The following is a 115,343-nucleotide window of genomic DNA, read 5'->3' as shown; positions in this document are numbered from 1 at the left end:
AAGTTGCTGATAGACGGGGATAAGGTCGGAGAACAACAATGCATTTACCCCCTTGTTCTGATACTCCGGTTTCACGGCAACCAGCAGCAAATCGAGCATCTTGGGATATTTCTTCAAGAAGATGGTCTTGGCCAGGTGATACCAACCCATAGGAAGCAGGCGCCCGTGGGCTTTTTGCAACGCTTCGGCGAGTGACGGCATGGAAATGCCTACGGCAAGCAGCTGGTCATCGGCATCGGTAATCAATGTCACCATGCGTAGGTCGAGGATGGGCAGGTACATCTTGACGTATTGGTCAATCTGCCGTTGGCTCAGTGCAGAATAGCCATAGAGTGGCTGATAGGCTTCGTTCATCAGTTCGAAGATGGCCTGACCGTAGTCTTGGGCAATCTTCTTGGCAGATGTGTATTTCTTTACCTTGAGGTTATACTTGCGCTGGATGAGGTCGGAGATGCGCTTGTGCTTGTCGGGTATGGCGTCGGGAATGTAGATTTTGTATTCCACCCAATCGGCATCCTTCTCAAAGCCCATGCGTTCCAGATGTTGCGGATAGTAGGGATAGTTATAAATGGTGGCCATGGTGCTGAGCTGGTCGAATCCTTCGATGAGCATACCTTCGGCATCGAAATCTGTGAATCCCAGCGGGCCTTGTATATGTGTCATTCCCCGTTCTTTTCCCCATTCTTCCACGGTGCGAATCAGGGCATCGGAGACTTCCGCATCATCGATGAAGTCTATCCAGCCGAAGCGGACTTCCTTTTTGTTCCAGGTTTGGTTTGCCTTGTGGTTGATGATGGCAGCTACACGTCCTACGATTTTACCTTCCCGATAAGCCAGGAAATAGTCGGCTTCACAAAATTCGAATGCAGCGTTTTTCTTCTTGTTGAAGGTGTTGAGCATGTCATCGAAAAGGTCGGGGACGGAATAAGGGTTGTTTTTGTATAGCAGGTAGTTGAAACGGATAAAGCGCTCCAGTTCCCGTCTTGTGGTTACTTTCTTGATTGTAATTGCCATAGTTGTTCAATATTGAGACCACAAAGGTAATGCAAACTGAGAGCAGAACAAAATAAGCTTGCTTATTTTTTATGCCGAGGTACAGCTTGCCTTATTTAAAAATACGTGATAATCTTTAAAATACCGCGTAGGGTGTTTGTAAATTTGCTGTTAGAGGTTGTATATCAGTACCGCTGTGTAGGCAATGTAGCAGAGAATCAGAATGCTTCCTTCCACCCGGGTGATGATGCGTTTCCCGAAAAAGATACCGAACAGCCAAAGCAGGATGCTGGACCCTACGAGTACCCACAAATCGAAATTGGTGATGCCCGTCAGACGCAGTGGAGTGATGGAGGCCGAACAACCCAGTACGAAGAATATATTGAAGAGATTACTTCCGATGACGTTTCCGATGGCTATTTCGGGGTTTTTCTTCAAGGCGGCTACGATGGAGGTGGCGAGTTCGGGTAATGAAGTGCCGCCTGCTACGAGCGTGAGACCGATGATGGATTCGCTGACACCCAATCCGCGGGCTATGCCGCTGGCACCGTCTACAAAGAAATTACCTCCGATGATGAGGCCGGCAAGTCCGCCGAGAATGTATAGGGCGGACTTCCACGCGGGTAACAGCCTGATTTCGTCTTCTTCCTGTAAGTGCTCCTTTTCCGGTTCCTTCATACTTCCATCCCTTTTTGCAATGGCAAAAGTATAACTCAGGAAAATGGTAAAGAAGCATAGCAGCAATAGGCCGTCGGTGATGCTGAGTATGTTCTCCCCACTGCTGTCCAGTAAGACGTCGTTGGCACAAATCAGCAGGGCGAAGGATGAAAGGATGCAAAGGGGTATTTCGCGTTTCAGTGTGTTACGGGTAATGGCTATCGGGGCAAAAAGGGCCGTACAACCCACAATCATCAGGGTATTGAACGTATTGCTTCCCACCACATTGCCAATGGCAATGTCTGCACTGCCTTTGAGAGCAGAGGATATGCTGACGGTGAGTTCCGGTGCGGAAGTGCCGAAGGCAACAATGGTGAGCCCGATGACGATGGACGGTATGTGGAAACGTTTGGCAACGGATGCGGCACCATCTGTCAAACCATTGGCGCCCAAAAGAATGAGGAGCAGTCCTCCGACAAGAAACAATATATCCATAGGCATGTCAATTTTGAGTACAAAGATAATGCAAACCGGATACAGAACTTTCATGTTTGCATGAAAAAGTTATGTCGATTAGGGTAGGAAGTTAAAAACATTCCGTATGTTTGAAGCATTTATTGGGTATATTTGCATAATTAAAGAATCAAATCAAGAAGTTTATATATGAAGGTTATCCGTGCTTTCTTTCTTTGTTGGCTGTTGATGCTGGCGGACGGAGTGTCAGCTCAGTTGGTAGATAAAGTGCTCAGTGTTTTAGGTGAGGATAGTGTGGGGAGTGTCACAGTGGCAAGGACTGACTCCGATTCGATTCAGTTGTCGCTTGTCCGGCAGGAGTTGGAAACAGCCCGGCTGAATGAGGCGAACCTGCGGATGGAAATGGAGCAGATGAAGTTGGCGGGCTATGCGGCCGATTCGGTGAAGCTGGCATTGCAGAAACAACGCATTGATTCGTTGCGGACGGTGACACCGGGTATTCCGGTGGTGGTGGAGAAGGACACTTTGTTCTATCTGTATGCCAAGCGTGGAGGGCATACGCCCCAACAGCGAGCCAAAGATGTAAGCAACGTCATCGAAGCATTGGGCACGCGTTTCAATCTGCGTCCGGACTCTGTTTATTTAGAGAGTACGGATATTGTTACAGACTTGATGTATGGCGAAAAGGTCATCATTTCCTTTACCGATCAGGATGCTTTGTGGGAAAACTGTACCCGCGACCAGCTGGCCGCCAGCAAGAGGCATGTCGTGGTGGACAAACTGAAAGCCATGCAGAAGGAGCATAGCTTGTGGCAGTTGGGTAAGCGTATCTTGTACTTTATCCTGGTGCTTGTGGGACAGTTCTTCTTGTTCAAGTTTACCAACTGGCTGTTCAGAAAACTCAAACTACGCATTCAGAAGCTGAAGGATACCAAGCTGAAACCGATCTCTATTCAGGATTATGAATTGCTGGATACGCAGAAGCAGGTCAACCTGCTGGTGTTTGTTGCCAACCTGGTGCGTTATGTAGTCATGCTGTTGCAGTTGCTGCTGACGGTTCCGTTATTATTCTCCATTTTCCCTCAGACCAAGAGCTTGGCTTATACATTATTCTCCTACATCTGGAATCCTATAAAGGTCATCTTGAATGGAATAGCCGACTATATACCCAATCTGTTCACTATCTTTGTGATATGCTATGCGGTGAAGTATCTGGTCAGACTGGTGCGTTATCTTGCCAATGAGGTGCAGGCTGAACGGCTGAAGATAAACGGCTTCTATCCGGATTGGGCCATTCCTACCTATCATATTGTGCGCTTCTTGCTTTATGCGTTTATGATTGCCATGATTTACCCTTATCTGCCGGGTTCCAAGTCGGGAGTCTTCCAGGGAATCTCCGTGTTTGTCGGCTTGATTGTTTCGCTCGGTTCCAGTACGGTTATCGGCAATATCATTGCAGGACTGGTCATAACCTACATGCGGCCTTTCAAGCTGGGTGACCGCATCAAGCTGAACGATACTACGGGCAACATCATTGAGAAAACACCGCTCGTCACCCGCATCCGTACTCCGAAGAATGAGGTGGTGACCATTCCGAACTCTTTCATCATGTCTTCCCATACGGTCAATTACAGCCAGTCTGCCCGTGAGTATGGATTGATTATCCATTCGGAGGTCAGTATTGGCTACGATGTTCCGTGGCGGAAGACACATCAGCTGTTGATAGAGGCTGCATTGAATACTCCTGGAGTGATAGATGATCCCCGTCCGTTTGTATTGGAGACTTCCCTTCAGGATTATTATCCGGTTTATCAAGTGAATGCCTATATCAGGGATGCCAACAGCCTTAGCCAGATTTACTCTGATTTGCATCAGAATATCCAGGATGCCTTCAACGAAGCAGGCATCGAAATCATGTCTCCTCACTACATAGCTACGCGTGACGGCAGTGAGACGACCATACCCAAGGATGACTTACGGGAGAAAAAGCAGTAAGGGAGCCGGTTATCGTGCCAGTAAAATCTCTGCAAACGGTACGTAGAACATAAACATCCTCCATTCCTTTGTCTGGAAATCATAAGTTTCGATGAAGTCGCCTTCACGATAGCCTGCAAACTGCACGTAGAGTTTCCTTGTCTGCCCGTCCTTGGAGTAGTACATGGCAGCGGAGCGTACGGCGTTGGGGTAGGTGGCGAAAGGCTCTTTCAAGTTTCCGGCAGTAGTATCCCATAAGCAGAATTGCGTATCTCCACCATTGGCACGGGAAACGATATAGCCTCCTTTGCATTGCAGGCTGTTTGGGTTTTCGGGGGATGGTTCCATAATCCGGAAAGGTATCAAGGCTTCGGCTTTGATGGGGTCGTAGCAGTGCATCTTTTCTTTGGCGATGTCTATCACGACGGGCGAGAAGGTGTCGTCGCCGTTGTTGGCCGAGAGCAGCATGTGGACGTCGGCTATCACGCCCGGATAGCGTGAGAGGGATTCGGGCTTCAGTCCATCCGGTAATGGTATTTCGGGAGTATGTATCGGTGGCATATTCAACCGGGTATATACCGGATAAGAGATGCTACAGTAGGTGAGGAGCTTATCTCCGGCCATTTCCAGGGAAACAGTGTTGTTGAAGTCCGAGCAGATGGTAATTGCGTTACGTTCTACCGGGTTACACCAATAGTGCATGCAGAGGTCGTATCCGTCGATGAAACTACTGCCGTCTTTCTCCCGTATCCCGCAGAGGATGTTGGTGCCGGGGATGTTGGCGGCAAGGTGGAAATCTTCGTCGTCATGGAACTGGATTACTTCCGATATTTCTTGTGTTACCAGGTCGATACGGGTGATGCCGCGGGGAACGGTCGGTGTGTAAATGGCGTGGGAGTTGGTGATACCGTAGAGATATGGTTCTTCGGGGGATTGTCCGTCGGCTACCGAAATCTGGCCGAGAGGCTGAAGCTGTCCTGCCCGTTCCAGGAACATTTCTACCCGTGAGGCGGGCCAGTGTCCGGGGGCAAGGAAAGTAATGCTGTTGGTGGTTTGCTCCGTGGTAACGGCGCGTGTGTAGCGTGAATACCCTTCGGGAAAGAGAGGATTGTCGGCTATCGGCCAGTAGATGTCCAATATGATTTGGTCGCCGCTCTGCAAGCCGTCGGCTTTGACGGTCACGGCATCACCGGGATTGAAGGTCTTTCCGGCATCGGATATGGTGATATTGGTCACAAAAGCGGGTTGTTTCTCTTTGTCGTCATCACTGCAAGCGGCAAGTAGCAGGCTGATTAGTAGCAGGAAGTGTATCTTCTTCATCATAGTTATGTATTGACAAATGCAAATATAGGGCTTTTTCTTGTATTCCTGCGGATAGGCTTTGTTTTTGTCGTATGAGATGGAAAAATCCTCCTACGAAACATGGTCTTTTGCTTCGTGGGAGGAAAGTGGTTGTTCGGCAGGGCTTCGGGGGAATGCGCCTGCTTGCGTGCCGGCTTGGATTATTTGCTGCGCGTCACCGTGTGCAATACATTCCCTTTCTTGTCAATCATGCGCAGTTCCAGTGTCTTTTTGCTGGCCGATACAATGGAGAAACCCGGTTCGGGGCTGCAGAATACGGTCCCTTCGATGGGCTTCACCTTGCGGGCGAGCGAACCGGCAGAATTGGTGATATAGTCGATGTCGCTGCCTGCCACGCGTACGTGCTGGAAGTTGTGGATGTGCCCGCAGATGTACATATCCACCTTGTGCTTGCGCAGGATGGGATCGAGACGTGCCTGCATATCCGCGCGTTCGCTCTCGTCCTTCGGGGTTTCGGCATAGATGGGATGGTGTCCGGCAACGATAACCCAGTCCTCTTTGGCGGCAGTCAGTACGGAATCTATCCAGGAAAGTTGTTGCTGGTAATCCTGCTTGCAGGCATCGGGATAGGTCTCGCTGTCGTTGCGGTATTTGTCAATCATCGGGGCGGTGTCTACCCAAAGGATGCGGATGGTAGCGCCGTTGTCCTCGAACGTCTTGGTATAATAACGGGCGGGCATGGTCCAGCGGCGGCTGATATTACTGTAGTCGAGCACAGCCTGCGTATTGCCACGGTATTCGTGGTTGCCCAGCAGGGGGAACCAGTCTATCATCAGCTCCGGGTGGCTGTAAATAAGTTCGTAGTTGGTCATCCAAAGCGGGTCGTTCACGCTACGTACGCCTTCAAAGTGGTGTACATCGCCGGTGGCAAGAACGAATTCGGGGCCTACTTCTTCTGCCATTTGTCCCATCAGTTCGGCGATGGGCTTTTGGTCGTAGTAGCCGTTACGGCCGAGGTCGTTGGCTACGTAGAAGTTGAACTTCTTGTCGAAGATGGAGTAATCGGTGATTTGGGCAATGGCTGCGTTGCCGAGTAGGGCAATAAACAGTAAAAGGAATATTTTCTTCATTGTCATTATTAAATTGTTGAGTAGTTAATGTTGATAACTTGTTGAGATAGAATTCGCTGTTTAAAAATTAATCTTCACTCCCGCATTCACTTTCACGCCGTAGTATTCTGCCTGCATGGTACGGTCTTTTGTGCCCTGGTAGTAGCGTAGCGGCTGGTTCAGCAGGTTGTTGGCTTCGGCGTAGAAGGTAGTCTTGAACTTCTTTCCGAAGGTATAGCTGGCGTTTACGTCCATATAGTTCACCTTGTCGTAGTAGCGGTCGTAGAAGGTGCTTTCTCCCATTTCGTCGATGAAATCGGAAGCGAAGTTATAGCTCAGGCGCAGATTCAGACCGCCTTTTTCAAAGTATAGGGAAGCATTTGCGGTATGCTCCGGAGAGCCTGGCATGCTCAAGTCTTTCTCATTCTCGCGACCTTCGAAGTTGAAGTCTTCCACACGGGAGTGGGTGTAGGTGTACGTTCCGTAGAAACCTACACATTTCAGAGCGGGAGCAATGAAGCTGAAGTCGCGCTGGTAGGATAACTCTACCCCTACCAGGTTGGCGTTGCCCGCATTCTTGGGTTGGGTGAAGCGGGTGTAGGTGTTACCCTGGTATTCGTAGTTGGTGCTCACCTGGTCTACGATGAAGTCGTCTATCTTCTTGTAGAAGATGCCGGCACTTATCAGACCGATGCTGCGGAAGTAGTAGTCGGCACTCAAGTCGAAGTTGTAGGAGACGGTAGGTTTCAGCTCCGGGTTTCCGATGGTGATTTCGTTGTCGGAACGCTTGATGTTCACACTGGGCACGAGGGCCGAGTATTTGGGGCGTGACAAGGTTTGGGTAAACGAACCGCGCACTTTGAAGTCATCGTTTACATTCCACTTTACGAGCAGCGACGGCAGGAAGTTGATGTAGCTGTTGCGCTGACGGTCGGTCTTGCTGGTGAGGTCTTCGTCGGCATCGTAGGTGCGTCCCGTATAGGCAAGGTTGGTGTTCTCTATGCGAAGTCCGGTCATCAGTTCCACGTCTTTTGTCAGTTTTTGGTCGAAGCGGAGGTAGCCGGAAGTCACGGTTTCGCGGGCGTTGAAGTTTCCGGCAAGTTCTTCCTGCACCTGCTCTTTCTCAAAGAGGGAAGCGTTGTTCAAGTCTAAAGAGCCGGTGTATTCCTTGCTGGCGTAGATACCTGCCTGGTATTTGTTGTTGGGCATGAAGTTCTTGTTGGTCTGGTCCACTGTATTTGCCAGGCTGTTCGTCATGAAGGCATCCTCGTCCAGAGGAGAGTATTCGTAGAAGTCCACTTCTTTATCCTTGGTCTTGCGCACTACCTTTGCGCCGAACTTCAGCTTGTTGCCGTTCTTGAGGGGAAGTTTGAAGTTGGCGGAGAACTTCAGGTCCTGCTCCTTGATGTCTTCCTGCTGTTCCGTCAGCTCTTTCAGGCTGAATTCATCGTTCAATGTCATGGTAGAGCCTGTTTTGGGGCTGGCAAAGGGTTGGCGTTCGTCGCTCAGGTCCATGTCGAACTTCTGTTTCTTCAGTTGGAAGTCGATGTAGCGTTCGTTGGGACGTTCTTCGCTGGCTTTGGCATAGCTGGCGTGCCAGTCCATGGAGAGGGCGCCGAAGAGGTGTTCGCCGCCGAGGGCAAAGTCCATGGTGCGCTGGCGTTCCAGGCGGGCGTTACGGTTGTCCGGCGTACCGGCTTTGGTCTGTATGCGTACGGTGGCGTTGCCGTCGGGGTCAAGGTCTTTCAGCGTGGTACGGTAGCGGTTCTCCCAGTCGTTGCGGTTGTTGAAGATGCCTTTGAAGGTCAGTTTGTGGTTGGCATTGATGTCCCAGTCCAGTGCGGCGGAGTAGCTTTGGCGTTCGCGGGTGACGTAGTATTGGCGGATTTGGTAGTCGTTGACGTACGTCTTGCCGTTGTCATCCTGCTCCCATACAAATTCGGTGTCGTAGGAACCAGAAGGTGAGCTCTGATAGGAGGCCGATACAATCAAGCCGAGTTTGTCGTTGAAGAAGCGGTCGCCGTAGGTGAAGCCAAGGTTCAGTTGCGCCTTTTCGCTCACCCAGTTGTAGCCGGTTCCGGCGGTGGCGGCAATGGTACGCTTGTAGGGGGAGTTCTTGGTGACGAGGTTGATGCTGCCGCCGATGGCGTCGCCGTCCATATCGGCGGTTACTACCTTGTTCACTTCGATGGTCTGAATCATGTCTGCCGGAATGAGGTCGAGCTGTACGTTGCGCGTATCGCCTTCGGCAGAGGGAACGCGGTTGCCGTTGATGGTGACGGAGCTGAGGTCGGCACTCGTGCCCCGCACTTGCCCGAAGCGTGCCTCGCCTTGGTCGTACTGCACGTTGATGCCGGAGATGCGTTTAAGGGCGTCACCGATGTTGGAGTCGGGGAACTTGCCTACCTGGTCGGCAGAGACTACATTCGTAATCCCCATGTTGTTTTTCTGTGAGTTGATGGCACGGCGCTGTCCCTGGAAGGCGCCGCCTACCACCACTTCCTGCAACTCCACGCCTTCGTTCAGTACGACGTCTTTTTCCAGTGTACGGCCTGCGGGGATGGTGATTTTCAGTTCTACGGGAGAGTAGCCCACGTAGCTCACCTTTACTGTATAGGTTCCCGGGTCAAGGTTAGAGAAAGTGTAGAAGCCGTTGACGTCGCTCGTCACGCCAGTGTGTAGTTTCTCGATGTAGATGGATGCGCCCGGGAGAGTTTGTTTAGTGGCGTCGATGATGCGTCCACGTACAGTTCCTTGTTTCGTGACATTTGCTTTTTCGTCGGCAATGGCCGTATTGACGGTGGCGGTGAATAGGAGTAAGAATAAGAATGCTCTCAAAATCTGTTTCATACTTGTTATTATCTGTTAATAATCTGCCGCAAAAGTAGAGGGTTGCCGTTACGTGGAGATTGCGGAGCGTTGAAGAACAGATAACGATTCAGTTACAATGAGGTTACATAAATTCTTGGAGGTAGTACCCTTTCGGCGGTATCTCCCTTTGCCGTCATCTGGCAGACTGATGCTAAAGATGCACGAGATGTGCATCTCGGACTGTATGAGATGTACATATCGAGCAACATGAGATGTACATCTCGTGCAGGGGAAGGTATAGGGGTTGGTGTCTTATCCCGTAGCCTGGCAGCGGATAAGTACCTTCTTCTCGTCTGCCAGAGTAGTGGCAAAGAGATAAGTGCCTCCCCCTTCGGCCAATTTCAGTCGTTTGCGCAGTTCGGCCACGGTGGCGGGGAAGTTGCGCACGGTGAGGTTCGCCTTTTTCTCGGCAGCCAGCATCTCTTTCACTTCTTTCTTGCCGAAGCCGCAGGAGGAGGTAATCCGGAACTTGCGGCCGGGGAAGTCCGGCAGGAAGTGGTCCGAGGTGTAGAGGTGGCTGTTGGGATGCAGTTTTTCCACCTTATACAATGAGGAGAGGCTGCGGAATGCACCGGCTTTCAGCACGGAGGCATTCGGTTCGTAGAGGTATGATTTCAGTTGAGGGGTGTAGGGGCATGCACGCTCCTTCTCCTGCCGGCGGGTGAAGACGAGGGCTTGGGGAGCCGGTACACCGGTGAAGTTGACGCAATGGATGGGGATGTCGTCTGCCGGCACTCCTTCGCCTTGTCCCAGCAAGAGCAGCAGTTCCTTGCATTCGTTGCCCACGGAGACGATGTGTGCCTCTCGTACATGCTTCAAATCGTTCAGGGCAAGGGTGAGGTCGAGCATGGGGGAGAGTTTTACCAGTACGTGTCTTGCCTTGCGCAGCAGCAGTTCTTCGAGGGCGGCTATATCGGGTTCGCAGTCGCCGATGGCTACGGTCTTTCCGCCGTGTCCGTCGCGGCGGGCAGGGTCTATAAATATACAGTCCACGGGTTCCATCTCTTGCAGATGGCGGACGCTGTCTGCGTGGCAGACGGAGATGTGGTTCAGGCCGAGGACAGGGAAGTTGTGTGCGGCTATCTGGCAGAGGGTTTCCTGGCGCTCGACGTAAGTGGCATGCCCGAAGCGGGAGGAGAGATAGGCGCAGTCGATGCCGAAACCTCCGGTGAGGTCGGTAAAGGTGCCGGCTGATGCGGGGGTACTGTTCTGCGCGGGATGTTCTTGTTCTGTATGTAGCAGGTTAGTTATAATCTCCGCTTTATACTGTGCCGTTGCTTGGGAGGAGCATTGTTCCAGAGAAAGGTGGGCGGGGTAGAGTATATGCTCGTTCTCGGCCCATGCGGGTATCTTCTCTTTGGCAATCTGCCAGCCGGAAATCTGTGTGATGGCGGCGGGCATGTCTACCGAAGGGTAGCGGCGTGCCTGCAAGGCAAGGCTGCGCACGTCGTCGCGGCGATGCTCGCGGATGAAGCGGAGGGTGTCTTGGGATAAAGGCATGGCTTGGCTTATTTATTCTGATGCAAAGTTATCTCAAAAAGGACAAAGTGGGGCATAAATTCGCAGCTTTCTGTCTGATTATTTTTCAGACACAGATGACGCTGATAATACAGATTAAGAATATAAAAATCCGCGTCATCTGCGTCATCCGCGTCAAAGCGATAGCAAATTTAAGTTTCCGGACAAGCTGGGGGTGAGAGTTAAGGGATGACCCGGTATCGCTCCTTTGCCGTCTGCCTGCTGACGCGGTTGAAGTGCCACCATTCGCTGGGTAGCGGGTGGAATCCGGCTTCTTTCATTACCTGCCGGAGCAGCAGCCGGTTTTCACGTTCTTGTTCCGTAAGCTTGCCTTGTGCCACGAGCACGGCTTCTTCTGTGATGTGGGCTTCCCTGCCCAGATGGTCTACCGGGGTGCCCATGGGCAGAGGAGTTCCTTTATCGTCGAGTATGCTGATGTCCACCGCCAATCCGTAGTTGTGCAGGCCGCCGCCGCGTGAGGGGTTGGAGACATAGATGTATTTGGAGGTTCCTTTCACTACGTTCCACATCTTCTGCTGTACGGACAAGGGGCGCGCTGCGTCGTAGACGATGAGGCTGTAGCCGGGGTACTGTTCTTTCAGTAGGCGTTGTGCCCGCTTCAGGCTTTTCATGGCATCGGGGTGCAGGTAGGCTTCTTTCAGGTCTTCGTATAATAGGGTTCCGGTGAAGTTGTCGGCACGGGTGTACATCAAGTCGATGGCGATGCTGCTGTCCGCTTCGGCGATGTTGACGAAACCGAGGGAGTCCAGGTAGCGGGCTGTCCGGCTTTTAACCGGAGCCGGAGGGACGGGTGCCGCTATGGTGTCGGCGTACGGGATGGTGGTCTCCGTATCTGGGTCTTGTGCCTGCTTTGGCGCTTGTTTTCTGCTACAACCGCATAGTGAGCAGCCAAGCAGCAGATATAACAAGTAAAAGAAATATCGTTCCATCTTACAAGGCATTCTTGGCGGTAAGGATTGATTTCATCAAGGCTATGTCCGAACTGACTTCTCCCTGCATCAAGTATTTGTTTTTCCGTTGGCAGGTGGCTTCGTAAATCTCCTTTGCTTTTGCTGTGTCCTTGTCCCGGTAGAGTGCCAGGGCGCAGAGCAGCCGCTGTTTGGAAGACGTCACATCCTTATATTGCCGGATGTAGGTATCCAGCTCATCGGTATATAATTCTTCTGCCCGTGCGGTCCTCTTTGTCACCAATGCGGTGAAGAGCAGCTCGCAAGCGGTTTCCTTTATCAAAAGCCCGATGACTTCGTGCCGGTGGCTCATTATTTTCTCAAATGCATTGTAGGCGGCTTCCCATTCTTCGCAGTCGAGCAGGCGCGAGGCGCTCATCAAGGCTATGGTGACCTGCAGGGCATCTTTGTAGTTGATGTCTTCCGTTTGGCTGAACCATTCGGCAGGCATGTCCTTAGGACGCATGCCCTCTTGCACCAATGCGTTGATGCGCAGCTGGGTGACCAGTGCCTGCTTGCTCTTGCTGTCCTTGAGAAGCAGGCACATGTTGTCGGCATCATTGCCGATGCCGCCCATCTTCATGGGGATGCCGTTCATCCCTGCAAGGAGAATGCCAATCAAAGAGAGCATCAGAAGGAAGAATTTCAGCAGGTAAGGCAGCCCGTCTACGGTCAGCAGGGGGAGGAAGGCAAGGATGGCGGTCAGCAGGTTGGCAAGCACTCCACCCAGGTTGTACAAGGTGGTTGGGATATCTTCAAGAGGCCTTTCGGGTGGGGTAAGCAGGCATTGGCCTCCCGTTCCGGCAAGGCTGAAACGCTTGATGCATAATTTCCCGTCTTTCCGTATGAAGGTAAGGTTGAAGATGCGGAAGGAGACGAAGCGGTAGTCGGTTGCCAGTCCGCAGACAAGATGCCCGCCTTCGTGCAGAAGTACTTGCAGGAAGATGGAGAACAGCAGAATCAGTATGGCTAACAGGGAAATTCCTACCGTCTCCAGCATGCCGGTTTCGGCAAACTTGCTGTGTAAACCGTCGAACGAGTCTCCCAAAACCAGGACTCTTACACCTATTACTCCTACGAAACCGATGCATGCCCCGACCATGAATCCTCCGGCCAATTTAAGTACTTTCTTCATCCTGATATCTTGATAAATGTGTTTGCCGGCAAAGGTAAAGGATTTTATCTGAAATGCAACAGCTTGCCCCATGTATCATAAAAAGAAAGAGATTGTGATTGCCACAACCTCTTTCCGTCACCTAAACCCACTACGCAGGCTACAGATAGGGAATTATAGTAATATAGATACCCGTAATGATGGCTTCTTGCTTTTCTGTCCTTATCTTAGGGTATACTTTCCCAAATCTTTGTTATGTTCGTAATATTTCCGAGTATATCCTATAGATTCCATCTTCTCTTTATTGACAGTTTAATAATCTGCATTTTCGAATTCCACAATATGAGGCAGTATTGGAAATCGGTTATCATGATGCTGGTTTATTCTGTGCTTTTATCAGTAACCAACTACTGACTCGCTTTTTCAATATTTTTGCATATGATAGTTGCGTTCTTGGTATACTCTTTGTCAATCCCATTATGCTGGCAATGGTCGTTTTAAATTTCGAACATTCTGCTCCGTGCCAGCATGCAGGCCCCAACTACTCCAGCCTTGTCTTTTAGCTTGGAAACAGTCACCGTGGCGTCTTTGTTGACCAGATTCAATGAGTATTTCCTTATTGCCGTTTTGATTGGCTGCACTATATAGTCTCCTGTTGATGATAGTGTACCCCCGATTATTACTAGTTCCGGATTGAATATGCTTATTAATCCAGCTATTTGCCTTCCCAGTTTTTGGCCTATTTCTTCCACTATCTCAATGCATAGCAAGTCCTCTTTATTGACTGCGGTGATGATTTCATCCAAGGTGGGCGGATTTTCTGCAGTCCGTTTTGATAGTATGGAACTTTCTCCGCTACCGATTCTTTCCAACAGGATGCGGTGTAGTGCCGATCCTGAGGCTTCCGTTTCCAGGCATCCTTTTTTGCCGCAGTGGCACAGTATTTCATTATCGAAAACATTGACATGCCCGAATTCTCCGGAAAATCCAGATTTTCCCGTGTATACCTTCCCGTCTATGATGATGCCGATTCCGAGTCCCCAGCTTATGTTGACAAAGATGATGTCCTTTTCCCCTTTGACGCATCCTTGCATATGCTCTCCATAGGTCATGGCCCTTGTGTCGTTGTCTATGCAGACCGGGTATCCTATCTTTTCATTCAGTACATCCGCCAAAGGACGCTCTGAAAAGTTGAACATGCTGAAACTATATCCTGATTCCGGATTTACTCTTCCGGAGATGTTGATGCAGATGTTCATTATCTTCTTGTCGTTGATTTCCGTTCCCTTTATGAAGTTTCGGATGAGTGCACACAGTTCTTCCAAAGCTTCCTGTGTATTTTCGAACTTGTATGGTATGTTCATCTTGATTTCCACCATATCCCCCTTGAAATTGATCAGTCCGATGTTTATGGCAAATTTCTTAATGTCCACTCCAATGAAGTATCCTGATTCCGGGTTGAGTCCGTATAGGCTTGGATGGCGGCCGCTACTGGTCTCCAGTTTCCCATAGTCGTTTATATAGTTGTCCTCACACATTTCATTGATGAATTTGGTGGTTGTGGGCACACTCAGATCGAGTTCCTTGGCCAAATCGGTAATAGTGGAGCTCCCATTATATATATAATGTGTGATGATCCTTTTTTTTAAGAGTGCATTCTTGCTCCCGGTTTCCATTTCTTTTAATAAATTCTGTTTCATATGTATGTATTTTTATGTTATTTACTCTATTTTGCTTATTATATTAATAAATACGGATTTATTATTCTGAAATATTATGTATTTGATTTGTTATTATGTAAATTGTTTTGTAATTACGCGTTAATATATATTAATTGTAGGTTATATATTAATTAAATACTTTATTAAGTCTTGCAAATATAATAAATATATCTATATTTGCAGCGTGATAATTGAATAATAACAATTAATATCTAAAACAATGAAAAACATAATTGATTTTTTATCTTAAAAAAGTGTATTCGATAGGTTTAATATATAATGGTTGATCTTAATTTTATTAATAATGAAAACACGCAGGGATTTTTTAAAGAGGACCGCTTTGTTCGGTGCGTCTGCATTCATGGCCCCTTCATTGTTGGGGCGAGAGGGTGATGGGGATTGCTTCTTTTCTCAAGAGTCTGCCTCTTCCATGCTAGTTCCCATGGGCGATGCACTTAAAATTACCGGCACGTTCTTGGATGAGATATCCCATGATATTCCCCATCAGAATTGGGGGGAAAGGGAATGGGATCAGGATTTCCGGTATATGCAGAGTATTGGAATTGACACGGTCATAATGATCCGGTCGGGTTATCGCAAATTCATTACTTATCCTTCGGCGCATTTGCTGGGCAAAGGGTGTTATATGCCTTCCGTCGATTTGTTGGACATGTTCCTTCGGCTGGCGGGGAAATATCACATGAAGTTCTATTTTGGTTTATATGATTCGGGCAAGTACTGGGATACCGGTGACCTTTCGTGGGAGGTTGAGGATAACAAGTATGTGATTGATGAGGTGTGGAGCAGGTACGGTGAGAAGTACAAGAGTTTCGGCGGATGGTATATCAGTGGTGAGATAAGCCGTAAGACGAAGGGTGCCATTGATGCCTTTCATGCGATGGGCAAACAATGCAAGGATGTCTCCGGCGGTTTGCCGACTTTTATTTCTCCGTGGATTGACGGGAAAAAGGCCGTGATGGGTACAGATAAGTTGACAAAGGAGGATGCGGTTTCTGTTCAGGAGCATGAAAGGGAGTGGAATGAAATTTTCGATGGCATTCATGATGTGGTTGACGCCTGTGCTTTTCAGGACGGACATATCGATTACGATGAACTGGATGCTTTCTTTACGGTGAACAAAAAGCTGGCTGATAAGTATGGCATGAAATGTTGGACAAACGCTGAAACCTTTGATCGTGACATGCCCATCGACTTTTTGCCTATTAAGTTTGACAAGTTACGGATGAAGCTGGAGGCTGCCAAGCGAGCCGGTTATGACAAGGCCATCACTTTTGAGTTTTCTCATTTTATGAGTCCCCAATCAGCATATTTGCAGGCAGGACACTTGTGTAATAGGTATAAGGAATATTTCAATATTAAGTGATTATGAATTTTATGCTCAGATTGTTTTGCAGTTGTTGTCTGTTCTTGGTTGTCTCAATCATGCAGGCTGCAATTTATCCAGATCCCGTTGAAGGCGTGGTGACCTGTAAAGGCAAAGGGCTTGCTGGTGTTGTGGTGACAGATGGTTTTGACGTGGTGCTGACTGATGCTCAGGGCCGTTATGAGTTGCCGCGCAACCGGGATGCTCGGTTTGTATATCTTTCCACGCCTGCAGGTTATCTGCCGCAAGAGGGTGGTGGGCATATCGCTTTCTTTTTCCCGCTTAAGAAAGGCCGTTTAAAGTATGATTTTGAATTGAAGAGGAATCTGAAAGATGATATGAAGCATGTGTTTATGGTACAGACTGATGTGCAAGTCAGCTGTCAGGAGCATTTAGACAGTTATCGTTCTTATGTAGGTAAGGCACGAGCCTTTATGGAAAAGTATGCCAAGGAGCGTGATGCCTTCGTGTTGGATTGTGGTGACATTGTGGGTAATACTCCTGGTTTATACCCAGATTACATTCAAGTGTCTGGCGGTCTGGGATTGCCTGTTTACCGTATCATAGGAAATCATGATATGGAAATGGGTGTACGTTCTTTTGAACATTCATACAAGACCTATGAGGACTATTTTGGTCCCATTTATTATTCTTTCAATCGTGGAAAGGCACATTATATTATACTAGACAATTGTTTTTATATCAATAGGGATTATCGTTATATAGGTTACATTGATGAACGTACACTGCAATGGATAGAGAAAGATTTGGCTTTGGTGCCGAAAGATCATCTGGTATTTGTAATGATGCATATTCCTTCCAGCACTACCAAGGACATCAAGTTCAATGCCTTGCTACCCGACGAGACAAGCAATGCCAATAGTCTGTATGATTTGCTGAAAGACCATGAGGCACACCTCATTACCGGACATACCCATGTGAACGGTAACGTGGTGTTCAACGACCGGTTAATGGAACACAATACAGCTGCTGTATGTGCAGGTTTTTGGAAATCCATGCTTTGTTCTGACGGTACCCCCCAAGGCTTTGGACTTTATGAGGTAGATGGTAATCAGGTGAAGTGGCACTACAAAGCGGTAGATTATCCGCTGGAATACCAGTTTCAGGCTTATGCTCCGGGTAGTTCGAAAGAGTTTCCCGAAGAAGTGCTGGCCAATGTCTGGAATTGGGATGAGCAGTGGAAGGTAGAGTGGTTCGAGAATGGTACTTGTATGGGTGAGATGACCCGTTGTAAAGGTTTGGATCCGGCTGCTGTAGAAGCTTTTTCCGATCGTGAAAAGATGGGTGCACTCTGGGTGAATGCTTTTCCTACCAATCATTTGTTTAAGGCTGTTCCTAAAGATAAAAAGGCTCGCATAGAAGTACTGGTGACCGATCGCTTCGGTACTGTTTATAAGCAACTTGTAAAAGAATAATTTGAATTTAATCGATAAATTTTATACTATGAAATCTTCGGTCAATATTGGTTATGTAGTTTTCTTGTCTGTTGTGGCTGCTTTGGGAGGATTTCTTTTCGGATATGATACAGCAGTCATTTCCGGTACCATTGCCAAGGTAACCGCTCAGTTTAATTTAGATACCATGTCGCAAGGGTGGTATGTAGGCTGTGCGTTGATAGGTTCCATTGTAGGAGTGCTCTTTGCTGGTATTTTAAGTGACAAGCTTGGTCGTAAACGTACCATGATTCTGTCGGCCATACTCTTTTCCATGTCTGCTATCGGTTGTGCGGTATGTGCAGATTTCAATCAGTTGGTGGTTTACCGTATTGTCGGAGGTGTAGGTATCGGTGTGGTTTCCATTGTATCCCCTCTTTATATATCCGAGGTGTCGGTAGCTCAGTATCGTGGACGCTTGGTATCACTTTATCAATTAGCGGTTACCATTGGCTTTTTAGGAGCTTATCTAATGAATTATCAGTTGCTTATGTATGCTGAGACCCATGCAGGAGCTGCCGATAGCTGGTTTAACTGGATTTTTGTGAATGAAGTATGGAGAGGAATGTTGGGAATGGAGACTTTGCCTGCTTTGCTGTTCTTTGCCATTGTCTTTTTTATTCCGGAAAGTCCGCGTTGGCTGATTGTCCGCAATCGTGAAGAGCGTGCGGTCAATATTTTGGAGCACATTTACAGCTCTTCCAAAGAAGCGTTGGTGCAATTGAACGAAACGAAGTCTGTTCTTACTTCCGAAACCCAATCAGAGTGGTCCTTGCTTTTGTCGCCGGGTATTATGAAAGCCGTTATTATTGGTGTATGTATAGCCATCCTCGGACAGTTTATGGGAGTGAATGCAGTCTTGTATTATGGTCCTTCCATCTTTGAAGGGGCTGGCCTTTCCGGTGGTGATTCCTTGTTCTATCAGGTGTTGGTGGGGCTAGTCAATACCCTGACTACTGTACTGGCTCTTGCCATTATTGATAAAGTGGGTCGTAAGAAATTGGTGTATTACGGTGTTTCAGGCATGATTCTTTCATTGGTATTGATAGGCTTTTATTTTATTGCCGGAGAATCATGGGGCATTTCAAGCCTATTCCTGCTAGTTTTCTTTTTGTTCTATGTGTTTTGCTGTGCGGTTTCCATTTGCGCAGTCGTGTTTGTATTGCTTTCCGAAATGTATCCAATCCGGGTGCGTGGACTGGCCATGTCCATTGCCGGTTTTGCATTGTGGATAGGTACATACTTGATTGGGCAGCTTACCCCCTGGATGCTCCAAAATCTTACCCCCGCCGGAACATTCTTCCTGTTTGCTGCCATGTGTATTCCCTACATGCTGATAGTTTGGAAACTGGTGCCGGAGACCACCGGAAAATCATTGGAAGAGATTGAACGTTATTGGATGAAAACAAAAAATTGACCTTAATAATAGATATGATGAAAATTAGAAAAATTTTATTGAGTGGTTGTTTGGTGGCAACTTTATGCTCATGTGGTGGTTCTCAAAACGAGAATTTGAATCTTACTCTATCAAAAGATGCTCTGTTTGATAAAGTAAAAGGTGCTTGGGCCGGTCAGGTTATCGGCTGTACGTATGGAGGTCCTACAGAGTTCCGCTATCTGTCTACTATGATTCCGGATTCGATAGTGATGCCTTGGGGACCGGGTGAAATTAAAAAATGGTACGATGGTGGTGGCGGCCTTTATGACGATGTATATGTCGACCTGACTTTTGTGGAGACTTTTGAAAGATGCGGTTTGGATGCTCCGGCCGATTCTTTTGCCACAGCCTTTTTGGCTAAAGAATACCCTTTGTGTCATGCCAATCAGATGGCCCGTTACAATCTTCTTCATGGCTTGACTCCTCCCGCCAGCGGGCATTGGAAAAATAATCCCCATGCCAATTGTCTGGATTTTCAGATTGAAGCGGATTTTGCAGGTATCATGGCTCCAGGTATGGTAAATAGTGCTACTGAAATTTGCGATCGTGTAGGACACATCATGGCGTATGGCGATGGCTGGTATGGTGGTGTATATGTAGCAGCCATGTACTCTTTGGCTTATGTGAGCGATGATGTTGAGTATGTTGTGACGGAGGCGTTGAGGTCTATTCCTCGGGAAAGTCGTTTTCATGCATGCATGGCTGATGTTATAAATTGGCATAAACAGTATCCAGAGGATTGGAAAAAATGTTGGGAAGAAATAGAGAAAAAATGGGGATCCAATGATATTGCTTGTCCAGATGGGGTTGAGATGCCTTTCAATATTGAGACTTATGTGAACGGTGCATATATCATTTTAGGGCTTCTCTACGGGCAGGGTGACTTTGAGAAGACGATTGATATTTCTACACGTGCCGGTCAGGATTCAGATTGTAATCCGGCTTCTTCCGGGGGAATTTTGGGAACAATGATTGGGTATAATCGCATTCCTGAGAAATTCAGAAAAGAGCTGACTGTAGTCGAAGATATTCCTTTCAATAATACAGTGAGCTTTAATAAAGGATGTGAATTGAGTTTTGGGCACGCTTTACAAATGATAGAAAAAAACGGTGGAAAAGTTGGAAGCGATGAGGTGACTATCTGTTTTCAAGAACTGGAACCTGCACAATTGGAGATTAGCTTCGAAGGCTTGAAAGTTGATAAAAAAGTGGTAGTGGAGAATTGGATTGCTAATTTCCCGACCTTCGAATTTGAAGGTGTGGGGGCTGTCATTAAAGGTGAATTGAAAGGTGAGAATGTGCCCGAAGATTACGTTGCTGAACTGGAAGTGTATTTCAATGATAGATTGATTGAGGTATGCAAGCTTCCGCTGAAGTATAATCACCGTAAGCATGAGTTGTTCTTTAATTATGTACAGTCTTATGGCAAATATACCGTGACTTGTAAATGGGTAAACCCCGTTGAAGGAGCAGATATTTGGGTAAGAGATGTAATTTCTTATACAACAGATAAATAATGTGAATGTAAAGGGCTGGTTTAGATGCATGCCGGATAAAAAACGTTCCCAGCCCTATTTAAAAAAGAATGAAGATGATGGATTTTAAGAAATTGGCGAATCAGTATAAGGACGAACTTATGAATAATGTTCTTCCTTTTTGGTTGAATCATTCCCAAGACACCGAATACGGTGGCTATTTTACTTGTCTGGATCGGGAGGGGAATGTTTTCGACACGGATAAATTTATCTGGCTGCAAGGCCGGGAAGTATGGATGTTCTCCATGCTTTACAATAGGGTGGAGAAGCGTCAGGAGTGGCTTGATTGTGCCATTCAGGGTGGTGAGTTCTTGAAGAAATACGGGCACGATGGGAATTACAACTGGTATTTTTCATTGGACCGTGCAGGACATCCGTTGGTAGAGCCTTATAATATCTTTTCATACACTTTTGCAACGATGGCATTCGGGCAACTGAGTTTGGCCACCGGAAATCAAGAGTATGCAGATATAGCTAAAAAGACTTTTGACATTGTTTTGTCGAAAGTTGATAATCCGAAAGGAAAATGGAATAAGCTTCATCCGGGAACAAGAGATCTTAAAGGCTTTGCTTTGCCTATGATTCTATGTAACTTGGCATTAGAAATTGAGCATTTGCTTGACGAGGATTTTTTGGTGGAAACAATGGATACGTGCATCCACGAGGTGATGGAGGTGTTCTTGCGTCCGGAACTTGGAGGACTTATTGTTGAGAACCTAAATGGTGACAATAGTTTGGTAGACTGTTTTGAAGGACGTCAGGTTACTCCGGGGCATGCTATTGAAGCCATGTGGTTTATCATGGATTTAGGTAAGCGGTTGAAACGCCCGGAATTGATAATGAAGGCTAAGAACACGGCTTTGAAGATGTTGGAATATGGTTGGGATAATGAATTTGGCGGTATCTATTATTTTATGGATCGCAAGGGATTCCCTCCCCAGCAATTGGAGTGGGATCAGAAACTCTGGTGGGTGCATATAGAGACGCTGATTTCATTGCTTAAAGGCTATCGGTTGACCGGAGACGAAAAATGTTTGGAGTGGTTTGAAAAAGTACATGGTTATGTATGGACGCATTTCAAGGATCAAGAATATCCGGAATGGTTTGGCTATTTGAATCGTAGAGGTGAAGTTCTGTTGCCTTTGAAGGGTGGCAAGTGGAAAGGTTGTTTCCATGTTCCCAGAGGGCTCTATCAATGCTGGAAGACCTTGGAAGAGATTGTTCTGGATAAACAATATTAAAAACTAATTCAATTGTTCGATTTTAAATTCTAGTTAAAATGAAAAACAAGTATTTTTGTTGGCTGTTCTTGTTGTTCACTTTGGTAAGTTTAGGTGCAAGTGCCCAAGTGAAGGTAGAGGGTAGTGTGTTCGACGAGATGGATAATCCGTTGATAGGTGTATCTGTTTTTACAGAGAATCGCAAGACTGGTGCAGTGACAGATGTGGATGGTCATTTTACGATTACTGTGCCCAATACTAAAGTGTCATTAACCTTTTCTTATGTAGGATATACTACTCAAAAGATTGCTCTGAAAGATAGAAAGCTTTTGAAAGTGGTTTTGAAAGAGGATTCCGAATTGTTGGATGAAGTGGTGGTAGTAGGCTATGGCACACAGAAAAAAATCAGTGTAACAGGTTCTATTGCTCAAGTGGGTAACAAAGAGTTGAAGAAGGCTCCAAGCGGGACACTTTCTAATATGTTAGCTGGACGTATTCCGGGGTTGATTGCTAAACAAAGCAGTGGACAGCCTGGGCAGGATGGTTCAAATCTTTATATTCGTGGTACAGGTGCTGGTGACGGTAACGCTTTGGTAGTAGTGGATGGTGTGATACAAGATTATTTTCCCTCTTTTTCTCCAGATGAAGTAGAATCAGTTACTATTTTGAAGGATGCCACAGCTGCTGCCGTGTATGGCGTACGTGCTGCTGCCGGTGTAATTTTGGTAACGACAAAACGTGGTACTGTACAAAAACCGACTGTAACGTTGAATTCTTCCGTTACGTTGAGCCAGAATACTAATTTTCCGAAATTTTTGAATGGTCCGGATTATGCCTATTGGTATAATAAAGCTCAGTTGATGGATGGTGTAGCTGAGGAGAATTTACGTTTTTCTCCCGAAGATATTGAACGTATAAATAATCCTGGAGAGGATGAAGAGATCTATGGTAATACAGACTGGTTTGATTTGCTTTTTAAAAATGTAGCTCCTACATATACGAATACGGTTTCTGTTTCTGGTGGTAATGAGCGTATCAAGTTCTTTGCTTCTTTGGGAGCTTATAATCAGGAAGGTATTGTCGAAAACACATCTTATGATAAGTATAATTTCCGTTCAAACTTGGATGCTAAGGTAACTAATAATATTGATTTTTCTTTGAATTTATCTGGGTTTGTAGATGACCAGCGTTCACCGGGTGCTTCTGTTGGTCCGAATGCTTATGCGGGAGTATTCCAACAAGCGATGTTGTCTTATCCTTATTTGAGGCCTTATACCAAAGACGGTATGCCTATAGCAAGTCAAAATACAGCAGGTAATGGAAATAATAACCCTTTAGGTGCCAGAGACTTGTCTGGATATCAATCAAGTAAGACTACTAAGTTTCAAGGTGATATTTCTTTATGTTATAAGTTGCCTATCAAGGGGCTTTCAGCAAAATTGGATGCTGCTTTTTTGAAGAGTCATTCAATGAGGAAAGCTGCAATGACACCGTATAATGTTTATTCTTGGAATCAAACGACACATCAGGGTAATGTTGAAAAAGGGCGTATCTGTTCAATGGCATCTGTCTCACACTGGTACGGTTCCCAGCAGCGTTATACGATAAGACCTACCATTGAATATGCTAATAAATTTGGTAAGCACGATGTCTCAGGTTTGTTCTTGTATGAATATGCCAGAGAAGATTATGAAGGAATATCTGCTGGACGGGAGGATTTTCCGATTACAGATATAATGGATATGAGTTACGGTTTGAAAGTCAGCGAAAATTTAGTCAAGGGCAGTCATAGTAATGACAAACGTGCAGGCTATGTTATGCGTTTTAATTATGCTTATGATGAAAAGTATCTGCTTGAGTTTACAGGACGTGTGGATGCTTCTACTGCACTTCCGGCTCATAACCGTTGGGGCTTTTTCCCTGCCGTTTCTGTCGGTTGGCGAATTTCTCAAGAAGATTTCTTTAAAGAAGCCGTTCCTTTTATGGATAATTTAAAGATTCGTGCTTCTATAGGACGTTTAGGTAGTGATCGTGCTATTGAGAGCACTATGACTTATTTTTCTACAGCAACCTTATCTGCTGACCCCGTAGTCGTATTTGGTACTAATGCTTTGAAAGATATAGGTATGAGTGGGCCTATTTGTCCGGATTTGAAATGGCAATTGACTGATACCTATAATATTGGTGTTGAGTCTAATATGTGGAATGGCCTATTGGGGCTTGAATTGGATGTATTCTACATGAAGACCACTCGTTCTCTGGAAGGTCAGTCTGGGAAATTTCCACCTTCTTTAGGCAGTTACTTCCCGGGATATATTAACTATGGTTCACATGACAATCGTGGTTTTGAATTGGTATTGACGCACCATAATAAAATTCGAGATTTTAATTATCATGTACGAGGCAACTTGTCATGGGCTCGTAACAAAATCTTGAAAGTTACAGAAGATGCTAATGTGCCGATTTATAAACGTGCTACAGGGCAAAGTATGGGACGCTATTTGGGATTCGTTGCAGAAGGATTATTTCAATCGGAAGAAGAAATAGCTCACAGCGCTTTGTTTGAAGGGTCTACAAATACAAAACCAGGTGATATTAAATTGAAAGACATTAACGGTGATGGAAAGATTACTTGGGATCAAGATATGGTACCCATTGGTCGTAGTAGTATTCCGGAAATGGTATTTGGATTAAATTTAGGAGCTGAATGGAAGGGATTTGATTTCAGTATGTTCTGGCAGGGAGCTGCTATGTTCGATGTGAATTTATGCGGTATTTATGATAGTGGAATTCGTGACGATACGTTCTATACCCGTCCGTTTTATGCTGATGGAAATACCCCTTATTATTTGGTGGAAGGCTCTTGGCGTCCTGATAATCCCAATGCAAAATTTCCTCGTTTAGGGATTGAGGCTCGCGATAATGGTGGAAAATTCTCTTCTTGGTGGGTAAAAGATGGTACATATTTACGTTTGAAATCAGTTCAGTTAGGTTATACACTTCCTAAGAAATTGACGGAAAAGGCTGGATTTAGAACTATTCGTGCTTATGTGAGTGGTGGTAATTTGCTGACTATTTGTGGACTGGATTATATGGATCCGGAAATGCCTGGAGTAAATCAAGGATATTATCCTCAGCAGCGTACTTATGAATTTGGTTTAAACATTACTTTCTAAAAATTTAATCAGATGAAATCTATAAAGAAAATATTAACGGTATTCACTTCTACTTGTTTCATATTGGGTAGTTGTGATATTGATCCAACATTAACATCTTCATATCCTTCTGATATTATTTGGTCGAATGAATCTAACTTGATTACTTATATCAATGGTTATTATTCATTGGTGGGTGGTTATTATGGACTTGGAGGTGAAGCTTGTACTGATATGTTGAAGCAGAATAATCCTGTATCTGATTATAATCAATTCGTTTTTGGTTCGATGCCTATAACAACTACTAGTAATATGTTTGATACTTGGGGGGGGAGCCACTCCTCACAATTGTCTTTGACTCGTTTTTTGGAAAATCTAGAAAAGAATCGAACTAATTTTTCAGACTCGATTGCTACACTTGCTGAAGCACAAGTCCGCTTTTTCCGTGGTGTAACTTGTTTTAATTTAGCTAAATGCTATGGTGGGCAATATATAATCTATAGACAACTTCCTGTGTTAGGTGAGAAAAATCATCCGCTTTGTTCTTCTCAAGAAGGTTGGGATTTTATTTATGAGGATTTGAAGTTTGCCGCCGAACATTTGCCTACAAAAGATAAAGTGGAATTGGGATGCTTGAGCAGTGGTGCTGCTTATGGTATGTTGGCTCGTGCTATGTTATATGCTGAACGTTGGAAAGAAGCTTCTGATGCAGCAGCTCAGGTAATGAACCAAGATTATGAGCTATATGAAGATTACGGTAAACTGTTTACCAATTCGCGTTTGGTGCCGGTTGAAAATAAAGAAAGTGTCATAGAATTCGGATATCTGAAGGATAAGTTCACTTATTCTTTTGATTATTTCTATTGTCCGCCAAGTGATGGTGGTTATGCTGAGATTTCTCCTACAGAAGATTTGGTTTCTTCTTATCAAATGGCTGATGGTAGTGAATTTGATTGGGATAATCCTGAGATGGCTGCTAATCCTTATGAAGGGCGTGAGCCGCGTTTTTATGCAACAATCTTGTATAACGGTTGTCAATGGAAAGGGGAAACTTTATATACTTATGAGGGTAGTAAGGATGGTTTTGGCTTGGGAGGAGGTACTACCAGTACAGGCTACTACATGCGTAAGTTGATGAAAGAAGCCATTCAACCCAAAGGCACGAGTTTTACTGGTCAGGGAGATTTGACTTATTATTATATGCGTTATGCTGAAGTGCTGTTAATTTATGCAGAGGCCATGGCGATGCAGGATAAGTTGCCGGAGGCTTTAGATGCTTTAAATCAGGTCAGGAGAAGAGCTGGTTTTACTAAGGATTTAACGGCTGCTACCCAAACAGAATTCATGAAATTACTTCGCCATGAGAGAAAGATTGAACTGGCTTTTGAAGGCCATCGTTTTTGGGATCTTCGCCGTTGGGGGTTGGCATCTACTGTACTGAACGGTACAAGTATGCATGGAGTGAAGCCGATTAAGGTCGGTGATAATGAATTTACATACGAAGTTGTAGATATTGATGGCGGCAAGACCCGTGTTTGGGAAGAACGTTATGCCAGATTCCCTATACCCCTTGGTGAAATAGAACAGAATGAAGCAGTTCAACAGTTTGATGAATGGAAGTAAAAAATCAATTTATTTGCTGAATGTATTAACTTGAAAATAAAAATTAACCATGAAAATATTAAGTAAATTATCAGTAATCGCTTGTTTGTGTTGGGCTACATTGGCATCGTGTGAGTCTCCTGATTATGAAACAGGCCGTACTGCTCAAGTGAACGGACTGATGAGTGTTACCATACAGATTCCGGGAAATCCATCGAAATTTGCAGCCACCAAGACTGGACCTTATGAAGAAAATGAAGAGATTATTGTTAAGGTACCTACGACAGATGAAACCCCGTTGGATCTAACACGTCTTATCTGCATGGTGAATGTAGAACACAATTGTTATGTTACTCCTGCGGTTGGTGGTGAGATGGATTTTACAAATCCTTATCCTATAACGGTAGTGGATGCATTGGGAAATAAGCATCATAACACGATTCGTGTAGTGCCTACTCCTCCGAAGACTAAATATGCTAAATTATGGGAGAAAAATGCCGCTTTACTGAATATGTCATCTAATACTACCGGTTTGGCTTTCTATCAGAACTACTTGGCTATTCAAGAGTACAATGCTCCTATTAAATTGTATGATAGAAATAGCGGTGAGTTTGTGAAGGAAATCCCTGCAGCAAGTACCTTTATGATGAGAGCTCGTACAGATGATGCCGGTCATTTGATTACAAACCGTGAAAATGTTTATGGTGCAGGATTTATGGTCTATTACTATTCAGAGGAGACTCAAGAACATATTAATCTATTGAATTGGACAGCTGATGCAGGATGTCCCGATGATTTGGGTTATAACATGAGTGTGAAGGGGGATGTAACTAAAGGAGTAGCTTATATTTATGGTATGTGTCCTCATAATATGGAAATTTATTATTGGAAATTGGAGGATGGTCAATTGGTAACTCCTGATGCAAAACCGAATGTACTTCGTTATGGCCCTGCTGGTGGCGATTGGACCAGCGCTCCAATGATACAACGTGCAACTCTTGAAGATGATTCTAAGCATTATATTGCTTATAATCGCTATTCTGGCGCTACCGGCGATGACGCTGCTTATAAAGCTAAATTTAGTATGTTTACTCCGGCTTATGAAATTACGTCTTTGAATCAAGACAATCACGAGTATCGCATCTTAGGATTTAATGTGTTCAATATTGAAAACGAGACTTATTTAGCGTTGAACGACCAGCAAGCGGACACTTGGTCTGGTGGCGTTTCTACATTGAGTGTTTATGATATTACCGACCCGTCTAAGATGGAATTGGGACCTGATGATGCAGGTTATGATAAGTTCTGTTTATTCAGGGGTGAATGGTCTCCTTATGCTACAAGTTATAACTCTTGGGGTGATTTGACTACTGCCATTGTGCCTACAGATACTGGATATGATATTTATATTGCAACTTGTGTGATTGGTGGTGATACATCCCAAACAACAATACGCATGTATAAGATGACTTGGTATCGCCAATAAGAAGTAACATGTAGCTGGTGATTGATAGGCGGGAATTCGTCTTAAGAGTGATAATCCCGCCTATTTTTGTTTTTTGGGTTTTTATTAATTAGTTTATCGGACTTAGATTATGACATGTAAGAAAGTACTTTTTTCCCTTATGGCTTTATTGAATATTTTTACAGTATGGGGACAAAAAGAGACATTGAAATTCAATCAGAATAGAACATTTAAAATAGTACAGTTTACGGATGTCCATTATAAATATGATGATCAGGTCAATTCTCAGGTAGCACTGGATCGTATGAATGAGGTCTTGGATATAGAGAAGCCCGAATTTGTAATATTCACGGGAGATGTTGTGGTTTCTAACGAATCTTTTAAAGGGTTGGATATAGTGTTGGACGTTTGTATCAAACGTAATATTCCTTTTGCTGTCGTATTTGGTAATCATGACGACGAATACGATCATACCCGTCCGGAACTCTATGACTATATTGCGAAGAAGAAAGGCAGTCTAATGCCTACCCGTATAAGTGAGGTGGTTCCGGATTATGTGCTGACTGTGAAATCTTCAAAAGATAAGAATAAAGATGCGGCATTACTGTATTGCATTGATTCTCATTCTTATACTCAAATTAAGTCAGTTCCGGGTTATGATTGGATTAAATTTAATCAGATAGCTTGGTATCGTGAGCACAGTAAGAAGTTTGCAGAAAACAACGGAGGTATACCTCTGCCTGCATTGGCTTTTTTCCATATTGCTCTCCCAGAATATAAAGATGCATTACTGGAAGATAAAAACCGTTTGTTTGGTTGTAAGGGAGAAATGGTATGTTGTCCAACTACCAATTCTGGCTTTTTCACTTCAGTTAAGGAGTGTGGTGATGTGATGGGTATCTTCGTTGGACATGATCATGATAATGATTATGCAGTAGCATATAAAGAAGTGTTGTTGGCTTATGGTCGTTATACAGGTGGAAAAACTGTTTATAATGATTTGTCTTCTAATGGAGCTCGTGTCATTGTTTTGCATGAAGGTGAACGTAGGTTTGATACTTATATTCGCGTAGCTAATAATGAGATGGAATCTTTTGTCACTTTTCCCAACAGCTTCTATTAATAGAAATTATACTTTCAAAAAAGGTAATTATGAAATATTTATTATTGTTTCTTTTTTCTCTGTTTTGTACTGTGAATATGTACTCTAATGAGAAAGTGGGTTTAACATTGATACCTCCCGGCAAAATTTCAAATAAGATAAATTTGGATATACGTGGAGGAATTGTGAATAGGGGTAATTCTCTGCAAACTTATCAAGTTTCCCTTTTTTGGGATAAAGAGAAAAAATCTGCTTTATTGTGTGATACAACTTTGAAAATATCATCAAGTAAATCGGATGTTGTGAAGATTATGATTCCCATGAAAGATAAAGTGGGCAAGCATAAGGTGATTTTGAAGGTGTCTGATGGCAAAAGAGTATATCGTAAGACAAAAGAAATAGAAGTAATTCAATCGGACATTCGTTCCATTCAGCAGATTTCAGGTGCTTGGACCGGAATCTATCATTGGAGTGAAGAGGAAGGTAAGCACTGGAATCAAGATATCAAAAAGATGACCGATGACCATTGGAGAGAGATGATTCGTTCCATGCACAAGATTGAGATGGATATGGTGGTAATTCAGGAAGTATTTCGCCATCAAGCTTATATCGGAAGTTCTACTACCGTTGAGGATTATCCGGGGAAGGCTTTCTATCCTTCTAAATTATATCCCGGCCGTATGGACATTGCAGCTGAAGATCCTATCGAAGCCATTCTCTCGGAAGCGGATAAGCAAGGAATGCAAGTATTGATGGGGGTTGGTATGTTCGCTTGGTTCGACTTTACCCCCGAGTCCTTGGAATGGCACAAACGGGTTGCCAAAGAACTGTGGGATATGTATGGGCATCATGAGTCTTTTTATGCTTTCTATGTATCCGAAGAAAGTGGTGGGGGCCTAAATAACTGGGAACCAGATCCACAACGCAGTAAGGAAAGAAAAGTTGAAATAGTACATTTCTTCAAGGAATTTAAGGAGTTTTGTAGTGCTTTAGCTCCTGAGAAACCCATAATGCTTGCCACTAATAGTTTTGATGTCCCTGTTGGGATGGATACTTATCCGGAATTATTGAAATATCTGGATATTCTTTGTCCATTCGGCTTTGCACGTATGCCGGCAACCGATATAAGCGGCAAAGAGGCTGCCGATTTGTTGCAGAAGGTTTGCGATGAGGCGAATGCGCACTTGTGGTTCGATCTTGAGGCTTTTCTATTCAATCCGGACAATTCTTTGTATCCCCGTCCTATAGAGCAGATTATTCATGATTTGAATCTGTTTGACAATTTCGAGAAGATCCTTTGCTATCAGTTCCCCGGTGTTTTCAACGATCCGGAGATGTCTATCCGTGTGGGCGAAGCGCGTACAATCAACTTGTTCAATGGGTATATGAGATATTTGAAAGAACTGAAATATAGGAATAAAACACGTAAATAAAAAGAAAGTGATGAAGCGCTGTTATCTATACCTGTTTATCCTAATAGAGATGTGTTGCCTGTCGGAGCTTTCTGCTAAGAGTTGTGGCAAGGTTTTCAAAGGGAATGATCCGGCCGTGAGATATGTTGGCAGAACGCTGGTTTCCTCGGACGGGTCGGTATCTTTCGATTGGGTGGGCACCTATTGGGAGACTCGTTTTACGGGCGGAAGACTCTCTTTGATAGTCTCTGAAACCGGAACAAGCTACTACAATGTGTTTGTGGATGATGAACTGCACCGGGTTGTAAAGGTGTGCGGGACAGATACTCTAATTAATGTGGTGTCGGGGATAGATAAGCGTCTTCATAGCTTGAGGATGCAAAAACGTTCTGAGGGAGAGTTTGGAAAGACAACCATCCACCGATTTGTGCTCTCTGCTTCGGGACAGTTGCAGGCAAGTCCTACTGTGCGTACCCGTCATATTGAGTTTATCGGCAACTCGCTTACTTGTGGGTATGGGGTGGATGGTAGGCACCGTGATGAGCCTTTTGGGGTGGAAACGGAAAACTGTAATCATGCCTTTGCAGCCATGGTAGCCCGCTATTATGATGCCGATTATACGTTGGTTGCCCATTCGGGCAGAGGAGTAGCCCGTAACTACGGTGATTCGGTGAGGGTGTCGAAAGTAACGATGAAAGACCGAATGCTAAATACTCTTGATGAAGACCTTACTGTTAAATGGAATTTCACGGGCTATCGACCGGATTTGGTGGTTATAAATTTAGGCTCGAACGATTTTTCTACAGAACCGCATCCTTACAAGAGAGAGTTTGTAAAAGCTTATATGCAGATAATAGCACAGTTGCGCGAGCATTATGGGAATATTCCTATTCTCTGCCTTTATCCGGTTGCTATGCAGGCTCCGGTGTTCAGTTATTATGAAACAATAGTGTCTGAATTGAATGATCCGAAACTCTTTCTGCTGAGGCTGGATGAAGGACTTTATAACAGGACAACAGATTTGGGTGCAGCCTGGCATCCCGGATACAGTGGACATAGGAAAATGGCTATGTGGATAATTCCTTATATCTCGACCCTCATGGGGTGGGAATTGGCTGATAAAATTATTGAGTAAAACAGAAAAAAAGAACAAGAGATGAGAAGACGTGATTTTATAAGATATTTAGGCTTGGGAAGTGTGGCTGTGACCATACCCGAAGCTATGCATGCAGTTCCTGCTGCCGCCACCACATTGTGTTCGGACAAGAAGACCAAGCCTATTTCGGGCTCTTGGTTTGAATTTCAACATTCGGCAGCCGAAGGCGGGTATTGGAATGAAGCATTGGCCCATTTTACTGCCGACCAATGGCGCAGGAAGGTGTTTGAAATCCGTGAGGTCGGTATGGAGTATTTGGTTTTGATGGGAGTGGCTCGTGCCGGCAAACCCTTCTATCCTTCTAAAATTGCTCCTCGGATTCCAATGGGGTGTGATGACCCGCTGGAAGCTGTCCTTTCTGCGGCAGATGAATGTGGTATCAAATTTTTTGTCAGCAATGATTTTTGGGGCGATTTAGATGCTTACAACATGATGTTGGACAAAGGAGTACAGACAGTTCGTTTCCAGGCGATGGAAGAGATAGCTGAGAGGTACAGTCATCATGCGTGTTTTTATGGGTGGTATTTCCCGAATGAAGCCATGCTGCAACCTTATTTTGTGGATGCTTGTGTGAACTATGTCAATGAGACTGCGGCATTTGCCCAACGCCTGACGCCCAATTGTGTGAACCTGATAGCCCCTTATTTTATCAAGGAAGCCCGTTTTGATGATCATTTTGTTCGTCAGTTGGAGAAGATGAATATTGATATCATAGCCTATCAGGACGGGGTGGGAGTGAACCATACTTCATTGGAAGACTCGGCCAAGTTCTATGAAATATTGTATAAGGCGCATGAAAAAGCTTGCAGGGCTCGTTTGTGGGCAGATGTCGAATTGTTTTATTTTGAGGATGGAACCGGTGGTAATTTGCTTCCTGCTGATTTTGGCAAACGCATTATCAGGCAGCTGGAAGCTGTGTCCCCTTATGTGGATAAGGTGCTCTGCTATCAATATTTGGGCATTATGAACAAACCTGATACAGATATTGTGGCAGGGCATCCGGATTCTATAAAATTATATGAGCAATATACAGAATGGTATAATCATTATCAAAAGAAGTGTGAATGAAAAAAGTGTTTCTCTTGACTTTATTGGTTCTGTTTGGTACCTTTGAAGTAAAAGCTGCTTTTAAAAAGAACGAAAAGAGAATTTTGTCAGAGCAAGTGCTGAAGGATAAGGTGAAAGGTGCTTGGGCCGGGCAAACGTTAGGGTGCAGTTATGGTGGTCCCACCGAATTCAAATTCCTGGGAACTATTATTCAGGATTATATTCCCATTCCTTGGAATGAACACATGGTGAAAAAATGGTACGATAGCTTTCCGGGACTTTATGATGATGTCTATGTAGATTTGACATTTGTCGAAGTCTTTGAAAGATGCGGTTTGGATGCTCCGGTGGATTCGTTTGCCGTTGCCTTTAAGCGAACGGAATATCCCTTGTGGCATGCCAATCAGGTAGCGCGCTATAACCTGCTGCAAGGAATGAAAGCTCCTCAGAGCGGGCATTGGAAGAACAACCCTCATGCCCATTGTATCGATTTTCAGATTGAGGCTGATTTTGCCGGAATTATGTCGCCTGGGATGCCCAATCAAGCGGCTGAAATTTGCGATAAGGTAGGTCACATCATGTCTTATGGCGAAGGTTGGTACGGGGGGGTGTATGTTGCAGCCATGTATTCTTTGGCCTATGTCAGTGATGATATGGAGTATATTGTGGAAGAAGCCCTTAAAATCATACCGGAGGAAAGCGATTTTCACAAGTGCATGTCCGATGTCATTCGTTGGCACAAGAAATATCCCAATGACTGGAAGCGTACTTGGTTTGAACTGCAGAACAAGTGGAGCGAAGAAATCAGTTGTCCCGAAGGCATCCACAATTCTTTTAATATCGGTACGAAAATCAACGGGGCCTACATCCTTTTAGGATTGCTCTATGGAGAGGGTGATTTTACAAAAACCATTGATATCTCTACCCGTGCTGGGCAGGATTCTGACTGCAACCCGGCATCGGCAGCAGGTATATTGGGAACCATGATAGGTTACAGCAACATTCCCGAATACTGGAAAGGGACTTTGTATGAGGTGGAAGACCGGCCTTTTTCTCATACAGACATAAGTCTGAACAAGGCTTACGAAATGACTTATAAACATGCTTGTGATATGCTCCGGAAGCATGGAAATGCGAAAATAGGGAATGCTTTTGAAATCAAGCGGGAGGATATTCGTCCTGTTGCGTTGGAAGTGGCCTTTGAGGACCTGAAAGTTAGTGGCAAACTTACTGTTGAAAAATCGATAGATGAGGTGAATCCATTCACTTTCGTAGGCACAGGTCTGGTGGTGAAGGGGTACGTCGCAGGTGCTCTTCCGACAGACTATACGGCCGAAATGGAGGTGTATATAGATGGGAAATTGCATGAGACCACTGCTTTGCCTCAGGAACTCAATCACCGGAAGTGCGAGTTGTTCTTCTGCTACGACTGTCCGGTGGGTAAGCACGCAGTGACTTTTAAATGGAAAAATCCCGTGTCCGGCGGAAAGATATGGATTACCGAAATTATAACCTATACAACGAAATGACAGCCATGAAAAAAAGAATGATTCTGGCAACCTTGTCTTCTTTGTTGCTATGTATGGCAGCTTGCAGCAATAAGCAGCTCCCCACAAGCGAGGATATCTTGACAGAAGCTCGTGCTGTGAAGACATTGAACGCTTATGATGAGATGAATTGTGTGGTGTATGATATGAAGGTAACTCCTGCCTCGCCTAAAAGTTCGATAGACCGTTTTGTCAGTGATGACTGTGTAGAAGGTGCAGGAAGTTTTGAAATCAGATACTCTTTTTCCGGCAATTCTTCCGAAGCGGAATCGGTGTATATCCAGCAAAGTGGTGGAGACTACCGCAGTGATTTATCTTTTCATCCTCTGGGACTTTCCATTTGGGTGAAGGGTAATAAGAACAACAAGGGTACATTCCGTTTTATGATAATTCAAGATGCAGGCATGTTCACCCAGGGGACACTGCACGACAAAGGGCGCTGGCAATTCTTTGAATATGTGGACAAAGAGGTGTTGACTCAAGAAGAGTGGACTCGGGTGGTGATGCCATACGAAGCCTTTACTTTTGTCAAGGGACATGATATGGGGGATAATAAACTGATGCTGAACCGCTTTGAGGGGTATCGGATAGAAGTAACCAATGATGAGGGTGTAATGTGTACCGGTTCGTTCTGCATTGACAATCTGGAGCAGTTGACTTCTTATGCTCCCGAGTTCAAAGGGGCTCCAAAGTTTTCCAGTGTGTTTATTCAATTGGACGGGGTATATGAAAACACCGATTGGGATAAGGAGTTTAAAGCAAGCCAAGAGGTGGGCATTGATACCTGGATTATACAGTATGCCGAGGGGTTCAATGACCGTGCAGAAGAAAAAACTTCTTTTTATGTTCCAACAAAACTTCCTTGGGTCACGAAACAATATGATATCATGAACCGGATGTTCGAGGCTGCCAAGCAGAATGGAATGAAGCTTATCGTAGGGCTTTATCCCGGTGATTATAGCAAAAAAGACACTGCAAGCCCCGAGCAATACGATTTCCTCGTAGAGCGGAACAAGCAGGTCTTTGATGAACTGTTTGCCCTTTGGGGAAATCATCCCTGCCTGGATGGTTGGTATATAACGGAAGAGTTTCACGATGGCTCCTATCCCGTGGGGTGGCAGCAAGAACCTTCACTCTCCATGCTGGCCAACTATTTGCAGACGGTGGCGGCTTATATAAAGTCGAAATCTCCCAAGGAAGTCTGCATCGCTCCTGCCTTGTGGCGTGGCATGCCGGCCGATCTTTGTGGGGAGTGGTTCGGTAAGATATTTGCCCAAACACCCGATATTGATGTTCTTTATCTTCAGGACATAGGCGGACGTTGTCTGGTGGACTTTGATGTGGATCTGCCCAATTGGTTTGCCGAAATAAAGAAAGCCTGCGATGCCAACGGAGTGATTTTCGGGGTAGACATCGAGTCGTTTAAGGAATGCTGGTGTCCGAAGATTACAATGCGTACCAAGCCTTGGTCAGAGTTGGAAGAACAATTAAGGGTTGCCGGAATGTTTACCGATCATATTACGAATTTCAGTTGGGCTACCTTTAAGCCGGGAACGGACACTTATGAAGGTTATAAGAGGTATATTGAAGGAAAATGACCTATTGCTGATGCAATAAAATAGCTCATTAGCGGAATTGGTAGTGTTTAATCAATAAAAAACAAATATTTTTTATGAATCAGTTCATCAAAGAAATACAAGAACAACCGGAAATGTTGGAACGTACTCTTGGCTATTATCATTCAAGAGAAGGAAAGGAGCGTTTGGATGCTGTCTGTACTCTGTGGACAACCGGTGACTATGACAAAATAGTACTTACCGGTATGGGAAGTTCTTATTTTGTATCGCAAGCTGCCGCGACCATGATGACCGCTTATAATATACCCGCTTTTGCTATCAATGCCGGGGAGCTATTGCATTTTCAGTCTTCAGTTCTGACAGAGCGCACTTTATTGGTTGCCATCTCACAGTCAGGCGAGAGCTATGAGGTGATTGAACTGCTTAAACAACTTGGTGAACGGCATCATTCACGGTTGACAGTGGTTGGGGTCACAAATGAGTCTGGAAGTTCTTTAGCGGCGATGGCTACTCTCAGTCTGCTATGTAAGGCTGGGAGGGAGGAAATGACATCTACGAAGACATTTATCACCACCTATCTGGTAGTGTATCTGCTTGCAGGAGCATTGGATGGTCGCAGGGTGGATAATGCTCTTTTAGATAGTGTCGTTCGGGAAGTCGGTCTTCAGCTTGAGAAAGGGGGGATTTATTTATCCCGTTCGGTCGCTTTTTTAAGTGGGCATCCGTTTGTTCAAGTGATAGGCAGGGGTACGGTTTTTGCAAGCGCTGCCCAAACCGCCCTGATGTTTATGGAGGCTACCAAGACTCCGGCTTCAGCTTTGTTGGGCGGTGAGTTTCGCCACGGCCCACTAGAGATGGTAGGCCCTGGCTTTATCTGTATCATTTATGCGCATTCACGGTCCGGTGTTTATCGGCAGAGCATCAGGCTTATGGCTGATGTTCTGTCTTTTAATGGTAAAGTGATCCTGGTGTCGGATATCTCCTCCGGCATTGAAAGTGTGAATTTGCTGGAAATCAATGTTCATTGCGGAGACCCTGATTTGTTTGCAATTCCGTCCATTGTTCCTGTTCAGCTGATAGTGAATGCTTGGGCGGAAGAAATGGAACTAGTGCCCGGCAGTTTTACACATGGTGCTAAAGTGACTTCAATAGAATAATGATGGGACGAAGAAAGGTAGCCATAGGAGTCGATATCGGAGGCACAAAGATCAGTGCGGGTATTGTTGGCGGAGAGGGATTGGTTTATGCTTCTCCCCGTACTATTGCAACTAATCCGAAAGAACCCGGCGAAGTAATTATTGCCAATTTGTTTTCTCTGTTGAAAAATATTCTGGCTGATGCTGCGGATTACGATATTCAGGGCATTGGTATCGGGTGTACCGGACCTCTCGATATAGGTAAAGGTATACTGCTGGATGTTGAGAATCTTCCCACTTTGAACTATTTTCCGTTGAAAGACACCGTTGAACAAGCATTTCCGTTGCGGGTGATCCTTGATAATGATGCCAATGCGCTGATTTATGCAGAGGCATTATGGGGAGCGGGTCGGAATGCCGGTTCAGTCCTGGGTTTCACTTTAGGAACGGGGATAGGATGTGCTTGGATTAATGGAGGAAAAGTATGGCGTGGGCATTCCGGTTGTGCTGGAGAAGTATGGACTTCACCTTATAAAGAAGGGATATTGGAAGATTATGTATCCGGCAATGCCGTCACCCGTCTTTATAAAGAATATACAAAGGAGGAGTTGCCGGCTTATCGTATAGCCGAACTGGCACGGTCCGGTGATAAAATGGCTTTGCAGGTATGGGATGCTTTTGCCCAGGCATTAGCTCATGCTTTGTCATGGACAGTGAATATTACCGATCCCGAAATTGTCATCATAGGCGGATCTGTTCTGAAATCTTCCGATTTATACTGGGACAAGGCAGAGTGGCTATTTCGTAAATTCATTTGTCGTTCAGCAGCCCGGCATACTACTTTGCTGCCTGCAGCCTTGGGAGACAATGCCGGATTTATTGGTGCGGCTGCATTAATATTAAAATAACAAGAAACTATGAGAAAACTCTTTTTTATACTGTTGATATGTAACATGTTGTTTGTCAATGCCCAATCTCTTGAACTGGAGAACTGGAAGATTATCAATTCTTCCGAGCTAAACGCCGGAGCTGCTGAGGTTTCGCAATTGTCTTATCCCACTGCCGGATGGTATCAGGCCACTGTGCCCACTACCGTGTTGAACGCTTTGGTGAAGGAAAACGTATATCCTGATCCGAGAATCGGCCTGAATAATTACCTGATTCCGGATGTGTCGGATGAATTTAATGCCCGGATGGATCTATCTAAATACAACTACCTGAAAAGTGGCCGTAATCCTTGGCAAGATCCATACTGGTATCGTACGGAAGTCGTTCTTCCCAAATCATATAAAGGCAAGAAGGTATGGCTGACCTTGAACGGCATCAACTACCGGGCAGATGTCTGGGTAAATGGTCGTCAGGTTGCTGATAAAAAAGATATTGTGGGTATGTTTCGTCGCTTTAAACTTGATATAACCGGATATGCCCGTGCCGGAGCCAACAATTGCATTGCGATAAAAATTTATCAGGTGGATCATCCGGGCGTCCCGACTCCCGGCACCCAGTTGAAAGTATTCGGTCCTGTACGCGGACATTCCTACGATATCTTTAAGGATGAGACATTGAAGATATCCGGTGGCTGGGATTGTGCTCCCGTGGTTCGCGACCGGAATATGGGTATCTACCAGAAAGTGATAGTGGAAGCCACGGACGAGGTGTTGATTGAAAATCCTTTTGTTATCACTACTTTACCAAAGTCCACTACCATGCCTATGAAGGTTGACACTGGGCTTGCAAAGGTCAATATTAAACTTGAAGTGAGGAATACTTCTGCAAAGCTTGTCGAGGGAAAGGTGAATGCTTGGATTACATTACTCAACGAAGTCAAATTTCCCACTTATACCAAGCATATGGAGGGATACCTCAAGCCAATCAAGCTGACGAAGAAAGTAGCCCTGCGTGCCGGTGAGAGAAAAGTAGTGGAACTGACCCCTGAGGACTTTCCTTCCTTGCTGATAGAAAACCCGTATTTGTGGTATCCGAATGGGTATGGCGAGCAATACTTGCATCACATGAAACTGTCTTTTAGCATCGGTGGAAAAGTGTCCGATACCAAAGAGTTTGATTTCGGAATCCGTGAGGTGGCAAGTGGACTGAACCGGGTGGGAGATGAATGTGGTCGTGTATATTATGTGAATGGCAAGCGGATATTCTGTAAGGGCGGTTGGATACAGCCGGACATCTTGTTGGAGGAATCTGAAAAACGTATCTATGATGAAGCCCGCTTGATGGCAGAGGCGAACATCAACCTGATTGGCAGTGAAGATATGCCGTCTCCTTCTGAAACCTGGTTTGAAAGTTTTGACAAATATGGCCTGATGTGGTGGCATGTTTTCTATCAATGTTTCCGTATGACTCCCGGAACTGAAACTGCTGACAATCCTCTGGATCATGGTCTGGCGGTGGCAGGAGTGGAAGATATGATGCTCCGCTATCGCAATCACCCTTCTATTATTTCATGGATAGGAGCCAATGAGGTCTTGATGAATGAAAGCTTGTACAAGCTGACCAAGGAGAAAGTGAGGAGTATCGATACTACGCGTGTTTATCTTCCGACTACCAGTTTTCATTGGGATGTAGACGCCTTGACTCCTTATCTGAAAGAAGATCTGCCAACAGGTACGACGGATGACGGTGCGCCCGACTATAATTGGGCGCCTTCTTCCTACTTCTTTGATAAAGTGCGTGAGGTCCATTTGCAGATGTTCCGCAATGAACTGGGGATGCCTTCCATGCCGACGTACAACAGCCTCCGGAAATTTATTCCTACCGCGGAGAGTACGGCTAATGTAAACAGCCCTATTTTCCCATTGGATAGCATTTGGGCTGAACATGGTGCTTGGGATGTAAGTAATTATTGCTATCGCTCTTATGACAATGCCATTCGCACAATGTTCGGTGATCCGAAGACGGCAAAAGAATATGCCGACAATGCCCAGTTTCTGAGTGCCGATGGTTATCGCGCTATGTTTGAAGCGGCTAATCACCGGATGTGGGATATTACTTCCGGTGTGATGATTTGGAAGATTAATTCTTGCTGGCCCGATGTGTGCTGGCAGATATACGACTGGTATCTGGCTCCCAATGCTTCTTATTATTTTGCAAAAAAAGCTATGGAACCGGTGCACGTACAGTTGAATGCGAATGATTTCAGGGTTTCTGTGATTAATGCCTCCCATCAGACACTGCAAGACGTGAAAGTGACGGCTAAAGTTATCAACAATGACATGGAAGTGGCTTGGGAGGACTCCCAGCGGATAACTGTTTCTCCCGATTGCTATCAGGAGATTGTTACGGTGCCCCGGTGTGGAAAATACTCTTATAATTACTTTGTGAAGCTGGAGCTGCATGATAAATACGGTAAACTTCTGTCCGAGAACCTATATTGGTTCTATTCCCAGCATATGGATTTCTTTTGGTTCACTTCTATGGAGAAACCGGAATTGAAGGAGGAGGTTGAAGTTACCAAAGAGGAAGGGGAATATGTCTTTTCTATTTGTTTGAAGAACGAATCGGATCGTTTGTCCCATTTCAATCATCTGACTTTGCTGGACGTCCGGGGTAAGGAGATTAATCCAGTATTCTGGAGTGACAATTTTATTACGCTCTTTCCGGGAGATGAAAAGGTAATAACGGCTCGTGTGGCAGTATCCGATGCCGGAGATACACCTCCTGTGTTCTTCCGGGCACGATGATGAATAGATTGAATTTATTTATAATATAGTGTTATGAAAAAAATTATAGTGATTGGCAGCTCCAATGTGGACATGGTGGTGAGAACTTCTCATCTGCCTGCTCCCGGTGAGACGATTCTGGGAGGGGAATTCTTTATGAACCAGGGTGGAAAAGGAGCAAATCAGGCTGTTGCAATAAAGAGATTGGGCGGCAATCTGATATTTATGGCAAAATTGGGGAATGATGTATTAGGTCGGCAATCTGTCGGTTATTTTAAAAAGGAAGGAATTGATACAAGATATATTGCTCTCGATGAAGATTCTGCTTCCGGAGTAGCTCTGATCAGCGTGGACGATCATGCGGAGAATAGTATTGTAGTGGCATCCGGTGCCAACATGTTGTTGAACGAACAAGATGTAGATAAAATGTTGGAGGAAATGTGTGAGGGAGATATCCTCTTGATGCAATTGGAAATTCCGCTTCAAACAGTGGAGTATGCTGCCAGAAAGGCTTTCGGGAAAGGAGTGAAGGTGGTGCTGAATCCGGCTCCTGCCCGCAGTCTTCCCAAAGAATTGTTCCGGCATCTGTACATGGTCACTCCGAACCGCATCGAGGCGGAGATGCTTACGGGCATAAAGATTGCCAATGATGCCGATGTTGAGAAAGTGGCGGAAGAGATTTGCGCGATGGGGGTAAAGAATGTAATTATCACTTTGGGTTCGAAAGGATGTCTTATAAGGGAAGAGGGCGTTTCTTATCGTATAGATGCTTTCAAAGTGGAGCCTGTTGACACTACAGCTGCCGGAGATACGTTTAATGGGGCTTTGTGCGTAGGATTGTCAGAGGGCATGGACTTGAAACAAGCTGCTGTGATGGCTTCAAAAGCTTCATCCATAGCTGTAACCAGAATGGGAGCCCAGTCTTCTATTCCTTACCGTGAAGAGTTGTAATCATTAAAAACAATATTAAATATCACGATTATGTTTATAGTTGAAAGTTACGGATTGGCGGTAGCGTTGTGCTGGGTCACGATGTTATGCTGGGGATCATGGGGAAATACTCAAAAATTGTCAGCCCAAACATGGCGCTATGAATTGTTCTATTGGGATTATGTGATTGGTATACTTCTTTTTTCTTTGGTTTGGGGCTTGACACTGGGCAGCATTGGAGAAGGGGGACGCGGATTTATGCAGGACTTGCAGCAAGTTGGTATGGAGAATTTTTGGAGCGCTTTTCTGGGTGGCGTCATATTCAATGCCTCGAATATATTGTTGTCGGCTTCCATGTCGTTGGCTGGTATGTCGGTTGCTTTCCCGATAGGGGTGGGGTTGGCGTTGGTATTAGGCGTATTTGTCAATTACTTTAGTGTACCGAAGGGGGATCCTGTCACTCTTTTTGGGGGGGTCTTCTTGATTGTGTTGGCCATTGTTTTTAATGGGATTGCTTCCAGTAAAGTTTCTGAAGTATCAGGTCAGACTGTCCGAAAAAGAGGAGTTCTGATCGCTGTCTGCGCTGGTATTCTGATGGCGTTTTTCTATCGTTTTGTCGCCGCTGCTATGGATTTGGAAAATCTGGAATCGCCTGCTGTTGGTATGATGACTCCGTATTCTGCCTTGTTTGTGTTTGCAATAGGTATCTTTATCAGTAACTTTCTATTCAACTCTTTGTTAATGAGGAAACCTTTTACGGGGGTGCCTGTGGCTTACAGTCAATACTTCAAAGGAAATATGAATACTCATTTGGTTGGTATTTTGGGGGGTGCCATTTGGGCGTTGGGAACAGCGTGCAGTTATATTGCTGCCGGAACAGCCGGTGCTGCCATTTCCTATGGGTTGGGACAAGGGGCTACGATGGTTGCCGCATTATGGGGGGTGTTTATTTGGAAGGAATTCAAAGGGGCTTCTAAATCTACTAATCTATTGATTGCCTTGATGTTTATTCTCTTTATTTTAGGTTTGGCGTTAATTATTACGTCCGGTGGCAATTGATCTTTTATTAATTAAAAAAATGTGTATATTATGAAGAGGATTTTTCTGCCAATCCTATTGGGGGTACTGATGATATCAGCCGTACTGCCGTCGGCAGTAGTTTTTGCTGGCAATGATGTTCCTGGCCGACAGAGAAAACAGAAGGTGAAGGAATCTGTTTTGAGGGTGAAGCCCATTACTGGTACTTGGATAAATCTGGCATATAAGGATGTACGTAATAGATATACCAATCCGCAGAGTTTTGATAATACGGATCCGGAATTATGGAAAGCTAAAGTGCGGGAACTGTCAGCTATGGGCATTGAATATCTGGTATTCATGGAAGTTGCCAATGAGGGTAAGGCTTATTATCCCTCTCAATTAATGCCCTGGTGGTATGATAAAGATAAACAGAGTCCTGTGGAAGCCATTCTTGATGAGGCTGCCCGATATGACATGAAGGTTTTTATGAGTACTGGATGGGCAAAAGACCAGGATGATAATTTGCAGGATCCTGCTATCAAACAACGCCAATTGCAAATTATGGAGGAACTGGCCGTCTTTTATAAAAATCATAAAGCCTTTTATGGCTGGTATTTGCCGGTAGAGGATTGTCTTTGCCCCATTTTTGCAGAACATGCTGTACAATCGGTTAATGCATTGACCAAAAAGGCAAAAGCATTGACTCCGGATAAGAAGACACTGATTTCTCCTTATGGTATCGGACTGTCTGATTTTGATAATCCGGAGTATGAGAAACAATTGGCAAAGCTGAAAGTCGACATCATAGCCTATCAGGACGAAGTGGGCTGTGTACGCGATAAATTCATGTTGCCTCGCTTAAAGAAGACTTGGAAACGGTTGAGAGACATCCACAACCGTCTGAATATTGAGATGTGGGCCAATTGTGAGACTTTCACTTGGGAACAGGGAACCAACGACCGTTCTTCGGCCTTGATTCCTGCCGCTTATCCGCGTCTTTTATCTCAACAAGTGGCTGCTTCTGTGGCAGGGGTTGACAGGATTATCTCATTTATGGTTTGTGGAATCATAGAAAGCCCCACGTCAACTTATCAGTTGGGGCAACCGGTGTGGTCACATAAAGTATACAATGACTATATGGCCTGGAAAAGGCGGATTGGCTGCTGGCAATTGGCCGAAGCTGCCTTTATGGAGAGATTGGCTAACGGGGCTACCATTGACATGGTGTTGGGAAAAGCGGATTTGAAGGCATTGCTTGATGGCAGGGTTGCCGAGGAAGACAGTAAAGATGCCCGTTGGGTGAAATTCGAGAAAGGTTATCATGAGCTTGTGGTAGATTTGCAGAAAAAGACCAGACTACGGAAAGTCATGCTTCGTATGCTGGACTATAATTTAGATGGAATAGGTATGCCGCTGAAAGTTTATCTGTTCACTTCGTTGGATGGAAAAGAATATAGATTAGCTTCTATCAAGGATACTCCCCATTTCCCGAACAATCGGCATGATGCATGGATTGAAAACTTGTTATTTGATCAATTGGATGAAAGCATCCGTTATATGAAGGTGGCTTTCGAAGCTTCGCAACAAGTGTATATGGATGAGTTGTTTGTTAATCCGGTGATAAAATAAAGACCAGTTGAGATGAGAGTGAGTTTGTGTTTATTAACGGTGTGGCTGTTTCTTGCTTGTGTAGGCCGCGGGGAAATTGTACCAATTCCTTCTTGGTCAAAATCGATGGCAAAGGAGAAATATATCCTAACCCCCAAAGCACCTGAGGTTCCACAGATTAATAGTCTATGGTGCAGCCTTGGAAATACAGAAAAAGTCTCTGTTCGTGATTTGTGGCATCAAAAGGATTTAGGGGAGTATAAAGGGGGATTTTGGACACAAGTCCCTTATCATGGAGTTACTTTTGTAAAAAAAATCACTCTTGTAGAGTGAACTGAAACTTTAAAATAAATAGTATGGAATTTGCTTTGGATAGATGGATTACCAAGCATAATGCTTGGATTGATGTTTTTGGACCAAACTACATGAGGTGGATATTTCGTGATGTGAAAATGACTATTTTGTTTTTGGGGCAGTTTCTCTTTGGTAAAGTGTTGCAGGTGTTTAAGGCAGGTGTGTTATTGGGAGCAGTGTCTTGCATACTATTTGTGCCAGGGCTAAAGGCAGAAAATTCTAGGCCATTTGTGATACCGGCATTACAGGAGTGGAAAGGCGGGGATGGCTATTGGCGCTCATCGTGTCGGTTGGTGTTGGACCCCCGCTATGCAGCAGAACTCAATCCGGTGGCAAACACATTTGCCGAAGATTTAGCAGTGATGTTTGGCAGGAAATATAAGGTGGCGGAAGGCGTTTCTGCCTGCTCGGGAGATATTTTTTTGACTTTGGCTGGAAAAGAAACAGAAGAGAATCGGGAGAAGTATTATTTGGATGTGTCTGATCGGATGGTGTTGACGGGTGCAACGACGCAGGCAGTGTTTTGGGGAACTCGGACCATTCTTCAAATGATGGAACAGTATGATGGGGCGGTGCCGCAGGGAGTGGCTGTAGATTGGCCCAATTATCCTAAGCGTGGATTTATGTTGGATGTAGGACGTAAATTTGTCCCCATTGGCTTTTTGAGGGATTATGTGAAGATAATGTCCTATTATAAAATGAATTGTTTCCAGATTCATTTGAATGACAACGGCTTTAAAAAGTTCTATGGCAATGACTGGTCGCAAACACCCGCGGCTTTCCGATTAGAAAGTACCGTGTTTCCGGGATTGGCCACGGAGGGGGCTCATTATTCAAAAAAAGAATTTGTTGAACTTCAGATGTTAGCCGAGCAGTATGGAGTGACTGTCTTGCCGGAAATAGATGTGCCTGCGCATTCATTGGCCTTTACGCGCTATAAGCCGGAAATTGCTAGTAAGGAGTACGGAGAGGATCACCTGGATTTGTTTAATCCGGAGACTTATTTGTTCTTGGACAGCTTGTTTGCAGAGTATTTAGGTGGAGAAAATCCGGTGTTTAGGGGTAAAGAAGTGCATATTGGTACAGATGAATACGATAATTCGGATCCTAATGTTGTTGAAAAGTTTCGCTTTTTTACTGATTATTACATTAAATATGTGGAGGGTTTTGGGAAGAAAGCGGTGGCATGGGGTGCATTGACGCATGCCAGAGGAGATCTTCCTGTGAAGTCTGACGAGGTACTATTGGACATTTGGTACAATGGTTATGCCGATCCCTTTGAAATGGCCGAATTGGGATTTGGATTGGTGAATGTGGCATGTAGCCAATTGTACATAATACCATTGACGGCACTCTATTACCACGATTACCTGAATATAGAGTGGATTTTTAATAACTGGGAACCCTATATGTTTGATGATAGAATATTTAGTCGGAATGATAGGCGTGTGAAAGGGGGAATGTTTGCCGTATGGAATGATTACATTGGAAATGGGATTACTTTCAAGGACATTCATCATCGTGCGTATCCTGCTATGCAGACATTAAGCTTGAAAATGTGGACCGGTGCTGTGGATGATTTGTCTTTCGCACGGTTTGATTCTTGCCGTCGTGCTTTGTCGGAAGCTCCGGGAGTGAATATTGGAGCAAAGGTAAAAACGATGGATGGGAAAGTGCTTCAAGTCTCGAAGTTGAAAAGGAATCAAAAGCTTTTGATAGAAGAAGTAGGGTATGATTATGAAGTGGCTTTTGATTTCACTGCAAAATCCGCAGATAAGGGCAGTGTGCTTTTTAAATCTTCCAATGCCATTTTGTATCAGAGTAGCCCAAAGTCTGGAAAATTGGCATTCTGGTCAGATGGTTATTTAAATGAGTTTGATTATATGTTTCCTATCGGTCAACGGGTACAAATTGTGATTAAAGGTGACCATACCTCTACAAGTTTATACATTGATGGAAAACTACATCAGACTTTGGATAAAAAGATACTTTATAAAATTGGCGAGGAGGTGGTGTACTACCAGTCCACTCTTGTTTTTCCATTAGCTTTTACTGGAAATTTTAGTGGGCAATTGTTAAATTTGAAAGTACTGCAAAAGTAATTCGAGTTCATGTTACAAGGATCCATTTTAGGTTATTCTTTGCCTTTAATTTGTTGTAAGAATTCATTGGTGGACACTAATGCTTTTTCATCTTTGAAGCATGTGGAAGTTGAAAAAGGATAGTGATAATTCCCTGATTTATATTCAATGGTTGTAATATATCCTGACGGAGATTATGGTGAAAATATTTTGCTGGGTCATACCAAAAGGCCTGGTTGGATATAATGATTAGTGCTAAAGTGCAATTATTAAGCCTGCTTTAAATTTCACTTTTAGCCATTAGCTTGTTACAACAGATATGTAATAAGATGTAAAGTGAAACTTAAAGTAGGGCTCATTGATTATTCTACATGTTGCTTTGAAGTACTTATGCAGAAAACAACTTCTATTATATTCATTCTTCTATGCTTCTTGTCAAGTTGTAGCTTCGAATCTAAAACAGAATTTCCAGCCTTTGATAAGGAGATTAGAGTAGATGGTGAGCAATCTGATACAGAATTGCTGATTAATATGGGATGGATTGACTGTGTTGATACATTCTTGGTAATGACGCATGTCGCCCAAAATGATTTTTGCCATGTATATTCCATTCCTTCGGGTATGAAAAAAATCCATACTTGGGGTTCATTGGGAAATGGTCCTGGCGAGTTCCTACAGCCAATAATTACATACGCTCACGAAAACACCTTCGGTTTGAATGATGTCAATATACAAATGTTGGCAGTGATGTCTCTAAAAGGCAACGGAAATGCTATTGAAATTGAAGAGCTGTCCAGAAAAAAAACTCCTTATAAGCGTGTGCAAGGTGAGCTCAATCCTGCAGATTATAATTTCGTACGACTGGATGAACAGCATTTTGTCTCCCTATTGTGCGGAAAGGACGGTAGTTTCTTTTCCTTACTGGATGCCAATCTGCAGCCTTTACAGAGGTTCGGCGAATCTCCGGTGGGGAACAAAATTTCTGTCCAGTCTTCACGGATGAATTTGAAAGGTTATCTGTCGGCGCATGACGGGCATATGGTGTTTGCGCCTAGCAAACTGCCGTATCTTGCTAAATACCACCTGGAAAATGGAACCATGGTAAAAGACTGGAACTTTTATTTTGATCGGTCTTTTTATGAATGTAAAGACTATAACCTCTTGTTTAGTAAGGCAAGAAGCTTTGGGCAGGTGTTGGATTTGGCAATGGATGACCAATATATCTATATTTTGTACTTAGATCAACTTTTAAGCGAGTATGACTATAATGACCCGCAAAAATCCATGGCGAACAAGGTGCTGGTTTTCAATTACTCGGGAGTACCCATAGCCAAGTTGATATTGGATAAACGAATCTATCAGATGGCTTTGTGTACAAAATTGCATAAGATTATCGGGCTGGGGAATCTGCCAGAACCTGCATTTGTTTCGTTTGATGTCGTTTTTTAGATATATAGTCTAGTATTTCCCTTATACACTAGAAATAGGATAGCGTATAATTATATGTTTTAATTTGTATATAACTGATATCCATTAAATTACTGAAGTGTTGATTTGATATCCTTTTTAGGCATTCTACCTTTGAAGCATGTGGAAGCCGAAAAAGGATAGCGACTAATTATAGCTCAGTAGATTTTTAGTGGGGAATTATTAGCTTACTTGCCAAACACGTACTTCGCAACCTTAGTATTAGCCTTGTTCTCATTTACGAAATCACGTTCAATATAGATGTCCGTTACTTTCATTGCATCGTCAATATGGTTAAGTGCTGCATGGACTATATATTTATCAATGCCAGCTTTATTAAGTGCAATGGTAGCCCAACTATGCCTTGCTGCGTAGTATTCCAAATCGTCAATTTCTAATATTGTACAAATTTCTTTTAAGCCGTAGTTGATAGCCTTATTGAAATCCTTCTCGTCAGCATAGTATTGATAGAAATTGAAGAGACGTTTACCAGTCTTATCCTTATACTTCTCAACAAGAGGCAGGATTAATCTGGGTATGTCAACCTTCATTTGAGCCTTATCCAATCTACGGTCTTTCGTCTTGGTACGATTATAGACGATTGTATAACCTTCCATTTCAGTGGCATTGTAAAGGTCTGCTGAATTGATTCCCATAAGACAGAATGATAGAATGAAACAATCCTTTGCCAAATTATAATGGCAGGTAGATTTGTAGCCTTTCTTCATATCTTTATAGGGTAGCTTCCATAGCTTCTTTATAATATCTGCGGATATGGCTCTCTTTCTTGTTGCTTCCTGCTTGGGTATTTCAAGTTCCATGAAGGGTGAGTTGGGGATTAGGATTAAATTCTTCTCCTTCTTATTGTATTTCTTCTTGGCTTCATTGAATAACTTCTTAATGCTTATCAAATATAGAGAGAGTGAACGATTGGAAGGTACCCGTTTACCCTGCTGCATTAATCTTTTAGTCCGTATCTCACGTTCTTTATTCAAGAATGCTTTAAAGCTTTCTAAGAAGTCAAGGGTAATCAAATTAATATCCAATTCCTCTTTACCTATGAAACGGACTAAGGCATTAATGGCAGTGGTGTAGTTAGGTGCACCTTTGATAGTGGTTGAGGCTATCCACTCACGACTGAACTTTATAAAGTCAATGGTTTGTTGCTTCTCTTGTTCTCCATTTAGGTAGTTCATTACATCGTCTAACGTGTAGTTGTTTAACTCAATTTGGAGTTTGGCACACTTGTCATAGTAGCTGTGGATTAAAGCGTCTATATCTTGTTTTATGGGTGCTGAGGCTTTAATCTTGTAGTTCTTTGTTAAATCATTAGGGGTTGCGAATAGGCTTGTTGATATACGTTTCATTCTTCTGTTAAGAGTAAATCTAAGCCTTACGGTGAAACAGTCATTTGTCTTTCTTTGTACTTTAACTACTTCTGGGTTGATTGTCAGCATATTACACATTGTTTAATTGGTGAAACAATAGTGAAACAACTGCTCTTTATTAAGGCTAATATAACCAAGCAACAGACCCTTAATCGGAGGTCTCCATGAACTAAAAAAGGCTCTATCTCGTTAGAGATGAGCCTTTTAGTTTGTGGACCAGCCTGGGCTTGAACCAGGGACCTCCAGATTATGAGTCTGTTGCTCTAACCAACTGAGCTGCCTCGTTATCAACACGTTAATTATCTCTGTGTAAGTTCTGAGGTCAACAATAGGTCAACACTGAACTTATTATGCAAATTTACTAAAAATCTTATTCACAATGAAACATTCTCCATTGTGATTTGCTTTGGACAAGAATAATCACTAATTTTGTGTTATTCTAAAACAGGGAGTTATGTCAAGAGATGTGGTAAAACAAGAACTATTGGCGAAACTGAAGCAAGAACACTGCTTTTGGTCGTACAATGAAAACTTAATCAAGGATATTCCAGATGATATGCTGATTGAGAAAACCTTGTTACATCTTGACTTGGAAGAAATAAACCAACTGTTTCTAATTTATCCTTTCAAGAAAATTAAGCAGGTGTGGCTGGATTATCTTGTTCCCCAAGCGGAATATCTCTACACGTTGAATCGTTTTTTTGCATGGTATTATTTCAAGGCAAAGAAGCCAGATGCTTATATAAAGTCTATGGCTACCCGCCATCTTAATAAAATGTTTGCATGAAAGGTTTAGCTCCACACACGCTGCAAGTTTTTGAAGCCGTTTCTAAGTTGGACTGCATCAAACCCTATCTCTTGGTAGGTGGCACAGCTTTGTCATTGCAAATGGGAACTCGACAAAGTGAGGACTTGGACTTTATGAAATGGCGTACCTCTAAAACAGAGAAAATGGAAGTGGCATGGTATCAGATAGAGAAAGAGCTCGCTGTAATAGGTGATATTCAGCATAAGGACATTTTAGATATAGACCATGTGGAGTATTTAGTGTCTGGAGTAAAGTTCTCCTTTTATGCCTGTCCTAAATATTCTCCTGTAAGTATGCCTGTGGAATATCTGAATAATCTCAGATTGGCAGATGTAAAGTCTATTGGAGCTATGAAGATGGAGGTGATGCTACGCAGGAGTAATTTTCGCGATTATTATGATATTTATTCCATCTTAAAGTCTGGTGTACCTATCAACGATTTGGTATCTTTAGCCCTTACCTACTCTGGACATAAATTGAAATCCAAGAATCTGTTAGCTATGCTCACCAACGGCTCTCGTTTTACAAGAGATTCCCATTTTGAGCAACTTGCACCGATTTATGCTGTAACTGCTCAAGAAATAGAAGATTATATAAAGTTTTGTTTATTATAAACTGCTGCAACATTCTTGCGAATGGGATTATATATAGAAGTATTCCTTGAAATTGTAGTAGCTTTATAAAAAGAAAAACAGCATAAGAGTTTCCTCAAATGCTGCTCTGTCTTAAGTAGATTGGTAATTAGTCAATCTTCTTGTAAGTGGTTGTTGTAATGTCATCCAATTCCTCGCTACCATCATCCATTGTGTCCCAATCCTCAAAGGCGAGAACCAACTTAGTAGCTGTAAGTTCATTAACAGTTAGGACATCTGAATAACCATCATCGTAAGAGATAGTCAGCTTATTGTCTTTCAAAGACCAACGACTTGTTTCTGTATATCCACCGTCCGCATAGCCTTCTGTGCAAGTACCGTCAGCTTTGAACTCCCATAAACCATTGGTATATGCTTCATCAGAAGTTACTACTTCCTTATCATTCTCCACTTTGTGAATCTTCTCCCAAGTGGTCTGCCATTTACCTATAAGGTTAGCTTGTTCAATGATTGTCTGTTCATCTTCATCATCACTACATGCTGTAAAGTTTACAGCCAACATGACCATTAATAAGGTCGTTCCAATTAATCTTAAAGTTTTCATTGTTGTTAAGATATAGCTCATCTTTAGTTATCTTAACAACAGTGTAAATGGTATTCTCTTCTCCCCAATCAGTTGTATAATAAGTAACGAACATATATCTGTTAGGGAAGTATTCAAATGTATCATTTTGAGTGTCATTTTCGCCTTTCTCTGTATAGGTGTTATCCTTATTAAAGGTAAGGATTTCTCCCTCTGCTCAATGTTCTTCAATTCGTCATTGACCGTTTCGATCAAGGCTCTTTTTCTGAGCAAAATCTTGTCGGCAATACTCATCAGTGAATTCTTCATATTGTTTTTAACTTTAGTGACAAGCTGTATGCCATTAAGAAAAGGGTTCTCAAACAGAGCCTGACCAATATATCCTTTGTCTGCACATAGTTTTCCTTTGATGTTCTCCAGAAACTTACCTTGCTTCAACGGTTCCCGGTCATCCACGTTTCCAGGCGTGAACATGAAATTGAGAATTTCACCCTTGTCATTGATTATCAGATGCAACTTGAATCCGAAGGACCATCCCATTGAACATTTTCCACGCTCGGCAAGTCCCTCAAATGTCTTATGAATAAGGATTCTTTGGTTACGACAAACACGTAAGGGAGTGGAGTCCTCGCTTGTGGAGATTGACATCTGTCCAAGTGTTCTTAACAGGTGCAGGTCTTTGGATGGGTTGTAGGCATGGAACAAATTCAATGCTGCTGCAACTTCTTCTACAGTGACTGCTTCTTCTGCAAACTCACCCATGTTTAATGATTCTCTACGCTGTGCCATTTTGTAATAGTAGGCAGTGTCAAAATATATCTTGGCTTCCTTTCTGTTGTGGAACTTCTTTCCTGTTGGTAGATGAATTATCATGTCAGTTTAAATATTAGTAAATTAATAAGATAGTTTCTGCAATGAAATATAATAGGTAGTAACCTTTCCATTCTTTTTTCTCCTTGTCTTTAGATAGTTATTAAGATTAGCCCACAATCCAATGTGAACCTTATTATCTTTCACTCCCTGTTTAAGAGCCTTTGTTCTTATCTGTTCATAAGTAAATTCTTTCATTTTAGATATTCTGAATAGTTTGTAGTCTGCTTATCTGTGTGGTGAGATTATCTGTTTGTGGTACTTATTTTGGGGTCAACAATAGGTCAACAACGAAGCAAAACAGCCTGTTTCTTGTCAGTATTTCGAAAATCCAAAGAGAAGAAGTCCTAATAAAAAAGCCCCATAAACACTTGTTTATGAGGCAATTCTTTGTGGACCAGCCTGGGCTTGAACCAGGGACCTCCAGATTATGAGTCTGTTGCTCTAACCAACTGAGCTACAAGTCCGATGCATCCTTGCTTGGATAGCGGGGACAAAAGTAGCATTTTCTATTGAAATATGCAAGACTTTTGGATAAAATTCCTTATAACCTTTGTCCTTAGAACTTATAAATTCGTTTTGGATTCTTGGGAAACCAGCCTTTTTTCACTCGTTCTTCCTGCTCGAATATCTCCTTGATGGTCCAGAACGAGGAAAATGCAAAGACGCCCAAAAGGGAGGCTATCATGATGTTCTCCGTATAAAGGGAGGCAATGATGCCGCCGATGCCGAGTAAAAGGAAAATCCACCAACACTTGGTGCCCCAATAATATTCGGCTTTCACAACTATGGGGTGAAACAAGCCGATGATGAGGAATGTGCAGATACCTATGACAAGGCCCGACAGATGATATTCGTTCAAGAAATCCATTGTTGTTCGTTATTTCTCGGGGCAAATAGGAATCTCCTTCTTGATGCTCTGTTCCAGGGAAATCAAGGTCTCGGTAGCGGTTACGCCAGGAATCTCCTGCATCTTGTTGTTCAGCAAATCCATCAGATGCTCGTTGTCGCGGGCATATACCTTGGTCAGCATGGTGTACGGACCAGTGGTGAAGTGGCATTCTACGATTTCGGGAATCTTGCCCAGCTCAGCAACTACCGTCTTATACATGGAGCCCTTTTCCAGCTTGATTCCTACGTAAGTGCAGGTTCTGTATCCAAGGGACTTGGGATTTACATGATAGCCTGAGCCAACAATAACGCCAAGGTCAATCAGGCGCTGTACACGTTGATGGATGGCAGCACGTGACACGCCACATTCAGCAGCTACGTCCTTGAAAGGGATACGGGCATTTTGGGAAATGATTTCCAGAATCTGCCGGTCAAGATTGTCTATTTTTTCCATAATAGTAAATAAGTAAAGTTCTTGTTGTTATCAAATAGTAAGCAAATATAGGACTTTATTTTAATTTATCTATAAAAAGGGACGGAAAAATGAATAAAAGTGAGGGGTAACGATAAGGCGCGGATTACGCGGATTTCACGGATTTAGTTTACCAAATCCGCGTATTCCGCGTAATCCGCGCCTAAAAGAAGTATCAAGAGGGTTTTGCCCCTCCCTTCGGATTGTTACATTACTTCTCGATACCCAGCAGTTCCACTTCGAATATCAAAGTAGAGAACGGCTTGATTTGGCTACCGGTTTCTCTTGAACCGTATGCCAGGTCGTAGGGGATATAGAGTTCCCACTTAGAGCCGACGGGCATCATGGTGAGGGCCTCTGTCCAGCCTTTGATTACCTGGTTGGCACGGAAAGTAGCAGGTTCGTTGCGCTTGTAAGAGCTATCGAATTCTGTTCCGTCAATCAGCGTACCTTTGTAGTTTACTTTCACCTTGCTGCTGTCGGCAGGAACGGCACCGTTACCCTTGGTGATGATTTTGTATTGCAGACCGCTCGGGGTAGTTACTACACCTTCTTTAGCCTTGTTCTCAGCCAGGAACTTTTCACCGGCAGCTTTGTTGTCAGCATACTTTTCTGCGGTTGCTTTTTCTTTGATGGCATCCATCTGAGTACGCATGTACTCTTGAGCTTTCATCATATCCATAGCACCACCCTTGCCGATGACACCTGCTACGAAACCTGCCAGCAGATTTTCGCGGCTGATGCTCTGTGTAGAGTCGTTGCCGAAGATTTGTTGGTTGAAGCCTTCCACCCATTGCTTGCTGACCATCTGGCCTACTTGCAGACCGGCCATGTAAGCCACGTCTTTCTTATCGATTTTGGCTGCGCCTTCGTTGAAACCTTTCAGGAATTCTGACATCTGGGTTGAGTCAATTCCTTGCTGTGCAAGATACTGGTCCAAACCTTCTGTACGTGCCATACCGATGGCGTAAGACAATGAATCGATGTCCGTCTTCAAATCAGCTTTCGGACTTTGAGCAGTACAAGATGCCATACCGGCAGCTACTGCAAGAGCCATGAGAAATGTTACTTTTTTCATTTTGCTTTTACTTGTTGTTTATTTAGATAAAATTTTCTGTAATTCGACTTCGAATACGAGCGTGCTGTGGGGAGGAATCATCTCGCCGGCACCCTGCGCTCCGTATGCCAGGTCGCTGGGGATGTAGAGTTTCCACTTGGCACCTTCGGGCATAAGCTGCAGGGCTTCCACCCAACCGGGTATCACTTGGTTTACACCGAACGTGGCAGGCTGGCCGCGTTTGATGGAGCTGTCGAACAGCGTTCCGTCAATCAGTGTGCCTTCGTAGTGGCATTGCACCTGGTCGGTGGCTTTGGCATAGCGGCCCACGTTTCCTTCCGTGATAACTTCGTATTGAAGTCCGCTGGGCAGCGTAACAACTCCCTCGCGTTTTTTGTTCTCTTCCAGGAACTTTTTGCCGGCTTCTATGTTTGCTGCGTTCATCTTCTCCTCCAGTTCGGCGAAGTACTTGTTGACGATGTCACGGGCTTCTGTGTGGCTGATTGCCGTCTGGTTGCCCTCCAAAACGTCTTTGATTGCTTGTGCAAAGTCATCTACTGCAATGCCTTTGGCACCCATGCTTAAAAGATTCTGACCTATTCCAAGGCCGATAGCATAACTGAATTTGTCCATAAGATTCTTTTGTTGACGACCGGATTGGTTTCTTTTCCAGTCTATTGCAAATTTATGAGTGGCAAAAGTACGTCTTTTATTTGAATGATAAGGCTTTTAAGTATTTAATTTTTCTTATTTATATCACAACTTGAACATTCTTCTTATATTTGTCTTACTTTAATAAAGGAAAGGAGCAGAAAATGAAGAACTTGGTCATATTGTCGGGTGCCGGTATGAGCGCCGAGAGCGGCATCAGCACATTCCGTGATGCGGGCGGACTGTGGGACAAATATCCGGTGGAGCAGGTGGCGACTCCCGAGGGGTATGCACGTAATCCGGAACTGGTCATTAATTTCTATAACGAACGTCGCAAGCAGTTGCTCGATGTGGTGCCGAATGCCGGGCATCTGGGCGTTGCCGACCTGGAGAGGGATTTCAATGTAACGGTCGTCACCCAGAACGTAGATAATCTGCACGAGCGTGCCGGCAGTACGCACGTGATACACTTGCATGGGGAACTGACGAAGGTTTGTTCCAGCCGCGACCCTTATAATCCGCATTTCGTCAAGGAACTGGCGCCGGAGGAATATGAAGTAAAGTTGGGCGACAAGGCGGGCGACGGTACGCAGCTCCGCCCGTTCATCGTGTGGTTTGGCGAGTCGGTGCCGGAGATTGAGACTGCCATCCGGTATGTGGAGCAGGCGGACATCTTCGTCATCATCGGCACCAGCCTGAACGTTTATCCCGCTGCGGGACTGCTGAACTACGTGCCCCGTGCCGCCGAAGTGTATCTGATAGACCCCAAGCCGGTGGACACGCACGTCATGCGTCCGATACATGTCATTCAAAAGGGAGCTTCGGAAGGGGTAAAAGAGTTGAAGGCGCTGCTTACAGTTACCCAGCCTCCTTTGCCTTAGGACTTAATCTCCTACGTCTTAGGACTTAGCCCCTCACGGTATAGGACTTAATATGCAGAACATCCGGATGCCTTTCTCCAAAACACCCGGATGTTTTACCCAAAAACATGGGGATGTTTTGCCCCATTACATCCGGATGTTTTAGGTGAAAACATGGGGATGTTTTGGGTACTCACTCCTATACTGTAGGGAGCTGGGTATAGGGGGGATTCCCACAAGGTATAGGTCTTGCGGGAATAAAGTATATTTGCTCTCGAAACTTGTGCTATTTCTTTATCACGGCCCGTAATACGAACCAGGCATGATGGGCTATGGTACTCGCCAGTCCGTAATGTCGCGCCATGATGCGGAAGCGTTCGCGCAGGGATGCTTGCCGGTTCTGGGTGGTCATTCCCTCTTCCAGATAGTCGATGAGGGTGAGATGGGTGTTGTGTAACGCCCTTGCCTTCTTCATCACCCGGATGCACCAGTCGAAGTCGGCGGAGAAGCGGTATTGCAGGTCGTAGGGTTCTACAAGGGAAGCTTTGGCAAAGAAGGCCTGATGGCAGACCAGCATGCCCTGCTTGAAGCTTCGCCAGGTAAGCACTTCCGGGGCGGCGAGGCGGCGCATGCGGATGAAGTGGCCTTCTTTATCCACCAGTTCCGTTTCGCCGTACAGCACGTCGGGTAGTTCGTTGCCGGAGATGGAACGCACCATCTGCTGCAAGGTGTCGTCCTCGTGGAAGCTGTCGCCGGCATTGAGGAAGCAGAGGTAATCGCCGGTGGCAAGGCAGATACCTTTGTTCATGGCGTCGTACAGTCCCTTGTCCGGTTCGCTCACGATGCGGGTGATGCGGTCGCGGTAACGGTCGATAATGGAGAGCGTGCCGTCTTTGGACGCGCCGTCCACAAGGATGTATTCTACGTGGTGGTAGGTTTGCGAGATAACGCTTTGAATCGTGTCCTCCAGTACCGCTTCGGCATTGTAGGTCACGGTGATGATACTGAATTTCGGGGTGGGGTGGTTATGCATTTCTTCCGGTCACTTTGTTGTAAAGGTCAATGTATTTCTTGGCGACGACGTTCTCCGAATAGTGGGAGATGGCTTTCCGGCAGGCTTGTTCCGAGAGGCTGGGGTAGTCGGGTTCGGTCAGCGTCCAGTAGATGCCGTTGGCAAAGTCCTCCGGGGATTTGTATTGTGCCACGTAGCCGTTGTGCAGGTGGTCTATCATCTCAGGGATGCCGCCCACGTTGAATCCGACGCAGGGAATGCCGCATGCCATGGCTTCCATGATGGTGTTCGGCAGGTTCTCTTCCAGCGAGGGGGTCACGAAGATGTCCACGGCATTGTAGATGTTCACCAGTTGGTGTTCGTTGCTGACGAAGTTCAGCGGGTAGACTTTGAATGGAAGCAGGTTTTCCAGTTGTTGCGATTGGTTGCCGAAGACGACGACACCCAACTGTTCCCGGAGTTCGGGATGCTTGTCGGCCAGCAGTCGGCACGATTCTATCAAGTAGTCAATGCCTTTCCGTTTGTCCGTAATCTTCACCGAGCCGAACAACATGAGCTTTTTGTCTTGCGGCAGTAGGCAACGGCTGCGGGCTTCCTGTCGGTTGCGGGGCTTGAAGAGGTTGGTGTTGATGGGGTTGGGGATGCACGTCACGGCATGTCCGCAGAAGAGGGCGCTTGTCCGGGCACGTTCTTCCAGCCAGCGGCTGCAGGTGACGAAGTTGATGTGACGGTTGCGATACAATGCCTGCTTTTTGTGGAAGATGCGGTAGGAAAGGTCACGTTTGCCTCCGCCTCCGTGGATGAAGGGGCAGTTGTGGCATTCCTGCTGGTAGTGGGTGCACTCGCGGGCATGGTGACAGATGCCAGTGCAGGGCCACATGTCGTGCATGGTCCAGACGACGGGCTTGCCCGAGGCGAGAATCTTCTCGATGTTCTTCAGCGAGAGCATCCCTTGGTTTATCCAGTGCAGATGGATGACGTCTGCTTGCTGGAATTCGGGCAGTGAGGTGATGTCTGTCCCCGTGTTGGCAATGTCTACGGCAAAGATGTTCTTCTTGTTGAAGCGGTTGGCGCTCCAGATGACGATGCGCTCCCAGACGAACTTCCACACCATGCGCCAGTTATGGTCTAGTGACACAACGGAGATTTGGTCGGTCTGCTTGTCGCGTACCAGCAGCTTGGCTTTGATGCCGTGGTTCTTGAGTGATTCCATCAGACGGCTGGCGGCGATGGCTGCGCCGCCGATGCGTTCGGATGTATTGATAAGTAGTACTCTCATGACTGTTGTTCGTTTCTTCTTTTTTGAATGTTTTTTCTTGTTACAGATGCCGGTCTTGTTTCGTCCATTTCCGGATACGCTTTTGCAGCGTTTGCCATATGATGGTGAAGTTGCCGTACCGTAGGTTCAACGCCAGTTCCTCGAACGACCGTGCAATCTTTATCCAGGGATGCCGCCATGCCATGATGCGGTAAACGCTATCCTTGTAGGCTGTGTTCTCGATGACGTGGCGAGGGTGCTTCAGTGGAAACTCCACTTCGTGGCGTTTCATGGTGAAGATGCGGCGGTAACCGCGCGGCATGGTGTGCACGGAGCCGGCAAAGTGGGTGGAGTCGGCAGTGGCTCCCAGATTGTTTATCATGTTGCGGGTGGGCACGATGCTCAGACCCGAATTGAACAACATGGAAGCGTGGAAGATGGTTTCGTAATAGGCTTTCCCGTGTTCGCGGTGTCGTTGGCACATGTAGATGAAGTCTTTGCGGTAGCGCCGTGTGTGGATGAGGTTCTTCAGTTGCCGCATGTTCTCCTTGTCGTCCAGGAAGGTGTAGAATTCATCCCATTGGTCCGTCACCCGCCGCCAGCTCGCCCATCCCCAGATGGAGAAGGTGGTGGCGAAGAAGTAGTCGGAAGTGATGTCGGGTGTAATCTCCTCGTTGTTGAATCCGGCAATCATGCTGATGCGTGTGTCGTGCTCATACTTGTCGAGCAGTTCCTTGCAGAAGCCGAAGAAAGAGACGGCGGGCACGTCGTCATCCTCAAGCACGATACATTTGTCCGACAAGGAGAATGCCCACTTCTGTGCCATGTATTCCGATGGGTCGCAGCCGTAGTTCTTCTCCTGGTAATTGTGGTGTACTTCGCATTCCCAATCGATGTCTGCCACCACTTTGCGACAAGCTTCTATGCCCGGCATGTCACGCTCGCCGCGCGGGCCGTCCTGATAGAGAAACAGTCGTGCGGGGCGTGCTTTCTTCACTTGTTCGAATACTTGCGCCAGCAGTTTGGGGCGGTTGAAGAAAAGAATCAGTACAGATACATCTACAAGGGCTGGTTTCATGGCAATTTTGTTGGATTAGGAGGTGGCTATATGGTCATTTGGTATGTTGAAAGAAAGAACTGCCGGATAATGATTGTTTATCTTGTCCTGCTCTTCTTCTGTATACCGGTGTAAAGTGGGATAGTTGTACCGTAGAAAGTTTTCCAATCCATCAGGTGCTTTCAGATAAAGTGGACCGAATTTGATTGGTTGTAAATGGTTGAGACTCGTCTCCAAAACATGGTCGGTAGTGGTAATCACATTGTTGTAATACAAAGTTTTCCATGAGTTGAAACAACTTTGCATTATCACCATCAAACGGTAGATTGTCTTTTTAGAGAGTGTCATATCAACTATCCGGTTCAGAAGGCAGGCAACAGCTCCACGATTGGTAGGGTTGGATATTTGACATTTTCCGAAGTGTTTCCATAGCCATACCTCTTTTCCCATCAGGCAGCATTTCAGAAAGTTGACGGCTTCATATTGTATCTTCCTTAATAGCTTATTGTTTGGAATACGGTCAAAAGGGAATATATCGACAAAGATTCCCTGATGCATAGGTACATCTTTAAACATCTCTTCGACAAACAAGGTGTTGTTTTTCTTGACTTTGGCAAAGTAATAAGGACTATGAGGGTCGGTATGTATCCATGAAAGAAAGTATGGTTCTCTCAGTTCTTGGGAGGCTATCTGGAGAAACTTATTGTAGTCTTCCCGTTTCATACCTATATCTATGTCGTCATCCCAAGGAAGAATCGCTTTGTCATAGAGTGCCCCTATTGCTGTTCCGCCGATTACAAAATAGGGAATATTGTGTTTGTCGCAGATGCGCACAATCTCTTCCAGTATTTCGTATAGCACCTGATGTAGTTGGGTCAGTTCTTCTGGGGTATATTGCTTTACCATGGATACCATTTTGATTGATGTCTGCAAAAATAATGATAATAGTTGAAAGGAGCACTTTCCATTTCAATCTTCTTTTGCGAAATCGGACTTGAGTTTTTCTATCAGTGTGTCGGACTCCCCGCTTACCACTTTCCGGCAGAACATCTTTCCAGACTGCCGCAATACCGGCAGGTCCTCGAGTGTCATCACGCGGATGGATGCGCCGTAGTCTATGTAGTGCAAGGGGGTGAGACGGGTAAGTCCGGGGTATTCTCCCTCTAAAAGAAGCCCTTTTGAGGCAAAAGGGGAGTTGAATACGATGGTCTGTATGCACAGTTCGCTGGGTACAAAGCTGGTTCTGAAATACTTCACCAGCTTCTCCTCCGTACACAACTTTTCATATACATATCGTGCGCAGGGCAACGTGATGGCCCAATAGTCGGAACCGAAATAGACATCTGCCTGCTTGCCCTCCAAGGGTGCAAAAGGGGCTTTCCGGATGGGGAGTATCTGTGCCAGCTTGCGCGATGCTACGATGAGTTTGTTCTTCCACCATATACTCTTCCAAGGCAGGTCACGGAAAGGGTGGTAATGGGTTATCTTGTGCAACTGCTGTTTCACGGTGCAGCGTGTCAGGTTGAAACCGCCGATGAATTCAGTGTCTTGATGCTCCTCGAAATAGCGGTGGATGGCGTTGTTGTTCCATAACGGATAGTCTTGCCCGCTCAGGCATACTACGCGGGTATAGGGGATACCACTATGCAATACGGCGGCAAGCAATTCTTTCTGATATTCCACTTGTTCCCATCCTCCCCAGCTTATCCGGTGGCGGGGCACGAAAGTGACCTTGTCTCCCAAGGCTTCTTCAAAAGGGTGTATATCGGCATTGAGGTCGATGTGCACGTAGAAGTCTGCCCGGTCATCCAGTGCGGCAACCAGGCGTGCCAAGTGTGGGGCATCCTTGTAGGCGGATATGATGTAGGCTATGCGGCTCATGCTCTTTTTTTCTTTAAGAGGAATTCAATGCTTTCCCGGAAGATGGTAGATTGTAGTTTCCACAAAACCAGTGCATAAAGCCCAGCTACCATAATGATTTTGGCTGCCATATTTAAGTATAGGTTTTCTATGGGCTGAGTAGCATAGTGAGTTGACACTACGAGTACAATGGATAGGGAGAGATAAGGAGAGATGTCTTTCAGCATATCGCGCAGTCTTAATCCTATCTCCCTCTTGACAAAACGGAACCATACAAACAGCCAGCCGATATTGATAATGACGAAAATACGCAGCATCCATTCCAACCCGTATGGGTATATGGCGCATACAGCTGCTATTTGCAGCAGGCTCAAGCTGATGGTGCTCCACATATAGATAGAAGAATGTCCCCGGCTGATGAGCAGGTTGGAGAACAGATTGATGACGGGAATAAATGCTCCCCAAATACATAACAGTTGCAAGATATCGGCACTGGGCAGCCACTTCTCCGTGATAGTGATTATAATCAGTTCTTTCGATACCAAGCTCAATCCCAGCATGGCGGGGAAAGAGATAAAGGCGGTGAAGCGCAGCAGCTTTCTGAATACGGCAAGTTGCCGTGCCTTGTCGTCGGCAACCCGGGTAAAGACGGGTTGTGCAATGCCGTTTATCATGCCCGTAATCGTGGTATGTCCCATGCCGTTCCACTTGTTTGCCTGCGTAAAGTTACCCACTTCCCGTTCCGAATAGAACTTACCCAACAAGACGGAAAACAAATTGTTATTGATTATGGTGAAGATATTCGTAATGATTATCTTACTGCTGAACCCTATCATCTCCTTAATGGGTGTGAAGTCGAACCGGAAGCGGGGTCTCCAATGCGAGAAGTAGAAGTTAAGAATCGTCATTACGGTGATGAAAGAGATGCTTTGCAATGCAATCCCCCAATAGGCGAATCCGTTTGCCGCCAATGTGATGCCCACAATACCGGAGACTATCAGACTTGAAATAGAAATGACGGTAGTGTCCTTGATTCTGAGGTTCTTGAATAGATATGCCCTCGGTGCAATGCTCATGCTGGAAATGACGAATCCCAAGAAGGAGAGACGGGACAGCGGTATCAGCTCGGGCGTATCGTAGAAGTCGGCAATCAGCGGTGCGGCAAAGAAGAGTAATATATATATAGTAGTGCTGCACATCAGGCTGAACCAGAACACGGCGTTGTAATCCTTGTGCAAAGTCTCCTTCCGGTTGGTCAGTGCCGAAATGAACCCACCCTCCTGCAAGGCGGCGGCAATGGCGGAGAAGATGGTAAGCATCCCTACCATACCATAATCCGAAGCATCCAGCAGACGGGCAAGGACTATTCCGAATCCCAGATTTAACAACTGCTGTATGCCGTTGCTGAATCCTCCCCAGAAGAGGCCTTTGGCTGTTTTTTCTTTGAGTGATGTATCGGACATAGTTTATTGGTTGATAAGGCAACGAGTTAACAAGGCCACGAGGCTTTTCCTTCCTCCTTGTAGCCTTGTTAACTCGTTACCTTGTTACTGTTTTATTTCACCTCGCTGCCCGGCTTCACCTCTTTCAGCAGTGAAGTCACCGCCAGCGAGCCGTCATAATTCTCGGCAGAGAGAATCATTCCCTCACTTACCAGCCCGTTCTTGAATTGGCGTGGAGCGAGGTTGGCGATGAACAGCACTTGCTTGCCTACCAGTTCTTCCGATTTGTAGTGCTGGGCAATGCCGCTGACGATGGTGCGGTTTTCCAGCCCGTCGGCAATCTTGAACTTCAGCAGCTTCTTCATCTTGGGCACTGCCTCGCATTCAAGCACTGTACCTACGCGGATATCCAGCTTTTCAAAGTCTTCGAAGGCGATGGTCGGCTTGATGGGGTTTGCCTTGTAGGTGGCGGCTTCGTTTGCCTTCTTGGTGGCAAGCAGCTTGTCTACTTGTGCCTGGATGACGTCGTCTTCTATCTTTTCGAACAGCAGTTCGGGGGTGCCCAGCTGATGTCCGGCAGGCAACAGGTCGGTGTGTCCCAGCTCTGCCCAGTCAAAGCTGTCCATGTTCAGCATCTTGCGAAGCTTCTCGCTGCTGAAGGGCAGGAACGGTTCGAAAGCAATGGCAAGGTTGGCGACCAACTGCAACGAGATGTGGAGAATGGTGGCTACGCGCTCCATGTCTGTCTTGGCAAGCTTCCACGGCTCGGTGTCTGCCAGGTATTTGTTTCCGATGCGGGCAAGGTTCATCGCTTCCTTCTGTGCGTCGCGGAATTTGAATACGTCCAGCAACTTCTCCACTTCTGCCTTGACGTCGGCAAATTCTTTCAGCGTCTCGCGGTCGTAGTCGTTCAGTTCGCCTGCGGCGGGCACTACGCTGTCGAAGTACTTCTTGGTGAGTTGCAGGGCGCGGTTCACGAAGTTGCCATAAACGGCAACCAGCTCGTTGTTATTACGTGCCTGGAAGTCCTTCCAGGTGAAGTCGTTGTCTTTTGTCTCCGGTGCGTTGGCGGTCAGCACGTAGCGCAGCACATCCTGCTTGCCGGGGAAGTCAACGAGATACTCGTGCAGCCATACCGCCCAGTTGCGTGAAGTGGAAATCTTGTCGCCCTCCAGGTTCAGGAACTCGTTGCTCGGCACGTTGTCCGGCAGGATGTAGCTACCCTCTGCCTTCAGCATGGCGGGGAACACGATGCAGTGGAACACGATATTGTCTTTTCCGATGAAGTGTACCAGACGCGTTTCGGGGTCTTTCCACCATTTCTCCCATGTGTCGGGCAGCAACTCTTTGGTGTTGCTGATGTAGCCGATAGGGGCGTCGAACCATACATAGAGCACTTTGCCCTCGGCGCCCTCTACGGGAACGGGAATACCCCAATCCAGGTCGCGGCTCACGGCACGCGGCTGCAAGCCCATGTCGAGCCAGCTCTTGCATTGGCCATAAACATTGGGACGCCACTCCTTATGGTCTTCCAGAATCCATTGGCGAAGCCATTCCTCGTGTTTGTCCAGCGGCAGATACCAGTGCTTCGTCTCACGCATCACGGGCTGGCTGCCGCTGATGGCACTCTTCGGATTAATCAGGTCCGTGGGGCTGAGGCTGGTGCCGCACTTCTCGCATTGGTCGCCGTAAGCGCCTTCGGCATGGCAGTGGGGGCACTCGCCGGTGATGTAGCGGTCGGCAAGGAAGGTCTTGGCTTCTTCGTCGTAATACTGCATGCTGGTCTTTTCGATGAATTCTCCCTTATCGTACAGCTTGCGGAAGAAGTCGGAAGCCGTGTCGTGATGCGTCTTTGAAGTAGTACGGCTGTACACGTCGAAGGAAACGCCGAACTCTTCGAAAGACTTCTTTATAAGCGTATGATAGCGGTCCACCACGTCTTGCGGGGTGATGCCTTCCTTCTTGGCGCGGATGGTGATGGGCACTCCGTGTTCGTCGGAGCCGCCGATGAAGATTACATCTTCCTTTTTCAGTCGCAGGTAGCGGACATAAATGTCGGCAGGAACATAAACGCCTGCCAGGTGTCCGATATGAACCGGGCCGTTGGCATACGGCAATGCCGAGGTCACGGTGGTACGTTTGAATTTCTTTTCCATTGTGTTATTATGTATCTCTTTTGTTATGAACGCTTTTAGTGGCACAAAGATAGCTGTTTTCTGCAAAATATGAGTATTCTTCCAGATTCTTTCCAGATTTAGGCTTCATCTTTGCCATACAAAATGAACAAACTTGGTATTGATAATGTAAAAAAACGAAATGACTATGAAACTGGAAAAGTACTTCTTATTATTGGCGTTAGGCGTGTTTGCCTTTGCCTTGCAAAGCTGTGATGATGACGACAACGACGGAATCTCCGTGCCCGCGGAACTGAGTAATGCGTTGGCCAAGGAGCATCCCAATGCCCAGCGTATAGAATGGGAAACAAAAGGTGCATATTATGTGGCTGATTTCCATGAGGACAATTTCGAAAAGGAGGCCTGGTTCACCAAAGACGGTGTATGGCAGATGACCGAAACCGACCTCCGTTATGCAGACCTTCCCGCTCCGGTGAGAAGCTCTTACGAGAGTAGTACCTATTATAATGTATGGAAGGTGGAAGATGTAGACAAGCTGGAACGTAAGGAAATGGCTGTTGTCTACATCATCGAAGTGGAGAAAGGTAATCAGGAAATGGACCTCTATTATTCGGAGGACGGCATTCTGGTGAAGGAAGTGGCCGATGCGCACAACGGCGGTTCTCCCGAAGATTATCTCCCTTCTGATATTTCCGCTGCCATCAAAGATTTTATAGCAGAGAAATATCCCAATGCCCGCATTGTGGATATTGAAAAAGAAAAGAACGGTATGACGGAAGTCGAAATCGTGCACGGAAGTATCAGCAAGGATGTGATGTTCACCGCTGAGGGTGCATGGGCCTATACTATCTGGGATATCAGTAAGAGACATCTGGAGGATGTAGTGAAGAACGCCGTTACGGCTGCCCATCCCGGTTATGTCATTGATGATGCCGACTTTATTGAGACTCCCGATGGCAGTTACTTTTTGGTAGAGATGGAGCAAGGGGAAAGGGAAATCTACGTAAAGGTGACAGCGGAAGGTGAAATACTGCCATAGTCTTATACTGAATACTTCCCTTTAAATCAGCGTATTGTATTTACCGCTTGTTTACCTTCTAATGTAAAGCCGTTTACCATAGGGTGTAACGGCCGTTACTCCATATTGTAACGGTCGTTACACCATAGTGTAAAGCCTTTTACCTCGTAGTGTAAATGAAGTTACCGTTTGGGGTAACCGGAGTTATCATGTGAGATGACCGGAGCCGTCATGTGAAGTCGTACTCTTCTACATAAGCGTCGAAGTACTCCGCCCGTTGGAGTCCTAAGTTACGGGCAATTGCAATGACTTGTTGCTGCTCGGTTGGTGAGAGCAAAGTTTCCCCTTTCCGCTTCTGATAATATCTTCGGATACCCCATAAGCCGATGAGCCGGTAGCGGAACGTGCCGGACTGGCCGACAGAGATGGCTTCTGCCGTATGGATAAAGCCTTTGGCATAGCGCACTTTCTTATTCGAGCAATAATATTTGCATTTTCCCGCTGTGGACTCTATTGCTTTCGGATTCAGTACATATAGGAAGATGTTGTTTGAGGGTGCATACGTATATGCAATCCGGCGCAGGCAGGTGTCAGTATAAGGGCATGTGTCAGTAGCGCATAAGCCGAAGTTATGGGGAACTTTGGAATAATCGAAAGTTTCTTCTTTCATCATTTTTTTGTTTAAAGTTCCGCAAAGGTACAATTAGTTTGGAGATTGATGGGTGCTTCACCTGATATTTGTTTTATCCCGAAAATATTATGTATTTTACGTAACGTGAAATGCGTAACGTAAAACATGGAATCATTCCGCCTTCCGGTTTCCGCATTTCGTCCTCCCCATTCCGCACCCCGTCCGTAAATGCTTCCCGCTTACTTGCCGCAGGACTATATTTGCAGAAAACATTTGCATATTCCCATGAGGACAAACTCTGTGATTCTATTGGTGTTGTGGCTTGCGGCGTGGCCGTTCTGCTGCCGGGGGCAAGGCTATATCAGTTACGACTATCTGCCCGAAAGTTCGTTGAAGGATGACCTCGGCAACGAGTATGGTTCGGGCAGCCTGATGATGGTATCGGGAAGGTATAACCTGCCGCTTTCCGTCAGGCATGACGACAAGGGCAGGCTGGTGGCGTGGTCGGCAACCGTCAATGCTGCCTATGGCGTATTCCATAATAAGGGGCAGGCGCGGGAGTTGAATCCGGACAATCTGCTGAATGCCAGTCTGAATATCTCCCACATCCGTCCCCTGTCCGACAAGTGGAGTATCATAGCCTCTGTGGGCGGCGGTGTCTATGCCCCGTTGGACGGGGTTTCCATGAAGACCCTACTGGCTAATGGAGCAATCATCTTTGTCTATAAACTGCGGAAGAACCTCGACTTGGGCATCGGTGCGGGGTTGACGAACTCTTACGGTATTCCGATGATACTGCCCATGATGTACTTCAGTTGGAGGAATGCCGGCAGGTATGAGCTGAAAGTGGATATGTCCAGCGGCATGAAAGTGTCCGTCGCCACCTGGCTGAACAAGAAGCTGAAGCTGGAACTGACCGCCCTCGATATGGACGGCATGTCTGCCGTGATGGAAGTCGACGGGAAATCGAAAATCTATTCTACCGTCATGCTGAGGTCATACATCAGTCCTTCGTACCAGTTGAGTAGGAAGACGGCTGTTTATCTGGGAGTGGGCGGTAACTGGATACGCGGAATAAGTATGTCGGACCGTAGTTTGAAAGGTTTTCTCAATAACTTCAAGAACGATGAGGACGAGCCTTGCTTCAGACCGACTCTGCGCCTGACGGTGGGATTCAGGTATACGCTGAAATGACAAATGCCATTTTAGTAAAGACAAGAGGTATTTTTGGAATAATCTTATAATCCGCTAAGAATAAAATATTTATGCGGAATGTCTGAGAACGAGGTAATGAGTTGGCAACTGTTCTGATTTCTACATACTTGCGTGATTTGCATTGATGTACAACTCATCTTGGAACAAAGGTACAACTTTTTTATGAACGAGCAAAAAGGCGGTGTATTTTTCATTATTGCAGGGTAATATTTGAAATTGGTCTATCACCAATCTGCGATATTAGGAGTTTCCCGATTCCGTCATTCGCCCCTTTCCTTTGCTCGTCTGCGAAGGTAGTACAATAGCCCTTGAAAGTTGAAAGGTCGGGGCGGCAAGCCGTTTCGGTCGGAATCTTCCTCCTGCGGAGAGTATTCAGCCCGAAAACCTTTCCCCTTTCAATGTCTGTACTTAGAAATGCAGACGGCAACGGAAATGAACGACTGACGAAAATGTAGATAAAGATAAATAGACAGCATACAAAAGGGTTCTTACATTGACAACCCATTTGTATGCTGTTCTTGTTTCTATCCATAGGGGCACTATTATTTTGAAACAGATGAATATAGGGCAAGCGGTAAATTTCACTCCCTCCAAAAATATAGATGGGTTTATCCGCTGCCATTCATCAGATACTTGCCGTTGTACTCCCGTTTCAACGCTTGCTCAATCTCACTTCGTTTGTACAGGACTTTGCCACCGAGAACATAGTAAGGCAATGTTCCGTTACTGCGATACTCGCTCAATGTCCTTCGGCTGACTTTAAGCATATATGCCACCTCCTTGTCGCATAGATACTCATCATCGTTCTGTGAGGTAGTCCCATTTTTTGGAATACTATCGAGAATCTCTGATAGTTGGTCGATACTCTCGTGAATGGACTGCATCCACGCATCGTCTTTTGTTCTCATCTCTTGATACATAGTTTAAATGGTTTTATTGTTATACATTGGTTAGATTTCTCTCCCTTTCCACTTGGCTTCTTTTCGTCTGTCCTCTACTTTTGTGATGATGCTATCCACATCTTCGGGTAGGTAGTAGGTACGATTACCGATTTTGGTATAGGCAAGCGTACCATTATCACGCAAGGTCTGTAATGTACGCTTGCTTATTTTCAACCTCTGACAAACATCCTGATGGTCGAGCCAATTGTTTGTCTTTTTCTTACCACCCTTTACAACGGGTGAGTTTGATACTCGCAGAATGAACTGCTCAATCTTTGTGGCAAATTCCTCGAATGCCTTTCTCTCAAAAATGATTAAATCCATAAGCTCCTATTTTTATTCGTTTTTAATATTTTCAACCTTTTGTTCCGCTAAGATATAGTCGGTATAAGTCCCTATCCAAGCGTTTTGAAGATGTGGCAGTATGTGGCGTTCATTTGGCACTCTCTGGCGTCATTCTCCACTCTGCCCACAGCAATAATTTGTTTTATTTCCATTAGCCATTGCCGTATCTTCACTGCAAATAAAAGCAGGAAAAAGCACACTGCAATGGATGTGTCTATACGTGTCATAGGCTGACATATCATTGCATATTCGGTGTTATAAATAGCATCACTTAATCCTTTTATATTCTTCATCATTGTTGTTTTTCTTTTCATCGTTATTTCGTTTTCTTGGTGCGAAGTAATAGATAAGTTATCACACCTCAATCATACGGTGAGCCTGTTGCAGTATGTGGCACAGTTCGTGGCACTCTTAGATCTTTATAGGTGTTTCAATTCTACCTTTGTTAGCATACATCACATTGTAATCCATATTATATAAGAGCATCCCTAAACGGCTATCCGTTTCGGATCTTGTCCGCTAAATTGTCGTTTGTCAGACCGATGCCTATCAGTCTGACAAACTTCTGCATCAAACAGTCGAAACGGACAATTGCTAATTCTATGACAGCAGTATAGCGGATAGACCAACTCCCGATACATAGGCTGTCCGTCTATCCGCTATCGTATTTAAGTCCTTAATTTCCTCAATTAAGCATTTCGCCTTAATTCATCACTATCCGTTCAACTTGGGAAGAATTATGCAGTCGGCACTGCTTACAAATCACGCTGAAAAGCAATACAATTCATAATTGCCTACATAGACCTAATTAGTTGTGGTAGAATTGTATGCACATTTTCTTTGCAGCAGATAATCGGTCAAGATTGTGCACAATGACCATATGTTGAACTTATAAAACCATTTCAAAAATGAGTAAAAAAGAAACTTTGAGTAAAGCCGAGTTGCAAAAAATGACAGGCTTGGATTTTTCCGAGCAGAACTCGCAAACAGAAGAGAGCCGAAAGAAAAGTATTGATGCCGCATTGGAGAATTTCTCAATTGAAAACATCAAGCCACATCCTCTTCCATCAGAATTAAAACAAGCCCAAACGGAAGCAGCACCTCCCGTTACAGAGGATGTTGATGAAGTTCCACCTACCAATGTTACCGAGGAAGAGCCATCAGCCCCAACCATCCAACGCAGAGTAAGCAGCAAACAACGCAAACTCTCATTGGAGGAGTACCGCAAGACCTTTATGCGCCCTTACAAGATTGAAGACCGCAAGCCGGTATTCATCAGCGGTAAGTTGCGAAAAATGCTTGACAAGTTCGCTTGCAAAATCGGTGAGGATAGAATGAGTATGTCGGGACTGTTGGAGAACATCGTCCGCCACCACATCGAACTCTATTCAGAAGATTTCGAGCATTGGAAAGGGATGTAATGTAGGAGTGCATGCAGCAATGCCAACCCTATCGCCCAACGGCAGTTTGGACGGACTGCATTACGGTAACTAAATCAGAAAAAGCAATCGGAACCATCAAAAACCGTCAATGACGGTTGACGCAGCAAGACCTTAGTCTTGGGGTGTAGCGAGGTTATCTTTCGGGATGCCGAAAAATGTAGGACGAGCCGCCATTGCACCCGAAAAACCTCGCTCTACTCCCGAGTGGAGGCAATCCGCTCCCGATGGTCGCAGATTGTGAAAAGCCAAATTGAAAATCAATAACCAAGTAAAAAAAACGAAATGATGAATTATAAGAAAACAAACAAATCAAAGCCCAGAGGCAGACCACAGGTAAGCACCTTGAAACGCCTTACAAAATCGGTAACGGTGAAGTTCTCAAAGCCCGACTATGAGAAACTACGCCATCGAAGCAAGAATGCCAATCGTACACTTGCCGAGTACATTCGATATGCAGCCTTTGATGCCCGAATCGTAGCCAAACATTCCACTGAGGATGCAGCCATAATCCGAAACCTTACGGGTATGGCAAACAATCTCAATCAGCTAACAAAGCTGTCGCATCAGACTGGATTCTATCGAACAAAGAACGTAGTGATGGAACTGCTTGCCAAGTTGAAGGAGGTATTAAGCGATTACAAAACCGAAGAAAGGAGGTACAGATGATAGGGAAAATCAAGAAGGGAAAATCATTTGGCGGATGCATACGCTATGTGATGGGTAAAGACAATGCCGAAATCATCGCATCGGACGGTGTACTGCTCGGAAGCAACAAAGAAATGATTGATAGTTTCAACTGTCAGTGTCTCTTAAATCCGAAAATTAAGCAACCGTTAGGACACATTGCACTCAGCTTTAAGCCTGAAGATACACCACGATTAAGCGATGAGTTTATGGCTAAAATTGCTCTAGAATACATGGACTTGATGGGCATTAAGAACACTCAATTCATCTTGGGAAGGCATCATAACACCGACAATCCGCATTGTCATTTGGTATATAATCGTATCAACTACGATGGTAAAGTAATCTCCTCGCAGAACGATTTTAAGCGTAATGAGATTGCAACAAAGAAACTAAAAGACAAATACAGATTGACATACGCAGAGGATAAGAGCAAGACCAATGTAAAGAAGCTCCACGATCCTGAACGGGTGAAGTACGAGATTCACAATGCTGTAAAGGCTGCATTGAAACGAAGTCGGACATGGTGGGACTTGGGTAGCCAACTGCAAAAGCAAGGTATTGGTATGACCTTCAAGATTAACCGAAGAACGGGTAAGAATGAGGGATTGAGTTTCACCAAAGACGGTTACACTTTCAAGGCTTCCGATGTCAGCAGACAGTTCAGTTATTCAAAACTTAACGAACAATTAAGTTGGGATAAGCGGAATATGCAGACCGAAATTGAGTCTAAACAGCAACCGACAAGGCAAGAAACAGAGCAAAAATATAGCGTTACGGATAGCCTTATTGAGAGCAATGGATTGGGCTTATTGACTCCATCGGATGCTCCACCAGAGGATGAGCAACCACCTTCTTGGCAGAAACAAAAGAAGAAGGAGAGGAAGAAAACCAGAGGTTTCAAACTCTAAATAACCCAAATGTATAATCAATAAATTCAGAAAACTATGAATAAAAATTTCAACAACAACGATAATGAGTCGTTTATGGAAGGCATCTACGGATGCTTGGAAAGAATCGAAACCGCAGTAATTGAATTGCAAAAGTTTCAACCGAATGAGGGTAATTCAGTTGCTAATGACGAAGATAGAATAGCGTTAGTACACGAAGTTAAGGAACTTGTCAGCAATGCCACAGGGCTTAATTGCAGGCACACCGACCGCAAACTTGAAGAGCAGACTAAGGTTCTTAATTCAAATTTCAGTGCCATTAGCGAGAGTGTAAGGGATGTAAAAGCGATTGTCAATAAATCGCAATCATCAGGCGAAGTTCTAAACTCGCTGGCAGAGATTAAGGCTAAACAGCAGGAACAATACGATAAGGTTAAGGTAATGTTCCGAGATACCAATGAAAATATTGAAAGTGGTATTGCTAACGCTAAACATCTTCGTATCAGCATCGATGAACCTCATATCTTGATAACCTTTGTAATAATGTCGGTAGCTATTGCTGTTTTATCAGTAGCATTGCATCTTGCCAAACGCCCGAATTATGACCGCATTGATAATGACCTTAAATACCGCTACATCAAGATGAAAGGCGATGCTTCGGCAGAGCAGATAGCTACATTGGAGGAGATCTTTGAACTCAACCGCAACAACGAAGCAATCGAGCAGATGCGTGAAGATGTGGAGACCTATGAAGAGGCTGTACGCAAACAAGCCGCCCTTGCCGAGCAAGCACGATTGAAAGAGCAAGCCGCCAAGGAACAGGAGAGCAAAGCCAAGTCCATTAAGAACAAGCAGGATAATAGTAAGGTTAAACAAAATAAATCAAAACCCTGATTGTAATATGGCAACAGTAAAGATTAAGTTCCGACCATCAACGGTTGATGGCGGACAAGGCTCAATTTTCTATCAAGTAATCCATAATCGTGTAGCCCGTCAGCAAAAGACGGGCTACCGTCTCTATGGCTATGAGTGGAACAGTCACTCTTCCGAGGTGGTATTACCCAAGTTCAACGAGAGCAGAAAACGCCACCTATCGGAGATTGGCGACAAAATCCGAATAGATGTAAAGCTTTTCCATAAGGTCATCGCTGATTTTGAGCATAGCGGTTGTGATTATACTGCTGATGATGTGATAGCGGAATTTGCATCGGACAACCCCGAAAATTTTCTCTTCCCATTTATGGAGGGCGTTATTGCCAATCTGAAAACACTGGGTAAAATCCGCACATCGGAAACATATGCTGCGACCCTTTGTAGTTTCAGACGCTTCCGCGAGGACAGGGATGTGCCATTGGACGATATGGACTCCGATATGATGATGGCATACGAAGCCTATTTGAAGAATAATGGAGTAAGCCCCAACTCATCATCATTCTATATGCGTAATCTTCGAGCGGTATATAATCGTGCCGTAGAAAAGGATTTGACCTCGCAGCGATTTCCATTTAAGCACGTCTATACGGGAGTGGATAAGACCGTCAAGCGAGCCGTACCCTTGAAAGCCATCAAGCGAATCAAAGAGATGGATTTTTCGATGAATCCGACCTTTGATTTTGCCCGTGATATGTTCCTGATGAGTTTTTATACCCGTGGTATGTCATTCGTGGATATGGCATACCTACGAAAAAAGGATTTGCAGAATGGCGTGCTGTCCTATCGCAGACGCAAGACGGGACAACAACTATTTATCAAATGGGAGAAATGTATGCAGGAGATTGTAGATAAATACGACACTTCACAATCCAATTACCTGTTACCCATCATCAAGCCATTCAGTGATATAGATGAACGTAAGCAATATATCTATGCAGCACACAACATTAACCGTTGTCTGAAAATCATCGGTAAGGAACTCGGATTGTCCGTTTCACTGACCCTGTATGTTGCCCGACACGCTTGGGCAAGCATTGCCAAAAGCAAGAATGTACCGCTGTCGGTTATAAGTGAGGGTATGGGACACGACTCGGAGGCTACCACTCGCATCTATCTGGCATCATTGGATACAATGGCAATAGACAAGGCGAACAGTATGATATTGAAATCTCTGTAAGTGAAGGATTGTTGAGCAAATGAAAGGTCTCTTTGTAAGAGAAAACTTATCTCTTTGTAAGAGAAATGATTACCACTGCAAAATTACACATTTTTCGGCAAATGGCACCAAATTACACTAAAAAAAGTTATGCGTGAATTTGATTTTGTTTAGGGCCAATATGGATTGTTGAGCAAAATACTTTAAAGCGACTCAAATAACCTGCTTGTAATCAAAGGGATATACCGCATAAATCACTCTTACAAAGAGAAGTGACCTATTATTTCGATTTATGCGCATTAAGAAATATTGTATAACGCTGATTCTCTTGCTGTTTGGTGTAGGTGTTGCGCATTCGCAAGAGAAACACACGGAAATCTGTATTGACTTCCGTGTGAACAGTACTGTCATAGATTCCGCCTATTCGGACAATGCCGCCCGTATGCAGGAGATGTTGGAGTTCCTACGAACTATACGCCAAGACAGTACAATCAATATCATTGAAGTATCCTTCTGCGGAGCAGCTTCTCCCGAAGGCAGTTATCAACTCAACCGCAAGTTGGCACAAGGTCGTCTCTCGGCACTTGAAAAATTCATCCGCAGTGAGGTGGATATTCCCGACAGCCTTATTACCCATAATGACAGTTACATACCGTGGGATTACCTCAAATCACAGATTGAGGATTCGGGACTTATCCGCAAGGATGAAGTAATTGCCATCTTGGAGGAAGAAGCCCGATTGGTGGACTATCATCACCCGAATACACATATCGACAACCGTATCGTGAAATTGAGAGCATTGGACGGTGGCAAGGTATGGCAGCAGATGAACAAACTCTTCTTCGAGCAGATGCGAAATGCCTGTGCGGTATTCGTAACCTACAAGAAAGAGTTGCCACCCGTACAAGTGCCTATAATCGGACCTGATACCATTAAAGTAGAGCCTATAGTTGAAGCCGTTGAAATTGTGCCCGACACAACGGCTATTATAGAAACGGGTATTCCCGAAGTGGAGGAATGGAGCCGCAAACTCCATTTGAAAACCAATGCCATAGGCTTGGGGATGGCTATCGCCAATGTTGCCGCAGAAGTAGATTTGGCAAAACATTGGTCGTTTACGCTTCCTGTCTATTATTCTGCTTGGGACTACTTCAAATCAACCATCAAGTTCCGCACCTTCGCCGTACAGCCTGAGTTCCGTTATTGGCTGTCGGAAGAGAATGACGGATTCTTCGCAGGAGCACACTTCGGCTTGGCATACTACAATTTTGCTTTTGATGGAGATTACCGCTACCAAGACCATAACCGTGAGACACCTGCCATCGGTGGCGGTGTGAGCATCGGTTATCGTCTGCCCATCAGCAAGAACAACCGTTGGAGGGTGGAGTTTTCTCTCGGAGCAGGTGTATATTCAAATCACTACGACAAATTCCACAATACCCCACGCACAAAAGACGGTCTGATGATAGAGAGCATCAAGAAGACCTACTGGGGTATCGACCAAGCAGCGGTATCGTTCTCCTATTCGTTTGACTTAAAGAAGAAAGGAGGCAAGCGATGAGAAAGATTCTATACCTTATTATATGCTTGCCGATATTGCTTCTTTCGGCTTGTGATGTTCACGAATGGCCTGAAACACAGGAGTTTGTGAAAATGCATCTTCGCCTGAACTATGAAACGGATATGACCGAATGGGAACACCTCTATGATGGTGCAGAGGTCATTGAGCAGGGATATGGCGAGATATACGACAATCATCGTGATTATGGCAAGATACGTTACATTGTCCGCACCTATCCCGTGTCGGAGAAAATGCGTACCACATCGGATTATACACAGGAGTTCGTATTCACGAAAGATATATCAGAGGGCTACGCCCACGAAGTGACGCTTGACCTCTTGCCCGGCAACTACAATGTGATGGTATGGTCAGACTTAATCCAGACAAGCGGTGACAGCCATTTCCACAATGCCGACAACTTTGCGGAAATCAGACTGCAAGGCGACCACAAGGGTAACAATGACTATCGTGACGCTTTCAGAGGCACGAACAATATTTCACTCGTAGCAGATATTATGGAGCGTCTGCCTGATACGCTTAATGTGGCGATGCAACGACCTCTTGCCAAGTTCGAGTTCGTGACGAATGATGTTGAAGAGTTCATCGACAAGGAATCTGTCCGTGTCGCCTCCAAAGCCAACGGCAACAAGTCGGCATCGGCAGATGACACCCCGACAAGAGCCGTAAATATCGAGGATTACAAGGTAGTATTCTACTATGTGGGATTTATGCCACACGCATACAGTATGTACACCGACAAGCCCGTGGATTCATCTACGGGAGTGATGTTCGAGTCCACCTTGAGGAAACTCTCCGAATCTGAGGCTTCAATGGGATTTGACTATGTATTTGTGAACGGCAAGAAGTCTGCTGTAACAGTGCAGATAGGTATTTACGACAATGAGGGTACACAACTTTCATTGACCGAGCCGATAGAAGTGCCGTTGAAGCGAAGCCACCATACCATAATGACGGGTATGTTCCTGATGTCGGAAGCATCGGGAGGTGTAACCATCAATCCCGACTTTGACGGAGACCATAACCTGATTTTCCCCTAACAGATAGAAGCGATGAAGAATCTACTACATAACATATCAATAATGACAGTGCTTACCCTGATGATGGTAGGCATACAGTCCTGCTCCGATGATTGGCAAAAGGTGGGTGATGTACAGGTAAGTTTCACTGCTATACTCCCGACTGACACCCGTACCCGTTCATTCGGGAAAGCGGAACAAGTGAATACCCTTGTGGTGGGAATATTCAAAAAGGGCGTTGCAGATGTACATACCAACAGTGGTGGCAGTTGGAGTTATCACGAAATAGACCGCAAAGAGTTCCCGATAAACGGTACTTCGGCAAATGTACAACTTACATTGGCACAGGAGCAGACATACAGTTTTATCTTTTGGACGTATGATGGCAATCAGAACATCTACAATATAGATGATCTGACCGCTATCGAAATGAACGCTCTACCTAATCCGATAACATTCACCCAAGCGGAAGCCGCTGATGCTTTCTTCGCCACAATGGGAGACATTACCATTACGGGAGATTGCAGTTATCCCGTTGAACTTGTCCGTCCGTTGGTTCAAATCAATGTAGGAACTATAGGAACACCGATGCAGGCATCATTTACCGCAAAAGATGTTCCCGACACATTCCACCCATTTACCAATACCGTAAGCGGAAGTGCTGAATTTACTTGGGATTTCAGCGACACCACCACTGAAACATTCTCGGCTGATGGTACAGCATATAACTATCTCGCTATGGGCTATCTGTTTGCTCCGACAACGGCTATACAGATTGCAGCGGAATTGACATTGACCGATGGAGAAAACAGCAAGACGGTGGCGTTTCCAAAGGTTGAGATTGAAGCTAACCAACGAAGCAACATAGCAGGAGGATTTACAGCAGAATAAGAGAATTTCAAAATATGTATAACCCGAATAACGAGTTAAGAAGCCGAACAAGAGACAGAAGACCAACTAACAGCCACAAAGGGATGGAGCAGTTCCAAGACCTTTCATCCTGCAACTCGCAGGATACGACAGATTGATGATTAATCCCCGTTCTGCATAAGCGGAACAACCCTCGACAATGGTTTCGGCAATCCGAATGAATGCGGAAAACATTTAAAACAAGAAATTAAAGTAAAACTATTTGTATAACAATTAAAATTTTCAGAAATGAACAAGAAATTATTCTTAGGTATGTTCGCAGCAGCTGGTATGTTGTTGGCAACATCGTGTTCGAATGACGAACTGGATGTAGTTCAGTCAGGAAATGAGGCTCAGGTGTCTTTCTCACTGGGTCTTGAAGGTGGTATCGCTACCCGTGCTATCAGTGATGGTAAGAGTGCTGATGTTTTGGTTTATGCTGTATTTGACAAAGATGGTAACCGTCTCTCAAATATTCAGGCTGTAACAAAAACAGGTGTAACATTCCCAACCACAGAAAGCATTACTTTGGCTAAGGGTCAGACTTACAAAGTGGCATTCTGGGCACAGGATGATGATTGTGAGGCTTATACAGTAGATACAGACAAGATGAGTGTTGTTGTAAACTATGCCAACGATGAGAACAAAGTGAACAATGATGAAACTCGTGATGCATTCTTCAAGACTGTAGAATTTACTGTAACAGGTTCTACTTCTATTGATGTAGAAATGAAGCGTCCTTTCGCTCAAATCAATGTGGGTGTGACTAAGGAAGATTGGGAAGCTGCTGTTGCATCAGGTATTGAGATTGGAAGTTCATCTGTTGTTATTAAGAACGCTGCTACTTCTTTGAACTTGCTCGATGGTACGGTTAACGGTTCTACTGAAGTTAGTTATGCTTTGAACGCTATTCCTAATGACCCCGCAATCTTGAAAGTGGATGCTAATGGCGATGGTGAAGATGAAGAATACAACTGGCTTTCTATGAGTTATATTCTTCCTGCTGCAGAACAGACAGGTTATGAAAAGGCTACATTGGAAAACATCGCTTTTGTATTTGCTCCAAAGAATAATTCTTACAGCAACATCGAGTTCAATCAGGGTTTGAACAGTGTTCCTGTACAGCGTAACTGGCGTACAAATATCCTTGGTAAGTTGCTTACTGGTGACATTACATTCAACATTGTCATTGACCCTGTTTATGAGGATGACCATAATGTGAACGTACCTTATGCAACTATCAATGGCGTTGTTTATACTTCATTCGCAGAAGCTATGGCAGCTGTTCAAGATGGTGAAACTATCAAATTGGAAGGTGAAACCACACTTGGTGCTACAGCAGGCGAACACTTATTTACAATTGATAATAAAAATGTGACTATTGACCTCAACGGATATGGTATCGTTGCTAATATTCCTGATGTTTCTGTAAGTACAGCTATTTTCCATGTAAAACCTAATAGTGGATTGACAATTGTTGGTGATGGAAATGTGAAGGTGACAACTGCTAAGTCATGGCCAAATGCATACGCTGCATTTATTGAAAATGACGGTGGAGAAGTAAACCTAAAGGGTGGTAACTGGACTATGACTGCATTGGAATATTCTCAAGAGTCATTGTGTCCTTTATTCGTTGATAACAATAGTAATCTAAACTCTGCTACATTGAATATTTACAATGGCACTTACACTTTCCATCGTAATTTGTTCCGTAACTTTGCCAATGCTGCTGGTCATAATAACTATGCTACTGTTGCTACTATCAATATTTATGGTGGTACATTCAATGGTCGTGAAGGTGATGCAGGTGCTATTTGGAATCAGAAGCCAAGTTCAACCACTCCAGACGGAGCAGGTGTAATCAACGTAATGGGCGGTATATTCAACAATGTTGTAATCAACAATGACTTTGCTGAAAATAATTCTGATGCTCCTACTTATTTGACAGTTACTACCGCTGACGAACTCACTCAGGCTATCGCTAATGCTACTGCTGATGTAACTATTTTCCTTGGTGATAACATTACTGGTAATGCTACTGCAGTACAGAAGGAAAATGTTAAAGTTACAATTATCGGTAATCAGAAGACCTATAATGGTGCAATCATTGTTGACGGTAAGAGTAAAAGATATGCTACAGCAGGTTTGACCATTCAAAATATAAGCTTCAGTGCTGAAAATATTTCTGAACCTGCTTACATCAATTTGGGTAAATCTGGCAATGGTAACACTCGTTACACCAACAATGTTACTGTAAAGGATTGTACTTTCTCCACTACTTCTACAAAAGATGTTGCTGCGGTTAAATCCTACACAGGCGGTGATTGGAATCTGAACATCAGCGGCTGTACTGTAAACGAGGGTATGCACTCTATGTTACAAGTTGCCAACGTGGAAAAAGGCTTGAACATTGCTGGTTGCAAGGTTTATTCTAAGAACGGTATAAACCTTAATAATACACCTTCTTTAGAAATGGAAGGCTGTACTTTTGACACAAAGGGTTATGCAATTCGTGTTGGTGTAAACGGTAATACCAACAACGGTGTTTTCAATATCTCTAATAGTACGTTGAAATCTGATTGCGAAGATGATGATGCAGTTATCATCTTACGTGGTAATATGGCTGGTTCTACTTTGAATTTGACAAACACTACGGTAACAGGAACACTCCAGTATACCAACGAGTCTAATGCAACAATTAACGTTATGTAAATGTAATCAAAGAAATTCTATCATCCTTTGATAGATATATATTAGCTAAGAAGCCTTGCCGTTCGTGAGAATAGCAAGGCTTCGTCTTTATCGAGAGTGATTCAGCAACTCATTTTGGGAGAGATTTGCTGTCCCATACCTTGCAATGATATAAGCAGACTAATCCCATTCTCTTTTCGCTGGCATAAACACTTCAACACTGTTTGCCTAACCTTACTTGCTTCGTATGTATTCAGCCTAAATGCAAGTGCAACGACCACTTCAAGATTATAAAATGTAGCCCAACTTGCAGGAGTGGCTAAATCGCATCGCTGGGTAGTTGCAGGGTTAAATGTTCCACTCTTGTATATCGCTCTGATAGCGGCTCGTAGTGTCGGGGCTATCACCCCGAACAAATCCACCAATTCCATTTCTGACATCCATACATTACCGCTTGGGATATTTACGTTTCCGCTTTTGTTGATTGTTATAATTGACCTTTCCATAGTTACATTGCTATTGAGATTTCACTAAACGATTGATTAAGTCTGTTGCCGAACATCGTCAAATCCTTATCAATTTTCTCGGTGGTTATTTTGGCATATCGCTGAGTTGTGGTAATGTTCGTATGCCCCAATACTCGGCTGACACTCTCAATGGGAACACCCTTGCTCAGAGCCAATGTAGCGAATCCGTGCCTTGCGCAATGGAATGAAATATCCTTAGAAATCCCACACTCTTTTATCATCTTTTTCAACGGTTTACAGATGTTCCAATAGTTGAGATTAGGGAATACGAGTTTGTCCTCTTGTAATCTCTCATATCGCTTGATTATCTGTAATGGAATATCCAACAACTTCACTTGGAAATTGACCTTTGTCTTGTGGCGCTTGGATAGAATCCATTTCTCACCATTTATCTCTACAATATCATCGGTGGTCAGCTCTTTAATATCCACGAATGACAAAGCTGTAAAACTTGCAAACACGAACAAGTCTCGGATATAGGCCAACTTCTTATCCGCAAACTCGTGTGTCATTACCGCTTTGATTTCATCTTCGGTAAGATACTGACGCTCCTTGATGTTCTGATTCAATCGATACTGAGCAAACGGATTTCTCGGTGTCAGTCCGTTGTAATGAGCCTTTGACACGATTGTTTTCAGCCACATACAATGCGACCATACACTACCATTGTGCAACCCTGCATCGGTAGAGAGATAGATTTCATACTCCTTGATGAAGTCGGGAGTAAGTTCGAGCATAGAAATATCACTCCGCTTGTAGCACTTCTTAATGAACGTAGCCAAATGATTTCGTGACCTTACACGCACCTTATAGGAACTTGCAGCACGGTCTATGCCGATACGCTTCTTGAAACTCTCGTTGTCCTTATCGAATGCACCGAGCAATGTTTCATACTCCGTACCGATACCTTGATAGGCATTGCGTACCATTTCGGCAGTTACAAACGCTTCTCTATCTGAAATACGTTGGTAGTGCTTGATGATTTGAGCCTTGATGTTATCCAAAGCCAAATTGATGTCTCTTGATTCCTTGCTCTTGCCCTTTGCCCGATTGCCTTTGGCATCCCACATTGTTTTTGCAATGGTCAGTTTGCAACTGAATTGAGCCACAGAACCGTTGATTGTAACTCGTCCCATAATCGGAACAATACCGTTTTTCTCCTTGCTTCCGTTCACGTAGAACAGCACCTTAAATGTACTTCGCATAATCCAATTCTTTTTGGTTACAAAATTAGTTATCAGCGAGTTGTACATTGTTATGCAGAATGTGGCAGAGAGTAGAAATAAACTCCAATGACCTATAAACTTGCCTCTTTATCGGGTAATGATTTGAAAACCGTCCGCCCTCATTACCTTTCATTTCCTTGCACTTTTGCTTCGGCGAGGCTTTCATCAAAAGTCTTCATAAGTCATTGAGCACCAGTGCCACCATCATTATTTTCCCTCATTCGTTAGATTTTTCCAGAGATAAGAGGTAAAATAGTATCTTTGTCGCAATAACAGACACGTTTTATGGTAAAGTATTTATTAGTAGAAGATGAGCGCTTCGCCTACGAAGAGCTGAAGCGTATGATGCAACGGCTGCGCCCTTCCTGGCAGTTGGCGGGCTGGGCAGAGAGCGTGGAGCAGGCTGTACTGCTCTTGCGTCAGGGCAGCCTGGACTTGATGATTGTAGATATCCGCTTGTCCGACGGGTTGAGCTTTGAGATATTCGAGCAGTGTCCCGTCGATTTGCCCGTTATCTTCACCACCGCCTACGATGAATATGCCATCAAGGCTTTCAAGGTAAACAGCATCGACTATCTGCTGAAACCCATTGAAGAAAGCGACCTCGAAGCAGCCTTGTGCAAGTTCGAGCGCAACAGTGCCCTCCGTTCTGCGGCTCCCGAATATCGGCAACTGGAACTCGGCTACTTGGCAGCCAACAAGAAGAACCGTTTTCTGGTGCAGGTGGGCGATACCTTCCGCTACGTAGAAACTCCGGATGTCGCTTTCTTTTATAGTGAGGACAAGCTGACTTATCTGCACCTCTTCTCCGGGAAACGGTATATCATCAGCTACTCGCTGGACCAGTTGGAGGGAATGCTGGATAGGGATGTTTTCTTTAGGATTTCAAGGAGCTGCATATCCAACATTAGGTCCATCCGGAAGAGTTCCAGGTACTTCGGCAGTCGCTTGAAGCTTTACTTCGAGCCAGAGTGCCCGCACGAGGTATTGGTGAGCCGCAGTCGCGTGGCCGATTTCTTGAAATGGGTGGACGGAGTGGTATGAGTTATAAGTTATGAGGCATAAGAGATACATATTCCTTTTTATACTGACGGTTTCCGTCTCGTTGCTTGTCATAGGGTGCGTTTATAACGTCATCAGCGGTAAGCCGTGGTATGCGAATATCATGGTGCAGTTCTTTCTGAATCTTCCTTTGTGCATAGGGCTGGGGTTCATCGACTTTGGGGTTATCAACTTGATATATAAAAGACTGAAACAGCGCAACAATGCGGTGAGGATTCTGGTGGATATCGTGTTGACCACTGCACTGGCTGTTCTGTTGACGTACATCTTGAACTTCCTGCTGATGGGCGGGCATGGAAATTTCTGGCATATCCTGAGAAACTCCCTGCCGGTAGTGCCGTGGAACTGGATTATCGTTCTGCAGATAGAGATATTCTTCTATAGCCTGCAACGTTCGGAGATGGAGAAGCAGATGGCTGTCATCGAGAAGGAGAAGGCGCTGTATCAGTTCGAGGTGCTGAAAAACCAGATTAATCCCCATTTCTTATTCAATAGTCTGAATGTCCTTGCCTCCCTTGCTTATCAGGATACCGAAAAGACGAACCGGTTTGCCAAGAAGCTGTCTACGGTGTACCGTTATCTGCTCACTACGCATGGCAGAGCTACGGTGACCGTGCAGGAAGAACTGTCGTTCGTAGAGTCGTATTTATACCTGGAGCATATCCGCTTTGGCGATGCGCTGCATGTGGAGATAGAAGATGATTTGCGGAATCATCATTGTCTCGTCATTCCTGCCAGCATACAGATGCTTGTGGAGAATGCCTTGAAGCATAATATCAGTACAAAGAAGTCGCCGCTGATAGTCCATATATCCATAGGAAACGAAGGGATTACGGTACGCAACAATCTTCAGTTGCGCAACTATGTGGCCAGTAATAGAGCGGGATTGAAGAACCTGCAACGGCAGTATGCCCTATACGGCACGCTGGTGGAGATTCTTAAGGACGAAAAGGAGTTTGTGGTGAAACTTCCCTTTGTGGGCGAAGACGTGAACCGTCTCAGCACAATATAGTCCTCTTCCCGAAGAAGAATCTGGAAACGTGCATCTTGTCCATAGCCCACGCCATACCCATGCAGCCGCTAAGAGTGAAGGCGGTGGCAGTGACAAGGAACAGCATCCCCGTAGGGTCGAAGGCGAACACGGGCAGAAACGCCTTGGACAGAATGGTGAAAATGGGTGAGAAAAGGAGTATGACCAGCGTATTGCGCCCTATAAAGAAGGAAAGCCGTTTGGCTTGTACCGGCAGATAGCCGTAGGCTGCCAACAGCAGGCTGATGGAAAGCCAGGTGATGGCGACTCCTGCCAGAGTACCTCTATCCAGATTGGCGGGAAAACAGCATAGTATTACGAATGGAACAATGGCGAAGGTTGTGGCACGAAAGACTTGTGTAAAACGAAGCCCGCTTTGGCTCACTGTCATGCCGATAAGGAAATAGAGGGCATTGGAGAAGTTCATCAATCCTCCCCAATGGGAAAGGGCAAACAGGCAGACACCGGTCACAACCAGCCGGGAGACAACCGACAGCCGTACATAGCGGAATGTGATATAATAGATGAGGCTGCACAGAATCAGTGTATGCAGATACCAGTAAGGCCCCATCGGATGGAGGAATATCTTGTCGAGCAATACGGTAGGAGTAATGGCATCTACACTTTCGCGTACGGGCAGGAAATGCGACATCACCGTATAGGCCGCCTCCATGCAGGCATACGGAATGAAAATCCATAGAAGCTTGCGGAGAAAGCTTCGGGCATCCTTCCGGTTATTGGCCAGATAGCCCGAAATAATCAGGAAAGCGGACATGTGGAACGTATAGACGATTTGTTTCGCATACGGATACTTGTCGCCTATATATACAAGGTGGAAGATAATCATCAGGGTGATGAAGATGCATTTCAGATAATCTATCTCTTTGACACGGCTTTCCATATAGGGTAGTTTTCTGCGTATTGTTATTGATGGCACAAATATATATACTTCCGTAAACTTATTTATATTTTGCAAAGGGATTAAGCTTATTTTCTCTTTTACCGATTGCTTTTATGTATGGAAAATGTATATTTGTGCATGAATCATTAACTTAATGTAAAACAGACTATGATAACAAGCCAATTACTTCACCCGGCCAGTATTGTGGTAGTGGGGGCATCCAACAATGTACACAAACCCGGAGGGGCTATCCTGAAAAATCTGCTTAGCGGCGGATATACCGGTGAGCTTCGTGCCGTGAATCCGAAAGAGACTGAAGTGCAGGGTGTTGCTGCCTTTGCGGATGTGAAGGACATTCCCGATACGGACCTTGCCATCCTTGCCATACCTGCCGCGCTTTGTCCCGATGCGGTGGAGATGCTTGCTGCGGAGAAGCAGGTGAAGGCGTTCATTATCCTTTCTGCCGGTTTTGGTGAGGAGACCCATGAGGGTGCTGTGCTGGAAGATCGCATACTGGAAACGGTGAACCGGTATGGAGCCTCTCTGATAGGCCCCAACTGTATCGGTTTTATGAACTCGTGGCATCACAGTGTATTCAGCCAGCCCATCCCGCAACTGCATCCGCAAGGGGTAGACCTGATTTCCAGCTCCGGTGCCACAGCGGTGTTCATATTGGAGAGCGCCGTGACCAAGGGATTGCAATTCAACTCTGTATGGTCTGTGGGCAATGCCAAGCAAATCGGCGTGGAGGATGTGTTGCAATACATGGACGAACACTTCAATCCGGAAGCGGATTCCAGAATAAAACTTCTTTATATAGAGAGTATCGGTGACCCCGACCGTCTGCTGTTTCATGCATCCTCGCTCATCAAGAAGGGCTGCAAGATTGCGGCCATCAAGGCGGGCAGTAGCGAAAGCGGTAGCCGGGCGGCGAGTTCGCATACGGGGGCCATTGCCAGTAGCGATTCGGCGGTAGAGGCCTTGTTCCGTAAGGCGGGTATTGTGCGTTGCTATTCGCGCGAGGAGCTGACGACCGTAGGTTGTATCTTCACACTGCCGGAACTGAAAGGGAAAAACTTCGCCATCATTACCCATGCCGGCGGTCCGGGAGTGATGCTGACCGATGCATTGAGTAAGGGTGGACTGAATGTTCCGAAACTGGAAGGACCGGTGGCGGAGGAACTTAAGGGTAAGCTTTTCCCCGGTGCGGCTGTGGGGAATCCCATTGATATTCTGGCTACGGGTACGCCGGAACATCTGCGCCTCTGTCTGGAGTATTGTGAGGAGAAGTTTGACAATATTGATGCTGTAATGGCTATTTTCGGCACTCCGGGGCTGGTGACCATGTTTGAAATGTATGATGTGCTGCACGAGAAGATGCTGCATTGCAAGAAGCCGATTTTTCCGATTCTTCCTTCCATCAATACGGCGGGAGCCGAGGTTGCCGCTTTCCTGGCAAAGGGCCATGTGAACTTTGCCGATGAAGTGACTTTGGGCACGGCACTTTCGCGGATAATGAACGCCCCGCGGCCTGCCAATAATGAAATCGAGCTCTTTGGAGTGGATGTTCCCCGTATCCGCCGGATTATAGATTCCATTCCTGCGGACGGTTATATCGCACCGCACTATGTGCAGGCATTGCTCCGCTCTGCAGGTATTCCTATTGTGGAGGAGTTTGTTTCGGACAACAAGGAAGAAGTGCTTGCCTTTGCGCGTCGCACGGGGTTCCCGGTGGTGGCAAAGGTGGTGGGGCCGGTGCATAAGTCGGATGTGGGCGGTGTTGTGCTCAATATCAAGAGTGAACAGCATTTGGCATTGGAATTCGACCGTATGATGCAGATTCCCGAAGCTAGTGCTATCATGGTGCAGCCGATGTTGAAAGGGACGGAATTGTTTATCGGTGCCAAATATGAAGAGAAGTTCGGACATGTGGTACTCTGCGGCCTGGGCGGTATTTTTGTGGAGGTGCTGAAGGATATATCTTCCGGTCTTGCACCGTTGTCCTACGAGGAGGCTTACTCCATGATTCACTCGTTGCGTGCCTATAAGATTATCAAAGGTACGCGTGGGCAGAAGGGAGTGAATGAAGATAAATTTGCCGAAATTATTGTACGGCTTTCCACCTTGCTGCGCTTTGCAACGGAAATCAAGGAGATGGATATCAATCCATTGTTGGCGACTGAAAAGCAGGTGATAGCGGTGGATGCGCGCATTCGGATAGAAAAATAAGGGTTAGAGATTAGGGATTAGGGATTAAAGGGGCTGACTGTTAATCGCTCACCGCTAATCCCTTTTTCATCCTGCCCAGTCCTCCCTATCCAGATTTCTATATCCGATAGCTTCCGCCAAGTGTGCCGGCTGTATCAATTCGCAGCCTTCCAGGTCGGCGATGGTGCGTGATACTTTCAATATACGGTCGTAGGCGCGGGCCGAAAGGTTTAGGCGGTTCATGGCAGTTTTGAGCATGGCAAGTCCTTTGTCATTCGGACGGGCGTGGCGAGCAAGCAGTTTACTGTTCATCTGGGCATTACAATATATGCCGGGAATGTCTGCATACCTTGCTTCTTGAATTTGTCGGGCACGTATCACACGCTCGCGTATGGTGGCGCTCGATTCGCCGGGGCGAGAATCTGCCATCTCTTCAAAGGGGAGTGGGGTGACTTCAATTTGCAGGTCGATACGGTCGAGCAAAGGTCCGGATATGCGGTTCAGGTACTTTTGTACTTGTCCGGGACTGCACACACAAGCCTTGGTGGGATGCGTGTAATACCCGCATGGGCACGGATTCATAGAGGCTACCAGCATAAAACTTGCCGGATACTCTACATTGCATCGGATGCGTGACACGGTAATCTTCCTATCTTCCAGCGGTTGGCGAAGAACCTCCAATACGTTGCGGCTGTACTCTGGCAGTTCATCAAGATATAAAATGCCGTTATGTGCCAGACTGATTTCACCGGGTTGGGGGAAACTTCCTCCACCGGTCATCGCTACCGTAGAAATGGTGTGGTGAGGGGCGCGGAACGGGCGTTTCGAGATGAGTCCACCGTCTTTGCCCAACTTTCCGGCAACAGAATGAATCTTGGTCGTTTCCAGACTCTCTCCCAAAGAGAGGGGAGGAAGTATAGATGGCAGACGCTTGGCAAGCATGGACTTACCGCTGCCCGGCGAACCGATGAGAAGTATATTGTGGCTGCCCGAAGCAGCTACCTCCAAGGCTCGTTTCACATTTTCCTGTCCTTTTACTTCTGCAAAGTCGAAATCGAAGTTGCTCTGCTGGGAATAGAATTCCTCGCGGGTGTTGACTAACGTAGGGGTTAATTCCTGCGTGCCATTAAAGAATTCTATAACTTCCTTGATGTTTCCCGCTCCGTACACTTTCAGATTGTTTACTACTGCCGCTTCGTGGGCATTCTGTTGCGGTACAATCATACCCTCAAACCCCAGTTCTCTGGCCTTGATGGCAATGGGGAGTGCTCCTTTGATAGGTTGCAGGCTGCCGTCAAGGCTTAGTTCACCCATCAGCAGATAGCGTTCCAGCTTATCGGACTGGATAACTTCGCTGGCGGCAAGTATGCCGATGGCTAAAGGTAAATCGTAAGCTGCACCTTCCTTGCGGATGTCAGCTGGAGCCATGTTGATGACAATATTGCTGGTCGGCATCCGGTAGCCGTTGACCTGCAAAGCAGATATGATACGTTGATGGCTTTCTTTGACCGCAGAGTCCGGCAAACCGACTAAATAGAACATACAGCCTCTGGAACTGTTGACTTCAATGGTGATGAGGGTTGCGTCAATACCTTGAACAGCCGCTCCAAAAACTTTTATGAGCACGTTTTTAGTGATTAGGGGTTAGTGATGGCAGGATAGGCTACCGTCGGTTTTGTTTTTTGAGTTTCTTTTCACTCTCTTTCTTCTCTTTTTCCTTTTGCTCTATCTCCTCCAGTTTCTTTTTGATGTCTTCCTCACTCATATTCTTCCCTTCAATTTTTCCGGAAGGGCTAAGGAACAGATTGGCAGGCAATGCTTGTATGGCGAGCTGTTTGATGGGCGCTGTGTTCCATCCGGAGAAATCACAACTCTGTTCCCACTTCAGGGTATCTCTTTTGATTGCTTCTTCCCATTCCTTTCTGTCGATATCCAAGGAAATGCCCCAGAGTGCGAATAGCTTGTTCTTTTCTTCTTTCTTGTAAATCCGGCGCAGGGCAGCGTTGGCTTCCATGCTTTGCGGGTCCCAAGATGCCCAAAAATGTATCAACAGATATTTGTCCTTAAAGCTAGTACGGCTGATTTGTGTGCCTTTGGCATTGGGCAGGTTGACGTAAGGGATGGTTTTCCCGACGGATACCTTCTCTTCTTCTTGGATAAGGTCAAGCAGTTCGTCCACATATGGGCGGTCTTTCAGGCCTCCGGTCATGTGTTCTGTCATTTCTTTGATTAAGGAGAAGTCCGGTTGCGGTTTTTGCACGAAATATTTCTCCAGCAGATAGATACTTACCAGTGAAGAAGGATGGCTGTTGATGAAGGCTTCTGCTTTTTCTTCCAATGCTTTCTCCGAGGGAGTACTCAAACCTTTCAACTCTTTCTGAAAGGCGGTCAGTTCTTCATTGGGAACATTCCCCGTGATTTCCAGTGAAGTAAGTTCGGCGGCAGAACCTTTTATCTTTATGTTGTCTCCTTTGTCCAGGTAAAGCGGATATTCCGTACCGTCACTGAATTGCAACCATGTAGAGGCAAGTGTGTCGGTGGTGAGGGTTGCAGAGAACTTGTCATCCTTGACAAGCAGAGTGTCCATACGGTTATAGAACTTGTCCGTACCATATATATAAAGGGTATCATTCCCCAGCCCTTTGATTTCACCATTTAGGTAGACTGAATTTGTATTTTTGCTGCCGCAGGCAGACAATATAATAAGCAGAAGGTATGCAAGATAGATTTTCTTCATTCCGGTTCTTTTTCTGATACTTCGTCGCGAAAATACTTCTTTTTGGTGTGAATAAAAAGAAATGCCCGACATATTTCTATGCCGGGCACGTTCTTTTCAATCTAACCTTTATTATTTGATGATATTCATAAAGTCAGTGTTAGTGAAGTATTTGGCGAATTCCAGGTCAGAAGCAGCCTTCTTTGCCAAAGCCGGTTCTTTTGCAATGGCATTCTTCAGACTGCTGGTTACCATAGATGTATTGTTGGTTCTTGCGCCAAGTACAGCCATCAGGTAGTCAGTATAAGCGTCTGGTCTTTCGATAGCAGCCAGTGTGTTCTTAGCCTTGTTGTAGTCCTTAGCCAGGATTTGTGCCAAAGCAGCGCTGTTAGTCTTAGTGTCGCCAAATGAGCTGACAGCCTTGTCGTACTGTCCTTGAGCAACATACAGATTACCCAATGCCTCGTTCAGTTCCTTAGAACCGGAAGCCTTGCTCAGATAGCTTTCTGCTGCTGTTCTGTCGCCCTTGGTCAAGGCAATCAGACCGAGATTCATGTTTGCTTCAGGAGCATCCTTGATGGAGAGAGCTTTCTTGAAGTAGCTTTCAGCCTTGTCAAGATCACCAGCCTGATAAGCCAGTTTACCTAAGTTGTTGTAAGCACGGAAATCGTTCGGGTAGATTTGAGTAGCTTTTGTGAAGATGGCTTCTTGCTTGGCAGCATCTTTAGTCAAGGTGGTGGCATACAGTAATTCTTCGATGTTCAGCTGCTTGGCATCGCTGTCGGCGAGGTTTGCGATTTCTTCGTCAGACTTACCGATGATTTCGTAGTTCAAAGTCAGGCGTGAACGACGCAGTTGCGGCAGGATTTCGTCAGCCAAAGTTTTATAAACAGAAGAGATGTTCTTGATTTCTTGTTCTCTTTGTTCAGGATCCTGATACATGGAAAGAACGCGAAGAATCAATTCTTTGTCTTGGATGTTTGATTTGGATACCAGTTCCTGGAAGCCTTCCCAGTCCTGAGCTGTATACTTGGTGTCTACTGCTGCATCGATTTTGGCTTTCTTCAAATCTCTGTTGATGATTTTAGCCGTGTTGTCCTGGCGGTTCTCAGCCAGTGTAGTATTCAAGCCTACACCACCATCGGGAGAAGCGTATGCGGAGATTTCGATGTTGCTGATTTTCTTGTTTTCAGCTTCGTCTATGTTTTTCACTTCTTTGCCGAATTCTTTGGCAGTCTTCAATTCGCTGGCGCGTACGTTGGCTTGTTGAATCAAGAACATGATGTTGGCGTCATGCTTTTCTTTGATGATACGTTGGAAAGCGTCGTCACCATTGGCGGGGTTAGCGCTGCCCAATGTTTGTTCCAGCATCTCAGAAGTGGAGATTACACCATCAGCTACTTTTACAGCAGGGATAGTGACAGTCTTTTTGCCTACTGTAGCCTTGAATTCCAGATACAGTTCGGATTTGGCCATTTCCGGTACATAGTCGAAAGATGTCTTCATAGTGTAGCTGCCGCCCATCTTGTAAGAGATAGTCTGGTCGTTACCTTCTACTTTTTCGCCCTGGAACACAGCCGACTGGCCTTTAGCTTCGCCGCCATTCCATTTCAGCACAGGGGTTACTTCTACCACAGCCTTCTTGTTGAAGTACTTTTCGGGGAATTTTCCGTTGATTGTAGCGGGAACTTTACCACCCACAGCTTCCAGAACTTGAGGAGTTACGGTGAAATAATCTGATGACAATTCACCCATCTTTTTGCTGCACGATGTCATTAATGCAACAACCATTGCCATTAAAAACGGCAGATACAATTTCTTAGTCATTTTAGGTATAAATTAATTGTTTGTAATTGAAATTTGTCTATTCCATTTTAGTGTGCTGTTTGGGCATGGACACAACAACGCAAAGATATTAAATCCTATTACAGTTTGTTAACTCGCGCAGCAATTTTATCATAATTTAATGAATTTCCCGCTCTTTGCGGTACTTTATATTGCGGGGATGATGTTCTATGATTTCACTGCGCAATCTGTGCCGGTCAATATGTGTGTAAATTTCTGTTGTAGCGATAGATTCGTGACCCAGCATACTTTGTATGGCGCGCAGGTTGGCGCCTCCTTCAAGCAGGTGGGTGGCAAAGGAATGGCGGAAGGTGTGCGGACTGATGTTTTTGGTGATGCCGGCCTTCTTCGCCAGTTCCTTGATGAGATGGAATACCATGATGCGCGAGATATTTTTGCCCCAGCGTGCCAGGAATACATAGTCCTCGAAGTCCTTCTTGATTTTCCAGCCTCCATTGCGGTCCACGAACCAGTTCCTTATCTCCTTGATGGCACGGGACGATATGGGTACAAGGCGCTGTTTGCTGCCCTTACCTTCTACCTTGATGAAGCCTTCGTCGAAATACAAGTCGGAGATTTTCAGGTTGCACAGTTCCGATACCCGTAGGCCGCAACTGTATAGAGTCTCGAGGATGGCCCGGTTGCGTTGCCCCTCGTTTGTGCCCAGGTCAATGGCGGAGATGATGCGGTCTATCTCTTCCACTGTCAGTACTTCTGGAAGCTTGAATCCGATTTTGGGTCCCTCCAACAGTTCGCTGGGGTCTCCCTCCAGGTAGTCGGCCATGACGAGGAAATGGAAGAATGACTTGATGCCCGACAAGATGCGTGCCTGCGAGCGGGGATGGATGCCGATGTCGTGCAGTCCGGAGGCAAAATGCTGCAAGTCATCCAGGGTAGTGTCAAGGATAGCGATACCCTCTCCTTCCAGAAAGTGCAGCAGCTTCTGTAAGTCTGTTTGGTAAGCATCCACTGTATTGGGTGAGAGTGCTTTTTCCAGTTTCAGATACTGGTGGTACTTTCTGATTATCAGCGTTTGTTTCTCCTTATTCGTGGATTTTTCTTCTGATTTCATTTCTTTTTTCTACCTTTGCTTCGCGAAAATAGGCTGCATTTCAGCAAATTGCAAATAAATTTGCATCTGCTTTCGGTTTGCACTATCTTTGCACCGCAAAGGTATAAAAAATTGTGTTATGAGGATACAGATTATTAACGGCCCCAATATAAATCTCTTGGGCAAACGTGAACCTTCCATTTACGGTAGCGTTACTTTTGAAGACTACCTTGCCGAACTCCGCAAGAAATATGCGGATGTACAGATTGACTATTTCCAGTCCAACATTGAGGGAGAGCTGATAGACAAGATTCAGCAGGTAGGTTTTGATGTGGACGGCATCATTTTGAATGCGGGTGCTTACACCCACACGTCCATCGCTCTGCAGGATGCTATCCGTTCGGTCACTTCTCCGGTGGTTGAGGTGCATATCTCTAATGTACATGCCCGCGAGGCTTTTCGTCATGTGTCCATGATTTCCTGCGCTTGTAAAGGTGTCATTCTCGGTTTCGGGCTGAACTCCTACCGTCTGGCCATGGAGGCATTAAAAGATTATTAAATAAAATAGGTATATAGATTATGTTATTGAAGCAAACGAAGATTGTCGCAACGATTTCTGACCAGCGCTGTGATGTTGATTTTATAAAGCAGTTGTTCGATGCAGGTATGAATGTTGTACGTATGAATACTGCACATCTTGGTCGTGAAGGTGCCGAGAAGTTGATAAACAATGTGCGTACGGTTTCCAACCGTATTGCCATCCTGATGGATACGAAAGGACCGGAAGTCCGTACTACTGTCCTTGCCGAGCCCATTCCTTTCAAGGTAGGCGACCGTGTGAAGGTGGTAGGCAATCCGGAACAGGAAACTACCCGTGAATGTATTTCTGTTTCGTACTCCCACTTTGTTAAAGACTTGGATGTGGACGGCCATATCCTAATTGACGACGGTGATTTGGAGTTGATTGTTGTGGAGAAGACTCCCGACTATCTGCTCTGCGAAGTACAGAATGAAGCTACCCTGGGCAGCCGCAAGAGCGTCAACGTTCCGGGTGTCCGCATCAATCTGCCCTCTTTGACGGAGAAGGACCGCACCAATATCCTTTATGCCATTGAGAAGAATATAGATTTCATTGCCCACTCTTTTGTGCGCAACAAGCAGGATATACTCGACATCAAGTCAATCCTCGACGCCCACAATAGCGACATCCGTATTGTTGCCAAGATTGAGAATCAGGAAGGTGTCGACAATATCGATGAAATTCTGGAAGTGGCGGATGGTGTGATGGTGGCTCGTGGCGACCTCGGTATCGAAGTCCCTCAGGAACGCATTCCCGGCATCCAACGTGTACTTATCCGCAAGTGTATTCTTGCCAAGAAGCCGGTGATTGTTGCCACGCAGATGCTCCATACCATGATTTCCAACCCACGCCCCACCCGTGCGGAAGTGACGGACATTGCCAATGCCATCTATTATCGTACGGATGCCTTGATGCTGAGCGGTGAAACTGCTTATGGAAAATATCCGGTGGAAGCCGTGAAGACCATGACCAAAGTTGCCGCGCAAGCGGAAAAAGACAAGTTGCCCGACAATGATATTCGTATTCCATTGGATGAGAACAGCAACGATGTAACGGCTTTCCTTGCCAAACAAGCAGTAAAAGCCACTACCAAACTGAAGATCCGTGCAATCATCACCGACAGTTACAGCGGCCGTACAGCCCGTAATCTTGCCGCTTTCCGTGGTAAATATCCGGTGCTGGCCATCTGCTACAAAGAAAAGACCATGCGTCACCTGGCACTTTCATACGGTGTAGAGGCTATCTATATGCCCGAACTTGCCAACGGACAGGAGTATTACTTCGCCGCCTTGCGCCGTCTGTTGAAGGAAGGCCGCTTGTGTCCTACGGACATGGTGGGTTATTTGAGTAGTGGTAAGGCAGGTACAAAGACTTCCTTCCTCGAAATCAATGTAGTGGAAGATGCCTTGAAGCATGCAGAAGACAGTGTGCTACCCAATAGTAACAGATACTTGTAATAATTAATAATGAACGAATGAAGGAATGAAAGGTTGCCGCAACTTTGTTGCACTTTTCATTCTTTCATTTTTCCACTCTTTCATTTGCCATGTCAATTGACGAATACATTTTGCAGCACATTGATGATGAGGGCGATTATCTGAAAGCGCTCTATCGCGACACGCATGTCAAGTTGCTATATCCCCGCATGGCTTCCGGACATTTGCAGGGGCGTATGCTCAAGATGTTTGTACGGATGATTCGTCCCCGGCAGGTGCTGGAGATAGGGACTTATAGCGGATATTCCGCACTTTGCATAGCAGAAGGACTGCCGGAGGGCGGGATGCTGCATACGTTTGAAATCAACGACGAGCAGGAGGACTTCACCCGTCCGTGGCTGGAGAATTCCGATTACGCGGATAAAATCAGGTTCTACATTGGCGATGCCTTGGAGCGGGTACCGCAACTGGACCTCACTTTCGACCTTGCCTTTATTGACGGAGATAAGCGTAAATACATAGAGTATTATGAAATGGTGCTCGCCCGCCTTTCCGGCGGTGGATATATCATTGCCGACAATACCTTGTGGGATGGCCATGTGCTGGAAGAACAACCCCATCGCACAGACCTGCAAACAATCAGTATCAAAGCCTTCAATGATTTGGTGGCGCGGGATGCGCGTGTGGAGAAAGTCATTCTTCCCCTGCGTGACGGATTGACGATTATCCGTAAGAAGTAACTGTTTTTTTATCTTTTTCTCAGCAGCCGCTTGCTGAGGTATCTCACCGGATACCATACGGACAAGAAGCCTACAGTGATGACCGTTAAGAATACCAGAATAATATCCGTGGCATGTACACTTACCGGATAAGCGTCCACTACAAAACTTCCATTGCCTCCCCCCAATGAAATCAACCCGAAACGTTGCTGCAGAAAGCACAGCAACAATCCTAAAACGATGCCGGAGAGGGCGCCGAATACAGAAATCATCCTGCCTTCGAACAAGAAGATGCGCGCTATGAGCCGGTCATCGGCACCCAGGTTGCGCAGTGTCTCCACGTCCTCCCGTTTGTCCAGTATCAGCATGGACAGCGAACCGATGACATTGAAGCATGCGATACCCAGAATGAAGGTGAGGAAGAGATAAGAGATAAGTTTCTCTATTTCCATGATGCGGAAAACATCGGCCTGCTGCTCGTAGCGGTTCTGTACAATGAACCGGTCGCCGAGAATGCCTGCTATTTTCTTTTGTACGGAGCCGATGTTGGAACCGGGTTTCAGTTTCATCTCGATGGCAGAGACTTCCGTGTCATAATTGAACAGACGGCGGGCAAAGTCGAGTGACGTCAGTATGTAGCGTGAATCGTATTTTTGCTGGTTGACGGCAAAGATGGCGCCGGGCGAGAAGAGATACTCCCGGTTGAAAGCCGCAGTGGGGTTGGCTATGTTTACCCGTACGTTCCGTTTGGGGGCATAGACCTGCAACGGGTCCACGAACTGAATGCCGGTGCCCAACTCGGATATAAGTTCCACACCCAGAAAACCATAGTCCACCACCGAGTCGCTCAGTAGGAACTTTCCCGTCCCATAGAGCAAGCTGTCGATGGATGTAAGCTGTTCGAAATTGTCCTCCACTCCCTTGATGACGGCTATTGCCTGGCGGTCCTTGTACTGCACCATGGCATTCTCTTCCAGTGTTTCCGTCCACACGTCAATCTCGGACAGGGCGTGTACTTGCCGGATGCACGCTTCGTGCGGGTCGAAAACCTTACCTTCGCGGACGGTGATTTTCAGTTCCGGGTCGAAGGCTGTGAAAAAGCCTGCCACCATGTCCTGAAAACCGTTGAACACGGACAAGGTGCATACCAACGCCAACGTAGCCAATGCCACTCCACACACCGAAATACCGGAGATGATATTAATGGCATTGTGTTTCTTCTTGGAGAAGAGGTAGCGGCGGGCTATAAAGAAGGGAAGGGACATTATTTCAGCAGTTCGTCAATTCGTTCCAGATAGTCCAGTGAGTCGTCTACGAAGAACTTCAGTTCGGGGATAATGCGTAGTTGGTGGCGTACGCGGGTACCCAGTTCAAAGCGTATGGATTTCATGTTTCCGTTGATGTTCTTGACTATTTCTTCGCTTTTCTCCGAGGGGAATATACTGAGATAAGCGCGTGCCACGCTCATGTCGGGGCTGATGCGTACGGCACTGACGGAAATCAGTATGCCGGGCATGGACTTGGTTTGCAACAAGAAGATATCACTCAGTTCCTTCTGCAGGAGACGGGCTATTTTATTTTGTCTGGTAGTTTCCATACTGTTCATTTTTTTATGCTGGGGTGCAGCCTGTTTTCACGTTAGCAAAGTTACTGAAATATATCGTTCTGCCGACTGTTTATAGCTTTTTTTTCATTCTTTTCCCTATTGTAGGGTTCATTCTTTTCCGTTCTGTCGATGAGATATGCCTTTTCGTAGATTCTATTTGTTGTTCTTGTTATGCTTCCCTAACTTTGATGTCAGTTCGGAGAACTGCTGATGATGAGTGAAGAAGGAAGAGAACCATTCCGTTATAGAAGAGACTCTCTCTAAATAGCGTTTTTTCATGTATTATTGACTTGAGCCGTTTTTACCCGGGAGGGTAGAAACGGTTTTTTTGCGCATCTGACCGGGCTTTCTTGTCTCTTGCATAGGCTTCCGTTGTGTGTTACATAGGCTTCTGTTGTGTTTTGCACGGTGGTTTGTCTTGAGAAGCCTTTGGGTTTATCATGTGCGCACGGCTGTGGTACGCCTTTTCCACAGTCGTGAAGAAGACGTGCCACAGCTATGAAGAATATGCTTCACAGCCGTGGTTTTTCATCAATGTATAGGGGTTGACAGAACAGACATAAGGGAATGACAGAACAAACATGAGGGGATAACGGAACGGACATAAGCACTCGACGCATTCCGTATCAGGGTATGAATAGCGGAATGCGTCGGGTGCTTGTGGGGGAATGATATGATATTTTTTTTATGCCTTTACATACTTCCTTTTGGCTATCAGCACTGCCACGATGATACCTATCACCAGCAGCGCCAGTGCTCCGTAGGCGATGCCTTCCGTCACGTGTAGGCTGGTGGGGTCAAAGCGCATTTCGATGGTGTGCTGTCCGGCAGGAACATGCATTGTGCGCAGGATATAGTCGGCGCGTGCCAGTTCGGCAGGCTGTCCGTCGATGGTTACGTGCCAGCCGTCCGGATAATAGATTTCGGAGAATACGGCAATACCGTCTTGGGCATTGTTCGTTTCGTACGTCAGGCGGTTAGGTGCGTAACTTGTCAGGCGGATGCTGGAGAGGCTGTCTTTATAACTTTCCGTGGCACCTTTCAGTACATCCTTGAAGCGGGCATCCACTACAGCTGTCTCCGTAGGTATGATGCTGTCCAGGGCGTCAATCTCTTCGTTGGCGTTGTTCACATACTGCACCTTGTTTACAAACCATGCATTGCCGTAGGCGTGCGGGTTGAGGATGGGAACGGTTTGTCTTTGCTGCCCTGCAGGGAAGATGAAGTATTTGGTGTTCAGCATGTTCAGTATGCGGAACTTATTGGCATCCACGCTGTCCATCTCACCTCCGGCGGTGGCAATGGCCTTGTAGGCCGCCTGCATTTCGGGAGAGATGTGATGCTCTATCATTTCCTGGTAGCGGCGCAGCTTGGCCGGGTGATAACCGCCGACGCTTTTGTGCCAGTAGGAGGTGTTGTTGTCATCGAAGGTGCTGGTGGCAAAGTTCAATACACGATAGTCCAAGCTGGTATCTTGTAGTATCAGCTCGTCTGTATTTGTCTTGGTGAAGGTTTCCGTACGGATGGAGTGGGGCACGAACTGGGCATCATTCAGATAGCGCTTGTTGACCCCCCACATATCTGCCAGGCAGAGTATGGTGATACCTGCAATGGTCAGCGAGCTGCGCAGCTTGCCGCTTGCATAGAGCCAGAGCAGGCTGCAGCCGATGCCTATGATGATGAAGCTACGCAGGGCGTCGCTGCTGACGAGTTCGGCACGCATCTCTCCCAAGTTGGCAAGGATGCCGGAGAGCTCGTTGGCGGGTATCATCTGCTGGTTGACGGCATTCTGCAGCATCTGTGCCTCTTGGGCGGGCACGTAGCCGGAGCCGATGCTGCCCGGGGCAACGGCAAGCAGCAGGGCGATGCCTGCAGTGAGCAGCAGGCTGATGCCGAGGGGCTTCTTTTCCTGTTTTAAGATTTCCGGCTCTTCGAGCAGGCGTTTCAGGGCAAAGATAGCCAGCAAAGGTATCGTGAACTCTGCTATGACAAGGATGGAGGACACGGCGCGGAACTTGTTGTACAACGGGACGTAATCGATGAAGAAATCCGTCAGCGGCATGAAGTTCTTGCCCCAGGACAAGACGATGGAGAAGAAGGTGGCTCCTATCAATGCCCACTTCAACGGTCCTTTCACGATGAAGCATCCCAGTACGAACAGAAACAAGACGAATGCTCCGACGTAGACGGGACCCGACGTCATGGGCTGGGTACCGAAATATTGTGTCAGTGAGCCGTACAGACTGCTGTACATCGGGTTTGCCTTGCTCATGGCGGTTTCACTCTGGCTGAGGGCGGCAGATGCTCCGCCTTTGAAGTTGGGCACCAGCAGAGTCAGTGTTTCGTCGATGCCGTAGCTCCACTGGGTGATGTAGTCGCGGTCCAGCCCGCTACTGGTCTGCTTGGCAGCGTCGCCGGTCTGCACCAGTTCGCTTTTGCCGCGCATGGTTTCTTTGCTGTAAGCATAGGTGTGATAGAGGTTGGATACGTTGGCGGCTATGCCGACGAGGGCTGCCACAATCAGTACGGCACTTGCCTTGAAGAACTGGGGCAATGTCTTGGTACGCCATGCTTTCTCGAAGTAGGCTCCCACAAAGAAAAGGATGACGAAGAAGAAGTAATAGGACATCTGCACGTGGTTCGAGGTGATTTGCAGGGCCACGAACAAGGCGGTGAGGATGCCTCCCCACAGCAGTTTCCCACGATAGGCGAGCACAATGCCTGCTATGGTGGGCGGCACGTAGGCAAGGGTGATGAACTTCCAGATGTGTCCGGCAGATATCAGGATGAAGAAATAGGACGAGAATGCCCACATGATACCGCCCAGTCCGGCCAGCCAGACCGGTATGCCGAAGACGCGCAGCAGGATGTAGAAGCCGAGCATCAGCATGAATGTGAGGCACACATAGTCGGGCAGGAAGAGTTGGTAGGCTTTCTGTACCCACTGCAGTGACTTGGTGGAGTCATACGAAGGGGCTATCTGATACATGGGCATACCGCCGAACAGCGAGTTTGTCCAACGGCTGCGTTCGCCCGTCTGTTCGTAATACTCCTTGACTTCTTGTCCTGCCCCTGCTCCTGCAGCCGTGTCGTGCTGAAAGAGAATACGGTTTTCTATATCCGCCGGGAAGAAGTAGGCGAAGGAAAGGAGGACGAATGCCAAGATGGCAATAAGGTCGGGAAGAAGCTTCTTCATGAGTTATAAGTTATGAGTTATCAATTAATCAATTGTGGGGCAAAGATAGTGCAAACCGAATACAGAACTTTCATGCTTGCGTGAAAAAGTTTTGTTGAGGTGCAGCCTATCTTCGCTTTTGTGGCAAAGATACATAAATGCAGATTGTTATTGTCACGTTATCGGCAGAATGTTGTACCTTTGCCTTTCCAAAAAAAGATTAAAGTGCTTTAATGGTAATATGCAAGCTTAAATTATTATAGATATGACAATAGGGATAATCAGTGCAATGGACAGCGAACACCGCCGGTTGGTGGAGCGCTTGCAGGATAAGAATACGTCGGGCGATGGTAGTTTCCGCTATGTGGAAGGTACATTGGGCGGTAACCATGTAATCTTGACGCAATGCGGCATCGGTAAGGTGAGTGCAGCGGTAGGAGCTTCGGAACTGATACGGCGCTTTTCTCCGGACTGCATCGTCAGCACCGGTGTGGCGGGCGGCATTGATGCTTGCCTGAAGGTGACGGATGTAGTGGCAAGCCAACGTCTGGTGTATCACGACGTCTGGTGCGGCGACGGTAACGAGTACGGACAAGTGCAAGGTTTTCCCGCCTCTTACGAGGGATGTTCCTCTCTGTTGAAACATGCCTTGTCGCTGAACGAAGCCGGAATGGAAAGCCGCATCCACAGCGGACTTGTCTGTACCGGCGACCAGTTCATCACCAACCGTACGGAGCTGGATACCATCAAGCAACGTTTCCCCGACGGTCTTGCCGTTGATATGGAGTCTGCCGCCATTGCGCAGACTTGCTATCTGTACAATGTTCCTTTTCTCAGCTTCCGCATCATCAGCGACACACCCGGAGTAGAGGACCATGCTTCGCAGTATGCCGATTTCTGGGGAACCATGGCAGAGCGTTCGTTCCTCACGATATGGACCTTCCTCTCCACCCTTCCCAGCAATTTATAACTCATAACTTATAACTCATAACTCATGAAGAAGATTCCTAGTTTTACAATCGACCACATCCGCTTGTTGCGCGGCATTTACATATCCCGCCAGGATGAAGTGAACGGAGAAACAGTCACTACTTTCGACATCCGTATGAAAGAGCCCAATCGCGAGCCTGCTTTGGGACAAGGTGCTCTGCATACTATCGAACATCTTGCCGCCACCTACCTGCGCAATGACCCGCAGTGGCAGGACAAAATTATCTATTGGGGTCCCATGGGCTGCCTCACCGGCAATTATCTGCTGATGAAAGGCGACTTGAAACCACAGGACATACTGGCACTGATGCAGGATACCTTCCGTTTTGTTGCCGAGTATGAAGGTGAAGTTCCCGGTGCCGCTCCGCAAGATTGCGGCAACTACCTGCTCCACGACCTGCCAATGGCTAAGTGGGAGTCTGCCAAATACCTGCATGAGGTATTGGAACAGATGAAAGAGGAGAATATGAAGTATCCGGAAAAAGAAGAAAAATAAGGGGGTTAGCGATTAGGGATTAAGGATGGGTTTATGCCTATATTAAAGTCTATGCGGCCCCAAATAATCCCTAATCGCTAACCCCTTATCTCTTATCCTTTATTATTACACAATCTCAATCCCCTGCTCCTTGCAAAGTTGCAATCCCAGATCTTTCAGCTTGAATTTCTGTATCTTGCCACTTCCCGTCATGGGGAATTCTTTGATGAAGAAGATATACTTGGGTATCTTGTAGCGGGATATTTTGCCGATGCAGAAGTCTCGTACATCCGATTCGTGCATATCCACTCCTTCGTGCAGGATGATGAAAGCGCCTACGGCTTCACCGTACTTCTTAGAGGGAATACCGGCTACCTGCACGTCTTTTACGCCTTCCAGTTGATAGAGGAACTCTTCTATCTCGCGGGGATAGATATTCTCACCACCGCGGATAATCATGTCCTTGATGCGTCCTGTGATGCGGTAATTGCCGTCCTCGTCCTTCACTCCAAGGTCTCCCGAGTGCAGGAAACCGTTCTCGTCAATGACTTCGGCCGTGGCTTCCGGGTTTTTGTAGTAACCCTTCATGGTGTTGTATCCGCGGTTGCACATTTCACCTTGTACGCCTACGGGACACTCTTCTCCGGTTTCGGGGTCGATAACCTTTACTTCCGTATGTTCAAAGTCGTGTCCTACGGTATTGCAACGTACATCGAACGGGTCGTCTATCCGGGTGGCGGTCATTCCGGGAGCAGCTTCGGTCAGCCCGTAAACGCTGGTTACCTTCATGTACATTTTCTCTTCCACCTGCTTCATCAGCTCTACCGGGCAGAGGGAACCTGCCATGATACCCGTACGGAGGCTGGACATGTCGAACATGTCGAACATCGGATGGTTCAGTTCGGCAATGAACATGGTGGGTACGCCGTAAAGTGCCGTGCAGCGCTCCTTGTGGATAGAGGCGAGCACTACCAGTGGGTTGAAGCGTTCCACCATTACTTCTGTACAGCCGTGTGTCAGGCAGTTCATGGTGGCAAGTACCACGCCAAAGCAGTGGAACAATGGTACGCAGACGCAGAGCTTGTCATCGGCGGTAAACTTCATGTGCTCACCGGTAAGGAAACCGTTGTTGGCAATGTTGTAGTGGGTAAGCATGACGCCTTTCGGGAATCCCGTAGTGCCGGAGGTGTATTGCATGTTCACTACATCGTGGCAAGTGACCTGACTTTTGAGTTCATTCAGGCGGCTGTCTTCTATATTGTCGCCCAAGAGAAGTATTTCGGCCGTGTTGTACATGCCCCGGTGCTTCTCCTGCCCCACGTAGATGACGTTTTTCATATAAGGGAAACGTTCGCTTTTCAAGTGTCCGCGTTGGCAAGTCTTCAGTTCCGGAAGCATGGTATAGGTCATCTGCACAAAGTCACTGTCCTTTTCGCCATTGACGATGCAGAGGGTATGCATGTCGGAGTTCTGGCAGAGATATTCCAGCTCGGACTGTTTGTAGTTGGTGTTTACCGTTACGTAGACGGCACCTATCTTGGCGCAAGCGTATAATAGAGTCAGCCAGTCGGGTACATTGGCTGCCCAGATACCTACGTGTGTTCCCCGTTCCACGCCGATGGCGATAAGTCCTTTGGCCATGTCGTCCACCCGGCGGTTGAACTGGCTCCAGGTGAAGCGCAGGTTGCGGTCAGAGTAAACGATATATTCTTTGTCTGGTGTTGTTTCGGCCCAATGTTCCAACCATTGGCCGAGGGTACGTTCGTATAACATGATGTGGAAGTTGAAAGTGGAAAGTTGAAAGGTGAAAATAGAAAGTATTTATCATTTTCCATTTTCACCTTTTAATTTTCCATTAATTTAAATTGGTGTATAAACTACTGCAAGTATCTTGGCTGCCTGCCCTTCATAGGCGTGTACGTGGTGCGGAACGATGGAATCGTAATAGATGCTGTCACCTTCTTCGAGCAGGTAGGTATTTTTGCCGTAACTGATTTCCATGGTCCCTTCCATCACCATGATGAATTCTTCGCCTTCGTGTGAGGAGAGTACAAAGTCACTGTCGTCCGTAGCGGCCACATCAATGATAAACGGCTCCATATGGCGGTCGGCTTTGGATTTGGAGAGTGAATGATACTCCATATGCTTGCGGCTGTGGATGGCATTGTTGGAGAAACTGATGCTGTTCTGCGATTCGTCCTTACGGCAGACTACGGGACCGTTCTCATCTTGGTCGTCAAGAAAAGTCCCCAAACGTACACCCAGTACACGCGCTATTTTGATGAGGGGAGCCAGTGACGGAAGGTCAATATTGTTTTCTATACGTTCAATCTGTTCGATAGCAAGTCCCGAACGCTGTGCCAGTTCTTCCATACTGATGGATTGGCTTTCACGGAGTGATTTTATTTTTTCTCCTACAATTTTGCTGGTATCCATAATGATAGTATTTTCTGTCTAAAGGTTATAATTTATAGCTGTTAAACCGCAAAAATAAGAGAAACTTTTACTTGATGCAACATTCTGAGGGAAAATATTGCTGAAATATCTCCGGTGGTCGGCTTATTTGTATAATATTCTTCTGTTCTGTTTCTCTTTCTTCCCCAAAGTTCTGTTTATAGCCGCTTCAAGTCTTGTTCCGATACGTGCTTTCCTTTGTACGCTTTGCCTGCTGCATTGAAACGATAGCTTAGGTTCAGGGAGAAGCTGCGCGAGTCCGGGTTTGCCTTTTTCGTATAGGTCAGCCGGGGACCGAACAGCATGAAGGAGCCATACCGGGAATTCCACAGGTCATTGGCTTGCAGTCCGAGCGTCAGCCTTTTGTTGAAGAATGTTTTGCGGATGCCGGCGTTTATGCCCCAATAGGAACGTTGCAGCATGGCGCCGAAGTTGCCTTCGCTCTGGTAGTCGGCATCAAGGGAGAGAATCCACTCGTCCGGAAGCTGGAGACTGTTTTGCAGAAAGAGGTAAATGCTGCCGCGGTTCATATTCTTGCTACTGCCTTGATTGGTGACTTTGAAGAACGGTTGGGCGAAGTAGATGCCGAGCTCCGGTTTCCAGATGCCGACGGTGGGTGACAGATGGGCAGAGGCGGTGAGATACTGCATCCGTTTGAAATTTCCGGTAGTGAAGATGACAACATCCGGATTGTCCTCGTATTCTTTGGTCATGAAGGCAATGGCATTGCGGCGGTATTGGTAGTTAAGTCCGAATTGTACCCACTTGTAAAGGGCCGTGAACTGCAGGTCGTGGTTGGTTTCGGGGGTGAGCAGTGGGTTTCCGCCTTCGTAGATGAAACGGTTGTTATAACTCAGTGTGCTACGTAGCTGGAAGAAGCTGGGGCGGTTGCTTTTGGCTGTATAGCTGAGATTGGCTTGGGCTTTGCCGAGAGGAAAGTCTACCGATAGGTTGGGGCACCAGTCATTGTAAGTACGACTTTGACCGGACACGTACTTTTCCTGCTCCCAATAGTCGGAGACGGCATGCTCGAAGCGCAGTCCTGCAAGAAGGCTGATTTTTCCTAATGTCAGTGAGTATTCGGCAAAGACGGCGGACTTGCTTTCGTCGATTCGACTGTCTGTATCGGGAAGTATGTGCTGCCGGTTCAGGAAATTGTCATTTCGCCGGATGAAGGTGTAATCGGCACCGGTCTTCAGTTCACCTTTCCAAAGGGGATGGGTCAGAATCAACTTGGCGGCATAAAGGCGGTTGTCGGCGTGGTTGAAAGAGCTGATGTCGCGATTGCCTTCGGTCTGGCTTTCTTCTTTAGCCTCCTGGTGATTATAACTTTTTCCGTATACCAGGTCGGTGTTGAAGTTTATGTGGAGTTGCTTTATGCTGCCCTGATAGTAGGCATTCAGCTGGTGCCGGTTGGTTTGCTGCAAGTTTTGGGAGGAATGTATGGTGTGATCGGCCAATTCTTCATTTGCCCGGACGGTATATGCCGAATGGTCACTGCTGTGATAATCGGGGGTACGATGAAACTCATAGGAGGCACCGAGGCTGTGTTGGGGGGTGAAGTCGTAACTGGCGCTTGCTTTTCCTCCGGCAAGTAGTCCCTTATTATATAAGTGAACCCGGTTATTTACATCCCATTGTATTTCGGACGGTATCTGGTAGCGAACCTCCTGGTGGCGTTTTCTGTTTTCATAATTGGTGTACAGCATGCCCAGCAGGGACAGTCCTTTCTTCTGATAATTCAGATTGACTTGTCCGTAATGGCTGCTGCGTCTCCGTTGGGTGATTCCTGCACGGAAATTACCGCCAAAACTGTCTCTTTTGTTACGTACGGTGCGTATGCGTACAACGGCTTTAACGGTAGCATCGTACTCTGCACCCGGGTTGGTGATGAGCTCCACTTTTTCAATATCGGCGGCAGAGAGGCGTTGCAGCTCGGAGTTGTCTTGCAGAAGGCGGTTATCTATATAGATGACCGGTGTCCCTTTGCCAAAAACGGTATACCCCTCATCAGAGGAGCGCAGTCCGGGGATATGTTTCAATACGTCGTTGGCATCATTCAAGGATGCGAGCAGGGTTTGCCGTACGCTTGTCTCCAACTTTCCGCCCTTTAGTCGGAAAACGGGGCGGGCGGCGGTGATGACGGTTTCCGCAAGTAGCACGGCATCGGTTTGCAATATCCAGTTGTGGGTACTCCCGGTGGGGCAAGGCTGGCAAAGGGGTTTGTAACCGATGGAAGAAACTTGTAGTAGATAGTTTCCGGGAGCGGGAGGGAGAAGTTCAAAACTACCGTCGCTTCGGCTACACGTTCCTTGTATGAAGGTGGAATCTTCGGAAAGGAGGGCGATGTTGGCAAACTCTATCGGTTGCTTTTCCTCTGTGAGAATTTTACCTCGGATGGAGGGTGTTGCCGGGCTGGTTTGTGCTTTTGTTGTCGTGACGCTCATTAGGAGCAGGGCAAGAATACATATTATCTGTTTCATGTTCCGGTTGTTGTTTGATTTCGGGACACGAAGGTATCCGCTTTCTGCCGGGATGGAAGAAATAAAAAGCGGATAGTTGTCTGACATTTGCCTGACAATAGACTGACAATGCCTTTTCTTACTCTTCTGGGCGGGGAATGGCTATTTTTCTGTATCCATATCTCCGGTAAATGAGATGGACTGCTTGTTCATGGACTGTATATGGATACTGGTAGAACCGTCGGGAAAGACGGTGAGGCTGTATTTATAATTGTCGTCTTCACTGCGAGTCTTGAAGTCTATTTGGGTTTTGCCTTTTTTGAGAGGCTTGGTTGTGTATCCGGTGATGGGGGCGTTGAAGTTTAGACTTTTGCCTCCTCCATAGGGAGCGTTATAGGCCACTCCAAAGTAAGGTAGATAGGAAAAGACAGAGTCATTTCTGACTTCCAATGTATAGTTGGTGGTCAGGCTACGGCTGCTGCCTCTCATCGGTTGCATCCGGTCTACGTTGATTTTGTATTGTCTGGCAGCTATGGCCTCCTTTACTATACGTTCGATACGTGTTTTCTTTTCGCTTCGGCTTTGAGCAGTTGCCGGCATTGCGGCAGTTAGGCAGATTAGCCCTAATAGAATAAGTCTGTTAGTCTTCATGATTCTTATAATGTTTAGGTTCTTATTTCCAGTCCGTAGGCGCGGCCACGGTCTGTTGTTATTCTGAGGTTGCTGTTGTCCTCGACAATGGGCTTCAGACGCCGTATCAATGTGTAAAGCGTTTCGTCTGCATTGTCTTTTCCCGGCCATAGCGATTGGCAGATGTCAGACTTGAAAAGTAGGTGTGAGGAAGAAAGATAGAACATCTCCATCAGTGTATATTGCATGGGTGTGAGCTTCAGTTTCTCTTGCCGCTCATTATAGAAGCAGGCTTCCTGGAGGGAAAGCGAAAGGTTGCCGAAAGTGATGGTGTTTTCCTGCTGTTGCCCGTTACAAGTATCAGCATCAGTCCTTGTGCGCCGACGGAAATAGAAAAAGGTGAATCCTCCCCAGAGGAGGGCGGCCAATAGCAATGTTGCCGGAATTGTCTGCTTGGATAAACTGAACAGCATGGCAGCTGAGCAGCGGGCATATCCTCGGAAAGAAAGCGTCAGTCCAGATGCATCGGCTGTGGTGGAGAGCCATACTAATGTGTCGCTGGCAAGACATCCGGCAGGAATTTCATTGAATACGGTGGCGGGAGCATTCTTTTTCAGTATATGCAGCGAAAGTGTGGAGACATCTTTCAATCCGGTGACGGACAATGCTTCGGTAAAGGCTCTGTGGGAACCGCTTACGGAAACGGGAGTACCCATCACTTCTTGCAACTTGGCATAGGTTTGGATGGTATCTGCATTCAACCATAATCCCTTGTGCTGCAATACTGTGCGTTGCAGCGCTTGATTCAGGTCAGAGACCACACGTTGTTCTGCCTGCGAATAGCTGCGATAACCGAAGCCGAATGATAGCAGTACCAATAGAAAAGTGATTGCTATCGAAAGATTTGCTGCTGATACTTTCCTTTTCATGGATACAAAATTACGTATAAATCGGATTATAAACAAAAAAGGAAGTTTCCTTTTGGAAAACTTCCTTTTTTAATGGTTTTGCCGCAAGTAGATTACTTACGCAAGCCGAGTTCTTTGACAATAGCACGATATCTGGTGATGTCGCGGTCCTTCAGATAAGTCAGCAACGCACGGCGTTTACCTACCAACATAGTCAAAGCTCTTTCTGTACTATAATCCTTTCTGTTGAGCTTAAGGTGCTCAGTCAGACGAGCAATACGGTAGGAAAACAAAGCTATCTGAGCCTCAGCTGAGCCAGTATCAGTGTTAGACTTTCCGTATTTGCCGAAGATTTCTTGCTTTTTAGCAGCGTCTAAATACATAATGTTTAATTAAAAGTTATTATAAATATTCCCTTTCGGGGCTGCAAAGATAGGGATAAACTTTTATATCACAATGATATTCAGCAAAAAAATCATATCTATACTGCATATCTAATCCAAAATCACTAACTTTGTCGCCTGAAAATAATAGGTATTATATGCAAAAGATTAGAAACATTGCAATTATTGCCCATGTGGACCATGGGAAAACGACGCTCGTTGACAAGATGCTTTTGGCCGGAAATCTTTTCCGCAGCAACCAGAGCACAGGTGAATTAATGTTGGATAACAATGACCTGGAGCGTGAACGAGGTATAACGATTCTCTCAAAGAACGTTTCTATCAACTACAAGGACACCAAGATTAACATTATTGATACTCCGGGACACAGTGACTTCGGAGGTGAAGTGGAACGTGTATTGAATATGGCGGATGGATGCATTCTGCTTGTGGATGCTTTCGAAGGTCCTATGCCGCAGACACGGTTTGTATTGCAGAAAGCTCTGCAGATTGGTCTGAAACCTATCGTTGTTGTAAATAAGGTGGATAAGCCAAACTGCCGTCCCGAAGAAGTGTACGAGATGGTGTTCGACTTGATGTTCAGCTTGAATGCAACCGAGGACCAGCTGGATTTCCCCGTTATCTACGGTTCTGCCAAGAATAATTGGATGAGTACCGACTGGCAGCAGCCGACTGATAACATTTATCCGCTTCTGGACTGTATCTTGGAGAATATTCCTGCCCCCGAACAGTTGGAGGGTACACCGCAAATGCTGGTTACTTCGCTGGATTATTCTTCGTATACCGGGCGTATTGCTGTGGGCCGCGTACACCGTGGCATATTGAAAGAAGGCATGAATGTGTCTTTGGCAAAGCGTGACGGGAGTATCGTGAAATCAAAAATCAAGGAATTGCATACATTCGAAGGTATGGGCCGTGTAAAGGTGCAGGAAGTGTCTTCCGGTGACATCTGTGCGTTGGTAGGTATCGAAGGATTCGAAATCGGAGATACGGTCTGCGATTACGAAAATCCGGAAGCGTTGCCGCCTATTGCCATTGATGAACCTACGATGAGTATGCTCTTCACCATTAATGACTCTCCGTTCTTCGGTAAGGAAGGTAAGTTTGTTACTTCCCGCCACATCCACGACCGTTTGATGAAGGAGTTGGATAAGAATCTTGCACTTCGCGTGCGCAAGAGCGAGGAAGACGGCAAGTGGATTGTTTCCGGCCGTGGCGTGCTTCATCTTTCCGTACTGATTGAGACCATGCGTCGTGAAGGGTATGAGTTGCAGGTAGGGCAACCGCAGGTAATCTTCAAGGAGATTGACGGCGTGAAATGCGAACCTATTGAAGAGCTTACCATCAATGTTCCCGAAGAATATGCCAGCAAGATGATTGATATGGTGACCCGTCGTAAAGGTGAAATGGTGAAGATGGAAAGTGCCGGCGAACGTGTAAATCTTGAGTTCGACATGCCGTCGCGCGGTATCATCGGTCTGCGTACCAATGTGTTGACCGCTTCTGCCGGCGAGGCTATCATGGCACACCGTTTTAAGGAATATCAACCGTATAAGGGTGAGATTGAACGGCGTACCAACGGTTCTATGATTGCCATGGAGTCCGGTACGGCTTTTGCCTATTCCATTGACAAGTTGCAGGACCGCGGCAAATTCTTCATTTTCCCGCAGGAAGAGGTTTATGCAGGCCAGGTAGTGGGCGAGCATTCCCATGACAACGACTTGGTGATTAATGTAACGAAGTCCAAGAAGCTTACCAATATGCGTGCCAGTGGTTCGGATGACAAGGCACGTCTGATTCCTCCCGTACAGTTCTCTCTTGAGGAGGCACTGGAGTACATCAAGGAAGACGAATACGTGGAAGTTACTCCTAAATCAATGCGTATGCGTAAGGTTATCCTCGATGAGCTTGAGCGTAAACGCGCAAACAAGAACTGATAAACAGAAGAGTTTTAGTTGTTATATATGAAAGGAGTGCCCCGCCGAAAGGTGAGGCACTCCTTTTTATTGTCGTCATTCAAACGAAAGTCAATCGATGAATTTTACCTTTGCCGCATTACGGGGTTTGGCAGCGGGCGTTTCGTCCGGATAGCCGAAAGCGATACAGTAAAGTAGCTGATAGCCTTCCGGAATATCCAGTTTCTTCAGGTATTCGGCAGCAGCCGGAGTAGAGGTCATGAAGCGCGTGGGACCGCCCAAGCAGCAAGAACCGATTCCCATGGACCAGGCTGATAGAATCATATTCTCACCCAGCAGTCCGCAGTCAATCTGCGAAAGGTCATAAGACGGGTCATTGGCAATAAATACTACTGTAGAAGCGTTGCGAAACATGTTCTTGAATTTCGGGTCTTCGGCGGCTTTGGGATTTTCCTTCTTGTAGATTTCCGTGATGCCGTTGATGAAATCCGGGTTATCCACTACACGCACTTCCCACGATTGCTTGTTCTGTCCGTTGGGTGCATTGATACCGCAATCCAGGATAATCTGCATGGTGTCGCGATTCACGGCTTGCGGTTTGTACTGGCGGATGCTGCGGCGTGACATGATGGTTTCAATCACCGCATTCTCTTTGCTTTCATTTGCATTGGCAACTTGGGTCTCTTTCTGGACCTGGGCACCGCAACTGCAGAGCAGTAACAAACTTGCGCCTGCCAACATCAATCTGATACTTTTCATATTGCTTTATTTGAATAATGGTTTCTGCAAAACTACTAAAACTTTCGGATTATCAATGAGATAGAGATATTAAAAAAGAAAAAAGGCATCTCCCGGAGGAGATACCTTTTCCATATGTTTCTAACTTTATTGTCAGATTAGAGCTTCGGACCAGCAGCAACCAAAGCCTTACCAGCTTCGTTGCCAGTGAACTTAGCGAAGTTCTTGATGAAGCGACCAGCCAGGTCTTTTGCTTTTTCTTCCCATTGGCAAGCGCATTCGTAAGTATCGCGAGGATCAAGAATCTTCGGATCTACATTAGGCAATTCAGTAGGAACCACGAAGTCGAAGAAAGGAATAACCTTCGTCGGAGCCTTGTCGATAGAACCGTCGAGGATAGCGTCGATGATACCACGAGTATCTTTGATAGAGATACGTTTGCCGCTACCGTTCCAACCAGTGTTAACCAAGTATGCCTTAGCACCAACCTTGTTCATCTTCTTAACCAATTCTTCTGCATATTTAGTAGGATGCAAGCTCAAGAAAGCAGCACCGAAGCAAGCAGAGAATGTCGGAGTCGGTTCAGTGATGCCACGTTCTGTACCAGCCAACTTAGCAGTAAAGCCAGACAAGAAGTAGTACTGAGCTTGTTCAGGGTTCAGGATAGATACCGGAGGTAATACACCGAATGCGTCGGCAGACAAGAAAATTACCTGGTGAGCGTGAGGACCCTTGGAAACCGGCTTAACGATGTTATTGATGTGGTAGATAGGATAAGAAACACGAGTGTTTTCAGTTACGCTCTTGTCAGCGAAGTCAATCTTACCGTCAGCAGCTACTGTAACATTCTCCAACAGAGCGTCACGCTTGATGGCAGCGTAGATATCGGGTTCGCTTTCTTTATCCAGGTTGATAACCTTAGCATAGCAACCACCTTCGTAGTTGAATACACCTTCGTCATCCCATCCGTGTTCGTCGTCACCGATCAACAGACGTTTCGGGTCAGTTGACAAGGTAGTCTTACCAGTACCGGACAGACCGAAGAAGATAGCAGAGTCAGTACCTTCCATGTTAGTGTTGGCAGAGCAGTGCATAGAAGCGATACCACGCAACGGGTTCTTGTAGTTCATGATAGAGAACATACCCTTCTTCATTTCACCGCCGTACCAAGTGTTCAAGATAACCTGTTCGTTGGTCTTCAAGTTGAATACAGTAGCTGTTTCAGAGTTCAGACCCAGTTCCTTGTAGTTGTCAACTTTTGCCTTAGAAGCGTTGAATGATACGAAATCGGGTTCTCCGTAGTTAGCCAGTTCTTCAGCAGTCGGGCGGATGAACATGTTAGTTACGAAGTGAGCCTGCCATGCCACTTCCATGATGAAACGTACTTTCATACGAGTAGCGGGGTTGGCACCACAGAAGGTATCAACAACAAACAGACGCTTGCCGCTCAGCTGCTTAACAGCTTTAGCTTTCAAGTCAGCCCAAGCTTCTTCAGAGCAAGGTTTGTTGTCGTTTTTGTATTCTTCAGAAGTCCACCATACAGAATCCTTGCTGGCTTCATTCATTACGAAGAATTTATCTTTAGGAGAACGACCGGTATAGATACCTGTCATTACATTTACAGCACCCAGTTCAGTTACCTGACCTTTTTCAAAACCTTCCAAACCTGGTTTGGTTTCTTCTGCGAACAGTACATCGTAAGACGGGTTGTGGATAATTTCCTTCACGTCTTGGATACCGTACTTGCTTAAATCTAAATTTGCCATTTCTTTTAATGATTTAAAATGTTGGTATTTGGTTTATAATCTCTTTCCTTAATCTCTTTTACCTTTGATTTACAAGGAAAAACGGGTGTAGAAAAGCTCTTTTTTTCCTGCTTTTCAGCAGGTCCCTTGTTTTTCGCCTACAAAAGTAATACTTTCTTTTTAAAGAAAAGCTCTATTAGAGAAATTTTTCTCTAATAGGAAATCTTTTATAAAACCATAACAATATCTGCTAACTGAATGTTGCAAATTGGGTGAAATTCGTTTACTTTGCACATCAAAACATTCTATAATTATGAAGGTTATCAACTTTGCCGAGACAAATTCTGTCTTGAACCAATACGTGGCGGAAATTCGTGATGTAGCAGTCCAGGGCGACCGTATGCGTTTCCGCCGTAATATTGAACGCATTGGAGAGATAATGGCGTATGAAATGAGTAAGGAACTGACGTATTCTGTCAAGCAGGTACAGACTCCCTTGGGGGTGGCGTCGGTCAGCACACCCGATGACGAGGTGGTGATTGCCACTGTTTTCCGTGCCGGATTGCCTTTGCATACTGGATTCTTGAATATGTTCGACCATGCCGGGAACGCTTTTGTTTCCGCTTACCGTTATTATAAGGATAAGGAATGCCGTACGGTGGATGTACACATCGAATACATCGCTACTCCGGATTTGTCCAAGAAGACATTATTGATTGTAGACCCGATGCTTGCCACGGGAGAAAGTATGGAATTGGCCTGGAAGGCCTTCGTCACCAAGGGGATGCCGGCCAAGTTGCAGATAGCTTGTGTCATAGCCAGCCGGCAGGGCGTAGAGCATCTGGAAAAGCTGTTCCCTGGAGATGAAGTGACCTTGTGGTGTGCAGCAATCGACCCGGAGATGAACGAGCATTCCTATATCGTTCCCGGGCTGGGAGATGCCGGAGATTTGGCGTTCGGTGACAAGATATAAGGTTCATATATCTTTTCCATCAGCCTTTTCCCAAGTGCGGGCCTATAATGACCCGGTTCATAATAATTGTGGATGTCTTCCGTGTATTCGTTGATACCGGTGAAATCAAATACATTCCGTTTTCCGAAGAAGCGCTTCAGTGTCTTTACGTCGGCAGGGTTTATGTTGACTTGCAGGTAGTCGGGACTGATAATGATTTTTACATCGGTATCATGTTTCCGGCAAATCCACTTTATTTCCTGCAACAGATTGATTTGCTTTTCCCTGAGCACTTGGGGGGCTTCCCGGTATTTCCCGTCTCTATAATTCTTCATTTTCTCTTTGGTGAATTCTCCTTTCCGGTTTTCCCAGTACTTATCTCCCTCTTCCTTTATCATTTTCTCTCTGGGATTTAACACGTCATTGGTTACCGGGTTTCGGGTGGAGCCATAGGGGTTTATAACCCCTTTCATGTAAGGGCGATAGGTATGGAACAGCTTGTAGTCCAGATAGGGGAAGAGAAAGTTCGGGTAGAAGAAGGCTTGGCAGAATTCCTTCTGAAACTTGAAGCTGCTTATTCCCGATATGGCGGGCGGCAGAATGTTGGAATGTCCGGTGAGGCAACGGTCGTTGTGCAATGATTCCTTGTCGATAATCAGCAGTAGGTTCTTGATTGTTGCACCTGCCTTGTCCAGTGCCTTCAGCTTCAGGCAGACGGCGGCAAGGCTTTCGGCATTTCCGAATAGCCGTACGGCTCTTCCGCCGTGGAGGTATTTCTCCCATTCATGGCATTGATAAGCCATAGTGCAGGAGTTTCCCATGATATAGGAGTCGATGGGGATGGTATCCCGGTTGTTCAGATACATCTGCCACCCCACGTGCCCTTCGTTTAGTACAACCGGGGTTTGGTCGTATCGTTCATAGTTCTTCAGGACCATGAAAGGGTCGTCCAGGAAATAGACTGCCAGTAGGGCTATAAAAGGGATAAAAAGGATAAAGAGCTTTTTCATGAAACGTATGGCTGCGTTCCGTTCGCTGTTTTTCTTCATCATGTGTCTTTATTGTCAAAATTGTAAATATATGAAGCTGTCCGAGTTGAACTGTCCCAGTGTGAAAAGTATTATGGCGAGCA

94 protein-coding genes, 2 tRNA genes and 1 pseudogene (2 of these 97 only partly in view) are annotated in these 115,343 nt (G+C 45.7%); 48 read left to right on the top strand and 49 right to left on the bottom strand.

Annotated elements, in window-relative coordinates; all coding sequences use genetic code 11:
• Together DWZ03_RS02380 and DWZ03_RS02375 are read right to left on the bottom strand one after the other, a co-directional pair.
• A protein-coding gene (locus tag DWZ03_RS02380; RefSeq protein ID WP_005830912.1) for a hypothetical protein crosses the window boundary here: on the bottom strand, positions 1-1,014 show its 5' portion. It extends 123 nt beyond the left edge of the window; the window shows 1,014 of its 1,137 coding nt (coding positions 1-1,014); the start codon lies at positions 1,012-1,014; its stop codon lies beyond the left edge, outside the window.
• A gap of 150 nt (positions 1,015-1,164) precedes the next feature.
• Positions 1,165-2,145 (bottom strand): calcium/sodium antiporter, encoded by a 981-nt coding sequence (locus tag DWZ03_RS02375; protein WP_050756856.1) that lies wholly within the window; start codon positions 2,143-2,145, stop codon positions 1,165-1,167.
• Between the two features lie 168 nt (positions 2,146-2,313).
• On the opposite strand from DWZ03_RS02375, the gene DWZ03_RS02370 reads away from it, so the two are divergent.
• Complete coding sequence (locus tag DWZ03_RS02370; RefSeq protein WP_120128649.1) at positions 2,314-4,119, top strand: mechanosensitive ion channel family protein; 1,806 nt, start codon at positions 2,314-2,316, stop codon at positions 4,117-4,119.
• 9 nt (positions 4,120-4,128) lie between these two features.
• On the opposite strand, the gene DWZ03_RS02365 is transcribed toward DWZ03_RS02370, so the two are convergent.
• From DWZ03_RS02365 to DWZ03_RS02330, 7 genes are all read right to left on the bottom strand, one after another.
• A complete protein-coding gene (locus DWZ03_RS02365; protein ID WP_005830909.1) occupies positions 4,129-5,421 on the bottom strand; it encodes a WD40-like domain containing protein in 1,293 nt (430 codons plus the stop codon).
• Positions 5,422-5,600: 179 nt separating this feature from the next.
• The gene (locus DWZ03_RS02360) at positions 5,601-6,530 is read right to left on the bottom strand and encodes a metallophosphoesterase (RefSeq protein ID WP_162612934.1); all 930 of its coding nucleotides are present in this window, start codon (positions 6,528-6,530) and stop codon (positions 5,601-5,603) included.
• 60 nt (positions 6,531-6,590) lie between these two features.
• The gene (locus DWZ03_RS02355) at positions 6,591-9,359 is read right to left on the bottom strand and encodes a TonB-dependent receptor (protein ID WP_117749253.1); all 2,769 of its coding nucleotides are present in this window, start codon (positions 9,357-9,359) and stop codon (positions 6,591-6,593) included.
• Between the two features lie 273 nt (positions 9,360-9,632).
• On the bottom strand, positions 9,633-10,880 hold the full coding sequence (locus tag DWZ03_RS02350; RefSeq protein ID WP_005834323.1) for a THUMP-like domain-containing protein: 1,248 nt from the start codon (positions 10,878-10,880) through the stop codon (positions 9,633-9,635).
• Positions 10,881-11,080: 200 nt separating this feature from the next.
• A complete protein-coding gene (locus DWZ03_RS02340; RefSeq protein WP_034525946.1) occupies positions 11,081-11,848 on the bottom strand; it encodes a M15 family metallopeptidase in 768 nt (255 codons plus the stop codon).
• A 1-nt stretch (position 11,849) separates the two neighbouring features.
• On the bottom strand, positions 11,850-13,001 hold the full coding sequence (locus DWZ03_RS02335) for a hypothetical protein (protein WP_035447805.1): 1,152 nt from the start codon (positions 12,999-13,001) through the stop codon (positions 11,850-11,852).
• Between the two features lie 476 nt (positions 13,002-13,477).
• A complete protein-coding gene (locus DWZ03_RS02330) occupies positions 13,478-14,680 on the bottom strand; it encodes an ROK family transcriptional regulator (RefSeq protein ID WP_035447319.1) in 1,203 nt (400 codons plus the stop codon).
• 325 nt (positions 14,681-15,005) lie between these two features.
• Here DWZ03_RS02330 and DWZ03_RS02325 point away from each other — a divergent pair, with 325 nt between their 5' ends.
• The 23 genes from DWZ03_RS02325 to DWZ03_RS02210 all read left to right on the top strand — a co-directional run bounded on the left by DWZ03_RS02325 (position 15,006) and on the right by DWZ03_RS02210 (position 48,047).
• Complete coding sequence (locus DWZ03_RS02325) at positions 15,006-16,085, top strand: DUF4434 domain-containing protein (RefSeq protein ID WP_057281533.1); 1,080 nt, start codon at positions 15,006-15,008, stop codon at positions 16,083-16,085.
• An 11-nt stretch (positions 16,086-16,096) separates the two neighbouring features.
• Entirely contained in the window at positions 16,097-17,521 is a 1,425-nt protein-coding gene (locus DWZ03_RS02320) for a calcineurin-like phosphoesterase C-terminal domain-containing protein (RefSeq protein WP_172793031.1), read from the top strand.
• Positions 17,522-17,549: 28 nt separating this feature from the next.
• A complete protein-coding gene (locus DWZ03_RS02315; RefSeq protein WP_057281458.1) occupies positions 17,550-18,956 on the top strand; it encodes a sugar porter family MFS transporter in 1,407 nt (468 codons plus the stop codon).
• Between the two features lie 17 nt (positions 18,957-18,973).
• Positions 18,974-20,494: an ADP-ribosylglycohydrolase family protein gene (locus DWZ03_RS02310; RefSeq protein ID WP_057281532.1), complete on the top strand. Its 1,521-nt coding sequence runs from the start codon at positions 18,974-18,976 to the stop codon at positions 20,492-20,494.
• Between the two features lie 77 nt (positions 20,495-20,571).
• Positions 20,572-21,753, top strand: a complete 1,182-nt coding sequence (locus tag DWZ03_RS02305) for an AGE family epimerase/isomerase (RefSeq protein ID WP_057281531.1) — start codon at positions 20,572-20,574, stop codon at positions 21,751-21,753.
• A gap of 38 nt (positions 21,754-21,791) precedes the next feature.
• Positions 21,792-24,908: a SusC/RagA family TonB-linked outer membrane protein gene (locus DWZ03_RS02300; RefSeq protein WP_098032009.1), complete on the top strand. Its 3,117-nt coding sequence runs from the start codon at positions 21,792-21,794 to the stop codon at positions 24,906-24,908.
• Positions 24,909-24,920: 12 nt separating this feature from the next.
• Positions 24,921-26,510, top strand: a complete 1,590-nt coding sequence (locus DWZ03_RS02295; RefSeq protein ID WP_057281456.1) for a RagB/SusD family nutrient uptake outer membrane protein — start codon at positions 24,921-24,923, stop codon at positions 26,508-26,510.
• A 49-nt stretch (positions 26,511-26,559) separates the two neighbouring features.
• Positions 26,560-27,975: a hypothetical protein gene (locus DWZ03_RS02290; protein WP_035447310.1), complete on the top strand. Its 1,416-nt coding sequence runs from the start codon at positions 26,560-26,562 to the stop codon at positions 27,973-27,975.
• A gap of 139 nt (positions 27,976-28,114) precedes the next feature.
• Positions 28,115-29,077 (top strand): metallophosphoesterase family protein, encoded by a 963-nt coding sequence (locus DWZ03_RS02285; RefSeq protein WP_035447308.1) that lies wholly within the window; start codon positions 28,115-28,117, stop codon positions 29,075-29,077.
• Positions 29,078-29,367: 290 nt separating this feature from the next.
• Positions 29,368-30,489 carry a DUF4434 domain-containing protein gene (locus DWZ03_RS02280; protein ID WP_310591724.1) on the top strand — a complete coding sequence of 374 codons (1,122 nt, stop codon included), beginning with the start codon at positions 29,368-29,370 and terminating at the stop codon, positions 30,487-30,489.
• Between the two features lie 10 nt (positions 30,490-30,499).
• The gene (locus tag DWZ03_RS02275) at positions 30,500-31,603 is read left to right on the top strand and encodes an SGNH/GDSL hydrolase family protein (protein ID WP_064774936.1); all 1,104 of its coding nucleotides are present in this window, start codon (positions 30,500-30,502) and stop codon (positions 31,601-31,603) included.
• Positions 31,604-31,624: 21 nt separating this feature from the next.
• Positions 31,625-32,692, top strand: a complete 1,068-nt coding sequence (locus tag DWZ03_RS02270; RefSeq protein WP_035447304.1) for a DUF4434 domain-containing protein — start codon at positions 31,625-31,627, stop codon at positions 32,690-32,692.
• Entirely contained in the window at positions 32,689-34,200 is a 1,512-nt protein-coding gene (locus DWZ03_RS02265) for an ADP-ribosylglycohydrolase family protein (RefSeq protein WP_057281453.1), read from the top strand. Before DWZ03_RS02270 ends, DWZ03_RS02265 begins: the two co-directional genes overlap by 4 nt.
• Positions 34,201-34,205: 5 nt before the next feature.
• Positions 34,206-35,816 (top strand): DUF4434 domain-containing protein, encoded by a 1,611-nt coding sequence (locus tag DWZ03_RS02260; protein ID WP_057281530.1) that lies wholly within the window; start codon positions 34,206-34,208, stop codon positions 35,814-35,816.
• A gap of 74 nt (positions 35,817-35,890) precedes the next feature.
• The gene (locus DWZ03_RS02255) at positions 35,891-36,952 is read left to right on the top strand and encodes an SIS domain-containing protein (RefSeq protein ID WP_035447300.1); all 1,062 of its coding nucleotides are present in this window, start codon (positions 35,891-35,893) and stop codon (positions 36,950-36,952) included.
• Positions 36,952-37,839: an ROK family protein gene (locus DWZ03_RS02250; RefSeq protein ID WP_227186983.1), complete on the top strand. Its 888-nt coding sequence runs from the start codon at positions 36,952-36,954 to the stop codon at positions 37,837-37,839. The genes DWZ03_RS02255 and DWZ03_RS02250 overlap by 1 nt, the downstream gene beginning before the upstream one ends.
• A gap of 9 nt (positions 37,840-37,848) precedes the next feature.
• Positions 37,849-40,626 (top strand): glycoside hydrolase family 2 protein, encoded by a 2,778-nt coding sequence (locus tag DWZ03_RS02245; protein ID WP_035447296.1) that lies wholly within the window; start codon positions 37,849-37,851, stop codon positions 40,624-40,626.
• 33 nt (positions 40,627-40,659) lie between these two features.
• Positions 40,660-41,556, top strand: coding sequence for a ribokinase (gene rbsK / locus DWZ03_RS02240; RefSeq protein WP_035447294.1), 897 nt, complete (start codon positions 40,660-40,662; stop codon positions 41,554-41,556).
• Positions 41,557-41,586: 30 nt separating this feature from the next.
• Entirely contained in the window at positions 41,587-42,594 is a 1,008-nt protein-coding gene (locus DWZ03_RS02235) for a GRP family sugar transporter (RefSeq protein WP_057281451.1), read from the top strand.
• Positions 42,595-42,624: 30 nt separating this feature from the next.
• Positions 42,625-44,184 carry a DUF4434 domain-containing protein gene (locus DWZ03_RS02230; protein WP_057281450.1) on the top strand — a complete coding sequence of 520 codons (1,560 nt, stop codon included), beginning with the start codon at positions 42,625-42,627 and terminating at the stop codon, positions 44,182-44,184.
• A 105-nt stretch (positions 44,185-44,289) separates the two neighbouring features.
• Positions 44,290-44,496 (top strand): hypothetical protein, encoded by a 207-nt coding sequence (locus tag DWZ03_RS20135; protein ID WP_035447288.1) that lies wholly within the window; start codon positions 44,290-44,292, stop codon positions 44,494-44,496.
• Between the two features lie 23 nt (positions 44,497-44,519).
• Positions 44,520-46,619, top strand: coding sequence for a family 20 glycosylhydrolase (locus DWZ03_RS02220; RefSeq protein WP_227186982.1), 2,100 nt, complete (start codon positions 44,520-44,522; stop codon positions 46,617-46,619).
• A 315-nt stretch (positions 46,620-46,934) separates the two neighbouring features.
• Positions 46,935-48,047: a BF3164 family lipoprotein gene (locus DWZ03_RS02210; protein ID WP_242496941.1), complete on the top strand. Its 1,113-nt coding sequence runs from the start codon at positions 46,935-46,937 to the stop codon at positions 48,045-48,047.
• A 206-nt stretch (positions 48,048-48,253) separates the two neighbouring features.
• Here the strand turns inward: DWZ03_RS02210 and DWZ03_RS02205 are convergent, their stop codons facing one another.
• Together DWZ03_RS02205 and DWZ03_RS02200 are read right to left on the bottom strand one after the other, a co-directional pair.
• A complete protein-coding gene (locus DWZ03_RS02205; protein ID WP_035447284.1) occupies positions 48,254-49,522 on the bottom strand; it encodes a phage integrase SAM-like domain-containing protein in 1,269 nt (422 codons plus the stop codon).
• 143 nt (positions 49,523-49,665) lie between these two features.
• Positions 49,666-49,731 (bottom strand) — tRNA-Met (locus tag DWZ03_RS02200).
• 176 nt (positions 49,732-49,907) lie between these two features.
• Here DWZ03_RS02200 and DWZ03_RS02195 point away from each other — a divergent pair.
• Positions 49,908-50,240, top strand: a complete 333-nt coding sequence (locus DWZ03_RS02195) for a hypothetical protein (protein WP_005830869.1) — start codon at positions 49,908-49,910, stop codon at positions 50,238-50,240.
• Entirely contained in the window at positions 50,237-50,875 is a 639-nt protein-coding gene (locus DWZ03_RS02190; RefSeq protein ID WP_005830867.1) for a nucleotidyl transferase AbiEii/AbiGii toxin family protein, read from the top strand. The genes DWZ03_RS02195 and DWZ03_RS02190 overlap by 4 nt, the downstream gene beginning before the upstream one ends.
• A gap of 127 nt (positions 50,876-51,002) precedes the next feature.
• On the opposite strand, the gene DWZ03_RS02185 is transcribed toward DWZ03_RS02190, so the two are convergent.
• The 7 genes and pseudogenes from DWZ03_RS02185 to DWZ03_RS02150 all read right to left on the bottom strand — a co-directional run bounded on the left by DWZ03_RS02185 (position 51,003) and on the right by DWZ03_RS02150 (position 55,360).
• Positions 51,003-51,458, bottom strand: coding sequence for a lipocalin family protein (locus DWZ03_RS02185; protein ID WP_005830863.1), 456 nt, complete (start codon positions 51,456-51,458; stop codon positions 51,003-51,005).
• Between the two features lie 27 nt (positions 51,459-51,485).
• Positions 51,486-52,154, bottom strand: a pseudogene (locus DWZ03_RS20130) (IS982 family transposase); the annotation flags it as partial.
• A gap of 546 nt (positions 52,155-52,700) precedes the next feature.
• Positions 52,701-52,774: transfer RNA gene (locus DWZ03_RS02170), tRNA-Ile, on the bottom strand.
• A gap of 92 nt (positions 52,775-52,866) precedes the next feature.
• Complete coding sequence (locus DWZ03_RS02165; RefSeq protein WP_005834338.1) at positions 52,867-53,178, bottom strand: DUF4491 family protein; 312 nt, start codon at positions 53,176-53,178, stop codon at positions 52,867-52,869.
• A gap of 9 nt (positions 53,179-53,187) precedes the next feature.
• Entirely contained in the window at positions 53,188-53,652 is a 465-nt protein-coding gene (locus DWZ03_RS02160; RefSeq protein ID WP_005830846.1) for an Lrp/AsnC family transcriptional regulator, read from the bottom strand.
• A 229-nt stretch (positions 53,653-53,881) separates the two neighbouring features.
• Positions 53,882-54,748, bottom strand: coding sequence for an FKBP-type peptidyl-prolyl cis-trans isomerase (locus tag DWZ03_RS02155; RefSeq protein ID WP_005830844.1), 867 nt, complete (start codon positions 54,746-54,748; stop codon positions 53,882-53,884).
• 18 nt (positions 54,749-54,766) lie between these two features.
• On the bottom strand, positions 54,767-55,360 hold the full coding sequence (locus DWZ03_RS02150) for an FKBP-type peptidyl-prolyl cis-trans isomerase (protein ID WP_044468323.1): 594 nt from the start codon (positions 55,358-55,360) through the stop codon (positions 54,767-54,769).
• Between the two features lie 182 nt (positions 55,361-55,542).
• On the opposite strand from DWZ03_RS02150, the gene DWZ03_RS02145 reads away from it, so the two are divergent.
• A complete protein-coding gene (locus DWZ03_RS02145) occupies positions 55,543-56,259 on the top strand; it encodes an SIR2 family NAD-dependent protein deacylase (protein WP_008662496.1) in 717 nt (238 codons plus the stop codon).
• Positions 56,260-56,524: 265 nt separating this feature from the next.
• On the opposite strand, the gene DWZ03_RS02140 is transcribed toward DWZ03_RS02145, so the two are convergent.
• The 7 genes from DWZ03_RS02140 to metG form a co-directional block, all read right to left on the bottom strand.
• A complete protein-coding gene (locus tag DWZ03_RS02140) occupies positions 56,525-57,271 on the bottom strand; it encodes a glycosyltransferase family 2 protein (protein ID WP_120128646.1) in 747 nt (248 codons plus the stop codon).
• Complete coding sequence (locus DWZ03_RS02135) at positions 57,264-58,529, bottom strand: glycosyltransferase family 4 protein (protein WP_044468325.1); 1,266 nt, start codon at positions 58,527-58,529, stop codon at positions 57,264-57,266. The genes DWZ03_RS02140 and DWZ03_RS02135 overlap by 8 nt, the downstream gene beginning before the upstream one ends.
• Positions 58,530-58,569: 40 nt before the next feature.
• Positions 58,570-59,586, bottom strand: a complete 1,017-nt coding sequence (locus DWZ03_RS02130; RefSeq protein WP_005830833.1) for a hypothetical protein — start codon at positions 59,584-59,586, stop codon at positions 58,570-58,572.
• 15 nt (positions 59,587-59,601) lie between these two features.
• Positions 59,602-60,471 (bottom strand): phosphorylcholine transferase LicD, encoded by an 870-nt coding sequence (locus DWZ03_RS02125; protein ID WP_005834345.1) that lies wholly within the window; start codon positions 60,469-60,471, stop codon positions 59,602-59,604.
• A gap of 63 nt (positions 60,472-60,534) precedes the next feature.
• Positions 60,535-61,446, bottom strand: coding sequence for a beta-1,6-N-acetylglucosaminyltransferase (locus tag DWZ03_RS02120; protein ID WP_120128644.1), 912 nt, complete (start codon positions 61,444-61,446; stop codon positions 60,535-60,537).
• The gene (locus tag DWZ03_RS02115) at positions 61,443-62,888 is read right to left on the bottom strand and encodes a lipopolysaccharide biosynthesis protein (RefSeq protein WP_117969061.1); all 1,446 of its coding nucleotides are present in this window, start codon (positions 62,886-62,888) and stop codon (positions 61,443-61,445) included. The genes DWZ03_RS02120 and DWZ03_RS02115 overlap by 4 nt, the downstream gene beginning before the upstream one ends.
• 92 nt (positions 62,889-62,980) lie before the next feature.
• Positions 62,981-65,023 carry a methionine--tRNA ligase gene (metG, locus tag DWZ03_RS02110; RefSeq protein ID WP_034522970.1) on the bottom strand — a complete coding sequence of 681 codons (2,043 nt, stop codon included), beginning with the start codon at positions 65,021-65,023 and terminating at the stop codon, positions 62,981-62,983.
• Between the two features lie 166 nt (positions 65,024-65,189).
• On the opposite strand from metG, the gene DWZ03_RS02105 reads away from it, so the two are divergent.
• Positions 65,190-66,041, top strand: a complete 852-nt coding sequence (locus tag DWZ03_RS02105; protein ID WP_005834354.1) for a PepSY-like domain-containing protein — start codon at positions 65,190-65,192, stop codon at positions 66,039-66,041.
• 208 nt (positions 66,042-66,249) lie between these two features.
• Here the strand turns inward: DWZ03_RS02105 and DWZ03_RS02100 are convergent, their stop codons facing one another.
• Positions 66,250-66,690 carry a DUF6078 family protein gene (locus DWZ03_RS02100; RefSeq protein ID WP_005834355.1) on the bottom strand — a complete coding sequence of 147 codons (441 nt, stop codon included), beginning with the start codon at positions 66,688-66,690 and terminating at the stop codon, positions 66,250-66,252.
• A gap of 246 nt (positions 66,691-66,936) precedes the next feature.
• On the opposite strand from DWZ03_RS02100, the gene DWZ03_RS02090 reads away from it, so the two are divergent.
• A complete protein-coding gene (locus DWZ03_RS02090; RefSeq protein ID WP_061412155.1) occupies positions 66,937-67,845 on the top strand; it encodes a DUF6268 family outer membrane beta-barrel protein in 909 nt (302 codons plus the stop codon).
• 629 nt (positions 67,846-68,474) lie between these two features.
• Here DWZ03_RS02090 and DWZ03_RS02080 read toward each other — a convergent pair.
• From DWZ03_RS02080 to DWZ03_RS02070, 3 genes are all read right to left on the bottom strand, one after another.
• The gene (locus DWZ03_RS02080) at positions 68,475-68,786 is read right to left on the bottom strand and encodes a helix-turn-helix domain-containing protein (RefSeq protein ID WP_120128638.1); all 312 of its coding nucleotides are present in this window, start codon (positions 68,784-68,786) and stop codon (positions 68,475-68,477) included.
• 30 nt (positions 68,787-68,816) lie between these two features.
• Positions 68,817-69,131 (bottom strand): helix-turn-helix domain-containing protein, encoded by a 315-nt coding sequence (locus DWZ03_RS02075; RefSeq protein WP_120128635.1) that lies wholly within the window; start codon positions 69,129-69,131, stop codon positions 68,817-68,819.
• Between the two features lie 71 nt (positions 69,132-69,202).
• Positions 69,203-69,466, bottom strand: coding sequence for a hypothetical protein (locus tag DWZ03_RS02070; RefSeq protein WP_133303128.1), 264 nt, complete (start codon positions 69,464-69,466; stop codon positions 69,203-69,205).
• Between the two features lie 594 nt (positions 69,467-70,060).
• Between DWZ03_RS02070 and DWZ03_RS02065 the strand changes: the two genes are divergently transcribed.
• The 9 genes from DWZ03_RS02065 to DWZ03_RS02025 all read left to right on the top strand — a co-directional run bounded on the left by DWZ03_RS02065 (position 70,061) and on the right by DWZ03_RS02025 (position 80,476).
• The gene (locus DWZ03_RS02065; protein WP_120128629.1) at positions 70,061-70,573 is read left to right on the top strand and encodes a DUF3408 domain-containing protein; all 513 of its coding nucleotides are present in this window, start codon (positions 70,061-70,063) and stop codon (positions 70,571-70,573) included.
• A 303-nt stretch (positions 70,574-70,876) separates the two neighbouring features.
• Positions 70,877-71,260, top strand: a complete 384-nt coding sequence (locus DWZ03_RS02060) for a plasmid mobilization protein (RefSeq protein WP_120128627.1) — start codon at positions 70,877-70,879, stop codon at positions 71,258-71,260.
• On the top strand, positions 71,257-72,189 hold the full coding sequence (locus tag DWZ03_RS02055) for a relaxase/mobilization nuclease domain-containing protein (protein ID WP_120128624.1): 933 nt from the start codon (positions 71,257-71,259) through the stop codon (positions 72,187-72,189). The genes DWZ03_RS02060 and DWZ03_RS02055 overlap by 4 nt, the downstream gene beginning before the upstream one ends.
• A gap of 36 nt (positions 72,190-72,225) precedes the next feature.
• On the top strand, positions 72,226-73,062 hold the full coding sequence (locus DWZ03_RS02050) for a hypothetical protein (RefSeq protein ID WP_229122361.1): 837 nt from the start codon (positions 72,226-72,228) through the stop codon (positions 73,060-73,062).
• Positions 73,063-73,069: 7 nt separating this feature from the next.
• Entirely contained in the window at positions 73,070-74,278 is a 1,209-nt protein-coding gene (locus DWZ03_RS02045) for a site-specific integrase (RefSeq protein ID WP_120128622.1), read from the top strand.
• Between the two features lie 271 nt (positions 74,279-74,549).
• Positions 74,550-75,818, top strand: coding sequence for a DUF3575 domain-containing protein (locus tag DWZ03_RS02040; RefSeq protein WP_120128619.1), 1,269 nt, complete (start codon positions 74,550-74,552; stop codon positions 75,816-75,818).
• Positions 75,815-76,876, top strand: coding sequence for a DUF6562 domain-containing protein (locus tag DWZ03_RS02035; RefSeq protein ID WP_120128616.1), 1,062 nt, complete (start codon positions 75,815-75,817; stop codon positions 76,874-76,876). Before DWZ03_RS02040 ends, DWZ03_RS02035 begins: the two co-directional genes overlap by 4 nt.
• A gap of 12 nt (positions 76,877-76,888) precedes the next feature.
• Complete coding sequence (locus DWZ03_RS02030; protein ID WP_133303126.1) at positions 76,889-77,746, top strand: hypothetical protein; 858 nt, start codon at positions 76,889-76,891, stop codon at positions 77,744-77,746.
• Between the two features lie 267 nt (positions 77,747-78,013).
• On the top strand, positions 78,014-80,476 hold the full coding sequence (locus DWZ03_RS02025; protein ID WP_120128612.1) for a DUF6562 domain-containing protein: 2,463 nt from the start codon (positions 78,014-78,016) through the stop codon (positions 80,474-80,476).
• A gap of 101 nt (positions 80,477-80,577) precedes the next feature.
• Here DWZ03_RS02025 and DWZ03_RS02020 read toward each other — a convergent pair whose 3' ends face one another.
• Both DWZ03_RS02020 and DWZ03_RS02015 read right to left on the bottom strand, forming a co-directional pair.
• Positions 80,578-80,961: a hypothetical protein gene (locus tag DWZ03_RS02020; protein ID WP_117720858.1), complete on the bottom strand. Its 384-nt coding sequence runs from the start codon at positions 80,959-80,961 to the stop codon at positions 80,578-80,580.
• Positions 80,962-80,963: 2 nt separating this feature from the next.
• Entirely contained in the window at positions 80,964-82,190 is a 1,227-nt protein-coding gene (locus tag DWZ03_RS02015; RefSeq protein WP_120128713.1) for a site-specific integrase, read from the bottom strand.
• Positions 82,191-82,493: 303 nt separating this feature from the next.
• Here DWZ03_RS02015 and DWZ03_RS02010 point away from each other — a divergent pair, with 303 nt between their 5' ends.
• Together DWZ03_RS02010 and DWZ03_RS02005 are read left to right on the top strand one after the other, a co-directional pair.
• Positions 82,494-83,252, top strand: coding sequence for a LytR/AlgR family response regulator transcription factor (locus DWZ03_RS02010; protein ID WP_120128609.1), 759 nt, complete (start codon positions 82,494-82,496; stop codon positions 83,250-83,252).
• Between the two features lie 10 nt (positions 83,253-83,262).
• Positions 83,263-84,282, top strand: a complete 1,020-nt coding sequence (locus DWZ03_RS02005) for a sensor histidine kinase (protein ID WP_005834361.1) — start codon at positions 83,263-83,265, stop codon at positions 84,280-84,282.
• Here DWZ03_RS02005 and DWZ03_RS02000 read toward each other — a convergent pair.
• Positions 84,269-85,201 (bottom strand): acyltransferase family protein, encoded by a 933-nt coding sequence (locus DWZ03_RS02000; RefSeq protein WP_057088720.1) that lies wholly within the window; start codon positions 85,199-85,201, stop codon positions 84,269-84,271. The genes DWZ03_RS02005 and DWZ03_RS02000 overlap by 14 nt on opposite strands.
• Positions 85,202-85,369: 168 nt before the next feature.
• Between DWZ03_RS02000 and DWZ03_RS01995 the strand changes: the two genes are divergently transcribed.
• Positions 85,370-87,430, top strand: a complete 2,061-nt coding sequence (locus DWZ03_RS01995) for an acetate--CoA ligase family protein (protein WP_005834364.1) — start codon at positions 85,370-85,372, stop codon at positions 87,428-87,430.
• 66 nt (positions 87,431-87,496) lie between these two features.
• Here DWZ03_RS01995 and DWZ03_RS01990 read toward each other — a convergent pair whose 3' ends face one another.
• The 4 genes from DWZ03_RS01990 to xerD all read right to left on the bottom strand — a co-directional run bounded on the left by DWZ03_RS01990 (position 87,497) and on the right by xerD (position 93,042).
• Positions 87,497-89,035, bottom strand: a complete 1,539-nt coding sequence (locus DWZ03_RS01990; RefSeq protein ID WP_022400777.1) for a YifB family Mg chelatase-like AAA ATPase — start codon at positions 89,033-89,035, stop codon at positions 87,497-87,499.
• A gap of 37 nt (positions 89,036-89,072) precedes the next feature.
• Positions 89,073-90,146, bottom strand: a complete 1,074-nt coding sequence (locus DWZ03_RS01985; RefSeq protein WP_005834368.1) for a TlpA disulfide reductase family protein — start codon at positions 90,144-90,146, stop codon at positions 89,073-89,075.
• A 111-nt stretch (positions 90,147-90,257) separates the two neighbouring features.
• Positions 90,258-91,952 (bottom strand): tetratricopeptide repeat protein, encoded by a 1,695-nt coding sequence (locus DWZ03_RS01980; RefSeq protein ID WP_005834370.1) that lies wholly within the window; start codon positions 91,950-91,952, stop codon positions 90,258-90,260.
• Positions 91,953-92,088: 136 nt separating this feature from the next.
• Positions 92,089-93,042, bottom strand: a complete 954-nt coding sequence (gene xerD, locus DWZ03_RS01975) for a site-specific tyrosine recombinase XerD (protein WP_005830767.1) — start codon at positions 93,040-93,042, stop codon at positions 92,089-92,091.
• Between the two features lie 118 nt (positions 93,043-93,160).
• Here xerD and aroQ point away from each other — a divergent pair, with 118 nt between their 5' ends.
• The 3 genes from aroQ (at position 93,161) to DWZ03_RS01960 (ending at position 95,777) form a co-directional block, all read left to right on the top strand.
• Positions 93,161-93,580 (top strand): type II 3-dehydroquinate dehydratase, encoded by a 420-nt coding sequence (gene aroQ / locus DWZ03_RS01970; RefSeq protein WP_005830766.1) that lies wholly within the window; start codon positions 93,161-93,163, stop codon positions 93,578-93,580.
• A 20-nt stretch (positions 93,581-93,600) separates the two neighbouring features.
• The gene (pyk, locus tag DWZ03_RS01965; RefSeq protein ID WP_057088714.1) at positions 93,601-95,058 is read left to right on the top strand and encodes a pyruvate kinase; all 1,458 of its coding nucleotides are present in this window, start codon (positions 93,601-93,603) and stop codon (positions 95,056-95,058) included.
• 89 nt (positions 95,059-95,147) lie between these two features.
• The gene (locus DWZ03_RS01960; RefSeq protein WP_057088879.1) at positions 95,148-95,777 is read left to right on the top strand and encodes an O-methyltransferase; all 630 of its coding nucleotides are present in this window, start codon (positions 95,148-95,150) and stop codon (positions 95,775-95,777) included.
• A gap of 8 nt (positions 95,778-95,785) precedes the next feature.
• On the opposite strand, the gene DWZ03_RS01955 is transcribed toward DWZ03_RS01960, so the two are convergent.
• The 3 genes from DWZ03_RS01955 to DWZ03_RS01945 form a co-directional block, all read right to left on the bottom strand.
• Positions 95,786-97,021, bottom strand: coding sequence for an FtsX-like permease family protein (locus tag DWZ03_RS01955; RefSeq protein ID WP_120128607.1), 1,236 nt, complete (start codon positions 97,019-97,021; stop codon positions 95,786-95,788).
• Positions 97,021-97,353 carry a 30S ribosome-binding factor RbfA gene (gene rbfA / locus DWZ03_RS01950; RefSeq protein WP_005834378.1) on the bottom strand — a complete coding sequence of 111 codons (333 nt, stop codon included), beginning with the start codon at positions 97,351-97,353 and terminating at the stop codon, positions 97,021-97,023. Before rbfA ends, DWZ03_RS01955 begins: the two co-directional genes overlap by 1 nt.
• 694 nt (positions 97,354-98,047) lie before the next feature.
• Positions 98,048-100,558: a YfhO family protein gene (locus DWZ03_RS01945; RefSeq protein WP_120128604.1), complete on the bottom strand. Its 2,511-nt coding sequence runs from the start codon at positions 100,556-100,558 to the stop codon at positions 98,048-98,050.
• A gap of 244 nt (positions 100,559-100,802) precedes the next feature.
• Here DWZ03_RS01945 and DWZ03_RS01940 point away from each other — a divergent pair, with 244 nt between their 5' ends.
• Together DWZ03_RS01940 and DWZ03_RS01935 are read left to right on the top strand one after the other, a co-directional pair.
• Complete coding sequence (locus DWZ03_RS01940) at positions 100,803-101,507, top strand: 5'-methylthioadenosine/adenosylhomocysteine nucleosidase (RefSeq protein ID WP_005830756.1); 705 nt, start codon at positions 100,803-100,805, stop codon at positions 101,505-101,507.
• Between the two features lie 24 nt (positions 101,508-101,531).
• On the top strand, positions 101,532-102,023 hold the full coding sequence (locus DWZ03_RS01935; protein WP_009037621.1) for an S-ribosylhomocysteine lyase: 492 nt from the start codon (positions 101,532-101,534) through the stop codon (positions 102,021-102,023).
• 105 nt (positions 102,024-102,128) lie between these two features.
• On the opposite strand, the gene DWZ03_RS01930 is transcribed toward DWZ03_RS01935, so the two are convergent.
• From DWZ03_RS01930 to rpsO, 6 genes are all read right to left on the bottom strand, one after another.
• Positions 102,129-103,775, bottom strand: coding sequence for an AMP-binding protein (locus DWZ03_RS01930; protein WP_009037622.1), 1,647 nt, complete (start codon positions 103,773-103,775; stop codon positions 102,129-102,131).
• An 87-nt stretch (positions 103,776-103,862) separates the two neighbouring features.
• Positions 103,863-104,438 carry a helix-turn-helix domain-containing protein gene (locus DWZ03_RS01925; RefSeq protein WP_005830747.1) on the bottom strand — a complete coding sequence of 192 codons (576 nt, stop codon included), beginning with the start codon at positions 104,436-104,438 and terminating at the stop codon, positions 103,863-103,865.
• 176 nt (positions 104,439-104,614) lie between these two features.
• Entirely contained in the window at positions 104,615-106,939 is a 2,325-nt protein-coding gene (locus DWZ03_RS01920; protein ID WP_117703830.1) for an outer membrane beta-barrel family protein, read from the bottom strand.
• A gap of 141 nt (positions 106,940-107,080) precedes the next feature.
• Entirely contained in the window at positions 107,081-107,569 is a 489-nt protein-coding gene (locus DWZ03_RS01915) for a DUF4251 domain-containing protein (protein WP_087332378.1), read from the bottom strand.
• 14 nt (positions 107,570-107,583) lie between these two features.
• Positions 107,584-108,477: a helix-turn-helix domain-containing protein gene (locus DWZ03_RS01910; RefSeq protein WP_120128710.1), complete on the bottom strand. Its 894-nt coding sequence runs from the start codon at positions 108,475-108,477 to the stop codon at positions 107,584-107,586.
• Between the two features lie 92 nt (positions 108,478-108,569).
• On the bottom strand, positions 108,570-108,839 hold the full coding sequence (gene rpsO / locus DWZ03_RS01905) for a 30S ribosomal protein S15 (RefSeq protein ID WP_005830737.1): 270 nt from the start codon (positions 108,837-108,839) through the stop codon (positions 108,570-108,572).
• 158 nt (positions 108,840-108,997) lie between these two features.
• Between rpsO and typA the strand changes: the two genes are divergently transcribed.
• Entirely contained in the window at positions 108,998-110,797 is a 1,800-nt protein-coding gene (gene typA / locus DWZ03_RS01900) for a translational GTPase TypA (RefSeq protein ID WP_120128601.1), read from the top strand.
• A gap of 90 nt (positions 110,798-110,887) precedes the next feature.
• Here typA and DWZ03_RS01895 read toward each other — a convergent pair whose 3' ends face one another.
• Positions 110,888-111,535: a nitroreductase family protein gene (locus tag DWZ03_RS01895; RefSeq protein WP_008662557.1), complete on the bottom strand. Its 648-nt coding sequence runs from the start codon at positions 111,533-111,535 to the stop codon at positions 110,888-110,890.
• A 137-nt stretch (positions 111,536-111,672) separates the two neighbouring features.
• The gene (gene pckA, locus DWZ03_RS01890) at positions 111,673-113,280 is read right to left on the bottom strand and encodes a phosphoenolpyruvate carboxykinase (ATP) (protein ID WP_008662559.1); all 1,608 of its coding nucleotides are present in this window, start codon (positions 113,278-113,280) and stop codon (positions 111,673-111,675) included.
• A 292-nt stretch (positions 113,281-113,572) separates the two neighbouring features.
• Between pckA and upp the strand changes: the two genes are divergently transcribed.
• Positions 113,573-114,232 carry a uracil phosphoribosyltransferase gene (upp, locus tag DWZ03_RS01885; protein WP_035457545.1) on the top strand — a complete coding sequence of 220 codons (660 nt, stop codon included), beginning with the start codon at positions 113,573-113,575 and terminating at the stop codon, positions 114,230-114,232.
• On the opposite strand, the gene DWZ03_RS01880 is transcribed toward upp, so the two are convergent.
• Both DWZ03_RS01880 and DWZ03_RS01875 read right to left on the bottom strand, forming a co-directional pair.
• The gene (locus DWZ03_RS01880; protein ID WP_005830721.1) at positions 114,175-115,263 is read right to left on the bottom strand and encodes a hypothetical protein; all 1,089 of its coding nucleotides are present in this window, start codon (positions 115,261-115,263) and stop codon (positions 114,175-114,177) included. The two genes, upp and DWZ03_RS01880, sit on opposite strands and share 58 nt — an antisense overlap.
• Before the next feature lie 12 nt (positions 115,264-115,275).
• Positions 115,276-115,343, bottom strand: partial view of an MBOAT family O-acyltransferase gene (locus DWZ03_RS01875; RefSeq protein WP_120128598.1) — the 3' portion only. It continues 1,321 nt past the right edge of the window; only the last 68 of its 1,389 coding nucleotides appear in the window; the start codon falls outside the window, past its right edge; the stop codon is at positions 115,276-115,278.

Origin of the sequence: Bacteroides sp. AF29-11 (assembly GCF_003602895.1) — a bacterium.
GTDB classification, from domain to species: Bacteria; Bacteroidota; Bacteroidia; order Bacteroidales; family Bacteroidaceae; genus Bacteroides; species Bacteroides uniformis.
The sequence above is the reverse complement of the archived record's forward strand: the minus strand, read 5'-3'. Positions and strand labels throughout refer to the sequence as shown.

Excerpts from the sequence above, each read along its gene's own strand:
- DWZ03_RS02160 (WP_005830846.1), bottom strand. The coding sequence starts at position 53,652 with ATGGAAAAAATAGACAATCTTGACCGGCAGATTCTGGAAATCATTTCC.
- rpsO (WP_005830737.1), bottom strand. The coding sequence starts at position 108,839 with ATGTATTTAGACGCTGCTAAAAAGCAAGAAATCTTCGGCAAATACGGA.
- DWZ03_RS02025 (WP_120128612.1), top strand. The coding sequence starts at position 78,014 with ATGAACAAGAAATTATTCTTAGGTATGTTCGCAGCAGCTGGTATGTTG.
- DWZ03_RS01910 (WP_120128710.1), bottom strand. The coding sequence starts at position 108,477 with ATGAAAAGGAAAGTATCAGCAGCAAATCTTTCGATAGCAATCACTTTT.
- DWZ03_RS02150 (WP_044468323.1), bottom strand. The coding sequence starts at position 55,360 with ATGGACAAATTCAGTTATGCTATCGGCCTTGGAATAGGTCAGAATCTT.
- DWZ03_RS02350 (WP_005834323.1), bottom strand. The coding sequence starts at position 10,880 with ATGCCTTTATCCCAAGACACCCTCCGCTTCATCCGCGAGCATCGCCGC.
- DWZ03_RS20135 (WP_035447288.1), top strand. The coding sequence starts at position 44,290 with ATGGCAAAGGAGAAATATATCCTAACCCCCAAAGCACCTGAGGTTCCA.
- DWZ03_RS01940 (WP_005830756.1), top strand. The coding sequence starts at position 100,803 with ATGACAATAGGGATAATCAGTGCAATGGACAGCGAACACCGCCGGTTG.
- DWZ03_RS02375 (WP_050756856.1), bottom strand. The coding sequence starts at position 2,145 with ATGGATATATTGTTTCTTGTCGGAGGACTGCTCCTCATTCTTTTGGGC.
- DWZ03_RS02045 (WP_120128622.1), top strand. The coding sequence starts at position 73,070 with ATGGCAACAGTAAAGATTAAGTTCCGACCATCAACGGTTGATGGCGGA.
- DWZ03_RS01925 (WP_005830747.1), bottom strand. The coding sequence starts at position 104,438 with ATGGATACCAGCAAAATTGTAGGAGAAAAAATAAAATCACTCCGTGAA.
- DWZ03_RS02065 (WP_120128629.1), top strand. The coding sequence starts at position 70,061 with ATGAGTAAAAAAGAAACTTTGAGTAAAGCCGAGTTGCAAAAAATGACA.
- DWZ03_RS02020 (WP_117720858.1), bottom strand. The coding sequence starts at position 80,961 with ATGGAAAGGTCAATTATAACAATCAACAAAAGCGGAAACGTAAATATC.
- DWZ03_RS02030 (WP_133303126.1), top strand. The coding sequence starts at position 76,889 with ATGAAGAATCTACTACATAACATATCAATAATGACAGTGCTTACCCTG.
- DWZ03_RS02270 (WP_035447304.1), top strand. The coding sequence starts at position 31,625 with ATGAGAAGACGTGATTTTATAAGATATTTAGGCTTGGGAAGTGTGGCT.
- DWZ03_RS02220 (WP_227186982.1), top strand. The coding sequence starts at position 44,520 with ATGGAATTTGCTTTGGATAGATGGATTACCAAGCATAATGCTTGGATT.
- DWZ03_RS01985 (WP_005834368.1), bottom strand. The coding sequence starts at position 90,146 with ATGAAGAAAATCTATCTTGCATACCTTCTGCTTATTATATTGTCTGCC.
- DWZ03_RS02360 (WP_162612934.1), bottom strand. The coding sequence starts at position 6,530 with ATGAAGAAAATATTCCTTTTACTGTTTATTGCCCTACTCGGCAACGCA.
- DWZ03_RS02145 (WP_008662496.1), top strand. The coding sequence starts at position 55,543 with ATGAAGAACTTGGTCATATTGTCGGGTGCCGGTATGAGCGCCGAGAGC.
- DWZ03_RS02275 (WP_064774936.1), top strand. The coding sequence starts at position 30,500 with ATGAAGCGCTGTTATCTATACCTGTTTATCCTAATAGAGATGTGTTGC.
- DWZ03_RS02290 (WP_035447310.1), top strand. The coding sequence starts at position 26,560 with ATGAAAATATTAAGTAAATTATCAGTAATCGCTTGTTTGTGTTGGGCT.
- DWZ03_RS01960 (WP_057088879.1), top strand. The coding sequence starts at position 95,148 with ATGTCAATTGACGAATACATTTTGCAGCACATTGATGATGAGGGCGAT.
- DWZ03_RS02365 (WP_005830909.1), bottom strand. The coding sequence starts at position 5,421 with ATGATGAAGAAGATACACTTCCTGCTACTAATCAGCCTGCTACTTGCC.
- DWZ03_RS02325 (WP_057281533.1), top strand. The coding sequence starts at position 15,006 with ATGAAAACACGCAGGGATTTTTTAAAGAGGACCGCTTTGTTCGGTGCG.
- DWZ03_RS02070 (WP_133303128.1), bottom strand. The coding sequence starts at position 69,466 with ATGAAAAGAAAAACAACAATGATGAAGAATATAAAAGGATTAAGTGAT.
- DWZ03_RS01880 (WP_005830721.1), bottom strand. The coding sequence starts at position 115,263 with ATGATGAAGAAAAACAGCGAACGGAACGCAGCCATACGTTTCATGAAA.
- DWZ03_RS02300 (WP_098032009.1), top strand. The coding sequence starts at position 21,792 with ATGAAAAACAAGTATTTTTGTTGGCTGTTCTTGTTGTTCACTTTGGTA.
- DWZ03_RS02060 (WP_120128627.1), top strand. The coding sequence starts at position 70,877 with ATGATGAATTATAAGAAAACAAACAAATCAAAGCCCAGAGGCAGACCA.
- DWZ03_RS02155 (WP_005830844.1), bottom strand. The coding sequence starts at position 54,748 with ATGAAAAAAGTAACATTTCTCATGGCTCTTGCAGTAGCTGCCGGTATG.
- DWZ03_RS02140 (WP_120128646.1), bottom strand. The coding sequence starts at position 57,271 with ATGCATAACCACCCCACCCCGAAATTCAGTATCATCACCGTGACCTAC.
- DWZ03_RS02075 (WP_120128635.1), bottom strand. The coding sequence starts at position 69,131 with ATGGATTTAATCATTTTTGAGAGAAAGGCATTCGAGGAATTTGCCACA.
- DWZ03_RS02295 (WP_057281456.1), top strand. The coding sequence starts at position 24,921 with ATGAAATCTATAAAGAAAATATTAACGGTATTCACTTCTACTTGTTTC.
- DWZ03_RS02245 (WP_035447296.1), top strand. The coding sequence starts at position 37,849 with ATGAGAAAACTCTTTTTTATACTGTTGATATGTAACATGTTGTTTGTC.
- DWZ03_RS02305 (WP_057281531.1), top strand. The coding sequence starts at position 20,572 with ATGGATTTTAAGAAATTGGCGAATCAGTATAAGGACGAACTTATGAAT.
- DWZ03_RS01915 (WP_087332378.1), bottom strand. The coding sequence starts at position 107,569 with ATGAAGACTAACAGACTTATTCTATTAGGGCTAATCTGCCTAACTGCC.
- rbsK (WP_035447294.1), top strand. The coding sequence starts at position 40,660 with ATGAAAAAAATTATAGTGATTGGCAGCTCCAATGTGGACATGGTGGTG.
- DWZ03_RS02105 (WP_005834354.1), top strand. The coding sequence starts at position 65,190 with ATGAAACTGGAAAAGTACTTCTTATTATTGGCGTTAGGCGTGTTTGCC.
- DWZ03_RS02260 (WP_057281530.1), top strand. The coding sequence starts at position 34,206 with ATGAAAAAAAGAATGATTCTGGCAACCTTGTCTTCTTTGTTGCTATGT.
- DWZ03_RS02050 (WP_229122361.1), top strand. The coding sequence starts at position 72,226 with ATGAATAAAAATTTCAACAACAACGATAATGAGTCGTTTATGGAAGGC.
- DWZ03_RS02185 (WP_005830863.1), bottom strand. The coding sequence starts at position 51,458 with ATGAAAACTTTAAGATTAATTGGAACGACCTTATTAATGGTCATGTTG.
- DWZ03_RS02010 (WP_120128609.1), top strand. The coding sequence starts at position 82,494 with ATGGTAAAGTATTTATTAGTAGAAGATGAGCGCTTCGCCTACGAAGAG.
- aroQ (WP_005830766.1), top strand. The coding sequence starts at position 93,161 with ATGAGGATACAGATTATTAACGGCCCCAATATAAATCTCTTGGGCAAA.
- DWZ03_RS02315 (WP_057281458.1), top strand. The coding sequence starts at position 17,550 with ATGAAATCTTCGGTCAATATTGGTTATGTAGTTTTCTTGTCTGTTGTG.
- DWZ03_RS02090 (WP_061412155.1), top strand. The coding sequence starts at position 66,937 with ATGAGGACAAACTCTGTGATTCTATTGGTGTTGTGGCTTGCGGCGTGG.
- DWZ03_RS01930 (WP_009037622.1), bottom strand. The coding sequence starts at position 103,775 with ATGTTATACGAACGTACCCTCGGCCAATGGTTGGAACATTGGGCCGAA.
- DWZ03_RS02235 (WP_057281451.1), top strand. The coding sequence starts at position 41,587 with ATGTTTATAGTTGAAAGTTACGGATTGGCGGTAGCGTTGTGCTGGGTC.
- DWZ03_RS02250 (WP_227186983.1), top strand. The coding sequence starts at position 36,952 with ATGATGGGACGAAGAAAGGTAGCCATAGGAGTCGATATCGGAGGCACA.
- DWZ03_RS02115 (WP_117969061.1), bottom strand. The coding sequence starts at position 62,888 with ATGTCCGATACATCACTCAAAGAAAAAACAGCCAAAGGCCTCTTCTGG.
- DWZ03_RS02135 (WP_044468325.1), bottom strand. The coding sequence starts at position 58,529 with ATGAGAGTACTACTTATCAATACATCCGAACGCATCGGCGGCGCAGCC.
- DWZ03_RS02370 (WP_120128649.1), top strand. The coding sequence starts at position 2,314 with ATGAAGGTTATCCGTGCTTTCTTTCTTTGTTGGCTGTTGATGCTGGCG.
- DWZ03_RS02130 (WP_005830833.1), bottom strand. The coding sequence starts at position 59,586 with ATGAAACCAGCCCTTGTAGATGTATCTGTACTGATTCTTTTCTTCAAC.
- DWZ03_RS02035 (WP_120128616.1), top strand. The coding sequence starts at position 75,815 with ATGAGAAAGATTCTATACCTTATTATATGCTTGCCGATATTGCTTCTT.
- DWZ03_RS01895 (WP_008662557.1), bottom strand. The coding sequence starts at position 111,535 with ATGAAAAGTATCAGATTGATGTTGGCAGGCGCAAGTTTGTTACTGCTC.
- DWZ03_RS02355 (WP_117749253.1), bottom strand. The coding sequence starts at position 9,359 with ATGAAACAGATTTTGAGAGCATTCTTATTCTTACTCCTATTCACCGCC.
- DWZ03_RS02125 (WP_005834345.1), bottom strand. The coding sequence starts at position 60,471 with ATGGTAAAGCAATATACCCCAGAAGAACTGACCCAACTACATCAGGTG.
- DWZ03_RS02000 (WP_057088720.1), bottom strand. The coding sequence starts at position 85,201 with ATGGAAAGCCGTGTCAAAGAGATAGATTATCTGAAATGCATCTTCATC.
- pyk (WP_057088714.1), top strand. The coding sequence starts at position 93,601 with ATGTTATTGAAGCAAACGAAGATTGTCGCAACGATTTCTGACCAGCGC.
- rbfA (WP_005834378.1), bottom strand. The coding sequence starts at position 97,353 with ATGGAAACTACCAGACAAAATAAAATAGCCCGTCTCCTGCAGAAGGAA.
- DWZ03_RS02190 (WP_005830867.1), top strand. The coding sequence starts at position 50,237 with ATGAAAGGTTTAGCTCCACACACGCTGCAAGTTTTTGAAGCCGTTTCT.
- DWZ03_RS02100 (WP_005834355.1), bottom strand. The coding sequence starts at position 66,690 with ATGAAAGAAGAAACTTTCGATTATTCCAAAGTTCCCCATAACTTCGGC.
- DWZ03_RS01955 (WP_120128607.1), bottom strand. The coding sequence starts at position 97,021 with ATGTCCCTTCCCTTCTTTATAGCCCGCCGCTACCTCTTCTCCAAGAAG.
- DWZ03_RS02285 (WP_035447308.1), top strand. The coding sequence starts at position 28,115 with ATGGCTTTATTGAATATTTTTACAGTATGGGGACAAAAAGAGACATTG.
- xerD (WP_005830767.1), bottom strand. The coding sequence starts at position 93,042 with ATGAAATCAGAAGAAAAATCCACGAATAAGGAGAAACAAACGCTGATA.
- DWZ03_RS02320 (WP_172793031.1), top strand. The coding sequence starts at position 16,097 with ATGCTCAGATTGTTTTGCAGTTGTTGTCTGTTCTTGGTTGTCTCAATC.
- DWZ03_RS01980 (WP_005834370.1), bottom strand. The coding sequence starts at position 91,952 with ATGACTAAGAAATTGTATCTGCCGTTTTTAATGGCAATGGTTGTTGCA.
- DWZ03_RS02230 (WP_057281450.1), top strand. The coding sequence starts at position 42,625 with ATGAAGAGGATTTTTCTGCCAATCCTATTGGGGGTACTGATGATATCA.
- pckA (WP_008662559.1), bottom strand. The coding sequence starts at position 113,280 with ATGGCAAATTTAGATTTAAGCAAGTACGGTATCCAAGACGTGAAGGAA.
- upp (WP_035457545.1), top strand. The coding sequence starts at position 113,573 with ATGAAGGTTATCAACTTTGCCGAGACAAATTCTGTCTTGAACCAATAC.
- DWZ03_RS02330 (WP_035447319.1), bottom strand. The coding sequence starts at position 14,680 with ATGAAACAGAATTTATTAAAAGAAATGGAAACCGGGAGCAAGAATGCA.
- metG (WP_034522970.1), bottom strand. The coding sequence starts at position 65,023 with ATGGAAAAGAAATTCAAACGTACCACCGTGACCTCGGCATTGCCGTAT.
- DWZ03_RS02055 (WP_120128624.1), top strand. The coding sequence starts at position 71,257 with ATGATAGGGAAAATCAAGAAGGGAAAATCATTTGGCGGATGCATACGC.
- DWZ03_RS02340 (WP_034525946.1), bottom strand. The coding sequence starts at position 11,848 with ATGGAACGATATTTCTTTTACTTGTTATATCTGCTGCTTGGCTGCTCA.
- DWZ03_RS01995 (WP_005834364.1), top strand. The coding sequence starts at position 85,370 with ATGATAACAAGCCAATTACTTCACCCGGCCAGTATTGTGGTAGTGGGG.
- DWZ03_RS02335 (WP_035447805.1), bottom strand. The coding sequence starts at position 13,001 with ATGAAGAAAGTACTTAAATTGGCCGGAGGATTCATGGTCGGGGCATGC.
- DWZ03_RS02265 (WP_057281453.1), top strand. The coding sequence starts at position 32,689 with ATGAAAAAAGTGTTTCTCTTGACTTTATTGGTTCTGTTTGGTACCTTT.
- DWZ03_RS02195 (WP_005830869.1), top strand. The coding sequence starts at position 49,908 with ATGTCAAGAGATGTGGTAAAACAAGAACTATTGGCGAAACTGAAGCAA.
- typA (WP_120128601.1), top strand. The coding sequence starts at position 108,998 with ATGCAAAAGATTAGAAACATTGCAATTATTGCCCATGTGGACCATGGG.
- DWZ03_RS02040 (WP_120128619.1), top strand. The coding sequence starts at position 74,550 with ATGCGCATTAAGAAATATTGTATAACGCTGATTCTCTTGCTGTTTGGT.
- DWZ03_RS02255 (WP_035447300.1), top strand. The coding sequence starts at position 35,891 with ATGAATCAGTTCATCAAAGAAATACAAGAACAACCGGAAATGTTGGAA.
- DWZ03_RS01920 (WP_117703830.1), bottom strand. The coding sequence starts at position 106,939 with ATGAAACAGATAATATGTATTCTTGCCCTGCTCCTAATGAGCGTCACG.
- DWZ03_RS01945 (WP_120128604.1), bottom strand. The coding sequence starts at position 100,558 with ATGAAGAAGCTTCTTCCCGACCTTATTGCCATCTTGGCATTCGTCCTC.
- DWZ03_RS02205 (WP_035447284.1), bottom strand. The coding sequence starts at position 49,522 with ATGCTGACAATCAACCCAGAAGTAGTTAAAGTACAAAGAAAGACAAAT.
- DWZ03_RS02120 (WP_120128644.1), bottom strand. The coding sequence starts at position 61,446 with ATGAGCCGCATAGCCTACATCATATCCGCCTACAAGGATGCCCCACAC.
- DWZ03_RS02005 (WP_005834361.1), top strand. The coding sequence starts at position 83,263 with ATGAGGCATAAGAGATACATATTCCTTTTTATACTGACGGTTTCCGTC.
- DWZ03_RS02310 (WP_057281532.1), top strand. The coding sequence starts at position 18,974 with ATGAAAATTAGAAAAATTTTATTGAGTGGTTGTTTGGTGGCAACTTTA.
- DWZ03_RS02165 (WP_005834338.1), bottom strand. The coding sequence starts at position 53,178 with ATGGATTTCTTGAACGAATATCATCTGTCGGGCCTTGTCATAGGTATC.
- DWZ03_RS02280 (WP_310591724.1), top strand. The coding sequence starts at position 29,368 with ATGATTCCCATGAAAGATAAAGTGGGCAAGCATAAGGTGATTTTGAAG.
- DWZ03_RS02080 (WP_120128638.1), bottom strand. The coding sequence starts at position 68,786 with ATGTATCAAGAGATGAGAACAAAAGACGATGCGTGGATGCAGTCCATT.
- DWZ03_RS01935 (WP_009037621.1), top strand. The coding sequence starts at position 101,532 with ATGAAGAAGATTCCTAGTTTTACAATCGACCACATCCGCTTGTTGCGC.